The sequence below is a fragment of the Croceitalea sp. MTPC5 genome (assembly GCF_036985505.1).
In the GTDB taxonomy this organism is placed as follows: domain Bacteria; phylum Bacteroidota; class Bacteroidia; order Flavobacteriales; family Flavobacteriaceae; genus Croceitalea.
The window spans coordinates 287,000-402,342 of sequence record NZ_BTGQ01000003.1 but is presented as its reverse complement, the minus strand read 5'-3'; the positions used below and the strand labels follow the sequence as shown (position 1 = coordinate 402,342).

Below are 115,343 nucleotides of genomic sequence, written 5' to 3'. Positions count from 1 at the left end.
ATTGGCAACCGGAATCGGTAAGGAGTATGGATGAGATGTTTGACGAGGCCCGATCCTTTAATCAAGATATCTCAAGCTGGGATGTGTCTGCGGTAGAACAAATGAACGCGATGTTCAGAAGTGCCGAGAACTTTAACCAACCGCTCAATTCATGGAACGTATCCAATGTGGTTTTGATGCAAAACATGTTTGCCGGGGCCAGTAGTTTCAACCAGCCGCTTGACAATTGGAATGTTGTGAGTACTATCGATATGCAAGGTATGTTCCTCAGCGCAATCGCCTTTGACCAAAACATCAATCCTTGGAATGTCACCAATGTCATCGATATGTCTTCCATGTTTGAAGGAGCTTTAGTATTTAATTCACCAATGGATAATTGGGTGGTCGACTCGGCGGTCAACATGTCCCGAATGTTCAGGGGAGCCGAAGCCTTCAACCGACCATTGGACAATTGGAATGTCAGTGCGGTCGCAAATATGAGCAGTATGTTCGAAAACGCAATCGTTTTTGACCAACCCCTCAATTCATGGAACGTAAGCTCCGTCACCCTAATGGAATCCATGTTTGAAGGTGCTGAGAGTTTTGACCAAAATCTCGATTCATGGGATGTATCCGTAGTCACCAACTTTAATTCCATGTTCAAAAATGCTGCCCTCTTTAACGGTACTTTAAATTCATGGGACACAGGTGAAGTACTCAATATGGGCGAAATGTTCAGTGGTGCCAGTGCCTTTGATCAACCTATGGATAGTTGGAATGTTTCCTTCGTCACCACCATGTTTGAAATGTTCAAAGATGCCACGAGCTACAACCAAGACATGGATTCATGGAATGTCGCATCGGTCAGTACCATGCAAGGGATGTTTCAAGGAGCAACTGCCTTTGATGGAGCAATAGGAAACTGGAATGTTAGGGGCGTCGCTACGATGCAAAACATGTTTTTTGGCGCATCAAGTTTCAATCAAAATATAAATGATTGGAGGGTAAATGGTGTTGGAAATATGGATTCCATGTTTAGGGATGCCATCACATACAACCAAAATATGGAGCAATGGAACCTCGGTTCGGTCAACATGAATTCCATGTTCAGGGATGCTACCGGCTTTAATCAATTTCTAGGGGACTGGAATATTGAGAATGTCAATACTATGGAAAACATGCTCGACAATACGGCATTGACCCGTGAAAATTATGACAATACCTTGATTGAATGGTCAGAACAGACCCTGACACCTGGCATCACCTTTGGGGCCTTGACCTTGCCCTATTGCGATGCAGAGACCGAACGGCAATCCATCATAGACACGTATGGATGGAATATTGTTGGCGATGTGCGCGATTGTCCTATTCCAGGGTGTACGCAATTGATCGCACCTGAAGAGAACGATACCGATGTACCCGTAAATACCAATTTAACTTGGGAAGCCGCTCTTTATGCTACTGGCTATAGATTGGCCATTGACGTGGACGGAACCGTAACCAATATTACCTTGGGGGAAGTGACCACTTATGAATTCCCGACCGATTTTGTGGGTGGCGAAGTCGTCAGTGTCACCATTACACCGTTCAACAGCGAAGGCGATGCTTCATGCGGTCCAGAGAGTTTTACGATTTCCAATGCCCCAGCTACTTTTCCAGACTGTACCGTGTTGACCGTTCCTGTGAATACCACGGATGTTTCCGTCGATACGGACTTGATGTGGGAACCCATCGCCAATGCCGATGGCTATCGCTTGACCGTTGGAACGACCAGTGGTGGTAACGATGTATTGGATAATGAAGATGTGGGCAACGTTACCGAATATGATTTTGCAATGGATTTAGATGAGGATCAAGATATTTTTGTTACCATCATTCCTTACAATAATGAGGGAAGTCCTACGACCTGCCCAGAGCAATCTTTTAAAACAGAAATTATTCCTGTGCCACCGACCTGCACCAATTTAACGGCTCCGGAAGATGGCGATACCGGTGTTCTTGTCGATACTGATATTAGTTGGCAACCAGTGGATAACGCAACCGGTTATCTGATTACCATCGGTACTACTTCAGGTGGTATTGAAGTCGCCAACAGTATTGATGTAGGAAATATGACCACTTATGATATTCCCATGGACCTGCAAGAAAATAGGATATATTTTGTAACCATAGTTCCATATAACGATGTCGGGGATGCCATAGGCTGTTCAGGTGCAGAAGAAAGTTTTAGAACGATTGATAGTTCAAGTAATCTACCAGATTGCACATCTTTAATTGCTCCTGAAAATGATGATACCGATGTTGCAATAAACCTTGCAGAAATTTCTTGGAACGCCGTGACCAATGCCGATGGGTACCGAATTACGGTTGATGGTAGTACCAGCGATGCTAACGATGTGACCGATTTGGTCGTCAATGGCACCTCGCATCCATTTGCCAATAACTTTGAGAACGGCGAGACCGTGACCGTGACCATCATTCCTTTTAACGCGGATGGGGATGCCAGTGGATGTGCCCCTCCTGAATCGTTTACCATCGTTTCGGCTACCGCTATGCTACCATTATGTACCACTTTGGTCGCTCCTGAAAATGGCGATACCGATGTCGCAGTTGACCTTACCGAGATTTCTTGGAACGCCGTGACCAATGCCGATGGGTACCGAATTACGGTTGATGGTAGTACCAGCGATGCTAACGATGTGACCGATTTGGTCGTAAACGGCACCTCGCATCCGTTTGCCAATAACTTTGAGAACGGCGAGACCGTGACCGTGACCATCATTCCTTTTAACGCGGATGGTGATGCCAGTGGATGTGCGCCTCCTGAATCGTTTACCATCGTTTCCGAAATGGGTAGCGTTCCCGAATGTACCTCTTTAAGTGCGGCACTGATCAATGCCACAACTGTTTCGGTCACCTCCAATCTAACATGGGATGCCATCAATGGAGCTGAAGGTTACCGATTGACAGTAGGCACAACATCTGGGGGAACCGACATACTTGACGATATTGACGTGGGTAACGTACTTACATACGACCTAATCGATGACCTTCCCTATGAACAACAAATCTTTGTAACTATAATACCTTATAATAGTGTCGGGGATGCCAATGGTTGTGCAGAACAAAGTTTTACGACAGTCACAGAACCGACACCACCCGCGTGCACCAATTTACTTACACCACTCAATTTAGATATTGACGTACCAATAGGTGTGACCCTAAGTTGGAATGCAGCCCCGGGCGCCAATGGGTACCGTTTAACCGTAGGCACGGAAACCAGTATCGGTGATATCATAAACAATCAAGATTTAGGAAATGTAACTTCTTTCAACTTGCCCAACGATTTGCCCGAAAACACCGAGATATTTGTGGCCTTAGTACCATATAATGGGGTGGGTGACGCCGAATTCTGTGAAGAAGAAAGTTTTATCACAGAAACCCTAGCCCCGTTAGTGCCCCCTTGCACGACCATTACAATACCAGAGAACGGTAGTACGGATGTAAGTATAGCAACTGCTATTACTTGGAACGCCATTGGCGACGTTGATGGGTATATCATAAATATTGGAACAACAGCTGGGGGAAGCGATATTCTTGACAACTTTGATGCAGGATTAACCACTTCTTATGACCTTTTAGAAGATTTACCTTTTGAACAAGAAATCTTTGTTTCAGTGCTTCCGTATAACGAGGTGGGCACTGCCATAGATTGCGAAATCCATTCATTTACCACAGCCGCTGAACCCGAAATAGAATCACTTTTCGGATTTTCGCCTGACAACGATGGTATCAATGATTTCTGGGTCATTGAGGGTATCGAAAGCTATCCTGAAAATACCGTGGTCATTTTCAACCGCTGGGGCGATATGGTCTTTCAAATTGATGGCTATGACAATAATTCCAATGTTTTTAGGGGAGAGGCGAACCAGTTGACCGGCTTGGGGGCCGGGCAACTACCTGAAGGCACCTATTTCTTTCAACTCATTTTGCCCGAAGACCATAACTTAAAACAGACCAAAGGCTATTTGGTGCTAAAAAGATAATTATGAAAAAGTATACCTACCTTTTGGCATTGACCCTAATTTGGGGATTGCCTTTTTTGACCAAAGCGCAACAAACGCCCGTATTCTCTGAATACAACTACAACCCATTTCTAATAAACGCTGCGTATGCCGGTGTTTCAAATGGTGCAGAGGCCACACTAAGCAACTCAGGGTTCAACAATGAGTTCGAAGGTACACCGCGAAATCTAGCTTTCACCTTTAATACTAGAATAAATGAAGGCAAAGTTGGTTTAGGTGCCGGAATTATAAATGATGAAATTGGGGTAACATCGGCAACCCAGGTTTTCGCCTCATATGCCTATAAAATTTATCTTAACGACAATGTCCATCCGTATTGGAAGGTTTACGATCGTTCATTTTTATCTTTTGGTCTTACAGCGGGTGCGCTTTTATACAATGAAGAACTATTACAGCTGGGTATTCAGAATGACCCCAATTTCGCGGAAAATATAAACGCTACTTTGCCCGCAGCGGGTGTAGGTATTCTTTTTGGCCACGCCAACTTTTTTGCTGGGGTATCCATGCCGAATGTTTTAGGCGATACGTTTGCCAATCAAGACAATCTTAATCTGACAAGACCACTTTATGCCTATACCGGCTATCATTTTGCCACAAGCAAGTATGACCCTAATTTAATATTAAAACCAAGCTTTTTATTGAAGTACGAGAACGGGGCACCGCTTCAAGTAGACATGAACCTATCACTAAACTATAGAAATGCATTTGAGGTGGGTGCGGGTTATCGAACCAGTAGTTCGTTTAATGTGGTTGCCGGCTTTTACCTCTTTAAAAACTTCAGGGCACTTTACAACTATACCCAAAATGGAGGTAATGCCCCTATTGGAAACACACACGGTATTGTTTTGAGTTATCGTGCAGGGAATGGGTACGCATTGAATTGATAATTGGAATACCCTTAGATTTCACGGTAAGTAAGATACCATCAAACCCTATGATATCTATATTATTCCTACTTCTTACAACGACCTGCACTGGTTTTATGTTTTCTCAAAGACCATAATCAGATTTGTTATATGGTACCAAATGCCCTACTGATTATCAACATCTAGGTTAAACTTCCCTTTTTGCGATATGCATTTCGGCCAGGCGACCTGACAGGAAGAAGTGGGGTGAAAATCCGCCAAGCGCTGTTCTTTGGCGGTATTTTATGGTATTCACTTAAAGCCCATTACCACGATGTGTGGTAGTATGGTTATCGAAACTTACGTTTTAAAACAAAATCCATGCTTTAATTTAATAGGTATTCCTTCAGGCACCTCATTGTATCATCTTCAAATTGATTACCTCTTGTTGTGTCAAATTACGCCAATGACCCCGGGGTAAATCCTTTTTGGTCAATCCTGCAAAAACAACACGATCTAGCTTGACCACCTTGTATTCTAAATGCTCAAAAATGCGACGTACGATTCGGTTACGGCCAGAATGAATTTCAATACCAACCTCTTTTTTGCTTGTGCCATTGATATAAGAAACCTCATCTACCTGTACCGGACCATCTTCTAGCTCAAGACCTGCCTGAATTCTTTTCAAATCTGCAAGGGAAACATTTTTATCCAATACTACATGGTAAATTTTGCGAACCCCGAACTTAGGATGTGTCAATTTTTTGGTGATATCACCATCATTGGTGAACATTAGAAGTCCTGTGGTATTCCTATCTAATCGACCCACTGGAAACAACCTATTATTAGAAGAACTGGAAATTAATTCCATTACCGTTCTTCTTCCCTTTTCATCATTGGTCGTAGTGATAAACCCTTTTGGTTTGTTCAGCAAAATATACTCTTTTTTCTCAGGATTCAATCGCTGGCCATCATAACGGACATCATCTGTCAATTTCACTTTATAGCCCATTTCAGAAACCACCTTACCATTGACCGTTACATTACCTGCGGCGATATACGTATCTGCTTCCCTACGGGAACATATGCCGGCATTTGCGATATACTTATTCAGTCGCACCTCATCAGGATTGGTATTGGTCTTTGGGGGTGCTTTTCTTTTATTAGGGGGTGTACTTCTAGAAAAGTCCTTCTTTTTTTTGAACCCACCGGTGGGCCGTTTCTTATTACTATCAAATTTCGGCTTGCGATTGCCCTTATAGTCTGATTTCGCCATCAGTCATTTATTTTTTTGCAAAGGTAGGCTTTTAGGGTTGTCATACCCAATGTTTTGATTACCATCAAAATAAGCCACTACCTGAAATTACAACACCATAATTATCATCCAATTAACCCTATATTTATAGTGACTAATTTGATTAAAATGATTCAAAAGATTTCCCTATTGCTACTCGTTCTTTTACAAACTACGGTATGGGCACAAAAAAAGGTTTTAGACCATGAAGATTACAAAATATGGGGCACCGTTCAAGATGAAGTGATTGCGCCCGATGGTTCTCATGTACTTTACAGTATTGAACGTGGTGAAAAAGATAACTTCTTAAAAATACAAGATGGTAAAGGCCGCTTTGTGTTGGAATATGATAGGGCAGAAAAAGGTCATTTCACTTATGATTCGAAATACGCGGTATTTAGCATAAATGCTTGGCAAGACAGCATTATCGCCATGAAAAAAAGAAAGGTGAAAAAGAAGGATCTTCCCAAAGACTCCTTAGGGGTTTTCAATTTAGAAAACGAATCCTTAGTAAAAATAGGAAATATAAAATCGTATCAAATACCAGAAAAATGGTCAGGTTATCTAGCCTATCAGTTGGAAGAAATCAAAAAAGGGAAGGATAAGAAAGCAGAAAAAGATACTACCAAGACTACCGAAAATAAAAAAAATAAAACTAAGAAAGTCAGCAAGGATAACGGTTATCATTTGGTGCTGAGAAATCTTGGGAATAGCAACCAGGATACTTTAAAATTTGTGAAAGATTACATTTTTGCCAAAAACGGAAAATATCTTGCCTATACTTCAACTGGGGAAACAAAGGAAGCTAAAGCGGGAGCTTTCGTGCTGAATTTAGAGACTAGTGTTACCACTACCTTACATCAAGGTAAAAAGGCTGAATATTTTAACCTCAACTTTAGTGAATCTGGCAAAAATCTTGGTTTTATTGTAGATACTGACACGACCAAAGTTCAACTTCGCCCAAACGAATTGTACCTATGGCAAGAAGGTAGATCATCTGCTGAAAAATTGATGGACAATACGACGACACCCAATGATTATGTGGTTTCAAAGTATGGTGAGGTCCATTTCTCAAAAGACGAGTCCAAATTATTTTTTGGCCTGGCCAAACCACCAATAGAAAAAGACACCTCATTATTGGATGAAGAGATCGTAAATGTGGAAGTATGGACTTATAATGAACCAAAATTGTACACGGTACAAGAACTTCAACTCAAAAATGACACGGTACAATCGTTCGTTACGGCAATCCATTTAAATACCAAACAAGTAGTTCCTTTAGCAAATGCTACTTACATGAATGCAGAACTTGGTGATGAGGGCAATGCCAAATATGCCCTAGTGAACACCAGTATTCCGTATGAATTGCCAAGTCAATGGACCGCAAGACGTAATTACGATTATAAGGTCATTAATACGACCACTGGTGAAGCACAGTTAGAGCTTAAAAAAGTACCACAAATGCAATTGAGCCCAAAAGCAAAGTATGGGTATGGGTATAACCGTGTTGACAGCACTTGGTTCGCTTATAATTTGACCTCAGGAAGGTATAAGGCACTGACCAAAAACAAAGGTTTTTACAACGAAGAAAACGATTACCCCAATTTTCCGTGGGCCTATGGTATGGCAGGTTGGACCAAAAATGACAAGGCAATCGTGATTTATGACCGCTATGACCTTTGGGCATTTGATCCTGATTCCGGAACAACTGAAAAACTGACCGACGGAAGGCCTACCAAGACCGTGTATCGGTATCAAAATTTGGATGATGAAAAAAAACACCTCGACAGCAACGAAAAATGGATTTTAAGCACTTTTAATGAAGTTACAAAAGATGCGGGCTACGCTGAGTTCAACCCAAAAAACAATACCATAAAACAACTTTTGAAGGGTCCGTACCGCTATGCAAACCTTCAGAAAGCAAAAAGAAGTGATGCCTTGTTATATTCGAAAGAGTCTTTTGGTACCTTTCCTGATATACGACTGACCAACCTTGGTTTTAACAAAGACATCAAACTGAGTGACGCAAATCCGCAACAGTCAGAATACAATTGGGGCAGCATTGAATTGGTCAAATGGACTTCTTTAGATGGTAAGGAATTATCCGGAATGTTGGTCAAACCAGGGAATTTTGATCCAAATAAAAAGTATCCGTTATTGGTTAACTTTTACGAAAGGAGCTCCAACGGTATTCACCGACATCGCTATCCGAAACCCGAACGTTCTACGATCAATTATAGTTTTTATACCAGTCGGGGATATGTAATTTTCAATCCTGATGTGGAGTATCGTATCGGTTACCCTGGTGAGAGTGCCTATAACTGTGTAATCCCTGGGGTAACTTCCTTGATTGAAAAAGGGTTTATCGACAAAGCCAATATTGGCGTGCAGGGCCATAGCTGGGGCGGTTATCAAATTGCCTATTTGGTTACTAAAACCGATATTTTCAAAGCAGCGGAATCAGGTGCCCCCGTACCGAATATGATCAGTGCCTATGGGGGCATTCGTTGGTGGACGGGCCTAAGCAGACAATTTCAATATGAGCATACACAAAGTAGGATTGGGGGAACCCCTTGGGAATATCCGGCTCGTTATATTGAGAACTCCCCTATTTTCAATATTGACAAGATCAATACACCGCTGTTGATCATGCATAATGATGCCGATGGCCATGTACCTTGGTACCAAGGCATTGAGTTTTTTGTCAGTCTACGTCGATTGGGCAAACCCTCTTGGTTCTTGAATTATAATGGAGAACCCCATTGGCCATTGAAACATCGAAATCGGACTGATTTTAGTATTCGTATGGCACAATTCTTTGACCACTATTTAAAAGGGGAACCCAAACCCCTATGGATGGAGCGTGGCGTACCACCAATGGAAAAAGGAATAAAACAGGGCTATGAACTGTTGGATGGTACCGGAACGAACTAATCCTTGAACGCAACAGTCGATTGTCGTTCCCGATTAACAATGAGTTTCGTTACATCGGGCCTGGAATAGTGGCCAACGGGATCAAAGTTTTGACGCTCTTGGTAAACCCGATTAAAATCCAAGGTATGGTAAAGCACCCCTTCTTTATCGACAACAGGTTCTAACAACCACTCCCCATCTGGTCCCGCAATGCACGAACCGCCGTTGCCCAACACCTCGGGTGCTTTCTTTAAAATAGCTTCTAAGTGAGGGGTATCGGAAGGAAAATCAGCTTTGGTCATCATTGACGAAACAGAAATTACGTAACTACGGGATTCACGGGCGATAAAACGGGTGATATCTTTCGTGTTATTCAAATTACCAGGCCAAACGGCAACATGTAGATTTTCACCTTGTCCATACAATGCCGCCCGTGGTAATGGCATCCAATTTTCCCAACAATTGAGGCCTCCAACGGTAAATTGCTTTAAAGGATGTACTTGCAGGCCATTTCCATCACCGGGGGCCCATGTCAGACGTTCATCATAGGTAGGTTGTAATTTTCGATGCACCGATCTTATCTTACCTTCTGTATCAATATAAACGAGCGAGCAATAAATACTATGTCCGCCCCGGTCTTTTGCCCGTTCCATGATGCCGAGATAAACTGCAATGGCATATTCCTTTGCCAATTGACAAATCGAATCCAACTCACCCGCCTCTATTTGAACGGCATTTTTTACGTAATGACCGTGCAATTCTTTATTAATGTCTAAATCCCAAGCCGCGCCTTCGGTATATGCCAACCAAAATGGATACCCAGGCAATAGGGCTTCCCCGAAAATGATGAGTTCACTCTTGTGCTGTGCCGCCTCAATGATAGTAGCTTCTATTTTTTCAATGGTCGCACTTTTAGCTAGCCAAACCGGGGCAATTTGCGCCAAAGCAACATTCAATAAATTTTCCATTATAAAATTCGATTTAGAACTAGATCTACATCAATCAACAAGATACTGAAAACGCCTGCAATGATGATAAACTTTAAAATATTATGCAACCAAACGTAATGTGTTCTTCCTTTGGAGGCCCATAATAAAATTACAAACAGTAAGAGCAGTAAAAGCCCTCCTGCGAAATATACGTACATGTAACCCACGTCAAATACGGTGATAAGAAGATATCCCGGTATCACGGTCAGTGCAATCAAGAGCGTAATCAGCGATTTTGAGACTATTGCTCCGTACAACAATGGTACGGTCTTGTAGTTTTGAGCTAGGTCGCCCGCCATATTTTCCAAATCTTTCACCATTTCACGAGCCAAAATCAACAAAAACAAAAACAGGGCATGTACGAATATGACAGTCTCAAAGTTTTTATAATAGACAAAGACCACAAAAAAAGGAGCTATGGCCAAGGTTGCCGAGACCAAGTTACCGAGCAATGGAATACGTTTGAGCTTATGGGAATACAACCAGATGCCAAAAATATAAGCCGAGAAGAACAACACGGCACGAAAAGAAATATAACTGGCCGCAAAAACCGACAGAAAGTTTAAGATAAAGTACGTAGTCAATTTAAACCGTTGACTGACCAAACGATCCAACATGCTTTTTGTAGGCTTATTGATTAGGTCTTTTTCGGCATCGTAAAAGTTATTGATGATATAACCTGCGGCGATAACCAAAGCAGAAGCGGTCACGATCAAAAAAAGGTTCACATCGAAAACTACCTGTCTTAATGGTAGATTGGGTGATAATATGTAAATGGATGCAAGATACTGTGCCAAGATTATCATCAGGATATTATATCCCCGTACCACAGAAAACAGACTCAACAACTTATAAAGTAAGAGTTTATTTTTTCGAGTAAGCATGTAGATTTTTTAGAAGTTGTAAACCACTTCTAAATTATGGCCCTTCAAAGAGGTTCTTGCCTTTTCAATATCTTCGGTAAAGCCCAAAATATAACCCCCACCACCTGAACCACATAGTTTCAGGTAATAGTCGTTGGTCTCTATGCCCTTTTTCCAAAGCTCATGAAACTGCGCTGGTATCATCGGTTTAAAATGGTCTAAAACTACATGTGATAACTGTTTCACATGCCCGAACAACCCTTTTACGTCACCATTTAAAAAATGATCTACACATGCATCGGTATGTTTTACAAATTTTTCTTTGAGCATACTACGAAATCCTTCATGTTTCATTTGCTCCATGAAAATCTGTACCATTGGTGCGGTTTCACCGGTCATACCACTGTCCAACAAGAATACCGCGCCCTTACCCTCTTTATTTTGTGTAGGAAGGCTAGTAGATTCGATATTATCTTTTGAATTGATAAGAATAGGCAAGCTCAAATAGCTGTTCAAAGGATCCAAACCCGAAGATTTGCCATGGAAAAAAGATTCCATTTGACCGAAAACAACCTTCAATTTCAACAGCTTCTCACGGGTCAAATTTTCTAAAACGGTAATCTTGTCTAAAGCATATTTATCGTAAATAGCGGCAACCAATGCACCACTACTGCCAACACCATAACCCTGGGGAATGGAACTATCAAAATACATTCCATTAGCTACGTCCGTTCTTAACGTTTGCATATCAAATTGAACCAATTCCTCAGATGCGATACCAGCCAAATAATCAGCAAATTTAGACAGGCTTTCGTTAGAATGTTTGGCTTCTTCCGATAGGTTATTATCCGTTTTTAAAGCTCCTTTGAAAAAATTATAGGGTATGGAAAGTCCTTTCGAATCTTTAATAATTCCATATTCCCCGAACAATAAAATCTTAGAATAAAATAATGGTCCTTTCATATCTCCTGTTTGTGAAAAACTATTTTGTTTAATCACTTATACCATAAAGATAAACAAAGTGGCTTCCAAACCAAAAGTTTCTTTATTAATTTGACTTATCATTAACAGCTAACGTTCGATACCATTGAAAATTATCCTATTGTTGTTGAAAGCTGTTTTGCTCCTTTTCCAATTCGATCGCAAATATAGTGCCCGTTTTCACAGTACGCAACCAATTCATCTTGAATAAATTGAATCGCTTTTTCCTTAGCGCTCTCGGGGTATAGGACATGTACATTTGCCCCAGCATCCAATGTAAAACATATCGGTGTTTTCGTAGCATCACGAAATGCCCATATTCGATTGATTATTTCCAGGGTATTGGGTTTCATCAGTATAAAATACGGCAAACTTGTCATCATCATAGCATGTAAGGTCAGTGCCTCACTCTCCACAATTTCAATGAAACCGCTTAAATCACCAGAAGCAAAAATACTTTTCAGTTTATCCAGATTCTTGTGTGCTTGTGAAAATCTTTCTTTGGCGAAAGGATGTCCATACATCAAATCATGCCCTACCGTACTACTGACCGTTTTCTGACCTTTGTGCACCAATAAAATGGTATCGTGGAAATTTCTAAAATTCCGATGCACTTCAAAAGGATAATGAATACCAAATAAATCTGAACTATTCGGTATATGAAGCGAACTTCCCCACTGAATCAAATCACCTTCAATACTTCTACCGGCACTCCCTGATCCCAACCTTGCTAAAAAAGAGGCCTTTTTATAAAAGAAATCATCTTCGATATCAGGATTGATTTCTTTCTCAATGGACATCAGGCAAAGTGCCAAGGCTGCCATACCACTAGCAGAAGAAGCAATACCGCTACTATGCGGGAAAGAATTCGAGGTTTCAATTATGAATTCATAACTCTTTAAAAATGGGAGGAATTTTTCCGTTCGTTTAAAGAACGTATGGATCTTTGGTTTGAAATCTTCTTTTAGTTCCCCCTCAAAGTACAATTCGAATTGAAAATCAGCCGCACTATCTTCAAGTCTAGTATACGTAATTGAAGTTGTTGTTGCGCAGGCATCCAGCGTAAAACTTATCGAAGGATTTGCTGGAATTTGGTTTTCTTTTTTGCCCCAGTACTTTACTAGGGCAATATTACTAGGGGCTTTCCAACAAACTTTTCCAAGCATGGGGAGCGCCAACGTGCCTATTGATACAAAATCATTCTCGGTCATTCAAAAAACCATTTAAAACAAATATAAATGAACTCTGAGGAAGGTAGTGCCCAATTCAAATTAATTAGTATTTTAGTAGGATTCGCACTACTATGAAAAGTAAAATTATAAAGATAGCCATAGCAGTCGTTATTTGTTTGCTGATAGGTTTTCTATCGAGTTTTGCAACACAGAGCTCTGTTAACGATTGGTATGTAACCCTTAACAAACCAAGCTTTAACCCACCCAATTGGTTATTTGCCCCCGTGTGGACCGTGCTCTATATTTTAATGGGTATCGCTGCCGGCATCGTTTGGGTAAAGGGATATTACCATATTTGGGTTAAAACGGCATTATATCATTTCGGATTTCAACTTTTGCTCAACGCCTTGTGGAGCATTGTATTTTTTGGACTAAAAAATCCGTTGGCGGCCCTTTTTATCATTTTAGTATTGCTCACTATGATAGCACTCACCATTAAGTGGTTCAATGTGGTTAGTAAGAAAGCTGCACTTTTAATGGTCCCTTACTTTATATGGGTTCTTTTTGCGACGATTCTGAATTTTTCAATCTGGCAATTGAATTAAGTTCAAATACCAACCTATGAACGCGCCCAATATCATTGAAGCAATCTTAAGACGCCATTTCAAGCATTTTTCGCATGGTATTTAGATTTCGTGTCGTTGCGATTATGTGAAGCTTTTTTTCAATAAGATTGTTATTCAATTTCGCCTTACCGGCCCCTTTCTTACAATTTAGATAGACACAATTTGATGTTACCACGAAATCTTCATTTTGAAATTCCAGTTTGTTGAATGCATCTACTAAATCTTGGCCCGGACTTTCAAATAATAAGGTAAAATAGAGGTTTTTTTCATCAAACTGTTGAAAAGGAATATTGTTTAAAATATGTTTTATCTCAGCAACGGTCAACGACAGCACAGGTACTTCAAAATCAAAGTTCTTTTTAATAATTTGCCCTACGCTATGCCCCACAGCTTCATTTTCCGATGTCAAAATAATATTACCACTTTGAATATAAGTTTGAACATCTTTAAAACCCCCTTTGATTAGCGCATGCCTTAAATCAGCCATTTTTATTTTCTTTTGGCCACTGACATTGATGCCACGTAAAAAAAGTATCACTATTCCCATTGATAACGCTTATTATTAAAAAACGACTAAAACTACTCTAATTAATTTTAGTAATTTACGGTTTCAATAATCACTAAAATATGAACCAATATATTCTTGCCCTTGATCAAGGAACCACCAGTTCAAGGGCAGTTGTTTTTGATAAAAAAGGTGCAATCGTTTCTGTTGCCCAGAAAGAATTCACGCAGATTTTTCCTAAACCAGGTTGGGTCGAACACGATGCCACCGAAATTTGGTCTACGCAAGCCGGTATGGCAGCCGAGGCGATTAGCAAAAAAGGATTGGAAGGCGCTCAAATTGCAGCAATCGGTATTACCAATCAGCGCGAGACCGCTGTAGTTTGGGATCGTAAAACAGGAGAACCTATATACAATGCCATTGTTTGGCAAGATAAACGGACTTCTGATTACTGCGAAACACTGAAAGCAGCCGGAAAATCAGAGATGATACGTGAAAAAACAGGTTTGGTAATCGACTCTTATTTTTCTGCAACAAAAGTAAAATGGATTTTAGACAACGTTGAAGGGGCCAGGGAAAAAGCAGAAGCGGGCGAATTGGCCTGGGGCACTATTGACTCATGGTTAATTTGGAAAATGACCCAAGGAAAATTACATGTAACCGACGTCACCAATGCCTCCCGTTCTTTGGTCTTCAATATAAACACCATGCAATGGGATGAAGAACTTTTGCAATTGTTCACCATTCCTAAGAGTATGTTTCCTGAGGTAAAACAATCTAGTGAGGTATACGGGCATACTAGTCCGAACTTCTTCGCGAATAAGATTCCCATAGCGGGTATTGCCGGTGACCAACAAGCTGCATTATTTGGTCAAATGTGCACCAATAAAGGCATGGTCAAAAACACCTATGGTACAGGCTGTTTTATGTTAATGAATATTGGGGATAAACCAATAGTTTCAAAAAACAACCTTTTAACCACCGTAGCTTGGAAAATCAATGGAAAAACCACCTACGCGCTTGAGGGAAGTATTTTTATTGCCGGTGCCGTTGTGCAATGGCTTCGCGATAGTCTAAAGATCATTGCGAAATCATCTGATGTTGAAGCCTTGGCCAGTTCTGTCGAAAATTCTGAAGGGGTATACTTGGTGCCTGCTTTTGCCGGTCTTGGTGCCCCACATTGGAACCAACAGGCCCAAGGAACCATCTTCGGTTTGACCAGGGGTAGTACTGATGCCCATATTGCCCGTGCTGCTTTAGAATCCATTGCTTATCAGACCATGGATATCTTAAAGGCAATGGAAGCTGATTCGGGTGTTTCCATAAAAGAACTTCGCGTAGACGGAGGTGCTACAGTCAACAATATGTTAATGCAATTTCAAGCCGATGTATTAAATACAACCACCATACGACCCAAAATAGTAGAGACTACGGTAATGGGAGCTGCTTATCTAGCCGGACTCGCAGTTGGATTTTGGAAGAGTCCAGAAGAAATTCAAGATATCTGGCAGACAGATGTTCATTTTAAGCCAACCAGCGAAAGGGAGATGGTTGAGGAGGGAGTTAAAGGTTGGTATCGGGCAATTGATGCTTTAGAACACTGGAGTAGGCAGTAGGCAGTAGGCAGTAGGCAGTAGGCAGTAGGCAGTAGGCAGTAGGCAGTAGGCAGTAGGCAAAAGAACTCTTTCAACTTTCAACTTTCAACTTTCAACTTTCAACTTTCAACTTTTAACTTTTAACTTTTAACTTTTAACTTTTAACAAAAATACATGACACCTTTTATAGCTGAAATCGTCGGTACTTTTCTGTTAATCTTGTTAGGATGTGGGGTTAACGCAAATGTATCGTTAAATAAAACCTATGGTAGTGGTTCAGGTTGGATCGTTATCACCACAGGGTGGGCCTTAGCCGTTTATACAGGTGTGGTAGTTGCCGGACCTTACAGCGGAGCACATATGAATCCCGCAGTGACCATTGGTTTGGCCTGGGCAGGTGAATTTTCAATCTACGACGTACCCACTTATATTATAGCACAGTTCATTGGGGCCATGTTGGGAGCCTTCTTTGTTTGGTTGATGAACAAAGACCATTTCAATATTACTAAAGATGGAGACACTAAAAGAGGGGTCTTTTGTAACGCCCCCGCCATACCCAATCTATTTACGAATATGTTGACTGAAGTACTTGGGACTTTCGTCTTGGTCTTTGCGGTTCTTTACTTTACCGATGCTACCATTTCGGAAAACAATACTATTATAGGCCTAGGCTCTCTGGGCGCCTTACCTGTAGCCTTTATCGTCTGGGGAATTGGACTTTCACTTGGCGGTACCACAGGATATGCCATCAACCCAGCACGCGATTTGGGCCCAAGGATAATTCATGCCCTGGTACCGATAAAAAATAAAGGCTCAAATGGCTGGGGATACTCATGGGTGCCGGTCGTGGGACCCATAGCTGGCAGCATTCTAGCCGCGATTGTAGCAGGTTTCTTGCAATAAGAATCAACAATCCGTTGCGATTGCTTGGGCGGCAAGATATGCCCCGGTCCAAGCATTTTGAAAATTGAAGCCCCCGGTTATGGCATCAACATTGATAACCTCTCCAGCAAAATAAACATTTGGTAGTTTCTTACTTTCAAATGTCTTAAAATCAATTTCTTTAAGATCAATACCACCTGCGGTAACGAATTCTTCCTTGAACGTACTTTTGCCTTGCACCCTAAACGAACATTTGGTCAGTTGTTCCGCCAAACTTTGAATTTTTTCTTTAGATACATCGGCCCATCTAAGATCTGGCGCAATAGCTGCGGCTTTTACCAAATTATTCCATAAACGGCGAGGTATGTCAAACGCTTTTGTTTTGAAAACCGTCTTTTTTGCCTCTACCTGTTTAATTTCAAGTAATAGCCGCTCAGCAGAACCGGTGGTGTATTCAGGAAGCCAATTAATATGAACTCGAAAATTATACTTGAAATCATTCAGCAAATTGGCCCCCCAGGCCGATAATTTCAAAATTGCAGGTCCGCTCAAGCCCCAATGCGTTACCAAAACCGGCCCATCGGAAGTAAGTAAAGGCATTCGTTCTACTTTGCTCTTAAGTTTAATCGCTATTTTAGAATCGTAGTGTTTTTTCTGATATACCGCTGTCGTCACCTCGGTGCTGATCCCGGCAAGATTGTTGAGTCTGTCGTCATTGATATTAAAAGTAAACAATGAAGGTACTGGAGGTACGATCTGATGCCCAAGCTCTTCCAACTGTTTCCAAATTTTGGTACTACTACCCGTTGCTATCACTATTTTTTTGGAGTGATAGTATTTGTTCTTCGTAGTGACCATCCAACCATCAGCAACCTCATCAGATCTTGAAAACGATTTGACTTGATAGTTTTTCAACACTTTGATCCGCAATCTTTCCGTTTCTTTTAAAAAACAATCAATTATACTTTGAGAGCTATTCGATATTGGAAAAACCCGCCCATCTTCTTCTACCTTTAGCGGCACACCCCTCTCTTCAAAAAAAGTGATGACATCGGCTACACCATAATTATGAAAAGGACCTAACAGCTCTTTTTTACCCCTAGGATAGTTATTGATTAATTCCTTAGGGTTGAATTCGGCATGGGTAACATTGCATCGCCCGCCACCAGAGACCTTCACCTTGCCCAAAACGGTTTTGCCACGTTCAAAAATCGCCACGGTCAATTTCGGATTTGCTTCGGCAATTTGAATGGCAGTATAAAAACCCGCAGCGCCCCCACCAACTATAATAACATCAAAAATCACCTAATTCGATCGGGATAGTTAGTAAAAATGCCATCTACACCAAACGCAGTCACCTGTTGGATGTCTGTAGATTCGTTAACGGTATAGGTATATACCTTAAAACCTGCATCATGGATTTTTTTGACTTGATCTTGGGTCAACGTTTTAAACCAAGGGTTTATCGCCACAGCATTCAATTCTTTGGCCATGGCTATGGTATCTTCCAAGGCTTCGTCTTCCATAAGCACCGCAATGGCAATATCCGCATTAATCTTACGCATTTCTTTTAGTTCATCCCACTTAAAACTCGAAATAACAAAGTTTTCAGGCGACCATCCTCTTTTCTTGATGTAAAAATCAGTTATAAAATTGACCCGACTTGCAGTTCCGGAACCTTTTAGTTCAATATTCAGGGGCACTTTATTGTCAATAAGCTTCAAAACATCTTGAAGTGTGGGTATGCTATGACCTCCATCTAAAACAACCTTCTTTAAATCAAAGAAATTGTACTCTTCAATCGAGCCGACCGCATTCGACAATCGGTCCAATCGGTCATCATGAAAAACAACGGTTTCGCCACTATCGATATTAAATACGTCGATTTCAATCATATCAACACCTAGATCAATTGCCTTTTCAATAGAAGCCAAGGTATTTTCAGTTTCATAACCCATTGCGCCCCTATGCCCAATCACAAGCGGTTTCTTTTCTCCCATTTTACAAGAATTTAAGGCCAAGCAACAAACCAGGCCCAACAAAAAAAACTGTCTCATTTTTCAATTGACTTATTTCAGGTTAAAGATATAAGATTGTAGGGGTTGCAGTGAAACTTTAAAACTTCCAACCCCTTCTTTATTTATGGTAAGCTCCGACTTAAAGGTTCCATAAAGCTCATCCTTTAAATCATACACTCCTTTTTCAAGGTTCCACTTTTTAATAATTTCAGGAGGTAATTTTAAGTCAAGATGATAAGCCTTCTCGGTATCAAAGTTTGACAATACTATCAATTTTTCCCCTTCATCCCACCTTACGAATGAAAATACCCTATGGTCATAAGTTTCCGTATTTTCTTTATTGTAATAATGAATTTCTTGATAGTCACCCATAAGGGCCGAACTTCCAATGGTAAAATTCAATAAGCGTTTGTAAAAGTCACGTAGGTCTTTTTCTTCGGAAGAAAGTTGGCCTCCATCAAACTTTTTATTATTGACCCATCTTTGAAAAGCCGGCACTCCTATGTAATCGAAAATCGATGTTCTGGTAGGGCTACCAAAACCAGCATTTTCAGAGCCATCTTCGCCAACTTCTTGCCCAAAATAAATCATGGTGGGGGCGGTGCTCAATGTTGCCGATACCACCATCGCGGGTTTTGCAATCTCAGCTTTACCCACAAAATCAGGGCTTGCTATACGCTGCTCGTCATGATTCTCTAAAAAGTGAAGCATATGATGTTCGATATCCTTCAATCCGTTTTGTACCGTTTGAATATGGTCTGTCCAACCATATCCTTTCATAATATGTTTGATACTGTCGTAAAGTTCAACCTTATCATAGAGATAATCCATCTTTCCTTTATGGATATAATCGCGATATAATTGCGGATTGTAGACCTCAGCCAAAATAAAGGCATCTGGGTTTTTCATTTTAATGGAAGAATTCATAAAGCTCCAAAACTCCACTGGAACCATTTCTGCCATATCAAAGCGGAAGCCATCAACACCAAAATCAAGCCAGTACAGTGCAATATCACGAAACTTATACCACGAATCAGGCAAATCTTTAGATTGCCAAAATTCATAATGGGCCTTGTAGTCCATTTTTGTATAGGCATCTGGTAATTCTTCGAAATCTTTAGTACCATCTGGGCGAACCCCGTAGTTGATTTTCACTGTTTCGTACCAATCATTGAAATGGGGTTGGGCCAATCGTGAGCCATTACCTGTCCATTTCGCTGGGTTTTCTTCAAATTCACTATCTGACAACAAATTCCCTTCCCCCCCTAAAGGACGATAACCTTCTTGCCATTCAGGCACTTTAAATTCGGTATCGGGGATGTAATAAAAATTATTATTGCGATGATACTCCAAAGATGTATCGTCTTTCGCACCAAAATCCAAAACCCCATCTGGGTTTGTTTTCCCTTCATATTTTCTGGCTACATGGTTTGGCACAATATCAATGATTACCTTCATGTCGAGTGCATGGGTGCGCTCTATAAGGGCCCTAAATTCTTCAAGCCGGTTTTTTGGATCTACGGCCAAGTCGGGGTTGACATTATAGTAATCTTTTACCGCATAAGGGGATCCCGCCCTACCTTTGACGATATCAGGATCGTCATTGGAAATACCGATACGGGTATAATCATTGATCACCGCGTGATGTGGCACCCCGGTATACCAAATATGGGTAATGCCCAAATTCTTAATTTCGGTAAGTGCTTTTTTATCAAAATCAGCAAACTTACCCACCCCATTCTCTTGAATAGTACCCCAAGGTTTATTGGTAGTGTTCGTATTTCCAAAAAGTCTTGTAAACACCTGGTACACTACCTTTTTTCTTTCTTTCATAGCTTTAGGTTCAATTTCTGCCGAACTTTGGTTGCAACCCAGAATGTAAAAGGAAAGGAGAAGGCTGAAAATCCAGACTATTTTCTTCATATGTCAACCCTTTTCCCTGGCTGTAACACAACACGTTCCCCATTTACGCGAATAGACATTTCTTCGCTACCACCTAGTTCAAACGATGTTCCCTTGGTCGAAACGGTAACCTTTATAATACGATTTCTGAAGTTTATTTTAAAAGAATATGATTTCCACTGCTTCGGAATTTGTGGCGTAAAGCATAATTTATCATCTGCAACCCGCATCCCACCGAAACCTTCTACAATGCTCATCCAAGTACCTGCCATAGAGGTAATGTGCAAACCTTCTTCCACCTCCTTATTATAATCATCCAAATCAAGCCTGGACGTACGGAGATAGAAGGTATATGCCTGATCCATACGACCTAGTTTGGCGGCCTGTATGCTATGTACACAAGGTGATAACGAAGATTCATGAACCGTAAAAGGTTCGTAAAAATCAAAATGTTTTTCCAACTCATCAACAGTGAAATGGTCTTCAAATAAATAAAAGCCCTGTAGTACATCTGCCTGTTTGATATAAGGGGAGCGCAATATCCTGTCCCAACTCCATTTTTGATTGATGGGACGCTCTGTTTTTGAAAGGTCGTTTACCTTTATCAATTCCTTATCTAAAAACCCGTCTTGTTGCAGAAACACCTCCAGCTTCTTGGAATAGGGAAAAAACATATTTGATGCCACTTCTCCCCATAGTTCCGTCTCTGCATCGGTTAGTTTGGTATGGGCAATGATGCGGTCATAATCTACTGGGTAACCCTCTTTGACCTTCACCAACTGCTCTAAGGCATATTCAATACACCATTTTGCGAGGTAATTGGTATACCAATTGTTATTCACGTTATTCTCATACTCATTTGGCCCGGTGACTCCCAGAATGACGTATTTTTTCTTTTTAGAGGACAGGTTCGCCCTTTGATGCCAAAATCGCGCGATACCGATCAATACTTCAAGGCCCATTTCAGGAATGTAGCTATAATCGCCAGTAAAGCGATAATAGTTATAAATCGCAAATGCTATGGCTCCATTTCTGTGGATTTCTTCAAAAGTAATCTCCCACTCGTTATGGCATTCCTCACCGTTCATGGTGACCATTGGGTATAAGGCGGCACCATTCGTAAAGCCCAATTTCTGGGCATTTTCGATAGCTTTTTCCAAATGATTGAAACGATATTCCAGCAAACTCCAAGCAACGGTCTGATCTTTAGTGGCCATGTAAAAAGGCAGGCAATAGGCTTCGGTATCCCAATAGGTACTACCTCCGTATTTCTCCCCTGTGAATCCTTTCGGACCTATGTTGAGCCGTGAATCCTTACCTAAATAAGTTTGGTTCAATTGAAAAATATTGAAACGGATTCCTTGCTGCGCCTTCACATCACCTTCAATGGTAATATCGCTCATTTCCCAAATTGCGGCCCAAGCTTTCTTTTGATCTTCCAACAGTCTTTCAAAACCAAGTTTGGAAGCCTTATCCAAAACGGTGTTGGCTTCAGCAACCAATCGCTCTGCAGGATGGTTTCTAGAAACAGTGTAACCCCCCAGTTTGACCAGCGAAATGGTTTCACCACCCTTTACCGTACTTTGAAATTTCACACCAACAAAGGTTTCGGTCTGTTCAAGAGGTTCTGGTTCTAAAGCACGCTCACCAACGGTGACATTCGCTTGCATAAAAGTACATGTGGCAAAATTTGTTTTCATGGTATGTGCCTCAATGAAAGCCCTGCTCTTTTTAGAAGCGATACCTGTGGTATTCCAAAACTTATCATCCCAATTGCTGTCTTCATTGGTAATGCCAGAATCCAAATACGGAATACATTCAATATCAGCATCTTTGTTCAAGGGCTTGATGTCATATTTGATTGCGCCCAGTTCGTCCAAATCCAAACTGAGAAAACGGGTCACCATAACATCAACCTCGACATCATTGGCCAATAAGGCCTTAAAGCTTCTTTTATACCAACCTTCTTGCATATTTAGTTCCCTTTTAAAAGCAGAGACCTTTTTACAAGAGTTCAAATCAAGTGTTTCACCATCAATGCGAATTCTTATACCAATCCAGTTCGGGGCATTTAAGACTTTTGCGAAATATTCTGGATACCCATTCTTCCACCAGCCTACCCTTGTTTTATCGGGATAATAAACTCCAGCAATATAACTGCCCTGAAAAGTCCCACCGGTATAGTCTTCTTCAAAATTCGCTCGTTGGCCCATTGCACCGTTACCAATGCTAAAAAGACTTTCAGAAGACTTTATTCTTTCGCTATCAAAACCCTCTTCAATAAGTGACCAAGGATTTGGTTGGATATAATCTTGATTCATTTAAAACTTTAAAATTTTGGACAAAATTAATTAATTGTGGAGTCACGTTCAATTAGGGTTGGCTCTAAAATCTCCGTTTTGTAGCTTTCCTCCTCATTTTCACTTTCAATTTTCTCAATAAGCATCTGAGCCGAAATTTCACCCATTCTCTCACCATGTTGGGCAATTGCCGTCAAACTGGGGTTCGCGTATTTCGATAAAAGCCCATCTGTGAAGCCGATAAAACAAACATCTTCGGGTATCGTTACCCCCAATTGCTTGGCTATACGCATTGCTGAAATGGCAAATATTTCATTGACACATAGTACGGCATCAACTTTTGATTCTTGAAAAAAGCTTTTGAGCAAATCTTCGTCGGCGATGTTCATCGACGGCATTTTAAGGATGATATCCTCATTCACCGGCAGACCATTATCGGCAAGTGCCTTAAAATAACCTTCTGCCCTGGCCTTACTGACACTTAAATAATTTTTAGTGGTAATCAGGGCAATATGCCTTCTACCTTGATCGATTAGTTTTTTTGTGGCCAAATACGCCCCCATTTTATCATCAATCACAACTTTGTCACACTCCACTTGATTGGTTATGCGATCAAACAATACCAATGGTATACCTTGCTCGGTAACTTCTTTAAGGTGATTGTAATCATTCTTTTCTTGGGTACCGGAAGATAATGACATGATAAAACCATCTATACTACCGTTGGCCAACATCTCCATATTGATGACCTCTTTATCGAACGATTCATCAGATAGGCATACAATAACATTGTAACCTTTGCTATTCGCAAATTTTTCGACACCGCGTATAACCGTCGTAAAAAAATGGTGGACAATATCAGGTATGATTACCCCTATATTCTTGGTACGCTTGTTTTTTAAACTAATCGCGATGTTATTCGGTTTGTAATTATAGAGTTTGGCAAAAGCCTGTATCTTCTCCTTAGTATCCCTGCTAATTTCCTCACTGTTCTTTAAGGCCTTGGATACGGTAGAGATGGATACATCCAACTCTTTTGCGATATGTTTTAAGGTTATTTTTTGTTTCAAGACAATACGCTAAATGTTAATTTTTTGAAATTAACCATTAAAAATGAATGTGAAAATTTAGACCTATATTTTAACAAAACCGATAAATCCTATTTCGAAACGTTCGAATTGCCAAAAATAAAAACCCGTATATTTGGCGGAAGTTCGGCATATTTCATATATTTCGCACGATTTTCTTGTGAATATGGAAATTAAAAGTGGCTGGAATTATTATGATGGCACTAACTCAAAGTTATTAACACGAAACCGTTTTCGTGAATGGCAAACTCCTGTTATCATAGCGTTTTAACACTTTTTTTGTATATGTTTAACTCTTGAATTTAAATTAACTAAACTTAAAATTAATTATTTATGAAGATTAGGCTGCTTAAAGGCTTACTATTGCTTGGGGCATTTATTTGCTTCGGAGCGATTCAAGCCCAGACGGTATCAGGTACTGTTTCTGATGCCAATGGACCATTACCAGGGGCTAGTGTCTTGGTAAAAGGTACCACTAATGGTACCCAAACAGACTTTGATGGTAATTACACTTTAAATGATGTCGGTAGTGATGCTACCCTTGTATTCAGTTACATTGGTTTCAAGACATTTGAAACTGCGGTAAATGGTAGAACGTCAATTAGCGTGACCCTTGAAGAAGATGCCACGGCGTTGGATGAGGTTGTTATCATCGGATATGGTCAAACTACGGTAAAAGATGCAACTGGTTCTGTTGCCGCCGTAACCTCTGAGGACTTCAATGGTGGTGTAATCACTTCACCGGAACAATTGATTCAAGGTAAGACTGCTGGTGTTAACATCCAACAAAACAGTGGGGAGCCTGGAGCCGGAATTTCAGTGAACATAAGGGGTTCAAATTCCGTTCGGGCAAATAACAATCCACTATTCGTAGTTGATGGGATTCCGCTTTTAGGTGCCAATATCGATGCACAAGGTTCTACCTCTGCAGATGGAGGCGGTAATGATGCCGAGGTCGGTAACCCTTTAAGTTTTTTAAATCCTAATGACATCGAAAGCATCAGTATCCTTAAAGATGCATCCGCTACCGCTATTTATGGTACAAGGGGTGCCAACGGTGTTGTGATCATTACTACCAAGAGTGGTAGAGGAGGAGGAACCGGAGGAACATGGGAATTCTCTTCAAACCTTAGCGTTTCTACCCCGGTAAGACAATTTGACCTCTTGAACAGGGAAGAATATTTAGAAGCAATCCCTCAATTTGGAGGCAGTGCTGCAGCAAATGACTTTGGTGCCAATACCAACTGGCAAGATGTTGTCACTAGAACTGCTGCATCCACGAATCAAAACCTCTCTTATTCACAAAATTACGGTTCAGGAAACATTAGAACGACCTTTGGATACCAAAAGCAATTCGGTGTTGTTGAAAAATCTGAATTTGAACGTATTACAGGTCGCGTTAATTGGTCGCAACGCTTTTTAGATGATAAATTAAGATTCTCTTTTCAAGGTTCTGTTGCCCGAGTTAACAGAGATCAGCCACCAACAGGTCCACAAGCCGGATTTAGAGGGGATATTTTGGGTGCTGCCTATTCCGCAAACCCAACATGGCCAAATAGCCCAACCTTCCAAGGAGCCGGTACGCAAATCAATCCAGCAAACTATTTGGCGGAGTCACAGATTCAAACCAACACCAACAGATTCTTATTGAATGGGGCGGTTGAATATGATTTCACTCCTGAACTGACCGGTAAGATAAATGTTGGTTATGACCGTTCAAAATCTGACAACATTTCTGTACTGTCTGCTGATTTGTTAAGTTTCAATGGAGTATCTGGTCTTGGTTTTGGAACCTTCAATACTTTGGAAAACGACAACCAAACCTTGGAAGCTACATTGACCTATCAAAAAGATTTCGGAAACGTTAGTTTGAACGTTGTTGGTGGTTATGCCTATCAAGATTTTAGGACTTTCGGTAGAAGTGCCCAAGGTAGAGGATTTGGTACTTCCGATTTAGATGAAATGGGTCGAGATTTGCTAGCGACTACCAAAGATGCTCAAGCCACTATTGAAAACACTGATAATTTAGACCAATTCTTATATGACATAAATTCTACTAATCTAGATTTGTTTTTCAATGATCCCGACAATACATCAGGCACAACTCCTTTTGGATTTTCTAGGGAGGTAAACGCCTTATATGTAGATTTGTTTGATTTCACCACAGAACTGCAATCATTCTTTGGTAGGGCAAATGTCACTATTAATGACAAGTACATCTTTACGGGTACTTTTAGAGCGGATGGTTCTTCAAGATTTGGTGAAAACAACCAATATGGTTATTTCCCTTCTGGTGCTTTTGCTTGGCAAATTGCCGAGGAAGATTTTGTAGGTGAGAATGTTTCCACATTAAAACTTAGATTAAGTGCGGGTGTGACCGGTAACCAAGATGGTTTAGGACCGAACGATTCTAGATTTGTTCAGCAATTCCCAGTAAACGGAATTCAATTCAACCAAGAAATCATCCGTCCTGGCCTCATTATCACAGCTGCTCCAAACCCTGATTTACAGTGGGAGCCAACTACGGAATTTAATGTTGGGGTTGATTTTGGATTTAACAACGATCGTTTTAATGGTAGTGTTGACGTCTATAACCGAACGACAACCGATCTTTTATTACTGACTCCTGCCGCTTTTCCATCAAACTCGGCAACACGATTTGACAACACTGATGCAGAGGTTGTGAACAAAGGTGTGGAAGTTGCTTTGAATTATGACTTTATCCAAACGGAAGATGTGACCTTCTCAGCTGCCTTCAATGTAGCCTACAATGAGAACGAAGTTCAAAACTTCTCCATTCCTATTGATGCAGGCCCAATCAACGGTCCTGGTCTTTCTGGGGCATTTGCACAACGTTTTCAAGAAGGTAGGTCATTATTCTCATATTTTATGGCCGTCTTTGAAGGCTTCGATAGCACTGGAAACCCAATATATACGGACTTCGACGGTAATGGTGTTGGTGACCCTGATGCCGATAGGACTTTTGTTGGTGAAGATGCATTACCTGATTGGACTTCTGGTCTTTCTCTAAACCTAAGTATTAAAAACTGGGACTTCAGCACATATTTCCAAGGACAATTTGGCTTTTCAGTATATAACAATACGGCCAATTCCTTCTTCAATGCTGGACAGTTAGGTACTTCCCGTAACGTAACACAAGATGTACTTACCAGTGGCGAGGATCCTGGTGCTTCAACTGCGGTTTCCACTAGATTTTTAGAAAGTGGTGATTATGTTCGTTTACAAAACGCAACCATTGGTTACAATTGGCCTCTAAAGGATGATAGTGCTTTGAAAAGTTTGCGATTAACGTTAAATGGACAGAACCTATTCTTAATTACTGATTACAGTGGTATAGACCCAGAGGTATCTGTTGCAACGGGATCTTTGAACTCATCTAACTTACCAACCCGTGGTATAGATTGGTCAGCTTTCCCGAATCCTTTGACCGTTACATTTGGAATCAATGCCAGATTTTAATTAAAAAATTGTTAAATCATGAAAAGAAATCAAATCAAAATTTATTTATTATCCTTTGCCGCTCTTGTAGGGGCAAGCTCCTGTACCGATTTAGAGGTAGAATTGGATGATGCTGTAGGCGGCACAGGTGAATTTGAAGGCTTGGCAGATCCTGCTAGTGCCGTAACCCAGTTATACGGTAGTATTTCTGGCCAGTTGGGTGACCAAGCAAATGTCTATGCCATGCGCGAGGTAACCACGGATGCATTACTAATTCCGACCCGTGGTGCGGATTGGGGAGATAATGGTCGCTGGAGAAAATTGCACCAACATGAATGGGGATTACAGGAAACCGACATTCTTACCCCTTTCGAGCAGTTCAATCAGAACCAATTAGTAGCAACCCAGATTTTAGATCCTTTAAGTAGCCCGACTCCATTGGATGTTGCTGAAGCATCTTTTTTAAGGGCGTATTCAATGTGGACGATTTTAGATCTTTATGGTCAAGTACCCTTTAGGGAAGCTACGGCACCCCTAAATGATTTTCCTACGGTATTGACCGGTGCGGAAGCTGTAAATTTCATTTTAGCTGATTTAGACACTGCAATTCAAGGTCTACCTACGGTAGCAGCTGGAGCAGGAGATGATTTGGAAAGAGCCAGCAAGGCGGCAGCACGTTTTTTAAGGGCCAAAGTTCTGTTGAATCGTCATATTTATGATAACCAGTTAACCGGTGGCGGCGGAACACCAAACCCTGCTGACATGGCCGAAGTTATTTCTTTGGTAGATGCAATAACAGGTGATGGATTTGCCTTACAACAAGGCTATTTTGAAATATTTCAAAATTCTACAGATAGCGAGACCATATGGTTTACACCTGCTGCTGTAGGTAACCGAATTTTCAACACATTACATTATAATTCTACCAGCATTGGTGGAGGTGGTTGGAATGGTTTCAGTACATTGGCCGAATATTATGATTTATTTGAAGGAGACCCCAACAGTAACGCCGTGGAAACTGATTTGACACCATTAGATGGTCAAGAAGAGCGTAGAGGTGGTGTGCCAAGTGAAGGTCTACCTTTTACTGACAGGGAAGGTACCGAAGACGAAGATGGTTTTGAAGTTGGTTCAAACGTTGGTTTTGGTTTCCTTATTGGTCAACAATACAACTTAGACGGTTCTGCTGTTAACGATAGACAAGGTGCCCCGCTACAATTTTCTAGGGAATTTGTGGATGGAACCGGAGCTCCTAACCTAATTAGTAACAACGAGCAAACGGGTATTCGTGTTATCAAGTATAACCCACGTTTTGGAGGTTTCACAGGACACAGTATTCAATTCCGTTATGCAGACGCCCACTTAATGAGAGCTGAAGCAATGCTAAGAAGTGGCGGTAATGCTACTGCTATGGTCAACGAATTACGTACCATCAGGGGTGCTGCTCCTCTTGGTGACGTGAATGAGGCAGAATTGGCCGATGAAAGAGCAAGGGAATTGTTCGTTGAAGGTTGGAGAAGAAACGATATGATTCGTTTTGGACAGTACCTCAGAGGATGGGAATTTAAAAGTTCCGCGGAAACTGGAAATGCAACCAGATTGTTGTTCCCGATTCCACTGCCACAATTATTGGCAAACCCTAACTTGACCCAGAACCCTGGATACTAATCAAGTTTGAGGATAAAATAAAAACCCTGACTTTAAAAAGTCAGGGTTTTTTTATGTTTCAAAATAGCATTGTAAATATCCTACGCAACCATTGGCCTTTAACACATCTTAATGTAACATATTTGGACTATTGTAATTCTTTATACTTTTATTTAGATTACTTATATTGGCGCCCTATTTTGACGATGAGAACCATGCGACGGATTATCATACTATTTGGCTTTTTAAGCCTTTTATTTTCTTGTAGTTCCAAGTCCGAAAGAAAGTTTGTCAAAGTACCATCCACACAAACCACCATTACCTTTTCGAACACCCTTCTAGATTCGCCAGAACTCAACATCCTCAATTACCTCTATTACTATAATGGTGCCGGTGTAGTTACCGCAGACTTTAACAATGATTCTTTAGTGGATATCTATTTCGTAGGTAATCAAATACCAAATCAACTCTATTTAAACAAAGGCAAGTTTCAGTTCGTCAACGTTACGGCAGAGTCCAACTTGATGTCCTCCGATGGTTGGAATACCGGTGCTACCCAAGTAGATATCAATAATGACGGTTTGTTGGATATTTACGTCTGTCAGGCTGCGGGATATCGTAATCTAAAAGGCCAAAACAAATTATACATCAATCAAGGTATCAACGCAAACGGCATACCTACCTTTAAAGAAAGTGCAAAAGATTATGGATTGGACTTTGAAGGACTTTCAACGCAATCTGCCTTTTTTGATTTTGACCTTGATGGAGATCTCGATATGTACCTGCTCAACCACTCGGTACACCCAAATAGAAATTACGGCCGCGGAGTGTTACGCAAAAAAGTGGATTCCCTATCAGGTGACCGCATATACGAAAATGTAAACGGTTATTTCAATGATGTGAGTTCCCAAGCCGGAATCTATCAAGGTAAATCCGGTTATGGATTGGATTTATCCATCAGCGATCTAAATAACGACGGTTATCCGGATATTTATGTGGGAAACGATTTTTTTGAAAATGATTACCTCTACATCAACCAAAAAAATGGCACGTTTCGTGAAATTATCTCTGAAAATGATGAAAAACTAGGAAACACCTCCCACTTTTCAATGGGAAATGACATTGCAGACATCAATAATGATGGACAAATGGACATTGTTTCACTTGACATGTTGCCAGAAAACCTAGAAACCTATAAAACCTCAGGGTTGGAATACCCTTACCCTATATATCGCCAATACCTTAATCAAGGTTTTGCACCACAGTACATGCAAAATACATTACACCTCAACTTAGGGGATGCCAATTTTGCCCAAATTGGCAATCTTAGCGGCATCGCTGCTACAGAATGGTCGTGGGGTGCACTCATAGCGGATTTTGATAATGACGGTTACAACGACGCCTACATTTCAAATGGAATCAAGGGAGCCACCAATGATATGGATTATATGAATTTCATAGCCAATGAAAATATCCAAAGGCGTATCGACTCTGGTATGACCTCAAGTGATATGCCCTTGGTAAATGAGCTTCCAATCAAAAAAGCACCTAATTATTTTTTCAGAAACAATGGAGACCTCACTTTTTCGGATACAAGTGAAGCATGGCTTGATGGTAATCCATCCTTTAGCAATGGTTGCACCTATTCAGACCTGGACAATGATGGCGATCTAGATATCATTGTAAACAACATAAACGAACCTGCTTATATTCTTGAGAATACCTCAAATGAAAATTATTCACTTACCGTTATGCTTGAAGGCAAACAAAATAATCCCTTCGGTGTAGGTAGTAAACTGATAGCTTATCAAGACTCAAAACTACAGGTAAGGGAGCACTTTACAACGAAAGGATATCTCTCCGCCAAGGATAATAGGATTTACTTCGGTTTAGGAAAAGATAGTATTTTGGATAGCCTTAAAGTCATATGGCCGAATAGAACCTACCAAACCCTGACATCGGTTAAGGCAAATACCATATTAAAACTATCACAAAAAAATGCCATTGACGTGGAACAAGATGACAATTCAACACACTATACCCAATTTCAAAGAATTGATTCCGTATTGAACTTCGTCCATAAAGAGGCCGTCTCTTTAGATTTTGATAGACAACCTTTAATCCCCTTCGCCGCTTCCAACGAGGGTCCGGGAATAGCGATTGCCGATATCAACGATGACGGTCTCGATGATATTTTTATAAATGGGGCAAAAAGACAAGCTTCATCGCTATATATTCAAAGAGAAGGTGGGAACTTTTCTTTAAGTCAACAAGACCTTTTTAATGAAGATGCCATCAACGAAGATGTTGAAAGTCTTTTTTTTGATTCAGACAACGATGGTGATCTAGATTTGCTGGTGGTTAGTGGAGGAAATGAATTTCTAAACGGGAAACCGCTACAACCCCGATTTTATAAAAACGAGAGTGGAGTGCTATTTAGAAAAGACGGTATGTTTTCAGGAATTTCCTTAAATGCCTCTAAAGTTGTAGCCCTTGATTATGATAATGATAATGACAATGACATCATTATAACGGCAGACCAACAACCATCCAAATATGGCGTTACGCCAAAACAATTCATCTTTCAAAACAATGGAAAAGATGGGTTTTTGGATGTTACTAATCGCGTTGCCCCTGATTTTGAATATATTGGCAATGTCAAAGATATTGTGGTTGCAGATGTGGACCAAGATGGTTTGACGGATTTTATGGTCGTCGGGCATTGGATGCCAATCTCCATTTTCTTGAACAAAGGTTCCACCTTTGAGCTGCAAAACGGCCAAAGTCTTTCGAAGACCCACGGCTGGTGGAATAGCATTGCCGTAAATGATTATGACAATGATGGGGATTTGGATATTTTTTGCGGTAATTGGGGGCTGAATACAAAATTTAAAGCCAATAATGAATATCCTATTACCTTATATCTCGCAGATTTTGATCAAAATGGATCTGTAGAACCCCTGGTAACGTATTTTCATGACCAAACGGAAACACCATTTGCCTCAAAAGATGAATTGGTAAAACAAATGCCCTACCTCAACAAAAAGTTTCTGTCTTACAAAAGCTTCGCAAAGGCATCCGTACCAGAATTATTTGGTCAAAAAGAGCTTGATAACGCGCAACAAAAGAAAGTCTATCTTTTAGAGAGCAGTTACTTCGAAAATACCGGAGATGGAAAATTCGCTAAACACAACTTCCCAAGAATTGCCCAATCGTCAACTGTACGCGATATGCTATTTGATGACGTAAATTCAGATGGCTATAAAGACTTGTTAATTATTGGCAATGATTATGAAATAAGTACCCAGTTGGGTAGATTAGATGCGCTACGTGGAGTAATTTTGCAAAATGATAAAAATGGCGGGTTTTTCTGGCAGAAAAATCCATCGTTGCATATTGAAGGGGCGTCAAGAAACATACAGAAAATCAAAGTAAACAATCAAGAACGGTATGTGATTGGAAGAAACAACAAAGCTCCTTTGTTTATAGCTAAAAAGAATCAAGACAAATGAAAATGAGATTATTGATTTTAGGATTGTTCCTTATTTTTCTAAATGCCTGTAAAAAAGAGGTGATAGATAAAAAACCTGAAGTGGAAGCTACCCTATTCACCTTGCTTAAACCTACCGAGACCGGGGTGGATTTTGTCAATAAAGTGGAGAATCAGAAAAACTTCAATATTTTCAAATACCGAAATTTCTATAATGGTGGTGGAGTGGCCATAGGCGATATCAATAATGATGGCCTTTCCGACATTTACCTGACCGGTAATATGGAACCTAATAAACTCTACCTCAACAAAGGGGATTTCAAGTTTGAGGACATATCGGAAAAAGCCGGCGTATCTGGTAACAAGCCATGGTCGACAGGTGTGGTTATGGTTGATGTCAACGCCGATGGTCTATTGGATATTTATGTCAGTAACGCTGGTAATCTTGAAGGAAACAATCACGACAATGATCTATACATCAACAATGGGAATCTTACGTTTACTGAAAAGGCCAGTGAGTACAACCTTGCGAAAACAGGTTTTTCAACCCATGCTTCGTTCTTTGACTATGATAAAGATGGCGACCTTGATGCCTATATTCTAAATAACAGTAATATCCCCGTCAGTAGCCTTGGTTATGCGGAACAACGTGAGGTACGGGCCCAAGATTGGGAGGGGGTACCCCACATTTTTAGGGGCGTTGGTGATATGCTTTTACGTAATGATGATGGAAAATTTGTCGATGTAAGTGAAGATGCCGGTATCTATGGAAGCCTTATCGGTTTTGGCCTCGGGGTTTTAGTGACCGACATTAACAATGACCGATACCCAGACATTTATGTCTCCAACGACTTCTACGAGCGTGATTATTTATACATCAACCAAAAAGATGGTACTTTCACCGAAGAAATCAAAAACTACACTTCGCATCTAAGCCTCTCTGCCATGGGTATCGATATTGCCGACATCAATAACGATGGCCATAATGATATCTTTATAACCGATATGCTTCCTGAACCAGATGAAAGGGTGAAATCGGTTATGGAATTTGAGGGTTACAATGTTTTTGACCTAAAAAGGGAAAAAGATTTTTACCAACAATACATTCAAAATACCTTACAACTCAACAACGGCAACGGTACTTTTTCTGAAATCGCTTATTATAGCGGGGTTCACGCCACCGATTGGAGCTGGGCCGGACTCATGTTCGACATGGATAATGACGGACTGAAAGATATTTTCGTAACCAATGGCATCAACCATGACTTGACCGATTTAGACTTCGTCGATTTTTTCGCCAATGAGATTATCCAAAAAATGGCATTGACCGGTAGAAAAGAATCCATTGATTCGATAATCAATAAAATGCCCATAAAGCCCCAACATAATTACGCCTATAAAAACAATGGTGATATTACATTTAAAAATGCCAATGTAGAATGGGGGTTTGACCTACCCACACGTTCAAATGGCGCAGCCTATGGGGATTTAGACAATGATGGGGATCTCGACTTGATCATAAACAATGTAAATACCGAAACTTTTGTGTACCGAAACAATACCAATGAGTTTGAAGAAAACAACTACATCAAAGTACAATTTAAGGGTAAGGATAAGAATCCTTTTGGTATCGGTGCATTGGTCAAATTCTATTTTGACGACAACATCATTAACCAAGAACTCATACCTTCACGGGGGTTTCAATCTTCAATGGAATATGATATGACGGTGGGTTTAGGACAAATCAAACAACTGGATTCCATTCGAGTCATTTGGCCTGACGACGCAACCCAAAAACTGGAAAATCTAAATGCAAATCAAACCCTGACCTTAAATTGGGAGGATGCAAATGACATGTACATTGTGTCAAAACCGGGCGGCAACGAAGCGTATTTGAAAGAAGTAAACGCATCATCATTAATAGCCCATGATGAAAATAATTACAATGATTTCGATTACGAGGGCTTAATCTATAAAAAACTCTCACAAGAGGGGCCCTCATTGGCAATTGCAGATGTGAATGGTGATGGTCATGAGGATTTCTTCATTGGAGGTGCCGAGAACCAATCGGCAACATTATATACCCATAGCGGTAATGGTAGAGTGGCCCCGAAAAAGATCAAGGCCTTTGAAAAAGACAAGTCTTTTGAAGATGTTGCCGCTGCTTTCTTTGACGCAGATCAAGATGGTGATCAAGACTTAATGGTTGCTTCGGGGGGGAACAACTATAATTTACAACGTACTTACAGCCCAAGACTTTATTTGAATGATGGAAAAGGAAATTTCACGAAATCACCGAACGAACTTCCTTCTACCTTTAAAAATATGGCTACCATAGCTACCAATGATTTTGATGGTGATGGTGATGTGGATGTGTTTATTGGCTCAAGAAGTGTGGTTAGTGTTTATGGCATATCACCGGATCATTTACTATTGGAGAATCAAGGTGATGGTACCTTTACAGATGCTACGGAAAGATTGGGCTACGAACTCAAAGATGCCGGTATGGTCACACATTCCACTTGGGCCGATATTGACGGTGATGGCAAAGAAGATCTTATCATAACCGCCGAATGGGACACCCCGAAAATTTACAAAAACACAGGTCGTAGGCTGACAAAATTGAAAACAAATTTAGACAGTTTACATGGGTGGTGGAACACCGTTGAGGCAGTTGATTTAGACAATGACGGTGATAAAGACCTTATTTTAGGAAATATGGGTTTGAATTTACACTACCAACCAAGAGAGGGCCATCCTATGAAAATGTACATCAATGATTTTGATGGCAATGGCACATTAGAACAAATTGTGACACAGAATTTTGAAGGAGGAGATTATCCCATACACCAAAAAAAGGAGCTAACGGAGCAAATTGTTTCGTTAAAGAAGGAAAATCTAAAAGCCTCTGATTATGCCCGCAGAACGATACATGAGCTTTTTTCAAAAGAGGCTATGGATAACGCCATAGTAAAAGAATCACGTATTTCAAAATCAGTAATAGCAATCAATGAAGGTGGTGGCAAATTCACAATTAAAGAATTGCCTTCTAGAGTGCAGCTCTCGTGTGTATGCGATATTACTTGTTCAGACATCAATAACGATGGTAATCTAGACTTGATCATGGCAGGCAACAATTTTGAGTTCAAACCCCAGTTCTCAAGGGTTGATGCCAGTTATGGCAATGTACTTTTAGGAGACGGAAAACTAGGTTTTGAGTGGCAAGATTATAATAAGAGTGGTTTTTCCATTAAAGAAGAAGTCAAGTATCTTAAACAGTTTAAAGACAAAAAAGGAAAAACCTTTATCATAGCTGCAATAAATGATGAGAAACCCAAGATTTTTACAGTAAATGAATAGACTTCTTTTCATTCTTTTCTTCGCATTTACCATAATGGGCTGCACGGATCAAAGTCGATTGTTCCATTCCATTGATAGTTCAAAAACCGGTATTGAATTCAATAACCTTGTCACTGAATCGGATGAACTCAATATACTGGATTACCTCTATTTTTATAATGGTGGTGGGGTGGCCATAGGCGATATCAACAACGATTCACTACCCGATATTTTCTTTACCGGAAATCAAGTAAAAAACAAACTATACCTGAATAAGGGCAATCTTCAGTTTGAGGACATATCGAGCACAGCAGGAATTGAAGGGCAAAGTACTTGGAACACAGGTACCACCATGGCCGATGTAAATGGGGATGGACTTCTAGATATTTATGTTTGTGCCGTTGTGGGCATCAACGGATTTAACGGATTCAATGAACTGTACATTAACAACGGTGATAATACCTTTACCGAAAGTGCGGCGAAATATGGATTGGATTTTGACTCTTACAGTTCAAATGCAGCCTTTTTTGATTATGATTTGGATGGTGACCTAGATCTGTACCTTCTCAATCATGCCGTACATACCCAAAACTCTTACGGTAAGGCTAGCTTAAGAAATGAGAGAACCTATGAGACCGGTGACAAACTACTTCGAAATGATGATGGAAAATTCATAGATGTGAGCGAATCTGCCGGTATTTATGGCGGTATCAATAGTTATGGACTAGGACTGGCAATTTCAGACTTCAATTTAGATGGGTATCCAGATTTATATATCGGTAATGACTTTCACGAAGACGATTACTACTATTTGAACAACGGCGATGGTTCTTTCACTGAAAGTTCGAGAACCTACTTCGGGCATACCAGTCGTTTCTCGATGGGGAGTGACGTTGCTGACATCAACCATGACGGGCGTCCAGATTTAATATCCTTGGATATGCTACCTCAAGATGAGACCGTGTTAAAAGCCTCTGAAGGTGACGACAATGTTCAAATTCAAAAGCTACGTATTGAAGAGTTTGGGTACCATTATCAGTTCACGAGAAACATGCTGTACGTCAACCAGCCTGACGGTAAATATATGGAAACCGCCCTCTTAAGTGGCATTGCCGCAACTGATTGGAGTTGGAGTGCCTTATTTGCCGATTACGATCAAGATGGGGAACAAGACCTGTTTGTCGCCAACGGAATCAAAAAGAGGCCCAATGACCTTGACTTTGTGAAGTTCGTTTCCAATGAGCAAATCCAAAAAAAGATAGACAATACGAAATTAGTCGATCAAAAAGCCTTACAGTTAATGCCTTCGGGCAATACACACAATTATATTTTTAAGGGTGGACAAGATCTCATTTTTGAGGATATGTCTGGCACATGGATACAAAAAGATACCATTCTCTCAGGGGCCAGTGCTTATGGAGATTTAGATGGGGATGGGGATCTTGACCTTGTGACCAACAACATGAACCAATTTGCCTCGATCCTTGAAAATAAAACTGATGACGCCACTAATTATTTAAAGATCGTTCTTGCCTTTGAAGGCAAGAACAGCTTTGGTATCGGCACCAAAGTATATTCATATGACAAGGGCAGATTGCAATTCAAAGAACTATTCCCCACGCGGGGTTTTCAAGCCTCATCAGAACCCATAATACATTTTGGCTATGCCCAAACGACCCAAATCGATTCTTTGAAGATTGTATGGCCCGATAAGACCTATCAGATCTTGACCAACATCGATGTCAATCAAACATTGCGTATTTCACCAGATAACACACGACCCTATAGGTATTCGGGCAATAGCACGAACAAACCGCTATTTGTCTTAACAGAAGACAATCTTGGAATCGATTTTGTGCATAGGGAAGATAACTATACCGATTTTATCCGTGAAAAGTTAATGCCTTATAAAGCATCCGATAGAGGTCCTGCGGTTGCGATTGGTGACTTGAATAATGATGGAAAAGAGGATATCTTTTTCGGGGGTTCTAAATATATTCCGTCTGCGGTCTATTTACAAAAGGATTCCATTTTTGTCAAGCATAAACTTGCCACCTTGGCAAAAGATTCTATAAAAGAGGACATTTCCGCAGTAGTAGCGGATTTTAATGGTGATGCTAAAAATGATCTGTTTATCGCTTCTGGGGGAGCGGATTTTTTTGGCGATTCAAAACCATTATCAGACAGTTACTATATACAAAAAGACACCACACTAGTTGTAGCGAGTTTACCGGATTACTTTCAAAATGCGGCAATAATCAAACCTTTCGATTTCGATGAAGATGGTGATTTAGACATTTTTGTAGGCAATCATATCATAACCGGAAAATTTGGGGCAGCACCCAAAGCCTTTTTGCTGAAAAATGAAAATGGTGTTTTCACCATAGTGAAAGATTTTGGGGCCTCAGAAACAGGTATGGTGACCGATGCGATTTGGGAAGATTTTGACAGCGATGGTAATACTGACCTTATTATCATCGGGGAATGGATGTCACCTAAATTCTTTAAAAATGACAAGGGGGCTTTCAAAGAAGCCCAAAAATTGGATTTAAACGGCCTATGGCAGACTATTCAACCCTTTGACATTGATGGTGATGGCGATACCGATTATCTTTTGGGCAATTGGGGTACAAACTCAAAATTCAAGGCCTCAAAAGAAAGACCGATGAAATTGTTATTTGGGGATTTTGATGCCAACGGACAAACGGAAACCATTACTACCATTGAAAAAAATGGAAAATACTACCCCATATCCGGATTGGATGATTTAAGTTCCCAAATGATTTTTTTACGAAAAAAATTCAATTCGTATCGCGCTTTTGCGGGTAAGTCCATTGATGAAATACTCGATCCTGAAAAAGTGTCAAACGCCGAAACCTTGACCGTTACTACCTTATCATCTGGGTATCTTAAAAATGACGCTGGAAAATTAAGTTTTATCCCTTTTTCCAATGAGCTACAGGTCGCTCCTATTATAGAATTTTTAGAACATGATTTTGATGGTGACGATTCCGCCGAAATCCTAGTTGGCGGAAATTATTTTGGTGTTAAGCCGTACCAAGGTCGTTTTGACTCTTTTCCCGGTGCGATAATAAAAACTGAAAATGACGTAATTTTGGGCAATATTTTAGGTTTGGATTTCACCGGTAAATCCATTCGCCATTTAAATATAATATCCCTCAAGGGCCAAGAATATCTTTTGGTCACGTTCAACAATGATAAGGCCCAAGTATATAAAATAAATGATTAAGATGAACCGAATAAAAGTAATAACCGTTCTATTTTTTATAGGTATACTTTTTAATGCCTGCAAAAAAGAAGTGAAGCCAATTATCGTGACCCCAAATGATTTTCATGCAGCTGTGGATAAGGTGACCGAGGTGATGATCCACGATATTTTTTCACCACCAGTGGCAAGTAGAATTTACGCATACCCCAACATTGCCGCATATGAGATCATGGCGAAAAACAATAATGACTACAGCTCATTATCAGGGCAGCTGCATGGCCTTTCCGAAATTCCAGAACCAAAGAACGACCAGCAAATAAACTATGACCTGGCTGCATTGATAGCCCATATGGATCTGAGTAAAAGACTTATATTTTCTGAGGATCGCATCGAGCGTTATAGGGATAGTCTATACGGCACGTGGAGAGACAGAAATGAAAGCGAATTCAATAGCGCAAAGGAATATGGCCTCTTAGTGGCCCAGCACATCTCAGAATGGATGGACAAAGACAACTACAAACAAACAAGGACAATGCCTAAGTTCTCCGTAGATTCTGAAGATCCCTCTAGATGGCAACCTACCCCACCCGCTTATATGAGTGGTATAGAACCCCATTGGAATAAAATCAGGCCCTTCGTAATCGATTCCGCCAGCCAATTCAAACCCACACCCCCACCCGCGTTCTCTGTTGAAAAAGATTCAGACTTTTACAAAGAACTTAAAGAAGTCTACGACATTAGTAACGAAATAACCGCAAAAGGTGATACTTCAGAAGAAGTCGCCATTGCCCAATTTTGGGACTGTAACCCCTATGTATCGGTCACTAGGGGGCATTTGATGTTCGCCACCAAAAAAATAACGCCTGGGGCCCATTGGATCGGGATAACCAAAATAGCATCAAGAAAAAACAATGCTGATGTGATGGAGACCGTTCATGCCTACACTAAAACTTCCATCGCGATTGCCGATGCATTTATCAGTTGCTGGGATGAAAAATACCGTAGTAACCTCATACGACCAGAAACCTTGATCAACCAACATATCGACGACAGTTGGGAACCGGTTCTACAGACCCCCCCATTTCCAGAATATACCAGTGGCCATAGTGTAGTCTCAGGTGCCGCCGCTACCGCCCTGACCAGTATTTTTGGTGATGATTTTCATTTTAACGATGATACCGAAGTAGCCTATGGACTACCTGTCAGGTCTTTCGAATCATTTAACAAGGCAGCCGATGAGGCCGCTATCAGCCGAATGTACGGCGGTATACACTACAGGGCTGCCGTAGAGATTGGCGTCAAACAAGGCCGTGACCTGGGTAGGTTCATTGTCGATAATCTAGAAACAAAAAAAGAGTAGTCGTAAACACGAACTCCTATGAAAAAAATACTTTATAGTATCCTTTTTATTGTTCTAATAGGGTTAGTCTGGTATCTCTTCATAAAATCATACGACTACACCGTTCGTTTCGAAACAAAAACATTTCCCGGTGCCATTAATCAAACCCTGAAATTATGGGATCAAACCTTGGATACAGTAGCTAAAATTCGCCAAGATGGTTCACTATATAGGCTGACACAAAAAGTTAAGTTCAACGACTCCATTCATACCTATCATTGGAAAATAAAGCCGATTACCGATTCTACATCTAAAGTTCAAGTGAACATCCATGATGAGAACCATAGTTTGATGAATAAGGTTCTGGTGCCTTTTACCGATACCGATTTTGAAAAACGTTCCCGTAAGACCGTTCTCGATTTTATGGAAAACTTACAAGACCATATCGGTAAGTTTAAAGTAACCATAATTGGCGAGGCCGAATTACCCTCAAAGTATGTGGCCTATATACCGCTTAAGACCACACAATTTCAAAAAGCCGGTGGCATGATGAAAAACTATTCATACATCGGTCAAACACTGCTGAAAAATCAGGTGGAATTCGATGGCCCCCCCATGGTTGAAATCACCAAATGGAACCGAAATAAGGATAGTTTGGCGTATAACTTCTGCTATCCCATAATTCGTTCAGATCGATTACCTATGGATACCGATATCGAATACAAACGCATTTTTGGCAAAAAGGCCCTTAAGGCAATCTACAATGGAAACTATATAACTTCTGACAGGGCATGGTATGCCCTCTTAGACTATGCGAAAAACAACGATATACCCGTAGAAGCAAAACCTCTTGAGATCTTCTACGACAATCCAAATACCGGTGGGGATGAAATCAATTGGAAAGCTGAAATTTACCTGCCCATCAAAGAAACACCGAATGACTAGACTTTGCTGTATTTTGCTCTTTGTGATGCTCCAGGCCTGTGCCCAACAGACATGGCATGGTAATTTGAGTTATTCGGGTCGATTGCCATCAAACCTCAGCGAAGTTTCAGGAATCGTAAGTTATGACGGAAGCACGGCTTGGGTCATCGAGGACAATGGTAACAAAGACTACATTTACAGAATCAACTTAGAAGGCAAATTGATCAAGAAGTTCAAGGTGAAGAACGCCAAAAACAAAGACTGGGAAGACCTAACCAGGGATCAGAAAGGGAATCTATATATCGGTGATTTTGGCAATAATTATAATGATAGAAAAAACCTGACCATCTATAAGTTACCTAACCCCGAAGTTGAAAAAGGAGATAAAATCGAAGCAGAGGAAATAGGGTTCCGTTATCCGGAACAAAAAAAGTTTCCTCCCAAAAAGAAAGGCTTACTTTACGATTCGGAAGCCTTTTTTCATTGGAAGGACCATTTATATATTTTCACAAAAGATCGTTCACGACCCTACTTGGGTAAAACGTTGATTTACAAAATTCCGGATGAGAAAGGAGAATACGACGCCAAGCTAGTGGGAAGCCTTAACCTTTGTTCGAACCAAGATCACTGTTCGATAACTGGGGCCGCCATATCAGATGATGGAAAGACCATCGCTTTGATAGGATATGGTTACCTGTATACGGCAACCAATGTTGATTTGAATCACCTTTCTGATACCCAATTCAAAACAACTGATTTGAACTATAATACCCAGATAGAATCCGTCTGCTTCATAAATGACTCTACCCTACTGATTGCGGACGAACAATCAAAGTCAAAAGGAAGAAACTTATATAGGTTCATTTTAAACTAACAATAATTTAGATTTGAGATAACTGCCGGTTTAAAAGGGAACAGATGTCAAAGAAAACAGACCTTTGTCACCCCAAGCAAAGTCAGGGGCTTGAAAAAATATGCATTAAAAAGGTTTCGACTGCGCCTGTATACCAACAAGGCAGGCCCTATCCCACATAACCCCCAGGAATGGCTGGAAACCAAAAATGATAGGTTTCTTCTAAAAACCAAAGCCTACACCAAAAGCAAAGCGTAAGCCATCATCACTATTGAAAAGTCCAAAGTTTGCTGAAATGAGGTCAGAACCATTCATAAAAAAACCACCACCATATGAGGTATGCCAAATATTGGAATCCTCATCGGGTATCCAAACACGTCCATAGTCAAAACCACCATAAATACCAGGGGTTACCGGTAAGAGACCTGTACGCATCTTTCTAAAACTCAACCGTAAATCAGTATTTTGAAAATAGGCCGATCTACCTGTGAAACGTTGAAAACGAAATCCCCTAAGACCATTATTTCCACCGATACTGGCACCTTGATAAAATTCAAAATCGTCACTAAAGTTAAAATGCCCTTTGAGTTTTGTGGCCAAAACCAAACTTCCACTCGATACCAATTTATAATCAAAAGAAAGACTTGGAATAAAAAAGGTGAATGACCTACTAGAATCACCTAGATTGGTTCGATACCCCCCGTCTAGGGAAATCGCCATCCCGACTGTCGGAAAGGCTTCATTGTCGGCATTGGCATAACTGTACCCCACATCGATTCCGAAAAAGTCTTGTTGGGTGTCGCGCCCAGCATCGGTAAAAAAGCCTTCGATAAACCGGTCTTCGGTCTCTTCAACATCATAATTTTCATACGTTACACCGAGCTTTACCTTTGAGCCTAAATGACCGCGCCAAACTAAAGAAGGGGCGAGCTTAATGGTTTCTATCTTCACTCTATTGAAATCAAACTCCAGCGGATTTTCATCATCGGTATTAATGGTCTCGTTTCCTAATCCGAAGAAATTGATTGCAAAATTGGGACTCGTAAATTTTCCGGTCAGCTCTAGATTTACACCCTCGAAAATATTGGCGAATTCACCTGAATATCCTAAATCGAAACCACTGGTGGCAAAATAAAACGCAGCACTTACCGTATGTTGTTGTGTAAACGGGTTCTGTCGAAAACCATTGAACGTATACGTGTTCATCAAGCCCAAACGAACCCCGTCGTCAGGGTTAAAGCCCACAGCTGGCAACAATTGATTGTTACTCGCCTTGATTTTCAAGAATTGATAGGTATTGGTATCATAGTCATTGATTTTATGTAGTCTACCACCAAAAGCTTCTTCATAGGTATTCTTTTTGGTCTTAAAATCATACGTATGCACCCCCTTGGCTTTTTCATGGATTTTGTAACTGTCGTTATTTTGGCCGCCCACTAAACGGACCTTGATTGCCCCATTGGTATTATTGACTTCGAAAACGTCATCATCATCCAAACCATAAATCCATACTTCCTTGGTAGTCTTGGGGTCATAAATCTTATCAAAAAACAAATCGGCCTTCTTTCCCCCTTTAATTCGAAACGCCTTAACATCGATTTTCCCATTGGGCAATGGATTTACTACAAAATAATCATCTTTGTCGGTGCCGGCAATAACACTATACTTGTTAATTACTTTAAAATAGGCCTGTGCAGTCGCTACTAGCTTTTGTTTTCTAAGCAACAGGGTCTTTTTGATTTTAGTAATGGTTTCATCACGAACTTCTTCGGGGAACTCTTCAAAAGCAACATCAATGGTGCTTTCCGTAAGGTTCTCCTGTATAAATTTGGCCTGCCCTACCCAATCGTCGATGGTCGTTTCAGATAGTAAGGCCATATCTAAGGCAAAGGTCATAGGAGAAGAATTTAAACCTTTCACGCTACGAATTTCTTCGTTAAAGCCTTCGAATAATTTGAGCCCAGGTACTGTTTTAGAGGCAATACCCAATAAGGCACCATCTGACATGATTGAAAATACCTGGTCACGGTCTCTCGGTATGGGTTTAAAAACCTTATCGCCCGAGGCGTCTTCAAATTGTGCCCATCGCCACTGATCTATATGGCGGTCCCAATCACCAATGAGCATGTCAAACAACCTAGCTCGGGCATAAGCTTTTGCATCTACCTTATATTCTTCGTCTTTCCGTAGCTTTTTGATGAGGTCATCGGTACTTTCAATTTTCTTTGTCTTACCAAAACTTGCAATATCATGACCTTCTGAAACATGCTCTTCGATCATGTAGAGCTCATCTCCAAAATCACTATTAAAATCACCCAACACACTTTGCTTGGGAATGTAATATAGCTTAGGATTGGTATGGTATAAATCAATGGCATCTGACAGTGCCCCGACGGTAAAAGGCGCATAAGGATGCGCCCCGGTATAAAAATCCTTTAAAATTATTTCGGGCAAGGTACCCTCAAGTTCGCCGGTAATATACTGTTCTTTGAACACCAATGATTGAAGGTATAATTCAGCACTCTTTCGAAGGGCACGCATCACGAATTGCCGACCGTCTTTATGTTCTAATCGTAACGACCTTGATTGATGCCCCCCACCTTTTCGAACCACCTTCAAGCCACCCATGAGTGTATCTAAATTTACCGTTGGCGCCTTGATTTTAGTAGCGTAATATTTTCGATAACGTTCGCCCCAAACTGCTTTGAAAAATCCCGTTTTATCAACTTCCTCCTCCGAGTAGACCGAAGCCTCTACAAAGGGAGGAAAATCATCCTTCATACCACCGGTGGAAAACGTCTTGTTTTTTGGCAATACTTCGGTACTGTAAAGTATCTTTTCCGTACCATCATCTTCGACACCGTAAAAATCGACCTGTGATGACCCATCCGTAAAGACGTTCAAGATTGCGTATCCCCTTTGACCGGTAGAAAACCTACTTCCATTCAATAGTCGCGAAGCTCCCTTTTTAGCCCCTGAACCACTCACTATTTGCGGAGTGTTGTCTTCCACTATATATTGTAACGTATGCTCATGGCCAGATGTGAAAATCACTTTTTCAGAATACTGTGCAAGTGTTCTTATGCGATTTTTCAATTGGTTGTACTTTTTATTGGATTGGTCTTCTATACTTGCTCCCGACGTTTTTCGCAGCAAGTTTATGAAACTTCCTATGATAGGTAGGGGAACCGAAGTACCTTTAGGGAAAATATTCTTCTTAAATGAAAACTCACCTCCATGCGGACCATAGGTCATCAGGGGATGATGCATTGCCAAAATCGTCGTTTTATCGGCATTCTTTTTTATGATACCTTCTATTTCCTCAAAAAAACGATTCCTGTCCTTTATCTCACACTCATCGTTTATGGTTGGATGTTTATCCCAATTCACCAAATACCATTCCGTATCAATGGCAACCACAATAAGGTCATCATTGACCTCGATAGTTTCTATTGGACATCCATTTTCTGGAAAAAACACTTCCTTACTATCCAAAACCTCTTCAATATACCGCTCTTGTCGTTTAAGGCCTTGCAACCCCTCATTGTACCAATCATGGTTACCGGGTATGAATACCCTTCTACCCTTGAAATCAGCCAGTGTGGCCAGCTGAGCATCTATATGGCTTTTTGCCTCTATATACGCCTTTGTGGAATCTTTTTTATCTGGTAGGCCCGCGGGATAGATGTTATCCCCCAAAAAAATCGTTGTACTGTTCTTACTGGCTTTATCCAGTCTTGCTTTAAATGCCTTTAGAACAGGGTTCATACCCCCAATGGGTGATTTTCCCGCATCACCGATCAGGTAAAGGGTATGTGAGACCTCTTTATCATGGGCTACGATTTTTCCATTAAAATCCTCACTATACTTTACTTTGTAGGTGGCGCAGCTCGAAACTAAAAACAGAACCAAGGCAGTTAGGTAAAATCTTTTCATAATAAAAGGGCTTCCATCCAAAATTTTGTATTTTGGGTTTTTCAATATACAAACTATGTCAGAGATTGTTCATAAAGCTGAAGAATTTGTTACCGAACTGCTCGAAAACAAACTTGACCCCAATTTTTTATACCACAATCTAAAACATACACAACGGGTCGTTAAAAGTACCAAAGAACTCTTAGCTAACCATGAACTTTCTGAAGGGGAAAATGAACAATTGTTGCTGGCGGCATGGTTTCATGATACGGGATATACCAAAGGGGTTCAAGACCACGAAAAAAGTAGCTTTCAAATTGCCGCTGATTTTTTAAGATCTACGGGATATAAAGAGGAGGGTATCAAAACGGTCGGCAATATCATTATGGCAACCAAGCGGTACCATGAACCTGCCAATCTTCATGAAGAAATAATACGCGATGCGGATGCCTCGCATTTTGCACAAAAAAGCTATTGGGAAACCACTGATTTTCTAAAGGAGGAATTAGAAAAACTGGGGATCGCTAAATATTCGGATAAAGAATGGCGCAATGAGAACATCAAGATGTTCAGGAATGAACATCGTTTTTATACCGAATATGCCAAAGAAAACTGGAATGATAACAAAGAAAAAAACCTCAACACCCTTGTAAAGGATAAGAAAACCGAAAAAGAAATAGCCAAAAAAGAAGCCCTTAAGGCAAAGTACAAAAGTGAAAGCCCTGATCGCGGTATTCAGACCTTATTTAGGGTTACGCTTAAAAATCACTTGACCTTAAGTGACATAGCCGATACCAAGGCCAATATTTTGTTATCGGTAAATGCGATAGTGATTTCGGTGGCGCTATCCAACCTAATACCAAAACTGGATAATCCATCAAACGGATATTTGATTTACCCTACCTTGATCTTTATCACATTCAGTGTAATATCGATGATCTTAGCGGTGTTGGCTACAAGACCCAATGTTACCGAAGGTAAGTTTACGAAAGATGATGTCAGACAGCAAAAGGTAAACCTGCTGTTCTTTGGCAACTTTCATAAAATGAGCCTTGGTGAGTATGAATGGGCCATTCAAGAATTAGTGAAGGATAAAGAATATATATATTCTTCACTGACCAAGGATCTCTACTTTTTAGGATTGGTGTTGAATAGAAAATACAAAATACTTCGATTGACGTATACCATCTTTATCATAGGTATCGTGATTTCAGTTATTGCCTTCGGTATCGCGTTTCGATTCTTCGGCCCTGATAGAATGACCTTTTAGCAAACAAGCAGAATCAACTCTTTAATTCTTGCATTAAATCGTCGTAGGTATAGGTCTTTTCAGACTTTTCATCAGCCTTGTACAATATCTCGGCACGTATGGCTTTTAGTCCAGTAACACCCTGTAAACCTTCCAACTCCACAATTTCGATTTTGTTTGTGAAGTACCCTTTTGATTTTAAGAACTTCACGTAACGTAAATATTCTTTTTCATCCTTTTTCTGTGAATATACGATGGCCAATTTTCCTTTTTGGGTCAAACGTTCATTGGTACCTTTGATAAATGACTTATCTATTCGTTTTTTGATGACCTCATAGCGTGCGTTATAAGTGCCGTCAACGTCAAATTTCTTTTCATCCATCCTGAAACGTATGGCCAGGGGGGTACTATAAACAAGTAGAAGTGAGGCTACGTCTAAAGCAACTGGTAATTTTGGTTTGAGCGCATAATGCGTATTCTCCATTTCTACCATTACCTGTAGTTGCCATAACCTCAGGTTATTCAAGTACAGTTCGTTAAAATCCCTATCATTGGCAATGGCACTACCGATATACATGTTGTGTTCAATACCATCGGTCTTGTAGCGCTCAAAATAATGTGGAAACATTTCTTGGGCCGCTTGTTGCTTTTTGTCTAAATGTGCGGCCAACTTCATATTGATTTCCATCACACTCTCATCATAATTACGTCTATGGTCGTAATACGATTCGGTGGTTTTATCTATTTGTTTCTCATACTGGGCTATAAATGCCTTGATAACCTCATCTTCCCTTTTCAAATGATGGAATACAGGGTTGATCTCTTCTTGTACAAAATCAAAAATACTCTGCTCGCTATTGGTATATAGGGTGTCTTTGATTTCATCCAATAAGTTATTTACCCGAAACATCAATTCTTCATAGATAGGAAGTTTAAACTTACTCCAGGCCATTTGAAGAACCCCATTGATCTCAGAAAGCTGGATCATAAGGTCACGCTGTATCGCAATGTTTCGTTGTTTAGACGAATCTTTGATATCAATTTGCCCATAAAGCGGAAATACGTCTTTAAACACGATTTCATTGAAAGCTGGTTCTTCACCAATCAATTCTTGGGTCATAAAACGTTTCGCTTCCTCTTGAAACTTCCAATAAACCGAAGAATGAACTGTGGTACATTCATGTTGAATGATGGCATCGATCAGGTTCTGTTCCTCTTCTATCGAACGCAGTACGGAAGATACGATGAACGGCATCACATCAATCAATTTATTGGCATTGATACTATTCAATTCATTGACATTGCTTGACACCAACTCGAGCACCCCTAAAAGCTTGCCATTATCGGCAATAGGTGCTAATATGGCACTTTTGATGCCTTGTTCGTGAAGGTTTTTATACGGCTGCCCACCACCACTTTTCTCGTAATATCTAGGAACATTGGAAATGGCATAATACGTAGTCTCGCGTAAAAGCTTACCATAAGAATAATCACAAAGCATGGCATCACAATACTCTACCTCTTTACCCTTTAAGATAAAACTTTCGATGCCCTTACCATGAATTTTCAAAAATCGATTCGTATTGGAATCATAACCTGCAAAACCAACGGAAATATTCTTGAGGTTGAACAGCGACCTAAACGTATCTTGAAAATCATCCATGAAATTCTCACTCCCCCTCTTGTTGTTGCCGATCAGGGTCGTTTTTATTTCCGATATGGAATGCTCGGCCGTCACATCGAACATGTTCGATATCACAAAACCTTTTGATATAAAACTATTCGGAGGTATCTTCTCTTTCCACAGTTGTAGGTCGTCAAAATTCTGTAGTAACTCGTCTAGGTCTTCCTCATCCAAATCCTTTGCCTTGTCAGTCGGACTAATTTCCATAAAATCAGCGTTATATAAAATGCGATAATGTCGCATTACGCCATTGGCATCGGGAATATCGTAAAATAAAGGCCTTTTGAAATCTATTTTAAAACCGTAATAGAACCCAAGAATTACAGTACATTGCATGATATACTGAAGGTTTTCAGGCAGGTTTCTAATCTCAAGCTCAAAACCCTCACCTGCCTCGGCCAAGATTTTTTGAAACCTTTTGGAAGAATTAAATACCAAGTTTTCAAACGGAATGGAGGCCGTCTTGATTTCGTTTTCGGTCAATACCGACGAAAAAGTATCGGCCAATATGGTTTGAATAACATCTTTTCTCTTTTCAAGAATGCCCAAATCGTCAAAGCCATCACGCAATTCAGGATACGGTGCTTGGGCATCAAGAACATGTTTTGCCCTTGAGGCCAGAGACGCATCTTTACTGTGAAGTTGCCCATCATAATGCTCTAAAAGCTTATTGAAGCTTACGAGCTGAATTAAAGGAGCCTCACTTGTGTAATTGTTTTCCATACCCACCTTGGTCGTAAAATAATAGGTAAAGTTACAAAAAGAAGAAATAGGTCATTGTTAAGGTAATCATTATGGTTTTGACCGCTTTTTTTGGATATTTAAAAAAAAATTAGAATCATGTCATCTTTTAAAAGACTGGATAGGGCTTATAAAAATGCAAAGACCATTTCTTTTGATGACACTTCAAAATTTATTTTTTTTAGCGATTGCCATCGGGGAGACAACAGTTTTGCCGACGACTTCGCCAACAATCGCAATATTTATTTTCATGCATTGAACCATTATTATCGTGAAGGCTATCACTATTGTGAGTTGGGTGATGGTGATGAACTTTGGGAGAATATTAATTTTGAGTCCATTTTTGAGGCACATAAAAACGTGTTTCAACTATTGCGAAAATTCCACTTGGGGAATCGTTTGCACATGGTCTGGGGAAATCATGATATGGTATATCGTGATAAAACTTACGTTGACAGGCACCTTTCGAGTTATTTCGAACCCATAGATGGGGAAAGTAAGGCACTTTTTGAGGGCTTGGCCTATCACGAGGCCTTAGTTTTAAAACATAGCAATACGGCACAAGAGGTTTTCTGCACCCATGGCCATCAAGCCGATTGGTGGAACTATAATTTTTGGCGTGTGGGCCGATTTTTAGTCCGCGTTCTGTGGAAACCCCTTCAGGTGGTTGGTATTGCAGATCCAACTAGCCCGGCCAAAAACTATAAAGAATTGATTCGTATCGAACGACGCATCAAACGTTGGATCGTCAAAAATAAGTTAAGGATCACCATTGCCGGTCACACCCATAGACCTCGATTTCCAGAACCAGGTCAAATTCCTTTTTTCAATGACGGTAGTTGCGTGCATCCAAGAAGTATTACGGGCATTGAACTGGAAAACGACCATATTTCCCTTATCAAATGGCACATTGACACTAAAATAGATGGTACCCTACAGATTGTACGTGTTTTGTTAGAAGGCCCTGAAAAGTTGTCTGACTACGTTGCTGATTGATCATGGATCCCATTCAACATATATTAAACCAAATACCCATACGGCACGACCTTGCATCACAATTGATGTTCTTAGGGGTTTTTCAAGGCTTTTTTCTAGGGACCTTAATATTAATAAGGGCCAAGAAAACCACTGCGATTGCCTTTTTGGGGTGGACTCTCTTATTTCAATCCCTTGTTTTTTTAGACACCTATCTTTGTTATACCGGATTGATCAAATACCTCATCCAATTCAATGATTCCACTGAGGCATTCGTATTGACCATAGCCCCTGCATTCTATTTTTTTCTGTACGCAGCCATCAAACGGAAATCACCCGCCTTAAAACAGCTTTGGCCACATTTGATACTACCTTGCGTTTATCTTTTAAGTCAAATTCCCTTCTATACGGCACCGATACAAGTCAAACTAAATGCGTATTTGGGTGCATACTACGAAAATATTCAAACGGCCCAGGTGCCTGAATCTTTCGACTATGGCTATCATTGGTTGAAAGATAGATTTGATTGGTTGATCCTGATAAGCTTTCTGTCATACATCATACTTGGGTTTCAACTGGTATGGCATGAGCGACGGCGTATTCGTAAAATACCGCATCAAGCCAACTTGAATAAATACATTTTCACCAGAAACGCCTTGGTGCTCTTAGGTACACTATTCATCATCATCTTTATGGTTTTATACCGGTATGATGATGATAGCGGTGACCACTATATAGGCATACTACAAACCTTTATTGCTTTTAGCACTTCCTATGTCGTTTTAATGGAATCGAGATTCTTTGAAAAATCATGGTTTGCCGATAAGTATGAGACCTTTGCCTCGAGCACGGTCAGTTTTGAAAAAATAGAAACATTCTTACATGATACCGATTACTTTCTCTCTCAAGGGACATCCTTAAAAAATCTAGCCCAAAAACTAGAAACCAATGCCAATTCCATCTCTCAAGCCATCAACAAAAATACCGGCCTTAATTTTAATGATTATCTCAACAAAAAAAGGATTGGGGTCGTCAAAGAAAGACTCATCAGTATGGATTTTTCGCATCTGACCGTTGAGGCAATCGGTAATTCGGTGGGCTTCAAGTCCAAATCTGCCTTTTATACATCATTCAAGAAACATGTTGGTATGTCTCCTTCCCAGTTTATAAAACAAAAAAAGCAGTGATTCCCTGTTTGTTCTCCAGAATTGTAATTCAGTACTTTTTCAGGTCATCAAATCTGTAGAATAAGATGAGTAGCGCCCATCTTTGGGGGAAACAATTTCATCATGGAGAAAACAATACGTCGTTATGATTTAGATTGGCTTAGGGTTATAGTGTTTACATTGCTCATATTTTATCATGTAGGCATGTTCTTTGTTCCATGGGGTTGGCATATCAAAAATAATGTGATCTATGATTGGCTTCGCTGGCCCATGCTATTTTTGAATCAGTGGCGCTTACCTATACTGTTCGTTATTTCTGGTATGGGCACATATTATGCCCTATCAAAGCGCACGATTTGGCAATTTCTTTGGGAACGAAATTCAAGACTGGGAATTCCGTTGCTCTTTGGAATGTTGGTTATTGTACCTCCACAAGTCTACTTTGAAAGATTGGCGACCAATGCGTTCAGTGGTTCTTACTGGAAGTACTTTATCACTGTAGCACATTCAGGAATATACCCCGAAGGAAATTTCAGCTGGCACCATCTTTGGTTCTTACCCTACCTTTTGATTTTTTCGATTTTATTAAGTCCTGTTTTCATTTACCTAAAAAGAAATACCACACTACTGGTCGATTGGATTAAAAAACTATTGCAAAAACCGTTGCGATTGTATCTTTTTTGTATTCCCCTTTATTTATTGGAAGCCCTTATGGAACCCTTTTTTGATGTTACCCACGCACTCGTTGACGACTGGTTCAACTTATGTTTTAGCATTGTACTGTTCTTTTATGGCTTTTTATTGATTTCAATAGGAGATGTTTTTTGGAAGAGTCTTGAGCTCCTTAAAAAGAAAGCACTTATTGCTGGTTGTATCTGCTTTTCGGGTCAGGTAGTGATTTGGCTATTCTTTGAAGATGGATACGTTGTGCATTTCACAGAGGCACTTTTGAAAGTAGTTAATATTTGGTCTTGGATTCTAGTGCTTTTTGCATTTTCGGCACAATATCTAAACAGGTCAAGTAAAAGTTTAGCCTATGCCAATAGGGCCGTTTATCCTTTTTATATTCTTCACCAGACCATTACCATTTGTATTGCCTATTATTTGATGGATTTGGATTGGGGTTTTATTCCAAAAGCAACTGTTTTGGTCGTTGGAACTTTCGGAGTTAGCTGGTTGCTTTATGGTTTTATACTTCGTGTACCGATTCTGCATCCCTTGTTCGGTCTTAAAAAAAGCAGTTTGTCGAAAGAAAAATACATTTAACACCCCTTTACCAATGCTGTGGCAAGGTATTTGTTAATTTTAGTGTTCGTTTACGACATAAACCATAATGAAAAGACTATCGCCCTTTCTATTCTTTTTCCTGCTGGTCCAATTTGGATTCGCCCAAGGCGATATTCCTACGACCAAACCTTTGAAAGTTGGAGCGAAAAATAACCTCGACGTAAAATCGAGTAATCAAGGTACTTCGTTGCGCGTACCATCGGTACTTGATGAAAATCTGATATCCAAAGGAAGGCAGATTAAAATGTTGCCGGACCGAGAGTTGGTCCAAGCTGGAACCGGAATGGTCATAGACCCTAAAGTGGGTGAGAAAGAAAAAAAAGGAGCGAAACAGCATTTCGGGAATCAATACCTAGGGGACTTTAAAACCTCATCAAGGTTTATAGGCATCGTCGCCAGGGATCATGAATACGTTGATGGTGATCGAGTCAAGGTATATGTCAACGGTCATGTCGTAGAACCTAATCTCTTGTTATCCGGAGCGTTTAAAGGTGTCAATGTTGATTTAAACGAAGGGTTTAACAAAATTGAATTTGAAGCCCTAAATCAAGGTTCGTCTGGTCCGAATACTGCACAAGTGATGGTTACCGATGCTAATGGCAAGATTATACATAACAACCGTTGGAACCTTTCTACAGGTTCTGTGGCCAGTATGGTCGTAGTCAAGCAGCCCGATATGACCAAAGGTGAAGACGGGCAAGAGGAGTAATCATATTTAAGACCTAACTCCTAACTCCTAACTCCTAACTCCTAACTCCTAACTCCTAACTCCTAACTCCTAACTCCTAACTCCTAACTCCTAACTCCTAACAAAACTAATTTCTTTCACCGGGATGGTATGTTTCTTCCGCCCTTTTCAAAACATCCTCCCTATAATAAGCAGCATCTTTCCATTGCACATCGGCATACATCCCGATTTGATCATCAAAATGTGGGGAATCTGGATCACCGCTCTGCCCACCTGCCAAAATCGTTTTGGCTTTGACCTTTTCACCAAATTCAACAGCAGCTACGAAACTATTTCCGCGGGTACCGTACATCTTTTTGGTATTGTTATGATATCGGGCACCGTAGGCTGCCAATGCACCCCAACGTCCGGAAGCAAAACCTATCGGAATACTAGGCTTCGCATCATCAAACGGTTGTCGTATGGCTCCGTTCAAACGCTGATAGCGGTTGACCTCACCCCACGGCATCTGCCAAGTACCAAAATCACTCGCAAGTTTGTTTATAGCTTCTTCGAACAGGGCTAGTTTTTCAGTATCGTCAGAGGTACCGCCCCAATAATTCACTAACTCCATAGCGTACATATCGCTGGGTCTTTTAGCCTGTCTATAACATTCGGTGCCATAGTAATGTGCCAAGGTCATTGCCACGGATTCTTTTGAAGTGGTAAAATCCCAGTTTCTTAATTGCTCGATCGGTTCCTTTAATTTTGAAATAGGTGCTTTATCATATGCCGAAATCAACCCGGGAATCAGGGCCTCAAAAGCGGGCAAATAGGGGTCATGGGCCAGCTCAATTAAACTATCAAGGGTATATCCTGTCCTATTATTTAATAACCCGATGGCATGTACCCCCCTAAAATTTTCTTGGTCACGTGACATATAATAAGGATAGTCTTCTTTTTTCGGACTGAACTCCAACGCAGCAGTATATGGCGTCGAATTACAGTTTTGAATCCAACCATTTTTTGGGTTCAAGACTAAAATATTTTCATCTACTGGGTGCAGCCCCTGCCAATCCGTTTTAGGGTTACTACCCTCAACAGGTTCTGAATAATCAAAGGTTACATCGCGTTTCGGAACGAAATTACCATGAAAGTATGCGATATTACCCTCTGCATCAGCATAGACCGTGTTGTTGCTCGAGTTGGTGCGGATATCCATCATTTTTCGAAATCCGTCATATCCCTCTTGTTTGGTTCTGACATAAGATTGCTCTAAAGCCTTTATGGGTTCCCACATCATGGCTGAAGCGGTCCATTGCCCATCTACGGCATGGGTAATCGGCCCATGGTGGGTACGATACATTGAAAAAGTCTTTTCCGACGTAATTTCACCATCCCTATATTTCAGTACGACCGAAGTGGAGTCTACAGGGCGTAGTTCTTCTCCATATTGATAAAAAAGTTTACCATTATTCTTTATAATTGTTTCCTTAAATTCATCCATGACATCGGTATACGTTGAAGTATGCATCCAACCTGTTTTTTCGTTAAATCCTTGATATACGAAAAATTGCCCCCAAGTAACCGCACCGTAAGCATTTAGGCCTTCTTCGGAAACCACATGGACTTCACCCCTAAAATAAAAGGACGTATGCGGATTGATCAACAACATGGCATTGCCTGATTGTGTGAGGTCACCTGAAATCGCAATACCATTAGATCCCTGAGGTTCTGCCATTTCAGCTTTTTTTTCCAACTCTATCAATTCCAGTTCAGGAAGTTCCATTCCCGATTCATAAAAAGCCTTGATCTTTCGGGTGGATATCCGTTCAATGTCACCCCCAATACTCCCCTCACTAAAATACATGGGCATCCAAGGTTCAAATCGAGTAAGTAATCTTGGTGTAACTTCAGGATGTGTATGTAGGTAATAATTGATGCCGTCTGCAAAGGCATCACATAACTTTTTCAACCATTCAGGACTTTTTTCATAGTTCGCTTTAGCCTCGGCTTCCGTCATAAATAACTTTGCCCTTAAATCACTGTATAGGGCATCTTCGCCCTCAACCTCGGCCAAACGGCCGGTTGCCCAAATATAATTTTGTTCCACACGATTGAAATCATCTTCACATTGGGCATACAAAAGCCCAAATACGGCATCGGCATCAGTTTTTCCATAGATATGGGGAACGCCAAAATCATCACGGATTATTTCAATATTTTGTGCTTGGGCCTCCCATTCCTCAACTTCGGTCAAGGGTTTTTTATCGGCACATGAACTTAAGGTCGTCAAAAAAAGAATTAAGAAAAAACGATTCATCGGTACTATTTTTCAAAGGAAAGGTACGGCATATTACCCATTGTATAAAATCACCAACTACCACTGGCCCCACCACCACCAGAACTGCCCCCACCACCTGAAAAACCACTAGAGCTGCTTGAGCTACCATATGAGGAGCCTGAACTTGACGAAAAGGAACCTGAGGAAGCGAAAGTCTTCTTCATAAAACTTGGACTACTTTTCCAATATGAGATTTTGAGGGGTTCTTTCTTGATGTACTTAAGGTAGCTTAGAACACCCAAAAAACTAAACACGGTAAATGCTACCAATACCCAAACAAACCATGAAAAATCGCCCAATATGTAATCGGCGATGGGCCAATTCAAGTCAAATAGCTGATGACATATTACCAAGCCCGGACCTAAGGCAAAAATAAGCCCCATAGTGCTTCCAACTAGTGGGGGAAATAGGCCAAAAACACCTAAAATAACACTCATCTCACCTTTCAAAACATGTTCAAAGACCATAAGCAGGCTTTTGTAAGACTTATAAAAGAAAAAAGCTCCAGAGGTGAAAAATGCTAGAATAAATACCAATAAAAAAAGTATTCCAACGCCTTGATTTTTGTTCTCATCCTTTTCAATAGCGGTCTTAAATTCAGCCAAGGCCTCTGGTTGGTTCAAAAATGTGATGATCTGATCTGTTGCGTCGTCAATACCCTCAAAATAATTACCCTCTTTAAAATTTGGCACCATGGTATTTCTAATGATACGCGAGGCCACGGCATCTGTGATATAAGCCTCCAAACCGTAACCCACTTCTATTCGAACCTGACGATCTAAGCGTGAAAAAACGATCAATATTCCATTATCCTCAGCTCTTTGTCCCAGCTCGTTCCTATTAAAAACACCATTGGCATAAGTTTCAATAGTCTCACCACCCAAGTTCTTGACCGTCAACACCACCAATTGGTGGGTCGTTTCAGTTTCAAAGTCGGTTAACTTTTCGGTGAGTGAGTCAAATTCAGCTGACTTAAATATTTCGGCATCATCGGTCACAATAGCGGTTAACTTGACCTGTTCATATTGGGCGGATAACATAAAGCATCCCCATAACATGCAAACTAAGGTGACATACCTGTTCATAGACAAATTCAACATTGATAAACTTGGCGATGGTTAACAATAATACTGGAAAAGATAACATAATTTGTAGAGATAACTCAAGTAGCATTTTATGCTTTATGATCATGACCTAACACCTCGCATGCATCGATAAAGCTTACTGTTCGAACATTTTTATGCATTTCATCGAAAAAAAGGTAGGGTTTATCGAGGCTTAGTTGTTTTCACGTTGTTAACCTAAATGCTATACCCGTGAAACCACTTAAAACCACCTACGACTTGCTATTGCATTTTTTTCGTAATGCTTTATTATTGGTACTTTTTACTTCACTCCCCTTATCGGCACAAAACAATTGGTCAGATTCCTCATCATGGCCGAGCGGTAGTATCCCAAAAGCCAATGAAAATGTGATTATCCCAGAAGGTCAAACCGTGATCTTAGATACGAACACTCCAAATTTGGGTAGTTTGACCATTAACGGAAATTTATTGTTCAAAGACGCCAATATCTCTTTAACGGCCCGTTGGATCATGGTTCATGGGTTATTACAAATAGGGACCAAAGAGCAACCCTTTCAAAATAGAGCTACTATTACGTTGACCGGTCCGAAAGAGGACGTAAACACTATGGGAGGGCGATTTTTAGCCACTATGGGAGGTGGTTCGTTGCAATTACACGGTAGCAGTGCCAACAAGCTCAGTTGGGGACAACTTGACGGTTCTCTAACTATCGGGGATACCAAACTCGTTCTGGACAAAGATCCGTTCAACTGGAAAATAGGGGACAAAATTGCCATTGCGCCAAGTGGCTATGATCCCTATGAAGCAGAAGAAGTCACGATTACGGGTATTGCCGGGCGAACTATTTACTTTACCCCCGCCCTAAAATTTGAACATTTTGGGGAGCTTCAAGAATACGATGGCAAAATATTGGATGAACGTGCGGAAGTGGGTATGCTTACCCGAAACATCAAAATTCAAGGAGCGGAAGATTCCGTTGAACAACGTTTTGGGGCACATTTAATGGTCATGGTCGAATCAGGACCAATTCAAGTTGAGGGTGTGGAATTTACGAAAACCGGACAACCAGGCATAGAGGCCCGTTATAACTTTCATTGGCATTTAGCTGGTGATAGGGAGGGGGATTATATTCGAAACTCCAGCGTTCATCATGGGTTACAACGTGCCGTAGTGGTACACCAAACAGACAATGTACTCGTTGAGAACATGGTTGTATTCAATATTCAAAACCATGCGTTTGTGCCTGCTGAAGATGGCAATGAGGTTGACAATACCTTTAAGAACAACCTTGCCATACTCGTTCGTAAACCTGACAAGGGATTTTTTGCCTTTCCCAGAGACGGGGGCGGTGGAAGTTCTCAGGGCGAACAACGTGTCGGTGGCTTTTGGATGCGAAATCCGCACAATAACCTTATCGGCAACCATGTCGCAGGTTCAGAAAGGGGAACCGGATTTTTCTTTGATACAAGGGGAAGAAGTAGGGATTTTAAAGATTTTGACCTATTGCCAAGAGAAATTGTTTTTGATGGTAACGTAGCCCATTCTTGTTCGGTTCCTGGAAGTTTAGGTCATGAAGGTATTTCTAACACTGCACTATATGGGCAGGTTGGCCATGGTCACGGCTTTTTTATGACAAAATTCAGCAACGGGGATCTCATGTGGAAGTTCAGCAACTTTACAGGCTACAAAAACATGATGAGCGGGGTTTGGACTGAAATCACCAATGTCACCCTTGAAAATTTTATGCTTGCAGACAATTCCATAGGGCTACTCTCGTCAGAATCACATGTAAAGAATACTATTGTTATCGGTAAATCAAAGAATACGATCGGTGGTAAAAACCGACACCTCAGACATGGTGATCGTAGGGCCGGATATTATTCCATAGCACAAGGGGGAAGCAAAGAACCAAAACTTGATAACGTCACCTTTATCGATATCAATAAAGATGTTGAAGAAGGCAAAGTAGCAGCGGCAATTATTGGCCACGGCGGACATAAGGAAGAAAACTATTTTAAGAACATCAAATTGGTTGGGGAGACCGTGCCAATTTGGATGAGTACAAGGGGCAGTAAGGGTAAAAATGAGAATTCTTCCTTTTTGCTCGATGAAGATGGTAGTTTAAGTGGGTACGATCGCCCGGTAATCATCGCACATCCTTACTCCTCCTTTGAAAAAGATGCCATCGCCTATCACGAAGAATGGCAGGCATATATTCTCGAAGCGGAACACACGATGCAATTGAAAATGAACCGGGTGGGATTTGATTTACCCCAAGAAGTATCCCTAATCAGGGATTTTGACAACCATCGCATCCCTAAAATGCAACATGCGCACCAGCGTTTTTTCAATTTTTTCGGACAACAAAACTATACGATTCTCGGACAATGGGATATTGACGATAAGGGCCAAAACTTGCAATTGCGCAGTGTTTTGGGCAAAGAAGGGGAATGGACCATATTTAAACATCCGATGCCGTTTACCGGAGTTGAAGTATTGGATCGCGAAGAGTTCCCCATTATTGAAGCGCAAAGTTTAAAAGAACTGTACACGCAGCAAAAAACTTCGTATTACTTTGATTCAGTAGCTGGCGCGGTACATGTGAAAATGGTAACCGATGAAGAAGGTTATTCATGGGTAAATTTGATACCTAAAGGAGAAAAAACAGGTAACAATTTTGGGGTTGAGAGTGGAAGCCCAGAACAATATTTTAGGGATATGGTCGTATATCCAAATCCACTGACCCCAGATTCTAAACTAGAATACACCTTGTATCAGAAAGAGTTGGTCTCCATAGAGGTATACGATGTCTTGGGAAGAAAAGTAAACCAAATTTTTCTTGGGGAACAAGATTCTGGAAATCAAAGCATTCCGCTGGGTAATATGGTCAACCAATCGGGTATATATGTACTAAATATACGTGTTGAGGATACTTCGGTACCCATAAAAGTAATCAAGAACTAACCCCACGACCAAAAAGAATCAAATGACACGTAAACTCTGTTTAGTGCTAGGGGTACTTTCCGTTTGTTTCAGTACCAATTCGATACATTCACAAAAGAACAAGGTATTGGTGATTGAAAAAGGGGAGGAATTCGTTTTAGGCAAAAAAAACCTCATTGCTGGGAAATTGATAGTGAAAGGGGATTTCAGGGTCTCAGAAAAAAACGACTGTCATGTACAACTCTCCGAATTAGTAATTGATGGGGGTACGTTTCGTGTAGGTACTACAAAAGAAGCATATCATAAAAACCTTACGATTACCATAGCCAAGGGAATCAATGTCAAAAACGGCGGAAGCATACGAATTCACGGCAGTACTAAAAACAATTCCAATTTAAGGGATTATGATACTATGGATAGCTTAGGTTCGAATACGGCCGATACGAATATCAAATTTATGGCGGGCAACGAAAATCCTGCCAGTTTTTATGCTGAAAATGCAGGCGAATTGACCATTTCAGGGGCTGCTTTCATAGGTTTGGGTTCTTCTAATAACCCAGCTGTACATATAGTTGGTACAACCCTGAAAAGCAATTTTTTAAGAAATTGTGTGTTTCAAAAATCAGGAGGTATCGATTTACAGCTTGACAATACCGCAATGGTCATTGAAAACAATCTGTTCTTATCCTACAATGGCACCTCCGTTCATTGTTCAGGTTCTGGGTACGGTGCCAACAACATTTTTAGGGACAACACCATACACAACCATTCCGATAAAGACATTTTCGCCGTAGTATTCAACAACCCCTACCAAACTTTCATAAACAACAAGGTGTTCGTCAATGGCAAGGCCAGTGGTATCGGTTTTTTGAGCCGTAGTTATGTCGGCCCAGGGAAGAAGATGACCAAAAATGCGGATTTTGTTTTTGACGGAAATTCAGTCATCAATTATTCCCATACAGACAAAACAGCGACCAAGATCGGGGTACTCATCGAGGATTTTAGCGATATGAAAATTTGGAAAACCTCGCGTAACAGTATTAACGGTTTTGACATCGGGGCCAAGTTGAAAAAGAATAATTTGTTGATTTCCGATTATAGGTTCATTAATAATGTGATAGGATGTATCCCTGGTGCTGTCTATATTCAAGACTCCTCATTCGAATTTATAAAAAAAGAGCCCAAGGTGAATTCGCAAGCCCTACTCATATCAAGCGCCTATGGCAAAGCCGCGCCAAAAATAAATGGTGTCAAAATCAAAAATTATAGTACGGGCATTCATTTTAAAGGCAAGATATCACCCGATAACTACTTTGAGACTATTGATTTTGAAAATACCAATACCCTCTCTTTTGAAAAACTCCATAAAGAAAGTATCATCAATGATAAAGATGGTTCGCTGATTCATAAAAAAGATGGACAGAAGGCGGCACACCATCACCAAATGGGGCATGCCATGCCACATGGCCACCATGGGCCAGCGAAAACCACTAAAGGCTATTTGCTATATACCAAAGAATCGTTCTTGTTTACTGCCAATAGTACTCCAATACATACAGGGCATGATTCCATTTACGGCACGACCCAGGCCAATATAGGAAGTTTAACCATTTCAACAGGTTTTGGCCTTTCAGATCCAGTACATGAGCATGATGGCCAATTGAATACAATTAGTCTGTACCATCCCTTTAAAGCTAACCGATTGACCAAAAGGAAACCTGCGAACAGGCATCGATTTTTGCTTGCTGCAAATGAAACTTATGAGCTTGAACTCGGTAAAGAAGAAATGCAATTTTATGATATTGGTCTAGAATGGGAAGCCGCTTCGAACAAACCCATTTTAATCAAAGTACCCTATCAGCACAATAGTGTCGCAGCAATCAGATCTTTTGGAAGTTTGATTCCCTCGTCAGATAATCTTCACGCACTTCATCAAAAGAACATTTCGAGCTATTTCTGGAACCAAGAAGAACAAATGGTATACCTAAAACTCGTTCCACAAAAGAATTTGGAAGAACTCGTCGTTTATAGCCCATCGGTGTTGACCGAAATTAAGGTCGGCAATGGAAAAGTACCCGTCTCCATAAGAACTGATGTAAACAAGAATACCATTGTCTTTAACTATCAGGTGCCCAATGGCCTTCCGTCGAAATTAGAGTTGTTGGATTATTATGGGAATACGGTGGAAACCCTATTTGAAGGATACTCCCAACCCAAGAATGAGGTCTATATCGACTTAAAAAAATATGATGTCAAAAATAGCGTGTTTCGATATGCCCTAACCGTAGATGAAAAAGTTCACCGCGGGCCCATCCATGCCTATTGAAGTCGAACTTGTCTTGAGATTATGGTTGTATTAAGGCATAAAGGCCTTTATACTCTTTGAAAAAAATTTTGGTTGCACAGCGGTGACAACGAGAGGGAATCACGCAAAATCAAAAGGTAAAATTCGAAGATACTTTAGCAACGCAAAACGAGTTCATTACATTTAATCGGGTTATGCTAAAACTATAAGCTAACTTTATGGCCATAAAACCAAGACTACTTATGGCAGCTAAAAAAGTAAGCATTTTAAAAGCCTTTAAGACCATTATATGGCCACGAAGAAATTTGGTCTTTTTGGGTCTTTTGTTAATAGTAATCAGCAAAGCGGCTAGTTTTGTCGCACCCATTTCATTGCGTTATTTTTTAGATGATATTGTTCCAAACAAAAACTATGACTTTCTTAAAATAGTAGTGGGTGTGGTCATTTTATCTTTTTTGGTTCAAGCCATCATGTCATTTCTTTTGACCAAGGTCTTGAGTATTCAAGCGCAATACATGATCTCTGAACTTAGGGCGCAGGTTCAAAAACAAGTACTTTCATTACCTATACGATTTTTTGACAACACCAAATCAGGTGCCTTGGTATCCCGTATTATGAGTGATGTGGAAGGGGTTCGTAATTTGATAGGAACCGGATTAGTACAGTTGGTTGGGGGTACGATTACCGCAGTGGTATCACTAGTTCTTTTACTAAGAATCAGCCCCGCAATGACACTTTTAACTTTCATACCCCTAATTCTATTCGCACTTATCGCTTTAAAGGCCTTTAAGATAATTCGGCCCGTTTTTAGGGAACGTGGAAAGATCAATGCAGAGGTCAAAGGCAGATTGACCGAAACACTAGGGGGCATTCGTGTCATTAAGGGATTTAATGCAGAAGTACAAGAGGCAAAGGTGTTTGAAACCGGGGTTGAGCGGTTATATCAAAATGTCAAAAAAAGTCTAACGGCGACCGCTGTCATGACGAGTTCATCTACATTTTTACTGGGGTTGGCCACTACAGGGATCATGATGGGTTATGGTGGGTACAAAATGATGCAAGGGGAACTCACCACTGGGGAATACTTTGAATTTACCTTTTTATTGGCCTTAATGGTAGCGCCTATTGTACAAATGAGCAATATCGGCAGTCAATTGACCGAAGCGCTTGCAGGGTTGGATCGCACCGAAGAATTGATGAACCAAACGGCTGAGGCAAACGAAAAAAATCGAACGATACAATTGGCCAACTTAAAAGGGGATATGATTTTTAAAAATGTCTCTTTTGCCTATGAGGAAGATAAAGAAGTACTGCATGATATCAGTTTTGAGGCAAAATCGGGTGATGTCATAGCCCTTGTCGGAAGTTCTGGGTCTGGTAAATCGACTATTGCAGGTTTAGCGGCTACTTTCTTGAATCCTGATTCTGGGCAGATTATCATTGATGGCAACGATCTGGCCAAAGTGAACTTGACCAGTTTTAGGCAGCACTTGGGGGTTGTTTTACAAGATGACTTTCTTTTTGAGGGAACGATTCGAGAAAACATCCTTTTCCCTAGACCGGATGCCTCAGAGGAAGAATTAAAAGCAGCGGTAACGGCAGCCTACGTAGATGAGTTTACAGATCGTTTTGAAGATGGGTTGGATACCTTGATCGGTGAACGTGGGGTAAAGCTCTCTGGTGGGCAACGGCAACGCATCGCTATAGCACGAGCCGTTTTGGCCAATCCGCGAATACTGATTTTAGATGAGGCCACGTCAAATTTAGATACCGAGAGTGAAGCCTTGATACAAAAGAGTTTGGCAGCACTCACCAAAGGCAGGACTACGTTTGTCATTGCCCACCGTTTGAGTACCATCCGCAAGGCAGACCAAATATTGGTCATTGAAAATGGGCATATCGCCGAACAGGGAACCCATGATGAATTAATTGCTACCGAAGGAAGGTATTATAATCTGTTTACCTATCAGGCGAGGATTTGAAATCACACCCAAATAGTTAATACATACGGTGCATTGCTTAAGCTCAAATACTTTATAGAAACAATAAAAAGTTCAAAACACGGTTATACAAAAGAACAGACCGAAACTATTTTTATCCCCCAATTTATGCGCTCATTCCTCATCCGTTTCTTTCAATTTGCACTACTATTGGTTTTATTCACGAACTGCAGTTCATCTGAATCTTCTGATGACCCCATATCAATGCCAGATGAGGAGGTTGAGGAAACTGTTGCCATAATTAACCTGGCTACAGAAGCAGGTACGACCCTAGACTTTGGGTCTATCGTACAAAACAACTCCAGTACCCAAAATTTGAAAGTGACCAATACGGGAAATTCCAATTTAGTGGTCTCCAGTATTCAGGTTCCCGACGGTTTGGAATTAGACTGGACCTCAGGTACCATACCGGCCAATTCTTCACAAGATATCACAGTAACCTTCAAACCAATAGCCGTTCAAGATTATCAGGGTGATATCGTTTTTACCAGCAATGCCTCAAGTGGCGCATCGGTAATCGAATTCACAGGGGTGGGAATAAGCACTATTTATGATGGTGATGTAACCTTGGAAAATCAGCAGGAAGTCGACGATTTTTCAAAATTGGGATACACCGAGATTACCGGAAGGCTTTTCATCGGTATTCAGGTAGTATCGTCAACATCTGATATTTCTGACCTTTCCGGTTTGGTCGGCTTGGTAAAAGTAGGCGCATTTCGGTTAATGAGCACCACTGATCTTACAGACCTTTCAGGATTGCAGAATATGCAGGTCAGTCAAAGCATTTCGATAAACTATACCGATGGCTTAGAAAATATTGATGCATTGGCCCTAAACACGGAGCTCACTGACCACCTCAATATAAGTTACAACACGTCCCTTAAAAATATCGATGGCCTTACCAACATGATACATGTAGGCAATAGATTGACCATAGGTGAAAATGAGGTGTTGGAAAACTTAAACGGCCTTGTCAGTGTTACGACTATAGGAGAAGATTTTGTAATTGCTGCAAATCCGCTGATAACAACGCTCAATGCATTATCCGTTACTACCGTTGGGGGCAATATTACCATAGCGAATAATGATGCCCTTTTCGACTTTTGTGGAATTAAAGCGGTATTATTAAATGGTTTTCAAGGAGATTTTAGGGATCCCACCTTTAATCGTTACAATCCTACGGCCGATGAAATAGTAAATGGAATCTGTGGGCGTGAGGTTTCGGCAGACACCTATCATGGAACCCTGAGAATAGGTAATCAGTTCCGAGTGGATAGGTTGGCCTCTAAAGGATACCGAATCATTGAAGGCAGCCTACTTATTCAGGGCAACCCAGAGGGTAATGATGTAATCACTTCTTTTGAAGGAATGAGCACGGTTGAAGAAATAACGGGAAGACTACAAATCATTCGTACTAGTATCGAAAACCTGGAAGGTTGGAACAATTTAACTCGAGTTGGAGACCGTTTTCAAGTCATAGACAATGCCCAACTGACCGATTTTTGTGGTGTTGTACCTTTGTTTCAAGCACCTAACGGCCTTTCCGACACTGTTTTTCCCACGGGTAATGGTTACAATCCCACACAACAAGATTTAGAAGCAGGTATCTGCACGGAGTAGTTTATTGCAAGTGAAGAATCGAATAGGGGTTTAAACGTAAGTACCAGATTGGAAATAAAATGATTCCGTAGGCCTAATATCCTTATTTTCGTGCAACTCAATCCAATTCAATGATCAAGAAAACCTTTTTTATCCTATTACTATTTTTGACCAATTTCAGTTATTCCCAAATTACTTTTGAAGCAGGTTACTTCATTGATAGCACAGGTGAAAAAAAAGACGTTTTAATAAAAAATATCGATTGGGATAGCAATCCTGAGGAATTTAGCTACAAGACCTCACAAAACGCAACGGAACAACTACATGATGTGACCAGCGTGAAGGAATTTGGTGTCTATAATGAATCACGGTATGTGAGTGCACTGGTCAATATAGACAGATCCAGTAATCAAAATAGCAAGCTAACGTCATATAGAAGGGCGGTATTTACCGAAGAAAGATTGTTCTTAAAAGAAGTACTGATAGGCGAGGCCAGTCTCTATCGCTACAAATCAGGTAACTTATTTCGTTATTTCTTTACCCTAGAAAATAACGAAGGTAACTATGAGCAATTGGTTTTTAAACGTTTCATACCTGAAGGAACTACGATAAAGGTAAATGAAAGGTATAAGCAACAACTAACGAACATACTGAAGTGTGAATCCGTATCGGCAACTGACATAAAGGCGGTCAAATATGAAAAAAATTCATTGGTTGCGCTATTTAAAAAATACAATACCTGCGTTGACCCCGAAAAGGTTTATGTCGAGGATAATAAAAGTAAGGTAGCGTTTCATATTTCACTTAGACCTGGTTTAAAATCCAGTTCCCTAGAGTTTATAGATAGTGGTATTTTCCGCGACATTAGCTTTGACTTTGGCAATATGCTAGGCGTTCGTTTTGGAGTCGAAGCAGAACTGGTACTACCCTTCAACAAGAACAAGTGGGCATTTATTTTTGAACCCACCTATCAAAGTTTTCAGTCTGACGATGATACCTCAGAAAATACCGTAGACTACAAATCAATTGAGGTACCAATTGGGTTAAGGCATTACCTATTCCTTAAAAATTCAAAATTTTATATCAATGGCGGTATGGTGCTGGACAACCCTATAAACTCATCCCTAAATGGGCGGGAGTCTACCTTTTCAAGTAATATTATGTACGGGGTCGGATTTGTATTCAACGAAAAATATGGTATTGAACTTAGAAGACAATCCCGAAGGGATATCATTAGTAGGTTTGTAGGTAGCAATGGTGATTACTTCGGCAATTTTGAAGTCATCTTAAGCATTCAGGTTTTCTGATTTCTTTAAAGCTCTTCTGGAGCCAACTCCACTTCCAGCCCATCCAACTCCGGAGTGATATGGATTTGACACCCCAATCTACTAGTATTTTCAACATTAAAGGCTTCGGCCAACATGGCTTCCTCATCATCGGATTTTTCGGGGAGTTCATGATTGGATTTTACGTAACATTGGCATGAGGCGCACATGGCCATACCACCACAAATGCCTATGGTGCCCTCTGGGGCCAGTTCATAAGAACGTACGACCTCCATCAGGTTCATATTCATGTCGGTTGGGGCATCCACTTCATGGAGGGTGCCTTCACGGTCAATAATCTTGATTTTTATATCAGACATACTTTAGAGTGGAATAGTGGATTAGTGTTACAGTGAAATTTAAGATTTTAGAATTTATTTGATATCAAATTAGCAACTAGATTACTCTTTATAAATTTATTTCATCGATTTAATGAATGCATATAACATTTTTGAAATTTCATTAGTCTCATTAATTGAATCTTTTGATTCACTTTTATCGATGTAGTTTAGCCTTTCTGACAGATAAAGCATAGATCTTAATTCGCTGTTGGAAGCAAGGGAGAAATAAAGAAAGCGTTTGAAATCTGCATTTGAACTTCGCTCAAAACCTTCGGCTATGTTATTTGAAATAGAGATGGAAGCTCTGGTAATCTGATCTCTAAAACCAAAATCTCTACTACCTGAAAAAGAAGCATAGATTCGTACAGCTAAATCTTGTGATTTTTGCCAAATTTTTAAGTCTTCAAAACGTTGTACGGTCATAACCGATATCCATTATTAAACTAACTCACTTTCTTACTATTTCACTAAGTACTAATCTATACTTTTTACAACAGCCTTCGGTGCTTCCTTTTTACTACCATCAAAACCGGTCACACCACCTACCGTGGTATATTTCATTACATATTTTTTATCAGGATGGATACGTTGATACGCACTTTGGCACATTAAGGTCGCTTCGTGAAACCCACAAAGAATCAGTTTTAGCTTACCAGGATAGGTATTCACATCACCAATGGCATATATACCGGGAATATTGGTTTGATAATCCAGCGTATTATCCACTTTGATGGCATTCTTTTCAATTTCCAACCCCCAATCCGCTATCGGGCCCAATTTGGGCGATAGCCCAAAAAGCGGGATAAAATCATCTATAGCTATCTCTATGGTTTCTTTTGTATCTGTTTTTTGAACGGTTACGGCGGTCAAATTCGCTTCCCCTTTTAGCTCAACCACCTCAGCGGGGGTAATTAAGTTGATTTTTCCGAGGTTCTTCAATTCTTGAACTTTCTCTACGGAATCTAAAGCTCCCCTAAACTCGTTTCTACGGTGCACTAAGGTTACCTCTGATGCTACATCGGTCAAAAAAATGGCCCAATCCAACGCAGAATCACCACCGCCGGCCATAAGAACCTTTTTGTCCCTAAAAACCTCAGGGTCACGTATAATATAAGCCACGCCCCTATCTTCAAAACGGGCGAGGTTATCCAATTGCGGCTTACGCGGTTCAAAGCTCCCCAATCCGCCTGCAATGGCCACAATAGGGGCCTTGTGCTCAGTGCCCTTGTTTGTGGTTACGATAAAAGAACCGTCATCTAATCTTTCTATACTATCTGCCCGTTCCCCTAAAGTAAAACCGGGCTGAAAGGGTTTGATCTGTTCCATGAGATTATGGACCAAATCACCCGCTAAAACTTCTGGAAAACCTGGAATGTCGTAAATGGGCTTCTTGGGGTAAATCTCAGAACATTGGCCACCCGCCTGCGGAAGGGCATCGATCAAATGGCATTTCAATTTTAAAAGACCAGCCTCAAAAACGGTAAAAAGCCCAGTTGGTCCAGCTCCAATTATCAGAATATCGGTAGTTACCATAAAAAGTTATCAAAGGGGTAAAACTAAGTTTTGTGATAAGGAAAAGAAATCCAATTGTAGTCAGGTTAGCTTAAGTTGATGACTTCCTCTATTTGCGGAGCGTACTTTTTGATGGTCATTTCGACCCCGCTTTTAAGCGTCATTTGATTCACGCTACAACCAATACAATTACCTTCTAAGCGAACTTTTACCGAAATATCATTATCGATTGAAATCAGTGAAATATCACCTCCATCACTTTGTAAAAAAGGACGGATCTCATCCAATGCTTTTTCTACGTTCTGCTTCACTTCTTCTGATGTCATGACGATTTACTTTTTAACTGCAGCACAACCTGCCATTGTTGTAATCTTAATTGCTTCTGTTGGGGGCAAATCCGTATTTCTATTGACCAATTCCTGTACCACGTTCTTGGTCAGTGCTTCAAATGCCGCTTCGATTGGTGATGCCGCTTGCAATGCTGCCGGTCTACCAATATCCCCTGCCTCACGAATACTTTGCACCAAAGGTACTTCACCTAAAAAAGGCACCTCTAAATCAACGGCCAGGTGCTTCGCACCATCTTTACCAAAGATATGATATTTGTTGTCAGGCAGTTCAGCGGGGGTAAAATAGGCCATATTCTCAATAATACCCAAAACGGGAACATTTATTGCCTCTTGCTGAAACATGGCGACCCCTTTACGGGCATCTGCCAATGCAATCTCTTGGGGCGTACTAACAACGACCGCTCCTGTTACGGGTAATGACTGCATAATACTTAAATGGATATCTCCCGTACCAGGGGGCAAATCCAACAAAAGAAAATCCAAATCACCCCAATGTGCGTCAAAAATCATCTGGTTCAATGCTTTTGAAGCCATTGGTCCGCGCCAAATCACCGCTTGGTTCGGTTGCGTAAAGAAGCCTATCGATAATAGTTTAACCCCATAATTTTCAACGGGCTTCATTTTATTCTTTCCATCAACATTGATAGAGAGGGGGCGTTCCATGGCCACATCGAACATTATGGGCATTGAAGGACCATAGATATCGGTATCCAACAGGCCAACATTAAATCCCATTTTTGCCAAGGTAACGGCCAAGTTGGCGGTTACCGTAGATTTACCGACACCTCCTTTACCAGAGGCCACGGCGATAATATTTTGAATACCCGCAATCGGTTTTCCTTTGATTTCATTGACCTTTGGTTTTGCAGCTGCCTCGACTTTAAGATTCACTTTGATTTTAGCCTTTGCATATACCTTTTCATGGATGATTTTCAGTATCTCAACTTCGGTCTTCTTTCGTGCCTGCAAACTCGGATTCGCTATAGTGACGTCAACTTCGACTTCATCCCCAAAAATCTGTATGTTCTTTACCGCACCACTTTCAACCATGTTTTGGCCCTCACCTGGTACGGTGATAAATTCCAACGCCTTTAAAACTTCTTTTTTATCTAGCTTCATTCAGCCCTATTTATAGTGCAATCGTTTATATGAATTCCACACCTGCCCGCTTATGGTCGTTCAAATGGATTACAAAGATACGGTGTAGGGTTTAGATTTTGAAGTAGTTATATCGGAATTGGGAATGCCGCCATAAGGTTCTGTTATCTAAAGGATATTGTTGCTTCGACTGCGCTCAGCATGACATTTTTGGTGCTGGGGCGTTCTACGAAATGAAGTGATTTATCCTAATTTTTTAAAAATTTACAAATAATTGCATAAATTTGAAATATAATAATTTTTCCTAATTTTTAAAAAATTAGGAAATACTAATGCTTATGGTTGAAAAAGCCCCTAAATATCCACTTCACAAACTAAGAGAAAATATTTCCAGCAGCGAAAAAAAAATATGGGAAAACAAGGAACTCATTCACAAAATCAACAATGATTATCTGTATTGGGACAAAGTAAAATATCTCAAATTCAATAACTGGGATAATGAAGAAGCTTGGTTTGAAATAAAATTTAGAAGAAGCTTAAGAGGCATAAGATATTATTTTTGTGGATTAAAGATAGTTTTTGATTACAACTTAAATGACCAACTTTTACAAAAACTCCATTATCTAGATTTCAACTTTGGTGCGGGACTTCAAAAAGAAGAACTGCTATCTGATTTGGATAAGCAACAATATCTGAAGAATGCCTTGATGGAAGAATCCATTTTCTCTTCCATGATAGAGGGTGCAACGACGACCCGTATTAAGGCAAAAGAGATGTTACGCAAAAAGGCCAAACCCCGTAACAAATCAGAGCAAATGATATTGAATAATTATCAAGCTATTCAATATATTAGTGAAAATCAAGATTCAGACATCTCGTTAGAAAAGCTTTTTGAAATCCATCAAATAGTCACCAAAAACACGATAGAGAACAGACATGTTGGGGTTTTAAGATCCACGGATGATGTTCATATAATGAATGAAATTACTGGGGAAATTGTGCATACGCCTCCGCCCTATGAAGAGTTGGATGAATTGATGCAATCTTTTTGTGAATTCTTTAATTCAAATCCGAAAGAGAACTTTATTCACCCAATCGTAAAAGCCTCCATTCTTCATTTTTTGGTAGGATATATCCATCCTTTTTACGATGGTAATGGAAGAACCGCTAGAGCCCTGTTTTATTGGTATTTGTTAAAAAACGGTTATTGGTTAACTGAATATCTTTCCATTTCAAGGGTAATTATGGAAACCAAGACCCAGTATGAAAAAGCCTATATCTATACGGAGATTGACGATATGGATGTCACTTATTTTATCCACTATCAAGTAAAGGTATTGACCAAGGCTTTTGAGGATCTAAAAGATTATATCGCCAAGAAAAAAGAACAACGGAAAGATTTATCAAAGTTCTTTAAAATCAACGGTATCAATGAGCGACAAGCACAAGTACTATTTTGGCTGGAAAAGGATTCCAATCGATTCTTTACGGTAAAGGAAATAGAAACTATTTTTTCAATAACGAACCAAACCGCGAGAACCGATTTGGAAGAATTGGTCGAGAAAGGTTTTATGAAAAAAATCGCCCTCAATAAAAAGGCATCGAACTATTGGAAAGGAGATGATTTTGACCGCTTACTCCCCTAACTCTTTCACCGGATCCCAAAAGTATTTTTGAAAATCTACGATTTGATTGTCCTCAATTTTAAGTCCCTCGTTCTCTAATAGTTGTTGCATCAGATTGGTACCATCAAAATGGTGCTTACCCGTTAACACCCCGACCCGATTTACCACACGATGGGCCGGCACATCTTTTGCCAACGAATTGTTCATCGCCCAACCGACCATCCTTGCACTTCGGGCAGCACCCAGGTATTTTGCTATGGCGCCATAAGAGGTCACCCGACCATAGGGTATCAACTTGGCGACCTCATAGACTTTATCAAAAAAATTAGGCTCTTGCATCTTTTTATGTACAGGCTATTCGAATCAATGTAATGGTCAATAAAACTAGCATTAAGGCGCTCAAGATATAATTTGAGTTCTTTGCGAACCGTCCTCTTTTTGAACTCTTTCTGTTAAAATAGAAAACATAGAGGTACATTACCAAAAAAGTACCGGTGCCCGCAGATAAAATAAAGACCATCTCATCGATGACCTCATAATTCATAAAGCCCTGGGCATGAAATAAAGAGTTAAGGCCGCTGTAGTACGGTATGGTCAATATATTGATGGCCGCTAAAAAAAGACCTTTGGTAAAACTATTTCTTTTAGCACCCTTTTCAGCAATCACCCCCTTCACTTTGGTATTTCGAGCCTTTACAAAGAAAAACACCATCAAAAAGGCGAACACTATTATGGCAAATTGCATTAACCCATCGACCACTTCAGGATGTCGTGAGAGGTATTTGGCAATTCTCACCGATATATACGTCTGAAGCATGACCATAACCGCCACGCCAATACCAAAAATCACCCCATTTGACTTTCCCTTTTCAACACTTGTTTTCGCTGCATTTACATTTAGCAGTCCTGGTGGGGCCGATGCCAAAAACGCAGCGCCAAAAGTCGCTAGAAATAAAATCAAAAGGTGTGTCATCTAGTCAGCTATCCGAAATTGGATATAGGTAATTGGTTTTCCTTTTTCAAGATACTGATTTTCATAGAAAGTCTGGATCATAAGAACCTCATCAGGGCTTCCTTCGTTCTTATACACATCATGGTTGGCATAAATGACCTCATGCCCATGTCCATGAAGCAACCCTAAAGTATATCCATGCATGAATTCACTATCCGTCTTTAAATGAACAAACCCATTTGATTGTAAGATCGTTCTGTATTTTTCCAAGAAAACCGTATTGGTCATTCGATGTTTGGTACGCTTATATTTTATTTGGGGATCTGGAAAAGTAATCCAGATTTCAGAAACCTCGTTTTCTTCGAAAAGCTGGTCAACCAGCTCAATCTGGGTTCTTAAAAAAGCAACATTTTCAAGGCCTTCTTCTAAAGCCGTCTTGGCCCCGCGCCAAAATCGCGCTCCCTTGATATCAATACCAATATAATTCTTATTAGGGTTCATTCGCGCCAAACCGACCGTATACTCGCCTTTACCACAGCCAAGCTCTAATACAATCGGATTGTCGTTCTTGAAAAAAGTACTCCATTTGCCTTTTAGTTCAAATCCATTGGTAACGGCATCGCGTGTTGGTTGAATAACGTTGTCAAAAGTCTCGTTCTCTTTAAAACGTTTTAGCTTGTTCTTACTACCCAAAACAAAAATTTAATGTTTTGACAAAACTAAGGAAATCCAAAACTTAAAGCAGTTCGGTTTCTTTACAATTATGGCCAACTCAAAACGAATTTTAGTAGCACCCTTGAACTGGGGGCTTGGGCATGCCACAAGATGTATCCCCATTATTAATGCGCTCCTGTCCCACGGGCACCAACCTTTTATTGCCTCTGATGGTGCCGCATTGACACTTTTACAAAAAGAATTCCCCGAACTACCTTCTTTTGAACTATCATCGTATCAAATTAAGTATGCGGAAAAAGGAAAGAACTTCAAATTGAAAATGGTCTGGGATTCCCCTAAAGTAATCAAGGCCATGGCCAAAGAGAAAAAACAAATCAAACGATTGGTAAAACTATACCGTCTTGATGGAATCATCTCTGATAACCGTTTAGGGGTTTATTCAAAAAAAGTGCCCTGTGTTTTTATCACCCATCAACTTAACGTCCTATCAGGAAATACTACTTGGTTCAGTTCGAAAATCCATCAGAAGATCATTAAGAAATTTGTCGGTTGTTGGGTGCCGGATACTTCAAAAAAACCAAATTTGACCGGCAGGCTAGGCCATCTGAAAAACTCAAAACTCAACATTACCTATTTGGGGCCATTGAGTAGGTTTGAAAAAATCGAGACTACAATTTCATACGATTTAATGGTCTTACTTTCGGGGCCGGAACCACAACGTACGCTATTACAAGAAAAACTGCTCCATGAACTGAGGGAATTTAAAGGAAGGCTTCTTTTTGTGGAAGGGAAGATTCAAGAAGAACAAAAAATTCAACGGATTTCTTTACCGAACGGTCATATCGAACTGTATAATTTTATGACCTCAGAAGGACTTGAAAATGCAATAAATTCAAGCAAAGAAATCCTTTGCCGTTCAGGATACACCACGATAATGGATTTGGCCAAGTTAGAAAAAAAGGTGTTCTTCATTCCCACTCCGGGCCAGTACGAACAAGAATATCTTGCCGAACGGCTCGATAAAAAAGGCATTGCACCAAGTACCTCACAATCAAATTTTACCTTAGCCGACTTGACAGCGATTAAAGACTATTCAGGACTGACCAACTTTGGGACCAATATTGATTATGAAACACTATTTGGGGTTTTTTCAAGGGTAAAAGAAAATTCTGAACCTACCTCTACTTCACTTTCGACATAAATTTTTTCGCCATGTGCCTCAATGATATGTTTTACTATAGAAAGGCCTAACCCAGAGCCACCTTCTTTTCTACTGCCACTTTGATCCACACGATAAAAACGTTCAAAAAGTCTGGGAATGTGCTGTTCAGGAATACCCTCGCCATTATCGGTAACCCGAACGATGACCTTATTCTTGATCAAGTTTTCTACACTCACCTCAGTCGTTCCGTTGGTATGGCCATACTTTATGGAGTTTACCAAGAGGTTGGTAAGTACTTGTTGTATTTTTTCAGCGTCGGCCAATACATGGATAGGTGCCGCATATTTCATGTCAAAGGTCAGGCTGATCTCTTTTTTTGCGGCTTTCATTTCAAGAAGATCAAATACGTTTTGAATCATCTCAATAACGTCGAATTCCTCTTTCTGAAGACGCAGATCCCCAGCTTCCAACTTGGTGATCAAATCGAGGTCCTTCACAATATAGATGAGACGTTCTACCCCCTTGCTGGCCCGCTTTAAATATTTCTCATTTACCTTAGGGTCTTTCATGGCCCCATCAAGCAATGTTAGAATATAACCTTGAACGGTAAACAGGGGTGTTTTCAATTCGTGCGAAACGTTACCCAAAAAATCCTTACGGTACTCTTCCCTAATTTTTAGGGTATCGATCTCGACCTTTTTATCTTGGGCAAACTTGCCAATTTCCTCCGTCAAGGTCTTCATATCGGTAGTGACGGGTTTTGAGGAGAATGATGAGGATTCCAATAACGAAACATCATCATATATTTTTTTGACCCTACGGTAAATAAAGCGTTCGACCCGTGATTGAATAATAAGAAAGGAGGCTACAAAACAAAACGGTAAGAATATACTCGGGAGCCGCCAATGTAATTGGTCGATTAAAAATAAAATGACGCAGAGCACCGAGGTTGCAACCAAACAAATGTAAAATGACGAACGAAGTGCAAAACGGTATGACTTTTTTAGGGCAATAGCCATTATAACACAAACTTATAACCCACCCCTTTAACGGTTTTAAAATGATGGTCACCAATTTTTTCACGCAATTTTCTGATATGCACGTCAATAGTCCTTCCACCAACGACAACTTCATTGCCCCATACCTTATCGAGTATGACTTCTCGCTTAAAAACCTTACTTGGTTTTGAAGTCAATAAGGCCAATAGCTCAAACTCTTTTCTTGGCAATATGATTTCTTTGCCATTATTGACTATTTTATATTCTTCGCGATTGATGACGATATTGCCAACTTTAACAATATCCTCTACTTCTGACTTATCTTCTTTTAACCTTCTTAGAAGGGCCTTCACCTTACTGATCAAAACCTTGGGCTTGATCGGCTTGGTGATATAATCATCGGCCCCGGCATCAAAACCGGCTACTTGCGAATAATCTTCACCTCTCGCCGTCAAAAAGGTAATGATGGTATTTTCAAGGCCGGGGGTGCGGCGCATGATCTCGCATGCCTCAATGCCATCCATTTCGGGCATCATAACATCCAAGATAACAAGGTGCGGTTGCTTTTTCTTCGCTTTTGCTACCCCTTCCACGCCATTTTTAGCGGTTATAACCTCATAACCCTCAGAAGATAGGTTATAACTTACGATTTCAAGAATATCTGGTTCATCATCCACTAAAAGTATCTTAATATTCTTTGTTTTCATCGTATTGGTATTTCTGTTTTTGGTTAGCTACGGTTAGTAAGTTAATTTTTTTAAACCATTAATTATGAGACTTTTAAACCATCTCGGAATAGCTACTATTTTACTTCCTTTTCACCCAAATGTAAAGATAATACAATTACCCCTTTACCACTTAACATTGATTTAATCTCATAACCTTATCGTAACCCTTTTGAAATAAACCTTTAACATATGGGTAACATGGCCTTTACAACCACTGACTTTCTTTGCGCCGAGTTAAAACCAACAAATCGAGTAATGAAATATACACTGTTTTTGACAACTCTTTTATTCACCTTGCTAAGCTTCTCTCAGCAAACGGGTTCCATAGTCGGAAAGTTGACCGACAAAGAACTGAACGATGAGCCTTTGGCTTTTGCAAATGTGCTTATTAAAGGAACCACTATAGGTACAACATCAGATTTTGACGGGCTCTATGAGCTTTCTAGTCTTGAACCCGGAGTATATACCATTCAATTCAGTTACTTAGGCTATGAAACTGTTGAAATACCTAATGTAGAAGTTGTTGTAGACAAAGTGACTACCATCAATGTACCTATGAGTGCCTCACAAGGTTTTGCCCTAGATGAGGTCGTGATTACGACCAGTGCCCGAAAAGACTCGGAAATTGCTTTGTTGTTGGAACAAAAGAATGCCTTGGTTCTTCAAGAAGCCATTAGCGCAGAGGCCCTAACCTTAAAAGGTATTGATGATGCAGCTTCTGCAGTTGCCCAAATTTCTGGCATTTCAAAACAACAAGGGTCAAGTAATGTTTATGTACGTGGGTTAGGTGACCGCTACCAAAATACGACTATGAATGGGTTGTCATTACCCTCTAATGATGTGAACAAAAAGAACATAGACCTCAATTTATTCTCATCAAGCATCATCGAAAATGTTTCAGTAAGAAAAGCCTATTCTTCAGGGTTTTATGGCGATTTTGCTGCCGGAAACGTCAATATTGACTCTAAAGAATATACGGGTGATGGTTTTATCGACATTTCTATAGGAAGCGGGCTAAACTCCAATGCTAGTGGTGAAGATTTTGTACGAAGTGAAGGCCCGAGTGACTTTGGTTTTTATAATAGATATGATAATGATCCTTTTGCGGTGGTATTATCACATGGGGTCGACCCTCAAAGTGCCTGGAGCCCAATCAATCTTTCCGCCTCAGTGGATGGTGGTTATTCATGGAACTTCGAGAACGAATCCCGTTTGAGCTTTTTTGGTTCTGCAAGTTTCAATAGCAGTTATGAATTTAGGGAAGGCCCTGCTCGAGATTTCACCAATGTTTTAAAAATTGATTTTCCAAATGTTCAAGAGTACTCTTATGGTACTACTACTACTTTACTTGCTAATCTGACTTATAAGATCAACAATGAGCACAAGGTTAAATACAGTTCCCTTTTCATCAATAGCTCTAATGATGCAGTTAGCTATTTTGGTGTAAACGGACTAGGTACCAACAGAGATGCTATTCTAAACACTGATGAAGGGTTTCATGTAACCAATGTTCAATTCAATCAAGATATGATTTTTGTAAACCAATTGACCAGTCAACATATCTTTAATGAAAAGTTGTCTTTGGATTGGGGCACGGGCTTTAACAAAGTTTTCTCTGATGAGCCGGATAGAAAGCGTATTACCCTTGAGAATTTTCAATTTTCTTTGGATGACGACCCGAATACCAACCCCGTATTCTATACCAATATTCCCTTTGACAATCAACGTTTTTTTCAAAGTATTGAAGATGATGAACTAAACAGTTTCTTGAATCTTGATTACCAAGTTTCTGAAAAGGTAAAATTGAATTTTGGTTATAACGGCAGAAGAAAAGAGCGTAATTTCAATAGTATTAGATATGGTTACGAAATTCAGGATCGAGATGGGACCCCAGTAACGGATGTCAATGATTTTAATAGCATTTTTGATGTCGCCAATATCAACATTCCTGATGGCAGCGGTCTTTATGATTTGATTGTATTGAACCCTATCAACAATGAAATTGGAAATACGAATAGACCTGGCTTACCTGAGAACACCTATACCGGAAATTTAAACGTCCATGCTGCATATGTATCCGCTGAATGGGCACTAAATGAAAAATGGACCATTATTCCGGGGTTCCGTATTGAATCTTTTGATCAAAAGGTAGCATATGATGTAATCAACATTCGCCCCGATGACCCCGGCTTCAGGGACGTTTACGAGAACATCTATCTACCCAGCGTAAACGTAAAATACGCCATCAATGAAAACTCAAACCTTCGTTTGGCAGCAAGTAAGACGGCTTCATTTCCTGAATTCAAAGAAGTAGCACCCTTTGTTTATGAAGGTGTTACCCAACGGGTAGGTGGTAACCCTGACTTATTGGGTGGTTTAGATGGTACTGGGGCAACCTACTCTGATGTATATAATTATGATTTAAAATACGAGTTGTTCTTAGAACGCGGTGAAATCATATCAATTGCCGCTTTCGCCAAAACTATCAAAGACCCAGTTAACAGGGTAGTAGCTGCCGATGCTACTGGTACACAACGTTATTTTAGAACTGGTGAACAAGCTGATGTTTTTGGAGTGGAAGTTGAGGCTCGCAAGAACTTGCTTACCGATGCTGATGAAAATGCATTAGTTTCTATCGGGTTAAATGCTGCCTATACGGATACCAGTCAAGATTTAAAGGATATACCAGGGGGTGCTGACAATACCTTTGGGACGTCTTTTGAGCGCGATTCTGATAAACTTGAGGGCGCTTCTCCTTTTATTGTAAACGCCGACTTGAACTACAGTCCAGTATTTGGTGACTATAAACCAAAAGCTACATTGGCATTTTCATATTTCTCCGATCGTATCTTTTCCCTGGGTGCAGGTAGCTTAGGGAACATTGTAGAAAGATCGGTACCCTCTCTAAACTTCATCTGGAAAAACTCATTTGGAGAACATTTCGAAGCTAATTTGAGTGCCAAGAACCTATTGAATCCAGACATTTCTTTTGTTCGAGAAAATACTGGAATCGGTGATATCGTAATTCGTGAATTCAATCTTGGGGTTAACGTAGGGCTAACCCTTAAATATAAATTTTAATTATTTTTTTAAACTCAAAACAATGAAAAACAAGTTTTTATTTTTAGGTATAGCCGCTGCATTGTTCATTGCATGCGAAAGCGACGATACCGCTGATATTATAATTAACGATAACAGTGTTATCAATAATAACAATGGCGAAGAACCGGATCCAAATGTAACCGCAGTAAATCTTAGTGGGGTATTCACTGAAGATCTCACATTGGATCCAAATATCGAATATACTATTACCGGTCCGGTTTTGATGGCAGATGGTACTACATTGACCATTCCTGCAGGTATGACGGTTCGGGCTCAACCTGTTGGTGTAAATGCGTATATCGCTATTCAACAAGGTGCCCAAATCAATGCCATGGGTACGGCAAGTGAGCCCATTGTGCTTACTTCAAACGCAAGCAATCCTTCTTCGGGTGATTGGGGTGGTTTGGTAATTTGTGGTCGAGCGCCTATCAACTCAACTGCAGATGGATCTACCGATACGGCAACTTCAGAAGTTGGTGGACTCTCTTATGGTGGCAATACCCCTACTGACAATTCAGGTATCCTACAATATGTGCGCATCGAATTTGCTGGGGGTGCCATTGATGGAAACGCAGAATTAAATGGTTTATCTGCTTATGCCGTGGGTAGTGGTACCACTATCGATTTTGTTCAAGTCTACGAAGGCTCTGACGACGGTTTTGAATTCTTTGGCGGAACCGTGAATGCAAGTCACTTGGTCGTTGTAAATTCTGAGGATGATTCCATTGATTGGACCGAAGGTTTTACGGGTAATTTGACGGATGTCTACGTTCAACATGGCACAAGTCACGACAAAGCTTTTGAATGTGATGGGTACAATACGGATTTCAGTAATGCATCTGGAGCCTTCTCCGCACCAAATGTGACCAATGTTACCGTAATAGGAGCAAATGATGCAAGCGAAGCAATTCGTTTACGAGCAGGTACGCAAGGATTATTTAATAATGTTGTTATAACCGATTTTGATGAAGCATTTGATTTGGATGGTGATGCCGGTGACAACCCAACCGGACAAGGGGTTATCGATGGCTTATTGAACGTTACGGATGTTACTTTTAATAATGTGACTACAAGATTAAGAAACGACACGGGCTTTACCTTTACAGAAGCAGACTTTATTTTTGGTGAAGGCAACGGAACAGGCACTGATATTGCTACATGGGGTGCCGGATGGACCGTGGGCATTAATTAGTTAATTTAGTTTCATAGTTAAAAAGGCCCCGCTAATTGCGGGGCCTTTTTTTACACTTCATCGAAAAGTGTAGCTTTTTTCCTTAACAAAGTCTTCACACCCTTTCAATTTTTTTATATTTGTGGCATATCGTTTGTTATCAATACTTTATGAAGCAACTTTACCTCGTGTTCTTTTTTATGGTCTGCACTTTAGGATTTTCACAAGAATCCAAGGTTAATAGTGATATAGAGGGCTTCAAATTATACCCCAATCCCACGATCAACGGAAAGATTTTCATCAACACTGCCCAAAACGCGCCTAAGACCGTACATATTTTTGATGTATTGGGTACCCAAGTATTCGAGGCTACCATTCTCGGCAAAGAACTCAATGTCTCTAGACTTGATAAAGGGGTTTATATTTTAAGGGTTTTCGAAAAAGATAAAGTAGCTACCAGAAAGCTCATTATCAAGTAATACCGATTCTTCAATACCATTTTTAGGTATAATTCATGTAGTTCATCGTACTGACCTACAAAGTTTTGCGTTTCACAACATTTAATGGTTTTCTTCGTTGCTGTCAGCTACATTTGTATTGCAATTATCCCAAATCGCACTTACATGAAGAAAATCTACTTAATCGTTCTTATGGCGTTACCCCTATTTACATTCGGTCAAGAATTGGTCAGTGTCAACCATATCGAACCTATCGAGGTTAAAGGTTTTAAAATGTACCCGAATCCCGCTTATGGTGATGAAGTCTATATTACCACGGCCTCTAATGGCAGTAAAGAAATTCAAATCTTTGACGTCTTTGGTGAAATTGTGCTTCACAAACGGATTGCCACCAATACTTTGAATATTTCAAAACTTGTACCCGGTGTATATGTTTTACAGGTATCGGAAAACAAAAAAACAATGACCAGAAAGCTGGTGATAAAATAACTACCCAAACTAACAACATGAAAGCCCCAATACTCGTATTGGGGCTTTTATTTTAGGTATTTTTGTTAGCATGGGCCTTACTTCAGATTCCATTTTCTCGATTACCAACGATTCGGGGTTTGAGACCGCTGCATTACTGGTTTTCAACCATCAGTACCGGCACAACCAAATTTACCGATCGTTTTGTGATCATTTACGGGTAAGCCCGCAACAGGTGAGAACACTAAAAGCGATCCCATATTTACCGATATCGTTTTTTAAAACGAAGAAAGTCGTTTCGACAACCGAAGCACCAAAAGCCATCTTTACCAGTAGCGGAACTACAGGTGCTTCGACCAGCAAACACTATGTGAGCGACCTCTCACTCTATGAAAAAAGTTACTTAAGGGCATTTGAACTCTTTTATGGCAATATCGAAGATTATTGCATTTTGGCCTTGTTACCCTCTTATTTAGAGCGTGAAGGGTCATCATTGATTTATATGGCCAATGATCTCATTCAGAAATCCAAAAATAAAAAAAGTGGCTTCTATTTGAACGACCTCGATAAGCTGATCCTTACCCTAAAAGGATTAGAAGCAGCCAATACCCCAACAATTTTATTAGGTGTATCGTTCGCACTATTGGATTTGGCCGACAACCATACTTTGAACCTGGGCAACACCATTGTAATGGAGACAGGTGGTATGAAGGGCAGGCGAAAGGAAATTATTCGAACGGAACTTCATAAACTATTAAAAAAAGGCTTGGGCGTTTCTGAAGTACATTCAGAATACGGTATGACCGAATTATTATCGCAGGCCTATTCTTTAGGTGATGGAAGATTCCATTGTCCACCGTGGATGCGTGTTTCAACACGCGATACTGAAGACCCGTTGACCCCACAACAATTCGAAAAAACCGGGGGAATCAATATTATCGACCTGGCCAATTACAATTCGTGTTCGTTCATCGCCACCCAAGATCTCGGCAAAAGCTATGCCGATGGTTCTTTTGAAATTTTGGGCCGTTTTGACAATGCCGAAGTCAGGGGCTGTAATTTGATGGTTTTATAACCTCACTTTACAATCAACAAATAATTGTTCCTTTTTCCCTTTTGCAGCAATATGTATTTACCGTTGATAAGGTCGCTTTCAGTAATAGTGTAGTCTTCTTTGACCTTCTCTTTATTTACCGAGATCGAATTTTGTTTTAGTTCGCGTCGCGCCTCCCCATTAGAGCCCAAAAAGTTGGTTTTTGCAGCGAGGGCCCCAATCATATCCAATCCTTCGGTTATCTCAGATCTGGGAAGTTCTGCTTGCGGCACGCCTTCAAAAACATCTAAAAAAGTCTTTTCATCCAATTGCTTCAAATCGTCAGAAGTTGATTTTCCAAATAAAATAGTGCTTGCTTTCATGGCATTATCCAAATCTTCTTGAGAATGCACCATTGTGGTTATCTCTTCGGCCAATTTTCGTTGTAAGGCCCTTTGATGGGGTGCCTCTTTATGGGTTGTTACCAAATTCTCAATCGCCTCCTTGGTCAAAAACGTGAATATCTTGATATATTTTTCCGCGTCCTCATCTGAGGTGTTTAACCAATATTGATAAAAGCGATAAGGTGAGGTTCTATTGGCATCCAACCAAACGTTGCCACTTTCGGTCTTTCCAAATTTGGTGCCATCCGCTTTGGTAATCAACGGGCAGGTCAATGCATAGCCCTTACCCCCGCCTATTCTTCTGATAAGTTCGGTACCTGTGGTAATATTGCCCCATTGATCACTGCCCCCCATTTGAAGGGTACAGTTATGGGCCCTGAACAGATGCAAAAAATCATAACCCTGAACCAATTGATACGTAAATTCGGTAAAGGACATCCCTTCTTTTGCCTCAGCTGACAAACGTTTCTTTACAGAATCTTTAGCCATCATATAATTTACGGTGATGTGTTTGCCTACATCACGAATGAATTCCAGAAAACTGAAATCTTTCATCCAATCGTAATTATTGACCAAAACCGCCGCATTTTTACTGTTGCCCTCAAAATCCAAAAACCGGGAAAGTTGTTCCTTCAAAGCTTCTTGGTTATGTCGCAAGGTCTTTTCATCCAATAAATTTCGCTCAGCCGATTTTCCTGAGGGATCACCGATCATACCCGTTGCACCACCGATCAATGCGAACGGCTTATGGCCGGCAAGTTGAAAATGGCGTAACATCATAACACCTACCAAATGACCAATATGTAACGAATCCGCCGTTGGGTCTATACCCACGTAAGCCGATTGCATACCAGAAAGTAAATGATCTTCGGTACCCGGCATGGCATCATGTAGCATACCCCGCCAAGCTAATTCGGCAACAAAATTTTTAGACATAACCAGCAAATAACAAATTAGCTGCAAATATAGGATCTTGCGCGATTCTAAACATGGAAATTACCATCAATTAGGTACATTTGAAAATGATTTTGGTTACAGGGGGAACAGGACTGGTAGGGTCACATCTACTTTTGGAATTGGTGAGGCTGGGGCGAAAGCCAAGGGCCATTTATCGTCATAAAGACCGTATTGAAGTCACGAAAAAGGTGTTTTCTTATTATGTTGACGACCATGAACTACTTTTCTCATCCATCAAATGGGTTCAGTGCGATATTCTTGATGTTCCGAAACTGGAAATCGCATTTGACGAAATCTCTGAAGTATACCATGCCGCGGCCTTGATCTCTTTTGACCCGACAGATGATAAAACGCTTTTGAAAGTCAATGTTGGTGGCACGGCCAACGTAGCGAACCTATGTATTGCCCATGGGGTTAAAAAACTATGTTATGTTAGCTCGATAGCTGCCATTGGACCCAGCGTTGCAAATGAACCTATCAAAGAATCAAACGACTGGACCGAGACCACCGGTAACGGATACGCCTTATCAAAACATCTTGCGGAAATGGAGGTTTGGCGGGCCTCTCAAGAAGGGGTGCCAGTAGCAATTGTAAACCCAGGGATCATTTTAGGGGCGGGTCATTGGTACAGCGGTAGCGGAAAGTTTTTTTATGCCGCAAGTAAGGCCCCAAAATACTATTTACCGAGCGGAACAGGTTTTGTTTCCGTCGAAGACGTGGTTGCGGCAATGCTGCTGGTCATGGATTCTGAAATCAAAAATGAACGTTTTATTTTGGTTAGTGAAAATTGGACTTATAAATTGCTTTCTGAAATTATCGCAGAAGGATTGGGCAAGAATCCTCCTAAAAAGGAAATAAAGCTTTGGATGCTTGATTTATTTTGGAGACTCGATTGGGTACGTTCAAAATTATTCGGTAAAAAACGAAGACTATCGAAAGCGACGGCAAAGGTTTTCGAAAAGAGGGAATACTATGACACCACAAAGCTTAAAAAGAGCCTGCCTGCTTTCGAATACCAAAATCTAAAGAAAAAAATAGGGGAATATGCTACTGCTTTTTTAAAAGAACGGGCTTCTTGATTTCCCCAGACACATTCTTCATACTGTCTTTTCGCTTTTTAGACTTTTCGCGAACACTTTCATTCTTCTGTTTTCTAGCTTCATCAATCTCTTTTACCTTATCCTCAAGCCTGGCCTTGATCTTCATGTACATATCTTCATACTCTAAAGGTACGGAAGCATAATAAAAATCACTTTCTACAAACTGCAAGCTATCGATACCATGCTTTTCAAATAAATAGGGCATTACCTCAATTTCCCTGTCATTTAAGGCTTGAGGGTTTGTTGAACTCGCTGAATTCAACAACGCCAAATCATATAGGACATCAATCATTTTGTTCTTCGGAATCAGATCCGCGGGAGGCTCAACAACCTTTTCAGCACAGGATATCAAGCTGGTCATTGCTATAAAAAAAAGGATTTTTCGCATCGGTCTACCTATCAAAAGTGAGTCTTTTCGCATTTCTTTCCTTGGAAAGAACACCGTTATCAAAAGCCAAATGCCCATTGACAAAGGTTCGTTTGACTTCAGAATCAAAAGTAACACCTTCAAATGGTGACCACCCACATTTATAGAAAATATTATCTTTTTTAACCTGCCATTTAGAGTCTTGCGAAACCTGTACCAAATCAGCAAAATAACCTTCTTTGACAAACCCCCTTTTTTCAATATCAAACAGTATAGCCGGACTATGACACATTTTTTGGACTATCTTTTCTAGTGGGATAAGGCCCTGGGCATGTTTTTGTAACATCGCGGGAAGTGCATGTTGTACCAACGGTCCGCCGGAAGGTGCATTTACATAGTCGTTCATTTTCTCATCGATGGTATGGGGTGCGTGGTCCGTGGCGATTACATCGATACGGTCATCAAGCAACGCCTGCCACAATTGGTCTTTATCGCTGGCCGTTTTCACAGCAGGATTCCATTTGATCAATGTTCCCTTTTCTTCATAATCGATATCTGAAAACCAAAGATGGTGAATACAGACTTCAGCGGTTATTTTTTTCTCTCTTAGGGGAATGTCATTTCGAAACAAATCGGTTTCCTTACCCGTTGAAAGGTGAAAAACATGCAATCGGGCACCCGTTTTTTTGGCTAGGGCAATTGCTTTTGAAGACGAAAGGTAACATGCCTCTTCACTACGTATAATCGGATGGTATTTTATAGGAATGGCATCACCGAATTCTTGTTGATATTTTGCCAAGTTCGCCCTTATGGTACCTTCATCCTCACAATGGGTCGATATGACCATGTCGGTATTCAAAAAAATCTGTTCCAACACTTTTTCGTCATCTACCAGCATATTACCGGTAGAGGAACCCAAAAATAACTTGACCCCCGAGCAACTTTTTTTATCGAGCTTCTTCAGTTCTTCCAAATTGTCATTGGTACCCCCGAATAAAAAAGAATAATTGGCAAACGAAGATGACTTCGCCCGTTCAAATTTATCCTCCAATTTTTTGATGGTGGTCGTCTGCGGATTCGTATTTGGTTGCTCCATAAACGAAGTAATGCCACCGGCAATCGCAGCCCTGCTTTCCGTTGCTATATTTCCCTTATGGGTAAGGCCAGGCTCCCTAAAATGTACTTGGTCATCAATTACACCGGGCAATAACAGATTCCCTTTAAAGTCAATTATTTGGGCATTACTTGACGAAATATTCTTATCAATCCGTTCTATATATTCCCCACGAATCAAAACATCGGTTTCGAACGTATCACCTTCGTTGACGGTTAACGTATTTTTGAGTAAAATCGGTTTCATTTAGCGTTTTTTATAGATAATGGGCGATGGTTATCACAAATGATAAAAACAGTAAAATTCGTTGCCATAGCATTTCTTTTAAAAGGTTTTTCGCTTAAAAACACTTCTTAATTTCATACTAATAACCCCTAGTATGGCCTCTCTGATAATAGCGGAATTCATCTTTGACTGCCCGTTAATCCTATCTGTAAAGACTATTGATACTTCTTGAATGCTAAACTTCTTTAAATAGGCCCGGTATTTCATTTCTATCTGAAAGGCATATCCGATAAAGCGAACCGCATCAAGATCTATGGCCTCTAGCACTTTCCGTTTGTAACAAACGAATCCCGCCGTGGGATCGTGCACCCTCATACCGGTAATCAATTTCACATAGAAAGAAGCCCCGTATGAAAGTAGTATTCGACTCAACGGCCAATTTACCACATTGACCCCTTTTTTATAGCGTGAGCCAACAGCAACATCGGCCCCATTCAAACACGCTCTATGCAACCGTAAAAGGTCACTCGGTTTATGCGAAAAATCAGCATCCATTTCAAAAATATACTCATACCCTTGTTTTAAGGCCCATTTGAACCCATAGATATAAGCAGTTCCCAAACCTGACTTTTCTTCCCTGACCTCAAGAAACAGGTTATCGGAAAATTCTTGCTGAAGTTTTCGAACATTTGCAGCCGTGCCATCAGGCGAATTATCATCCACTACCAGAACATGAAAGCTTTTTTTCAAGTCAAAGACCGTTCGTATGATAGCCTCTATGTTCTCGATTTCATTAAATGTTGGTATAATGACCAATCGTTCTGCCACAAACTCTAATTTTGTTGGCAAAAATAAGGTTTTTATGTGCTTTACGAACTTTAAAACAGGCCTTCGGCAAAACCAAAACCTTGTTCGCATTATTTGTAACTTTGCCCGCTGTAAGTAAAACGTAAATGTCGAAACAGTTTACCAAACCCTTTCTTCTTTTTTTAACGGCTTTTTTACTCCTTAACCTGATACAGGGCGCCTCTACACAGCTTCTCTACGACGAAGCTTATTATTGGTACTACGCACAGAACCTAAGCTGGGGTTATTTTGACCACCCGCCCATGGTGGCCTTACTGATTTGGGTAAGTGGACTTTTCTTTGACGGGGAGCTCGGTGTTCGTTTTATGAGTTGCCTAATGAGTGCAGGAACCGTCGTTATACTTTGGCTGCTAATAGACGACAACACTAAAAGAAAGTTTGTTTCACATTTTTTCTTGTTACTCTTTTCGATGGCATTGTTCAACGCTTACGGGTTTTTCACTTTACCGGATACTCCTTTATTGTTTTTTACGGCCCTGTTCTTATTGGTGTATAAACACTTTCTAGCTAAACCCACCATCATAAATTCGATATTCATGGGCCTTGTAATGGCTTGCCTTATGTACAGCAAGTATCACGCGGTATTGGTCATCATTTTTGTACTGCTATCCAATTTGCGATTATTGAAAAATAAGTGGGCTTGGTTAGCGGTCATAATTTCTTTGCTATGCTACCTACCGCATTTTCTCTGGCTTTTCGAAAACGACTTTGTATCCATTGATTACCATATTTCAGAAAGACCGAACCAGCCTTATAGTTTTGCCGGTTTTACCCTTGGCTACATCCTTAATTTGATCGTAAATTTTGGTTTGCTCTTTCCTTGGTTTTATTATGCCTTATTCAAGGCAAAACCAAAAGACACTTTTAAAAGGGCCCTTTTATTCTTGACCTATGGGGTCATTATTTTTTTCTTTCTTTCAAGTTTTCATCGAAGGACACAAGCGCAATGGGTCATTGTGATCTGCATACCAATGGCAATTATTTGTTATGGGTTTTTACTTCAAAACGTAAAGGCTCGAAAATGGATGTACCGATTTTCAATAGTCAGTATTTTCATCTTACTTTATGCCCGAATTTGGCTTGTATACCAACCTTTGCTTCCTAAAGTATTCGAAACGCACGGAAACAAGGAGTGGGTTTCACAACTACATGATTTTACTGGGGACACACCTGTGGTTTTTGAGAATAGTTATCGAGAATCATCGATGTACCACTTTTATTCGCGTGAGCCATCATTCTCAATGAACAATGCGTTTTACCGTCGAAACCAATATTCAATCGATAGCTCTGAATCACGAATTCAGGGTAAAAGGATAGCCTATCTTTCGAAGTATACGAATTCTGGGGATTTCAGTTATGAAAATCCGGGGGGGGACACGGTTTTTTTAAACTACATCGATAGTTTGCGATCGTTTCGAAAAATTAGATGTTATGTTCCAGGAGATACTGTATCAACACAACAGAAGAATCAGCTATTAAAAATTTATAATCCCTATAATCAAGAAATTGAGCTCGATAAAATTGATATTAGGGTTGGATTTTTAAATGCCTATAAGCAGCTTAAAGAGCTTAAAGCCTTGAACTGTGAACCCGTATCTGTGGGTATAAAATCACTTCAAGCTAAAGATACAACGCTGTTTCGCTTTAACTTGCCCGAAACGAAGTTGGTTGAACCGAAATATGTCAGGTTTTCCGTCTCTGAAAATGAGCTACCCCCAGGCATTAATAGCACAAGCATAAAACTAAGGGAATGAATCCAACCTACAGAACCATACTTACTTTAGATTGGGTCGCCATTGTCTTGTTCATTGCCTTGGTATTGCTCAGTGTAAGCAAGTATTTTTTCTCGGTAAATTTTCGAATGTTCTTAATACTACCCTTCAATGATAAGTATTTAAAAACCTCAAGAAAAAAAGGCAAATTGTTTAATTGGTTTCATGTAGTGCTGACGGTTTTTCAAATCATGGTACTATCCCTATTCGTCTTTCTATCAAACAACATTTTGAAGGGGCAACGTATTGATTTCTATCCCATATTGTACTGGATACTCCTTTTCTCCCTAGTGGCCTTTGTTTGTTTAAAGGTAATCTTACAATTCGGCAATGGTTACTTCTTTCAAAATGTACAGACCATGGCCAATCTTGTTTTTGAAAAGCTGACCTATTTCAATTATAGCGCACTGTTGGCCTTTGTTGGGTGCATTTTATTGGCATATGTGCTACCAGACTCCAAAACCTTGGTATACGTAATAACAACTGGTGTAATCCTAATTAATCTTATCGGATTTATCAAAGTATTGAGAAACCATCAAAAGTTGATTGTTACAAACTTTATATATTTTATTTTGTACCTTTGCACACTCGAAATTTCACCCTTGGTGATTATCGTAAGCTATCTAAAAGATTGATTCTTATGAAAGTAAAAACGATTTTGGTGTCGCAACCGGAGCCAAAAATGGAAAACTCCCCGTACTCTCGCCTAATTGAAAAAGCAAAGGTCAAGGTAGATTTTAGGCCTTTTATACATGTTGAGGGTGTTGAGGCGAAAAGTGTAAGACAACAAAAAATCGACTTGAACGATTACACCGCAATTGTATTAACCAGTAGAAATGCAGTCGATCATTTTTTCAGAATCGCTGAAGAGATGCGCTTTAAGGTGCCTGATTCCATGAAATATTTCTGTCAATCAGAGGCCGTAGCCTATTATTTGCAAAAGTATGTGGTTTACAGAAAAAGAAAGATTTATGTTGGGAAGCGTCTTTTCAGTGACCTGACCCCGATGTTTAAAAAATATAAGGACGAGAAGTTCTTACTACCGTCATCCGATACTTTAAAGCCTCAGGTACCGAAGGTTCTTGATGGTCTAAAACTCGATTGGAAACGTGGTATTTTCTACAAGACCGTGGTCAGTGACCTTTCTGATTTGAAAGAGGTCTATTATGATGTTTTGGTATTTTTTAGCCCTTCAGGAATTGAGTCCCTTTTAAAGAATTTTCCTGATTTTGAGCAAAATGATACAAGAATCGCCGTTTTCGGAAACAGTACCGTAACCGCAGCTACCGATGCTGGGTTACGCATTGATATCAAAGCGCCGACACCAGAGACACCATCAATGACCATGGCACTTCAAAAATACATTACCGACGTTAATAAAGCGTAAGTAATCTATTTAAAAAAAATAAAAAACCCTCGGTCGACCGAGGGTTTTTTATTTTTAGAAAGCATAGCGTTGTGGGCCACCACGCCTTATCTCTTCATTGGCATGTGCCTCAAATTTTTTGAAGTTCTCACGAAATGCATTGGATAGCTTAAATGCCGTTTGGTAATAGGCCTCATCATCATTCCATGTCGCCCTCGGACTCAATACCTTAGTGGGTACACCTGGGCATTCCCTCGGCTGTGCCACACCGAACACCGAATGTATATGGTAGTTGTCATACGTATATAACCCCAGTTTTCCGCTTATCGCCGCACTGATCATTGCCCTGGTATATTTTAGTTTCATACGGGTACCAATACCATAGGGCCCGCCGGTCCAACCGGTATTCACCAACCAGACATCAACACCTGAATCTACCATTTTCTTGCTCAACATCTCACCGTATTTTGCCGGGTGCAGAGGCATGAAAGGTGCCCCGAAGCAGGCAGAGAACGAGGGCTGCGGTTCTACCACACCAGCTTCGGTTCCCGCCACTTTGGCCGTGTAGCCCGACATGAAATGATAGGCCGCCTGGGCTGGGGTAAGCTTTGATATCGGGGGCAGTACCCCAAAGGCGTCAGCAGTCAAAAAGAAAACATTTTTGACATTCTTGCCTATTGAAGGTTGTTGAATATTATCAATGTGGTAAATGGGGTAACTTACCCTTGTATTTTGGGTAATGGTAGTATCTTCAAAATCAACGGCCCCGTTGGTATCCATGACGACATTCTCTAGTATGGCCCCTTTTTTTATGGCCCCATAGATTTCAGGCTCATTCTCTTGCGAAAGGTTAATGACCTTTGCATAACACCCTCCCTCAAAATTGAACACCTTGTTATCGGCCGTCCAACCATGTTCGTCATCACCGATCAGCCTTCGATTTGGGTCGGTGGAAAGGGTTGTTTTTCCCGTGCCCGACAATCCAAAAAATATAGCGGTATCGCCACCTTCACCTACATTTGCAGAGCAATGCATCGGCAAGGTGTTTTTATAAACGGGCAGGATAAAATTCAAAGCAGAAAAGATTCCCTTCTTGATTTCCCCTGTGTATCCGGTTCCACCGATCAGGGCAATCTTTTTCGTAAAATCAAGTATGGCGAAGTTGTGTTGTCTCGTTCCATCAACTGACGCATCGGCCATAAAACCCGGCGCATTGATTACCGTCCACTCTGGAACAAAATCATGCAACTCATCCGCTTCAGGGCGCAAGAACATATTGTATGCGAACATATTCGACCATGGGTATTCATTGATGACCCTAATATTCGTTCGATAATCGTTTTCTGCACAGGCATAGGCATCACGAACGAATAATTCTTTTTCGCCTAAATAAGTAATTACCTTCTTGTAAAGCTTTTCGAACTTATCTGGGTCAAAGGGAATATTGATATCACCCCACCAAACCTTATCTTTCGTTATCGCATCTTTTACAATGAAACGGTCTTTTGGCGACCTTCCTGTGAATTCCCCGGTATTGACCGCTAAAGCACCTAGGGAAGATTCAACACCCATACCCTTTTCAATGGTTATTTGATGCAATTCATTGGATGATAATTGATAATGCACGTTTGAATGCGTTATTCCGTAAGAGGCCAACGAAATCGATTTCGTAGATTGGGCATTTGTTGCCATAAAGTTGTTTTAAAATTGGTGCAAAGCTAAAAAAATATAATCCTTACACTCATAAAATAAAGTCCTATTCCATTATTTTTTGGTTAAAATCGCATATAACAACACTCCCCATGCCGCGATTAGCATTGTTCCCCCTATCGGGGTTACAAAACCGATCTTTCTAAAGTCGAATGATGTTAAGGTATTGGTAGCCAACCCGTAAATTGAACCAGAGAATAATACTACACCAAATAGGGTCAAATAGAATACCGTCGTTTTCGTGCCATTTGATACCGATGGCAATAAGCTTAAAACCATTAAAAAGAAGGCATGGTACATTTGATATTTGATTCCGGTCTCAAACGTGTTGATATCTTCTGGGCCAATACTCTTTTTCAAACCGTGGGCACCAAAAGCCCCTAGAATGACAGCTAAAATTCCTAAAACCAGTCCTGTCGCTAAAATTGTTTTGTTCATAACTCAAATAGACAAATTACTTAAAAATATAACATTTTGATACCTTAGTAGGCGTTATACGCAAAAGTAAGTCAATCCTTATGTCTCGAAAAATTTTAGTTCTAGGTGCCGGTAAATCCACATCCTTTCTAATTGATTACTTTTTAGATAAATCCACTAGTGAAAACCTATCACTGATCATAGCCGACCTTAATCCCGAAGCTATCGCCACCAAAATCAGAAATCACCCAAACTGTGAGGTCGTTACGCTTGATATTTTTGATGAAGAGGCCCTCAAAAAACAGGTTTCAGCAGCAACCATCGTAGTTTCAATGCTACCCGCACGTTTTCATATAAAGGTTGCCCAAAACTGTTTGGCTTACGGAAAACATTTGGTTACGGCATCTTACGTTAGCGACGACATCAAAAAACTCCATGACGCCGTGACTTCAAAAGGATTGGTTTTTATGAATGAAGTCGGCCTTGATCCCGGTATTGACCATATGAGTGCCATGGAGGTTATTGACAGGATAAGGGACAATGGCGGTAAAATGTTACTTTTTGAATCGTTCACCGGTGGTTTGGTGGCACCTGAAAGCGACGACAACCTTTGGAACTATAAATTCACCTGGAACCCAAGAAATGTGGTGTTGGCAGGTCAAGGCGGTGCGGCCAAATTTATACAAGAGGGCACTTATAAATACATTCCATACCACAAATTGTTCAGACGTACCGAATTTTTGGATATTGAAGGGTATGGAAAGTTCGAGGCCTATGCCAATCGCGATTCTTTATGGTATCGCGAAGCTTACGGACTCGAAAATGTGCTGACCCTTTATCGCGGTACGATGCGACGTATTGGTTTTTCAAAGGCCTGGAATATGTTTGTTCAGTTAGGCATGACCGATGATAGTTACACCATTGAAAATTCAGAGGGTATGTCGTATCGCGATTTTGTAAACCTTTTTTTACCGTACTCCCCAACAGACTCCGTAGAACTGAAACTTCGCCACTACCTCAAAATAGATCAAGACGATATCATGTGGGGGAAACTGTTGGAACTCAACCTTTTTGATGCCCATAAAAAAATCACCAAGAAAAACGCAACACCGGCACAAGGCTTACAGCAGATTTTGGAGGAGAGCTGGACCTTAAAGGACAACGAAAAAGACATTATCGTCATGTACCATAAGTTCGGTTATGAATTGGAGGGCCAAAAGAAACAATTGGACGCCAATATGGTCGTGATTGGTGAAAATAGAACCCACACCGCGATGGCAAAAACAGTGGGTCTCCCTGTTGCCATAGCCACCTTACAAATTCTAAACCAGAAGATTACCAAGCCCGGGGTACAAATACCCATTTCAAAAGAGGTATATACCCCGATTCTTGACGAATTAAAAACATTCGGAATCACTTTCAATGAATTTCAAGTGCCTTATCTGGGCTACAACCCCGATTCCGTGGCCAGTTAAAAATTAAAACACTTTCTATATCTTTGGGTTTCTAATTTTCAGCGAATTATGAAAAAAGCTAACACTTCCGTTAAAATAGATGGTATTGACAAAAAAATTCTTAGATACTTGATGGAAGATGCGAGACGACCGGTACTTGAAATCGCTCGAAACATCGGAATTTCCGGCGCCGCCATACACCAACGCCTTCGAAAGCTAGAAGCTTCAGGACTACTAGCAGGATCCAAATTTGTAATCAACCCTAAAGTCTTGGGATATACTACCATGGCATATATTGGTATTTTTTTAGACAAAGCCATGTCAAACCCGAGGGCAGTGGCCGCCCTAAAAAAAATTCCTGAAGTACTGGAATGCCACTACACTACGGGTAACTGGTCCATTTTGATAAAAGTATTATGCCAAGACAATGAGCATTTAATGCAATTGCTCAATAAAGAAATCCAACAAATTGAAGGGGTATCACGTACTGAAACGTTTATATCACTCAACCAACAAATCGATAGGCAGATTTCTATTTAACCGATGCCAGATTTAAACTTCCGATACTTATTTTGATTTTCAACAATTTATGTTTCGGTGTCAGGTCAAGCCTATCTTGTCGGTAGAAGGGCGCAGTCGACATTTTAAATCTTAAGACCTCTCTATAGTAATTTATACTGGGCGAAGCGAAGTATTAGAGGTGATAGCTACCTATCTTTATTTGCCTCTATCCCATTTATGGGATTAAAAACCTTACTTCGAACCCACTTCATTTAAAAACGGTACTCGCTGCAATTTCAGCATTTTGTTGTAGATCTGCCGCAACACTATCCAGCTTCATTTTAATGGTCATTAAAGGTACTTTGCCCAATGGTAAACGTAATGTGGGTTTCTCTGCGTTTACCAAATCAATGATGGCCAACGCCGCTTTTACGGGATCCCCTTCTTGTTTGCCGTCTACTCCTTTAAGTTTAGAGCGAAAAGCCCCAGCCGTATCGGCATAATCGTAAATTACTTTTTTTGCTTCAGGCAATCCCTTAGAAGCGAATTTAGTTCGAAACGGACCTGGCTCTACCAAGGTCAACTTTATCCCCAATGGCTCAACTTCTTGTGCCAAGGCCTCTGAGAAACCCTCTAGGGCAAACTTGCTTGCGTTATATATTCCGAAACCCGCAAAAGCCTTTACGCCGCCGTGCGAAGAAATCTGAACGATATGGCCATTACCTTGTAACCGCATTTTAGGGAGTACCTCTTGCGTTACTTTCAAAGCACTAAAAAAGTTAGCCTCAAACACCCTTCTGGTCTCTTCGATACTTGTTTCTTCTATGGCCCCCACGAATCCGATACCTGCATTATTGACCAAAACGTCAATCGTATCAAGATTGGCAATTACCTGTTCAATTTGTTCGTGACTTGTGACATCCAAAAGCACGGCATGCCCCTTGCCTGCATGGGCCTCATTAAATTGTAGCACTTGCCCTTCATTTCTAAATGTGCCGATAACATAATCTCCAGAGTCCATTACCGTTCTTGCCAAAGCCTTACCCAAGCCACTTGATATTCCTGTAATCAACCATATTCTATTCTTCATCACTATATGTTTTTTTGATATTTGATAAAAGTATTTTTTGAAAATTGCCAATGGTAGTCACCATTGTTTCCCTGTTTTCTTCTTGAACTTTAAAAACGGCATCAAAGCGAATTTTATAGTCATTTGAATTAGTGGGGATTATTTTAATTGTTGCCTTGTACCCTGAAATTGGCATTGGGGTTTCAATCATTTCATAAACAAGGGTATGCTTATCATTGTCTAATTCAATTACATGCTCAATTACTTTCAAACCATTCGATTTTAAGGTCAACGTAACTAGTGCCCCCTTGCCACTTCCTACTGTTTCGGTTTTGGAAATAATTTCTGGCACCAATACGTCTAAGTTTGTAAGATCGGATAGTACTGTCCATACTTCGTTTCTTCTTGTGTTCATTTCGATACTGTTCGAGACCGCAACCTTTTTAAAGGTTTGTGCCTTGCCAATAGCTGAAATCAGAACGAAAAGCAATGTCATGACTATTGCCCTATACATGCCCAAAATTTATGGCCGTTTTGATCGTCTTAAATTGAAAATAGGTAGCTATGGCAAACAAGATAGTTGGCAACAACCATATTCCATTGCCGATAAAGTCATGTGCCACATGGAAAGCCACGATGTTGAAAACAATCGGAAGAAGCAAAAGCCAACCTAAAAATCTCGTTTTTGGTATAGCTATTAAAATTCCCCCAAGAATTTCTGCGATTGCCACCACTATGAATAAATAAGACGTAAACATTGCCCCCATAAAACTTTGTGCCGTTGGATCAGCCGGCGGCTCTACCGGAATAAAACCAAGAAACTTATTAAGTCCAAAAATGACCATTAAGATTGCCAAGAGCCAATTTGTGCTATTTTGAATTTTATTTCTCATCGGATTCTTACTTTAAAGCATTAATAATTTCTGAAACCTCCACACGATTCCTATAATCACCACCTTCTGCCTTTGCAAAAGAAACCGTGCCGTTTTTTTCGATTACGAATACGGCGGGTATTGGTAGTTCCCTAGAATCGCCTGAATAATGTGCATCAAAATCAAACCCAAGTGCCGTCATCGTATTGACCGGGGCATCCGCATTTTTAAATACGGTCGTATACATTCTAGCGACGGTATTTCCTTTATCGCTCAATACCTCGAAATTGAGTTTATTCTTTTCTGCTATGGTCAAAGATTCATCAGGGGTTTGTGGCGAGATTGCAACCAATGTTGCATCCAAAGCATGGATTTCATCCAGTGACTTTTGATAAAGCGCCAGTTGAAGGTTGCAATACGGACACCAAGAACCTCTGTAAAAAGTTAATACTACGCTGCTCATTTTCAATAGGTCGTAGAGCCTAACGGTTTTGCCGGTTGCATTTGAAAGCGAAAAATCCGGTGCCTTGTCGCCAACTTGCAATGGTAGAATCGATTCATGCCTTAGTTGCAGATCTTCGGCGTCTTTGTCGAAAACGTCAAGCGCTTCTTTAGGAAGCATTGTACCCAAATTGGTACGCAGTTCTTTCAGGTTATCTCGGTACGAGTTTGTTTCTGTGTTCATTTTACTTTGTTTTGGATAAAGTCACTATTGACCCTACAAAGGTGTGGCGATATGCTAGCACTAAAAATGAACTGGTTTAGGAAATACCCTTGAACTAGATTAAGTATTTGAAGTAAGGTTCTTTCTGATTTTGGACAAAAACTCAGGTGTAAAACCTAGATAGGATGCGATTACCTTTTGCGGTACGCGTTTGACAATATCAGGGTACCGCTGCAACAGTTCTAAATACCGTTCTTCTGCACTCATACTTAGATTGGAAAGTGCCCTTTTTCTTGAAAAGGCAAATGCCCTTTCCGTAGTTATCCTGAAATATTCACTCAACCCGTGAATTTCCCGGCAAAGTCCTTCAATATCGCTATAGGTCATCTGCAATATGACGGAATCTTCCAAAGCCTCAACGAAAAGTGTAGCAGGGGTTTGTGTGATATAGCTGTAAAAATCGCTAACGAACCAATCTTCAATTGCGATCTGTACCGTATGTTCTTTTCCGTCCCCATCGATGAAGTAAGAACGAAATGAACCTTTCACCACATAGTTTCGATATTGGCAGACGTAATTCGGTTGGTCTATAAATTGGCGCTTTTTGATTTTGGTCGTCCTGATAATGGCAAGCAACTTTTTCGTCTCGTCTTGGTTAAGGGTTACGTATTTTCCAATATTCCCTAATATGCTTTTGTATTGTTCCAACAGCGCCGTATTTTATTTTAAAAATAAAAAACCCATTTGAATAAATTCAAATGGGTCATATGATATCTTTTGTTTATTAAGGATGACGGAAGTTAATCCCTTCCCCCGAAAACCTGAAGCCCCCAATAGACCAAAGTTGCCAAAGAGCCAATCGCAGCTACCAGATAGGTTCTTGCTGCCCACTTTAAAGCATCTTCAGAACCTTTATATTCTTGCTGGGTAACCACATTTTTTTGTTTTAGCCAAGCCAAGGCACGATTACTGGCGTCATACTCTACAGGAAGTGTAATAAAACTGAACAGCGTGGCAAAAGCCATCATGACCAAACCAGCAACGGCCACCCAATAGCCAAAACCGACTCCCGCCGCGGCACCTAGGGCCAAACCACCAAATACTACCCATGTAGACATGCCCGAAGTGACACTAACGATAGGCACCAATCTTGAGCGCATCGTCAACCATTCGTAGGCTTGTGCATGTTGCACGGCATGCCCTACCTCGTGTGCGGCAACAGCTGCGGCAGCGGCATTTCGTTGGTTATAGACCCCTTCACTTAAATTAACCGTCTTATTTTTAGGATTGTAATGATCTGTCAACATTCCGGGGGTTGAAATGACCTTCACATCCCTAATACCGTGATCGTCCAACATTTTCTGTGCGATTTCAGCACCGCTCATTCCATTTTGCAAATGTACTTTCGAATAGTGCTTGAACTTGCTCTTCAAACGACTGCTCACCAACCAACTGACCAATGCTATCGCCCCGATCAATATATAATATCCCATCATAGTTTTATACTTTTAGTTTATTAAAGATAAAAAAGAAAGTGCTTGCAAACCTTAAGGCCTACGCAATAGCGCTCAAACTTTCTTTTTAAAAAGCAAAAACCCCGCCAAATACCTGAATTAGGCGTTTCAGGACTGACAAGGTTTTATGAACTGACAAAATGTACGTTACACCATGACCGATGGGGTTAAGTCAAAACTCTCTGCAATTTCTTTATAAACGATGTTACCTTCAATGATGTTCAGGCCTTTTTCTAATGATTTGTCCATTCTGCAAGCACTTTGCCAACCGTTATTGGCCAATTTCAATACATAGGGCAAGGTGACATTGGTCAAGGCGACCGTTGACGTATAGGGTACTGCACCAGGCATATTCGCTACACAATAATGCACTACATCATCGATAATATAGATAGGATCTTCGTGGGTAGTGGCCTTGGTGGTCTCAACACAACCTCCTTGATCTACGGCGACATCTACAATAACCACCCCGGGATGCATCTCTTTCAACATATCGCGCGTAATAAGGTTCGGGGCCTTTGCGCCTTTCAATAATACGCCACCGATAATCAAATCGTGCGTTTTAATATGTTTTCTAATATTGAATTCGTTCGAAAATTCGGTTACTACATGAGGGGGCATTATATCGTTCACATGGCGCAAACGTTTCATATTAATATCTAAAATAGTAACATGGGCCCCTAAACCTGCTGCCATTTTTGCGGCTTGAATACCAACGGTACCAGCCCCTAAAACCAATACCTTACCTGGCGCGACACCCGGTACACCGCCTAGCAGTACCCCTTTTCCTTTTTTGGGTTTTTCGAGATATTTGGCACCTTGTTGTATGGCCATACGCCCCGCAACCTCAGACATCGGGGTCAATAAAGGCAATGTGCCGTCTTCGTCTTCTACCGTTTCATAAGCGATACAAATTCCTTTTTGTTTCATCATGGCCCTCGTCAAAGCTTCACTCGAGGCAAAATGAAAATAGGTAAACACAATTTGACCCTCTTGTATTAATTCATACTCTTCCGCTATAGGTTCTTTGACCTTAACGATCATTTCGCTTAACGCATAGACCTGACCAATGGTATCTAAAATAGTGGCCCCAACTTGTTGGTAATCGCTATTGAAAAAGCCGCTACCTTCACCAGCACCTGATTGTACGTATACGGTATGGTCGTTTTTCACCAATTCGAAAACTCCGGCAGGTGTCATACCGACCCGACTTTCGTTGTTCTTAATTTCTTTAGGTACCCCTACAATCATCTTTGTGGTATTGAATTATAATTTACATATGTGACAAAAATAGGAATCTTATGGGATAGTGCATATAATTTTAGGGGTAAAATTAAAAATAATATCATTTTATATTAATATACCCCCTAAAAAATAGGGGTGTTGAATTAAATTTTATAAAAAAATTATTTATACCCCTCAATGAGAGATGCTATTTAAATTTAATTTTTGCAATGACTATCGCCAAGGCAAGCACAATCGTCACCCCATTGGCAACCGCAACGCTCAAACTGTTGATGGCGATGCCATATATTAACCACAACACGATACCGATTAGAAAAACAAGGTACATTGTTAAGGAAATATCTTTGGTGGATTTATGCCGCCAAGCTTTATAGACTTGAGGAACAAAAGCAGAAGTGGTCAATGCCGCGGCAATCAAACCCAAAATCTCGATTTTCTCCATAGTTATAAGGTTAAGGTTTGCCGAAGATAGTTCAGCAAATTCGGTTAAATAAGATAAGTTCTACCTAAGAAACCCATCATTAATTTGGCTTAAAGCGATTTATAAACCAATATCGGTTGAGCCCGCCTTATAGGTAGGCGTGCGTTCAGGGTGACAACTGTCTATTTTTGCTGACATTTGTTTCCTTTTAGACTTACCATTACATCGAACCCAAATTAAAATAGTAGATAGGGCGGTTTATCACTACCCTACGATATTTACGATTTTCCCAGGTACGACAATTATCTTTTTGGGCGTACGGCCAGCTAATTGCGCCTGTGTTTTTTCATGGGCCATTACGGCAGCCTCTAGTTCATCTTTATTTAAGTCTAACGATAGTTCTAGGGTAAATCGCATTTTACCATTAAAGGAAATAGGGTATTCTTTACTGCTTTCCACGAGGTACTTTGCTTCAAATTTAGGAAAAGGGGCTTCGGCAATAGAGGTTTGATGCCCCATCTTTTCCCAAAGTTCTTCGGCAATATGCGGTGCGTACGGTGAAACCAAAATGGCCAAAGGTTCTAGAATGGCCTTGCTGGTACATTTTTGGGCCTTCAGTTCATTGACACAAATCATAAAAGTAGATACCGAAGTATTAAAACTGAAGTTCTCAATATCTTCCTCTACTTTTTTGATGGTCTTATGTAAGGTCTTGAAAGCCTCCCCCGGCCCCTCCAAAGGAGGGGAGTCCGTTACATGAAATGTTCCGTTCGAACCGGAATGGTACAAACGCCATAGTTTTTTCAAAAACGAATGTACTCCCGTGATACCTGCGGTGTTCCAAGGTTTAGACTGCTCTAACGGGCCCAAGAACATTTCATAAAGTCGCAGACTATCAGCCCCATATTCATCACAAATCGCATCTGGATTCACCACATTGTATTTGGATTTGGACATTTTTTCAACTTCGCGACCAACGATATATTTCCCATCCTCCAAAATAAACTCAGCATCTTGATACTCTGGTTGCCATTTTTTAAAAGCTTCGATATCCAATTCATCTGAGGCATTTACTAAGGATACGTGAGCATGTATTGGCAAAAATTCAATTCTATAATCGCATCTTTCTACTTCATTTTGATTTTCTCGTCTATTTAACTCATCAAGTATATACGATTTTAGCCTTTCTCCTAATAAATTCAAATCTTCATCAGATTCATACTTGGCTTTAATCTTTTTGGAAAGAAAACAATTGACAAAACCATCATTATCTGTACTTGTTCCTATAAAATTATCTTCGGGACTATTAATCGCTTCTAGGAACATTAAATTTATTCTATAGACAAAAGCACTAGTCCCCGTAATCATCCCCTGATTAATCAATTTTTTGGCAAACTCCCCTTTTGGGGCAATACCTCTATCAAACAAGAATTTTTGCCAAAAACGGCTGTATAATAAGTGTCCCGTGGCATGCTCACTGCCGCCAATGTACAGGTCTACATCTTCCCAATAAGTAATGGCTTCTTCAGAATAAATAGCCTTATCATTATGGGGGTCCATATAGCGGTTAAAGTACTGTGAGCTTCCCGCCCAACCCGGCATGGTGTTCAATTCCAGCGGGTAGATTCCGTTGTCTGACCCTTCGGCGGCGCTCAGGGTGACCAAATCGTTGGAGACCACTTTGTTCGTATTGGTATCCCAAGCCCAATTCGTGGCATTACCCAAAGGGGGTTCCCCCGTTTCAGTCGGAAGGTATTTTTCGACCTCGGGAAGCTCAATGGGTAAATTTTCATCCGCTATCATCTGGGGCATTCCGTTCGCATCGTAATAGACGGGAAAAGGTTCCCCCCAATACCGTTGGCGGCTAAATACCGCATCGCGAAGGCGATAGTTCACCTTGCCCTTACCTTGCCCCAATTGTTCCAACTCGAAAATAGCGCGCTTCACTGCCTTTTTATACGATAGCCCATTCAAGAAATCTGAATTGGCGATAATCGTTTTTTCCTTGTCTGCAAAAGCTTCCTCTGAAATATCGACCCCTTCAAAAATATTGGGAATATCAATGCCGAAATGTTTTGCAAAATCATAGTCGCGCTGATCCCCACAAGGTACCGACATCACCGCTCCGGTGCCATAACCGGCCAACACATAATCCCCAATCCAGATTGGAATGGGCGCTTTGGTGAAAGGATGTTCGGCATAGGCTCCGGTAAAGGCTCCTGAGATGGTCTTGACATCGGCCATACGATCACGTTCTGATCGTTTTGCCGTGGCCTCGATATACGCTTCAACAGCAGCTTTTTGTTCTGCGGTAGTAATTTTAGCCACCAACTCATGCTCGGGAGCCAAGGTCATGAACGACACTCCGAAGATGGTATCGGGGCGGGTGGTAAATACTTCGATTTCACTTTGTGAAGGGTCCTCCCCCCAACCCCCTCCTAAGGAGGGGGAGTCTAGATGCCCTTTAATTTTTGAGATGACACCCTCAATGTTTTCCAATACTTCGCTATTGGTAAAACGAATCACCTTAAAACCTTTTTTCTGCTCCAATAATAATTGGCGTTCGGCATCTTCGTTTAGCTGATACTGGTGAATTTCACCATCTACCTCAATAATCAGATTCTTTTCTAAAGAAACAAAGTCAACGATGTATTTATGTATTGGATGTTGTCTTCTGAACTTAACATCCAAGTTTTTGTTTCGCAAAGCCTGCCATAGGCTATCTTCAGCCGGCGTTGGATTCTTGCGCATTTCTTTGGCGCGCTCCAACAAAACCCCAATCATAGAGGAATCCCCAGTTAGTCGAGAATAAACTCCCCCTCCCTCGGAGGGGGTTGGGGGGAGGACTTTAAAGATAACGGAAGCCCCCTCAGAGCGCCCAATCCAATTGGTTTGTGAGTCTTTCAGAGGTTGTGGCCAATCAATGGTATCCAACCCATCCAATAGTCGTTGTGCGTAAGCTGTAATCCGCATCATCCATTGGGTCATTTTTTTACGGATAACCGGATGCCCCCCACGTTCAGAGACCCCATTCACGATTTCGTCATTGGCCAAGACCGTGCCCATAGCTGGGCACCAGTTTACCTCAGCATCGGCCAAATAGGTCAATCGGTATTTTAAAAGGATTTTTTCTTGTTCGGTTTTAGAGAATTGCTTCCAATCATCCGCAGAAAACCCAGGCGTATCATCATCACATACCGCATTCACCGTCAAGTTACCCTCATTTTCAAAAATGGCCGTCAAAGTATTGATTCCTTCTGCCTTATCGGTATCGGTATTATACCAAGAATTAAAGAGCTGGATAAAAATCCACTGGGTCCATTTGTAGTATTTAGGGTCAGAAGTACGTACCTCCCTACTCCAATCAAATGAAAAACCCAACCTATCCAATTGCTCTCGATAACGATTGATATTGGTTTCAGTGGTAATGGCAGGATGCTGCCCGGTCTGGATTGCGTACTGCTCAGCCGGTAATCCGAACGAATCATAGCCCATCGGGTGCAATACATTAAAACCCTTGTGCCTTTTATATCGGGCGTAGATATCCCCGGCAATATACCCCAACGGATGCCCGACGTGCAAACCGGCCCCAGAAGGGTAAGGAAACATGGAAAGTGTGTAGTATTTTGGCTTATCGGAATCATTATGGGCTTTAAAGGTTTCATGCTTTGCCCAGTACCCTTGCCATTTTTTTTCGATTTCCTTAAAATCGTAGTTCATAGAAGCTTGCTTTTTTTATCTAATCTTAAACAAGATAGCAGTTGTTCCCTCATTCCCAGACCCAACTTGCATCGACCACAACGTGGTTTTTCTAATGCGCAAAAATAGGGGTAATCCCTTTAAAACCGATTTACTTTTCTATTTTTACACATCGATTTTGCATTATGGCGCAATATATTGAACGATATCAAAGAAGAAGATTGATCTCATCGTATTTCTCGGTGGTCTTGAGCATTGCGCTAGTTCTTTTTTTGTTGGGTATTTTGGGCATGTTGGTGCTCAATACCAAGAAATTGGGCGACCATTTTAAAGAAAAAATCACGATATCGGTGTTCTTGAAAGATAATGCCAAACCTGTTGAGATAGATCAACTACAAAAGAGCTTGACCTTGGCAGATTACACCAAATCCGCGATCTTTGTTTCCAAAGAAGATGCCGCGGAACAGTACAGTGAGGATATTGGGGAGAATTTTCAAGAGTTTTTAGGGTATAATCCACTCAAAAATTCGGTAGATGTCAACTTAAAGGCTGATTTCGTATCTCCAGAACAAATAGAGGAAATAGCCTCTTCGCTTTCTACCAAAACCTATGTTGATGAGGTCAGTTACGACAAACCCCTGATTTCATTATTAACGGATAACGTGAGGCGATTGGGGTTATGGATCTTGGTCGCCAGTGCCGTTTTTACGGTTATCGCGGTATTGTTGATCAATAGTTCGATAAGGCTTTCCATTTATTCCAAACGGTTTATCATCAAAACGATGCAAATGGTCGGGGCAACAAAAAAGTTTATCAGAAAACCATTTATCGCGACCAACCTAAAATTGGGTTTGTTGGGTTCCGTAGTGGCCCTCTTGGCCTTGGCTATGGTTTTATATTATGTAAATACCAATTTCCCTGAATTGAACTTATTTCAAGATACTACAGTGCTGCTTATTCTCTTTGTCGGGGTATTTACTTTGGGTATGTTGATTTCTTATGTCAGCACGTATTTTGCCACCCAACGATTCCTTAACTTGAGAACGGACGATCTCTATTATTAAAACAAGTTTGTAAATTTTACGTTATGAGTAAGAAAAATAAGACAGAACAAAAACCTAAGATGGAGTTTATATTTCAGAAGAAAAACTATACTTTTCTATTTATCGGACTGGCATTGATTGCTTTAGGGTTCATTTTAATGGCAGGTGGCGGCAGTGACGATCCCAATGTCTTTAATCCTGAAATCTACAGTTTTAGAAGAATTCGATTGGCACCTACCCTGATTTTAATTGGTCTGGGCATTCAGATTTATGCCATCTTATTGAATCCTAACCAGAAAAAGAACTAACATTTGGATACATTTCAAGCTATTATTCTTGCCATTGTTGAGGGCCTTACCGAATATTTACCGGTTTCTTCTACAGGGCATATGATCATCGTCTCTTCTATTTTCGGAATCGCACAAGAAGATTTCACCAAGCTTTTTACCATAGTCATTCAATTGGGTACTATTCTATCGGTTGTGGTGCTCTACTTTAAACGCTTTTTTCAAAGTATTGATTTTTACTATAAACTGTTCGTTGCCTTTATTCCGGCTGTAATTCTAGGGCTTCTTTTTAGCGATGTTATCGATAGCCTACTAGAAAACCCCATTACCGTTGCGATTTCATTGTTACTTGGTGGGTTCGTGCTCTTAAAAGTAGACGATTGGTTCGGTAATGCCGAAGAAACCGATATTTCTTATGCTACGGCATTCAAAATCGGCCTTTTTCAATGTTTGGCCATGATACCCGGGGTCTCACGAAGTGGGGCGAGTATCGTTGGGGGCATGTCACAAAAATTATCGCGGACCGCGGCTGCCGAATTTTCATTCTTTTTGGCGGTGCCGACCATGCTTGGTGCTACCTTGAAAAAAAGCTATGACTACTACAATGCCGGTTTGGTACTTTCTGATGAACAAGTAAAGCTTTTGATTATTGGAAATGTGGTCGGTTTCCTGGTTGCCCTGTTGGCCATCAAGACCTTTATTACCTTTTTAAGTAAGAACGGTTTTAAGATTTTTGGATATTACCGCATTATTGTTGGGGTGGCCATATTACTGATTCATTATTTTGTTCGACCGTTAACGGTGGTGTAATGACCCAAGAAGACTTTTTAAATGGCCAGATCCTACTGATTGATAAACCCTTGGGCTGGAGTTCTTTTCAAGCCGTTAATGCCTTAAAATGGGCCATTCGAAAAAAATTCAATCTTAAAAAAATCAAAATCGGGCATGCCGGAACCCTCGACCCCCTGGCAACAGGACTTTTAATTATCTGTACCGGCAGGTATACCAAGAAAATTCCTGAGCTACAGGGGCAGGTCAAAGAATACACAGGTACCATAACCCTCGGGGCAACGACACCCTCATACGATCTAGAAACGGAAATTGACCACCACTATTCCATTGAACATGTTGACAACCAACTCATACATAGTACCACCAAACATTTTTTAGGCACAATCGATCAAAGGCCCCCTATTTTTTCGGCATTAAAAAAAGATGGAAAACGCTTGTATGAATTTGCCCGTGAAGGAAAAGCGGTAGCGATCAATAAACGACAGGTAACCATTCAAGAATTTGAGATCACCAAAATCAATGTACCCCATGTTGATTTTAGGATTGTCTGTAGTAAAGGCACCTATATTCGTTCTGTAGCCCATGATTTCGGTAAGGCCTTAGGCTCTGGGGCGCATTTATCGACCTTAAAAAGAACCAAAATCGGTGATTTTAACGTAAATAAAGCCCTGACACCTGATGCGTTCAAAGAAAAGCTGGGGATGGAAATCTAAGTTTGGGCGCTAAGCTACCATCAATCAAGAACCAAAAGGATAAAATATTTTTGTAAAATCGCGGTTATAGTATCACTATGAATCTCAATAGAAAGCAACTGTCATTATTGATCACCGTCTTTTCGATGGCCATCATGCTATTGCTATTGTACAATGTGCATTTGGGCGGGCAACAAGAGGAAGAATACGCGATTGAACTGGCCCTTGCAGATGAAGAAATAGAAGAGTTGCTCAAAGAAGAAGACAAGCGTTTAGAAGAACTTGCAGCTAATGCCGATCCCATTAAAAGCCATATGGCGCTCAATGAAACTGCGAAACCCAGTGTCGGTAATCCTGAACCCCTTAAGACCTTAGAAGAAATCATGCAAGAGCGTGAGATGAATAGCAGTAGTAAGGATTTTTTAAGTAGCGATGCCGGTTATACGGCCAACCTAAAAGAACTTGCAAAAAAAAGAAAAGAGCGAAAAGAGCAATTGGGTGAGAAAGAGGCGGATAAAAAAGAATTTACCAATACCCTTAAAGATAAAAGGACCTCCATATCATATTCTTTGGTAGATAGGACGCATTACGACCTGCCACCACCCATATATACCTGTTTACGGGGCGGAAAAGTCGTTGTTAATATCAGGGTAGATTCCAATGGTAGTGTCATTGATGCCAATTTAAATGAGAAAAGTTCCAATACCACGGATTATTGTTTGATTCAAAACGCCATTACCTATGCTTTAAAGGCCCAGTTCAATTCAGCAACCAAGGCACAACAAAAAGGCACTATCACTTATTTATTCCAGAGTAAGTAGCTTGACCAAATCTGCCAAAATATCCTGTCCTTTGTCTTTATTGTACCAAACTTGAAGCTCTTGTTTGAACTCAGGTGAAAGTTTACCGTGTTCGGCTTTATAACTTTCTACCATCTTTGTGGCCAAAGTAGAGCGTGGGCCCCATTCGCCCAATACCTTGTTGGTCCCTGATTCGAGGGCAATCAATTTCGGTATGGACCGGGCCCCATTGGTCAAAAACAAATCCATCAATTCGGGATTTTCGTCCCTTAAGACTATTTTCAGATCAAGGTTTGGTAGTAATTCGGCAAGCTTGTTCATCACCGGCAGACTTGGCGATGCGTCACCACACCAACTTTCGGTCAGAACCAGCCAAGTGGTTTTTTTGGTGGATGACTTCAATGTAGTTTCCAGCGCCTCGGAAATCTTCAGGGTCTTATCCCAACGCCTCATTCGTCTATCATTCAATTGGGTATAGTTTGCCAAAGCCTCCGTCTGCTCATTACCGGTACTTGAATTTATAGCTGCAAGTTCAGCGACAAGTGTACGGTACTCCGCATAGGTCATTGCCTTGCTAATCGCATTCTGTATCATCTTTGAAATCGATTTTATGGGATTTTCCGTCAAGGTATGCATAACTATCAATTTTACTGTTGGCAAAGGTAAAGTCGTTATAGTATCACAAACCTGACATTGATTATTTTGTCGAATCCTATTAAGATGGGTTTGAGGTAGGTTTTTTATGATTTGTTTTGATTTTCAATTGTTTCTGTTTTACCCCGAGGTCGAGCCTTCACAGTAGACAGGTAGGCCATGTATTGAATGTATTGGCTTTATTCCTATGAAAGATACCTTTTAAGTCGCGCCCATTCAATTAAACCTATGTTTTCCCATCATCCGTCGGAACGAATTTCAAAAGAGACCTAAAATATAGCAAATGCCCACCTAACTTGAAGCTGGGTGGGCATTCGATTTAAAAGGGTAAGTTAATAATATTGCTATTGAACGCTGTTGGTTTATTGCCCCAAATATGGATTAAAATTTTTGGGCAGGTACGATTTGGTCTCAAAATCAATACCCTCGGGTTTCCCGATTTCCTCAAAATTTATTTCAGAGGGATCTATGACCATCCCTTTATAGGGATCAAAGTCCTCTGGCAAGTATTGAAGTAGTTCGACTCCTAGTTCGATTTCCTCGTCTAAATCAACAAATTCAATAGATGACATCATTTTCTTTTCATGGGCATCACTTTTTAACGAATCATTGTCATGGTATTGGTTCGCATTGAGTATGAATCCTGTTAAACCTACTAAGGATAAGCAAAGTGTATTTATTTTTCTCATGGGTATTAATTTAATTGTTATGATTATTTATTCAATTATTGCAATTTCACCTAAGGACAAGGCTTTCTTTCCATCAACATAAAGCCTGTTAAAATCATTTATAAAAGGTTGTCCATCCTTTTTACTGATAATAGCAAGTTCATCTCCATTCACCATTTGGATCACACCCGTAACCCTAGCACTCAGTCCTTCTAATTCGGATAGTAAGGCCAAATCATCCATTTTGATATTCAAAAAATCCAATGAACTGAAGATATATTGAAAGTATCTGTTCGACGGTTTTCCGATTTTGACCAAAGCACCGAGAAACAATTCCTTGGGACTTTCTTTATTCACTTGATTATCTTGAGGAAATAAAACGGGACGTTCTTTTCTGTTTTTTGACGATTTTCTACCCATCCTTTTTATTTTGGACAAATTTAAGGATGAAAAATAGATTTCAAAAGTATTACATAGTTAATCAATAGTTAAACATTGTTAAATCAATAGTTTTACTATCATTTATAATTTCTTTTTTTGATCATCCCGCCTCGGGTATCATTGATGCTGCTCATGACCACAAACGCTTTGGGGTCTATTTTTTCCAATTCAATCGTCAGTTTTCGAATCTCAAGCCTTGTTACAACGGTATAAACCACATCATACTCGTTGTGCTCGCCTTGTTTTCCATAGCCCCCTGTAGCTTTGTATAAGGTCAGTCCCCGTCCGAGCTTTTCGGTGACCATCAGCCGAACTTCCTCACTTTTTGACGATATGATCGTGACCCCTGTATATTCTTCGATACCGTCCACCACAAAATCCAGGGTTTTGGATGCGGCCAAATAGGTGAGCATTGAGTACAATGCCGCCTCAATCGATAAAAGATAGGCTGCCGCCAAAAAAATGACGATATTGATGATAATGATTACATCGCCTATTTTTACCCCAAGCTTTCGACTTAAGAATATGGCCAGTACCTCAGTGCCATCCAATACGCCACCACCCCGTATTGACAGACCGATACCGGCCCCTAGAAAAAATCCACCAAAAACCGCTACCAATAATTTATCTTGAGTGACCTCAGGAAAGTGTATCGCGACCAAAACTAGGGCCAAGCCCAAAATGGCCAGTGTAGCCTTCATCGCAAATTGCTTGCCTATTACCCGATACCCCATAACCAAAAAAGGGATGTTCACGACCACAATCAGCAACGACAATGGAATTTCAGTCACTTCAGTTACCAACAATGAAATACCGGTCGCACCACCATCAATAAACCGATTGGGAAGTAAGAAACTTTCGAGTCCGAAAGCTGCCGAAAAGATACCGCAAACAATAAATAAGGTATCTTTTATGGTAGTACTTGCCTTAAAACTTGATGTACCAAACTTTAATAGCCTTCGCATTTGCAACATACCATGTTGGTTTGGCATAGTTAGGGAATCAGAGGTTTTCAGGATTGATGGCCAGACTTTTGAACAATTTGGCCTTGGCCTTAAAAAACTTGTTCTGGACCTCATTTTGCTTTAACTCGGCATCAATCAACTTACTCTCACGAGAATTGATCAAGAATAGCGAACTTTCGCCGAAGCTAAGTTTTCGCTCCTCGGCACTCAATAGGGTATTGTAGTCGGTGACTATACGGTCTATCAGTCTATTCTGTTCGATAAAGGAGTCTAGTTCATTGTAAATTGCAAAAACCTTATTCTTTATTTCCACTGCAGCGTTATCACGCTCGAACTGGGCATCTTGAATCTTGAATTTGGCCAGTTTCAAATCACCCCGTTCCTTTCTTAAGAAAAGAGGGAAGAAAAACTTTACCCCCCCTTTATAATCTTGGGTACTAAAAGAGTTCAGCAAATCGGGTGTCCCTGTGATGAAATTGTACTCCACATCGATTTTAGGCAAGAGCTTGTTGGCCTTTAACCTTCTATCGACATTGAGCCCATCGATCTTAAAATCGAGGGACCTCAGCTTTGGATGGTTCTCTAAGGTAAAACTATCTAAAGGCTTCCCCATAATTTCCAAGGTGGTATCTATATCACCTTCGGGAGTTTCATCGGGTACTACATTGGGTTGTAATTCTACAGGCACGTCGTTGATCCATAAAAAGTTGGAAAGCTCCAACGACTTGTTCCTGAAGGCCACGTTGGTCTGCTCTAGACCCAATGCCCGGTTCTGAACGGCTATTTTGGCTTCAACCGTATCTATAATCGCCCGATCACCTGCCAAGGCACTTTGTTTTATGCCCTCAAAACGTCTTTGGGCATTCTCTAAAAAGTTCTTGAATATCTCAGCGTCTTTGTACGCCTGCAACCAATCAAAATAGGCCAATGCCGCATCAAACAATATTTGGTTGACCAGAAGATCTTGATCTGCTTTCGATTGTTCCCTGAAAAATTTGGCCTTTTTCAAAGTGGCCATTCTTTTGTTGATCCAAAACCCCCTGGCCAATGAGGCAGAAACCCCTGCGCTATACAAGCCATTATCTGGAAAGGTCTCATCTTGGTTGATAAAGGTTCCTTCAGCTTGTTCAAAGCCCGCCTTAAATTCAAGTCCGTAATAGGTAGGTATTTTAAAACTGGCATTCAGACGATCCCAGTAGTCGGTTCCCTTGAACTCCTTTTTTTCGTAGTCTGCCTCGATTTTTGGGTCAAAACCACCACGGGCCTTCATTAAATTCGCCTGGCCTATTGAAATCGTCAATTGGGCCTGCTTGGCAATAGGGTGGTACTTTTTAACATACCCCATATATTCATTGAAGCCAAGCAATAATGTGTCTTGTTGTGCATTGGCCATAACAACCGTTAACAGCCCAAATACTAAAAGAAACTTTCTCATCATCATTTCTTTTTGGCTTTTGCCATACCGTCTTGGGGTTGATAATAGTTTGGGGGGAAACCGTTCAACTGGCGCCAGAGTTCAAACCAAATAGGCACGTCTTCCAACAATGCGATGGTATTCGCCCCAGACCCCACCCTAAGGTCTTTAGGCCAAGGATGGTCATCTGGGTCTGGTGCCAAAAGAATTCGATACTTGCCATTTTCACTGATGAAAGTCTCGATGGCCACTACCGTGCCCCCGTAAGTACCATACGATACGTTAGGCCACCCGCTGAATATGATGGCAGGCCATCCATCGAATTCGATACGCACCTTTTCACCTAGATGCATTAATGGCAGGTCAATAGGCTCGACGAAGGTTTCTACGGCCATATCGTATTTAGAGGGCATGATTCCAACCAATCGATCTCCTTCCTTAAAGGTCTCTCCAAGGCCGCCTTGTATCGCACGATTGATGTATCCACTTTGTGGGGCACGAATATAATACAGGTCATTACGTATGGAGTAGTTGGTAAACTCATTTTCCAATTTTGTAACCTGCGCTTCAGAGTCGAATTGATTTGACTGCGCAGTGAACATATCACTTTGGGCCTTTGAAATTTTATCGGTATACTCAGCTTGCACGCGATTGATCTCAACACGGGCATTGATGACCTCATTCTTGCTAGCCAACAGTTTGTTCTCTTGTGAAATCAATTTTGCCTGTGTCTCTTGCAATTTCAACCGCTTTTCTTCAAGGTCGGTTACGGCCTTTAATCCTTCTGATTCTAATTGTACTACTCGATCGTATTGCCGTTGTGCAATCAAGATATTGGTCTTTGCAGCCTCGAGATCGATACTATCGCTCTGTACCTTCAACTTAGACTGCAATAATTTATTTTTCGCTTGTTGTAGTTTCAGGCCCCGCTCATTGGTCAAGGCACCTATTTGGGTATTCAGGGCTTTTACCTTTTCTTGATAAGAGGTCACTGACATCTCTTTGGCCCTTATCTGCTGCCCGGTACGTTCTACGAGATTGGGATCAAAATATTCATTCTTGATTTCAGAGATAAACAAAATAGTGTCTCCTTTTTCGACAAAATCACCCTCCCTAACAAACCATTTTTCGATACGCCCCGGAATCGGCGATTGAATGGTCTGAGGTCGCTGGTCTGGGGTTAATGTGGTCAAAAAGCCGTTTCCTGATACATTTTGCGTCCATGGTAAGAACAAGATGATGACAAAAACGATGGCGAACACAATCAAAAAGCGATTGAAGTGTTTGTAATGCCTGCGATGTGACACACGTTTTATAGCCTTATATTCCGAAAGATCGACGGTTCTATTAAGTACGTTTTTAGATATATTCAACATGATCTTACCCTTTTTTTAATTTTCCGTTTTCGAGGGTTACCACTGTCCCACACTTATTGATCCAATTCTTATCGTCACTGACCACGACCAAACTCCATGGTCGTTCAGGATTTGTCAAAAAGCTCATGATACGCTTGGCCTCTTCGGCATCAAATTGATCTAAAGGATCTCGTAACACCAATAATTTAGGCCTTTTTACCAGACTTCTAGCCAAGACTATTTTCTTTGCCACAGTGTACGAAATCTGTTTCCCCTCAGGATAAATAATCGTATCCAAACCATCTTCCATCTTTTTAACGACATGATTTAGGCCGGTTACCTCAAGTACCCATAAAACATCTTCTTTGGTAATGCTCTCGCTATTAAAGGTGATATTTTCAAGCAAGGTTCCCTCAAACGGTGTTTCCAGCTTCAGTGATTGTCCTATTTTAGACCTGAAATGGCTTAAGTTCTCCGATTTTAACCGAACCCCGTTAACATAAATATTACCTTTCGTAGGTTCGATAAGACCAGATATCAAGTGCAACAATGTTGATTTGCCCGAACCATTACCTCCTTGTATTAAAATTCTATCTTTTTTACCTATGTTCAGCGATAGTCCATTGATGATGTTGATATCGGTGTTTGGCACATCATACACCAGATTGTCCAATTCCATTGTAAAATCATCTTGGTCGAACAAGTCTAAGTCTTTTTGATTCATCTCCACTTCCTTATCAACTACCTGACCTAGTTTTTCAAGTGCCGTGAGCACGTCATAAAATGATTCAAGACCTACGATTAGTTTTTCTACCGAACTGATAACCAACAAAATGATAATCTCAGCAGCAACAAACTGACCTATGTTCATTTCTTGATTCAATACCAACAGGCCACCTATTAGCAATAGGCCACCTGTAACTAAAATCTTGAAGCCGACCATTTGAACAAATTGAAGCACCAAAATTTTAAAATGGTTTTCACGGGCTTTTAAATAACCATTTACCAAGTAGTCATTCTTTTGAAGCGCATGGCTGGTCTTCCCTGAAAGCTTAAAGCTCACGATGCTTCTGGCCACCTCTTGAATCCAATGGGCTACTTTATACTTTTGTTTCGATTCTTTAAGGCTGGTCTCTAGTCCCCTCGTGATGGTATATTTGAAAACGACATATATCAGTATCAAGAGAAGAATACCATATGCGATAAAAAAGGGATGGTA

At 40.5% G+C, this 115,343-nt stretch carries 89 protein-coding genes (2 of these 89 running past the window's edge); 42 read left to right on the top strand and 47 right to left on the bottom strand.

What is annotated here, in order from left to right; translation table 11 throughout:
* Both AACM45_RS11745 and AACM45_RS11740 read left to right on the top strand, forming a co-directional pair.
* Positions 1-4,025, top strand: partial view of a BspA family leucine-rich repeat surface protein gene (locus AACM45_RS11745; protein WP_339142876.1) — the 3' portion only. It extends 2,869 nt beyond the left edge of the window; 4,025 of the gene's 6,894 nt are visible here — the last part of the coding sequence; its start codon lies beyond the left edge, outside the window; its stop codon occupies positions 4,023-4,025.
* Positions 4,026-4,027: 2 nt separating this feature from the next.
* On the top strand, positions 4,028-4,948 hold the full coding sequence (locus AACM45_RS11740; RefSeq protein WP_339142875.1) for a PorP/SprF family type IX secretion system membrane protein: 921 nt from the start codon (positions 4,028-4,030) through the stop codon (positions 4,946-4,948).
* Positions 4,949-5,324: 376 nt separating this feature from the next.
* On the opposite strand, the gene AACM45_RS11735 is transcribed toward AACM45_RS11740, so the two are convergent.
* On the bottom strand, positions 5,325-6,185 hold the full coding sequence (locus tag AACM45_RS11735; protein WP_339142874.1) for a pseudouridine synthase: 861 nt from the start codon (positions 6,183-6,185) through the stop codon (positions 5,325-5,327).
* Positions 6,186-6,332: 147 nt separating this feature from the next.
* On the opposite strand from AACM45_RS11735, the gene AACM45_RS11730 reads away from it, so the two are divergent.
* Entirely contained in the window at positions 6,333-9,137 is a 2,805-nt protein-coding gene (locus AACM45_RS11730; protein WP_339142872.1) for an alpha/beta hydrolase family protein, read from the top strand.
* Here the strand turns inward: AACM45_RS11730 and AACM45_RS11725 are convergent.
* The 4 genes from AACM45_RS11725 to AACM45_RS11710 form a co-directional block, all read right to left on the bottom strand.
* Entirely contained in the window at positions 9,134-10,084 is a 951-nt protein-coding gene (locus AACM45_RS11725; RefSeq protein ID WP_339142870.1) for a carbon-nitrogen hydrolase family protein, read from the bottom strand. The two genes, AACM45_RS11730 and AACM45_RS11725, sit on opposite strands and share 4 nt — an antisense overlap.
* The gene (locus AACM45_RS11720) at positions 10,084-10,989 is read right to left on the bottom strand and encodes a geranylgeranylglycerol-phosphate geranylgeranyltransferase (protein WP_339142868.1); all 906 of its coding nucleotides are present in this window, start codon (positions 10,987-10,989) and stop codon (positions 10,084-10,086) included. Before AACM45_RS11720 ends, AACM45_RS11725 begins: the two co-directional genes overlap by 1 nt.
* A gap of 9 nt (positions 10,990-10,998) precedes the next feature.
* A complete protein-coding gene (locus AACM45_RS11715; RefSeq protein ID WP_339142867.1) occupies positions 10,999-11,931 on the bottom strand; it encodes a mevalonate kinase family protein in 933 nt (310 codons plus the stop codon).
* Between the two features lie 131 nt (positions 11,932-12,062).
* Entirely contained in the window at positions 12,063-13,160 is a 1,098-nt protein-coding gene (locus AACM45_RS11710; protein WP_339142866.1) for a diphosphomevalonate/mevalonate 3,5-bisphosphate decarboxylase family protein, read from the bottom strand.
* A gap of 92 nt (positions 13,161-13,252) precedes the next feature.
* Between AACM45_RS11710 and AACM45_RS11705 the strand changes: the two genes are divergently transcribed.
* Positions 13,253-13,726 carry a TspO/MBR family protein gene (locus AACM45_RS11705; protein WP_339142864.1) on the top strand — a complete coding sequence of 158 codons (474 nt, stop codon included), beginning with the start codon at positions 13,253-13,255 and terminating at the stop codon, positions 13,724-13,726.
* A 46-nt stretch (positions 13,727-13,772) separates the two neighbouring features.
* Here the strand turns inward: AACM45_RS11705 and AACM45_RS11700 are convergent, their stop codons facing one another.
* Entirely contained in the window at positions 13,773-14,294 is a 522-nt protein-coding gene (locus AACM45_RS11700; protein WP_339142862.1) for a DUF1697 domain-containing protein, read from the bottom strand.
* A gap of 80 nt (positions 14,295-14,374) precedes the next feature.
* On the opposite strand from AACM45_RS11700, the gene glpK reads away from it, so the two are divergent.
* Both glpK and AACM45_RS11690 read left to right on the top strand, forming a co-directional pair.
* Complete coding sequence (gene glpK, locus AACM45_RS11695) at positions 14,375-15,868, top strand: glycerol kinase GlpK (protein WP_339142860.1); 1,494 nt, start codon at positions 14,375-14,377, stop codon at positions 15,866-15,868.
* A gap of 153 nt (positions 15,869-16,021) precedes the next feature.
* Positions 16,022-16,750, top strand: a complete 729-nt coding sequence (locus tag AACM45_RS11690; RefSeq protein ID WP_339142859.1) for an MIP/aquaporin family protein — start codon at positions 16,022-16,024, stop codon at positions 16,748-16,750.
* A 3-nt stretch (positions 16,751-16,753) separates the two neighbouring features.
* Here AACM45_RS11690 and AACM45_RS11685 read toward each other — a convergent pair whose 3' ends face one another.
* From AACM45_RS11685 to AACM45_RS11665, 5 genes are all read right to left on the bottom strand, one after another.
* Positions 16,754-18,031, bottom strand: coding sequence for an NAD(P)/FAD-dependent oxidoreductase (locus AACM45_RS11685; RefSeq protein ID WP_339143123.1), 1,278 nt, complete (start codon positions 18,029-18,031; stop codon positions 16,754-16,756).
* Positions 18,031-18,729: a glycerophosphodiester phosphodiesterase gene (locus tag AACM45_RS11680; protein WP_339142857.1), complete on the bottom strand. Its 699-nt coding sequence runs from the start codon at positions 18,727-18,729 to the stop codon at positions 18,031-18,033. Before AACM45_RS11680 ends, AACM45_RS11685 begins: the two co-directional genes overlap by 1 nt.
* A gap of 69 nt (positions 18,730-18,798) precedes the next feature.
* Complete coding sequence (locus AACM45_RS11675) at positions 18,799-20,670, bottom strand: alpha-amylase family protein (RefSeq protein WP_339142855.1); 1,872 nt, start codon at positions 20,668-20,670, stop codon at positions 18,799-18,801.
* A complete protein-coding gene (locus AACM45_RS11670; protein ID WP_339142853.1) occupies positions 20,667-22,970 on the bottom strand; it encodes a glycoside hydrolase family 65 protein in 2,304 nt (767 codons plus the stop codon). Before AACM45_RS11670 ends, AACM45_RS11675 begins: the two co-directional genes overlap by 4 nt.
* 26 nt (positions 22,971-22,996) lie before the next feature.
* Positions 22,997-24,019, bottom strand: a complete 1,023-nt coding sequence (locus tag AACM45_RS11665; protein ID WP_339142851.1) for a LacI family DNA-binding transcriptional regulator — start codon at positions 24,017-24,019, stop codon at positions 22,997-22,999.
* A 351-nt stretch (positions 24,020-24,370) separates the two neighbouring features.
* Here AACM45_RS11665 and AACM45_RS11660 point away from each other — a divergent pair, with 351 nt between their 5' ends.
* The 8 genes from AACM45_RS11660 to AACM45_RS11625 all read left to right on the top strand — a co-directional run bounded on the left by AACM45_RS11660 (position 24,371) and on the right by AACM45_RS11625 (position 42,338).
* The gene (locus AACM45_RS11660) at positions 24,371-27,517 is read left to right on the top strand and encodes a SusC/RagA family TonB-linked outer membrane protein (RefSeq protein ID WP_339142850.1); all 3,147 of its coding nucleotides are present in this window, start codon (positions 24,371-24,373) and stop codon (positions 27,515-27,517) included.
* An 18-nt stretch (positions 27,518-27,535) separates the two neighbouring features.
* Positions 27,536-29,164 (top strand): RagB/SusD family nutrient uptake outer membrane protein, encoded by a 1,629-nt coding sequence (locus AACM45_RS11655; protein WP_339142848.1) that lies wholly within the window; start codon positions 27,536-27,538, stop codon positions 29,162-29,164.
* A gap of 194 nt (positions 29,165-29,358) precedes the next feature.
* Positions 29,359-32,655, top strand: a complete 3,297-nt coding sequence (locus tag AACM45_RS11650) for a VCBS repeat-containing protein (RefSeq protein WP_339142847.1) — start codon at positions 29,359-29,361, stop codon at positions 32,653-32,655.
* Entirely contained in the window at positions 32,652-35,993 is a 3,342-nt protein-coding gene (locus tag AACM45_RS11645; RefSeq protein WP_339142846.1) for a VCBS repeat-containing protein, read from the top strand. The genes AACM45_RS11650 and AACM45_RS11645 overlap by 4 nt, the downstream gene beginning before the upstream one ends.
* Positions 35,986-39,222, top strand: a complete 3,237-nt coding sequence (locus tag AACM45_RS11640) for a VCBS repeat-containing protein (protein ID WP_339142845.1) — start codon at positions 35,986-35,988, stop codon at positions 39,220-39,222. The genes AACM45_RS11645 and AACM45_RS11640 overlap by 8 nt, the downstream gene beginning before the upstream one ends.
* 1 nt (position 39,223) lies before the next feature.
* Positions 39,224-40,561, top strand: a complete 1,338-nt coding sequence (locus tag AACM45_RS11635; protein ID WP_339142844.1) for a vanadium-dependent haloperoxidase — start codon at positions 39,224-39,226, stop codon at positions 40,559-40,561.
* A gap of 18 nt (positions 40,562-40,579) precedes the next feature.
* The gene (locus tag AACM45_RS11630) at positions 40,580-41,485 is read left to right on the top strand and encodes a GyrI-like domain-containing protein (RefSeq protein WP_339142843.1); all 906 of its coding nucleotides are present in this window, start codon (positions 40,580-40,582) and stop codon (positions 41,483-41,485) included.
* Complete coding sequence (locus AACM45_RS11625; protein WP_339142842.1) at positions 41,478-42,338, top strand: hypothetical protein; 861 nt, start codon at positions 41,478-41,480, stop codon at positions 42,336-42,338. Before AACM45_RS11630 ends, AACM45_RS11625 begins: the two co-directional genes overlap by 8 nt.
* Positions 42,339-42,539: 201 nt before the next feature.
* Here the strand turns inward: AACM45_RS11625 and AACM45_RS11620 are convergent, their stop codons facing one another.
* The gene (locus AACM45_RS11620) at positions 42,540-46,253 is read right to left on the bottom strand and encodes a metallophosphoesterase (protein WP_339142840.1); all 3,714 of its coding nucleotides are present in this window, start codon (positions 46,251-46,253) and stop codon (positions 42,540-42,542) included.
* A 55-nt stretch (positions 46,254-46,308) separates the two neighbouring features.
* Between AACM45_RS11620 and AACM45_RS11615 the strand changes: the two genes are divergently transcribed.
* Positions 46,309-47,502 (top strand): Pycsar system effector family protein, encoded by a 1,194-nt coding sequence (locus AACM45_RS11615; RefSeq protein ID WP_339142839.1) that lies wholly within the window; start codon positions 46,309-46,311, stop codon positions 47,500-47,502.
* 13 nt (positions 47,503-47,515) lie between these two features.
* On the opposite strand, the gene AACM45_RS11610 is transcribed toward AACM45_RS11615, so the two are convergent.
* Positions 47,516-49,888 (bottom strand): GAF domain-containing protein, encoded by a 2,373-nt coding sequence (locus AACM45_RS11610; RefSeq protein ID WP_339142838.1) that lies wholly within the window; start codon positions 49,886-49,888, stop codon positions 47,516-47,518.
* A gap of 117 nt (positions 49,889-50,005) precedes the next feature.
* On the opposite strand from AACM45_RS11610, the gene AACM45_RS11605 reads away from it, so the two are divergent.
* From AACM45_RS11605 to AACM45_RS11590, 4 genes are all read left to right on the top strand, one after another.
* Positions 50,006-50,902 (top strand): metallophosphoesterase, encoded by an 897-nt coding sequence (locus tag AACM45_RS11605; RefSeq protein WP_339142836.1) that lies wholly within the window; start codon positions 50,006-50,008, stop codon positions 50,900-50,902.
* A gap of 2 nt (positions 50,903-50,904) precedes the next feature.
* Positions 50,905-52,068: a helix-turn-helix domain-containing protein gene (locus AACM45_RS11600; protein ID WP_339142834.1), complete on the top strand. Its 1,164-nt coding sequence runs from the start codon at positions 50,905-50,907 to the stop codon at positions 52,066-52,068.
* A 102-nt stretch (positions 52,069-52,170) separates the two neighbouring features.
* Positions 52,171-53,313, top strand: coding sequence for an acyltransferase family protein (locus AACM45_RS11595; RefSeq protein ID WP_339142832.1), 1,143 nt, complete (start codon positions 52,171-52,173; stop codon positions 53,311-53,313).
* Positions 53,314-53,380: 67 nt separating this feature from the next.
* Entirely contained in the window at positions 53,381-54,043 is a 663-nt protein-coding gene (locus tag AACM45_RS11590) for a hypothetical protein (RefSeq protein WP_339142830.1), read from the top strand.
* Positions 54,044-54,149: 106 nt separating this feature from the next.
* On the opposite strand, the gene AACM45_RS11585 is transcribed toward AACM45_RS11590, so the two are convergent.
* Together AACM45_RS11585 and AACM45_RS11580 are read right to left on the bottom strand one after the other, a co-directional pair.
* Positions 54,150-56,324 (bottom strand): acylase, encoded by a 2,175-nt coding sequence (locus AACM45_RS11585; RefSeq protein ID WP_339142829.1) that lies wholly within the window; start codon positions 56,322-56,324, stop codon positions 54,150-54,152.
* A gap of 50 nt (positions 56,325-56,374) precedes the next feature.
* Complete coding sequence (locus AACM45_RS11580) at positions 56,375-57,430, bottom strand: TPM domain-containing protein (RefSeq protein ID WP_339142828.1); 1,056 nt, start codon at positions 57,428-57,430, stop codon at positions 56,375-56,377.
* Between the two features lie 231 nt (positions 57,431-57,661).
* Between AACM45_RS11580 and AACM45_RS11575 the strand changes: the two genes are divergently transcribed.
* The 5 genes from AACM45_RS11575 (at position 57,662) to AACM45_RS11555 (ending at position 67,584) form a co-directional block, all read left to right on the top strand.
* On the top strand, positions 57,662-60,394 hold the full coding sequence (locus AACM45_RS11575; RefSeq protein WP_339142827.1) for a G8 domain-containing protein: 2,733 nt from the start codon (positions 57,662-57,664) through the stop codon (positions 60,392-60,394).
* A 22-nt stretch (positions 60,395-60,416) separates the two neighbouring features.
* Positions 60,417-62,699, top strand: a complete 2,283-nt coding sequence (locus tag AACM45_RS11570; RefSeq protein WP_339142825.1) for a G8 domain-containing protein — start codon at positions 60,417-60,419, stop codon at positions 62,697-62,699.
* 221 nt (positions 62,700-62,920) lie between these two features.
* Entirely contained in the window at positions 62,921-64,660 is a 1,740-nt protein-coding gene (locus tag AACM45_RS11565) for an ABC transporter ATP-binding protein (RefSeq protein ID WP_339142823.1), read from the top strand.
* 126 nt (positions 64,661-64,786) lie between these two features.
* Positions 64,787-66,298, top strand: a complete 1,512-nt coding sequence (locus tag AACM45_RS11560) for an Ig-like domain-containing protein (RefSeq protein ID WP_339142822.1) — start codon at positions 64,787-64,789, stop codon at positions 66,296-66,298.
* Positions 66,299-66,408: 110 nt separating this feature from the next.
* Positions 66,409-67,584 (top strand): tRNA modification GTPase, encoded by a 1,176-nt coding sequence (locus AACM45_RS11555; protein ID WP_339142821.1) that lies wholly within the window; start codon positions 66,409-66,411, stop codon positions 67,582-67,584.
* Positions 67,585-67,589: 5 nt separating this feature from the next.
* Here the strand turns inward: AACM45_RS11555 and AACM45_RS11550 are convergent, their stop codons facing one another.
* From AACM45_RS11550 to AACM45_RS11530, 5 genes are all read right to left on the bottom strand, one after another.
* Positions 67,590-67,922, bottom strand: coding sequence for a ferredoxin (locus AACM45_RS11550; RefSeq protein ID WP_339142819.1), 333 nt, complete (start codon positions 67,920-67,922; stop codon positions 67,590-67,592).
* Positions 67,923-68,018: 96 nt separating this feature from the next.
* On the bottom strand, positions 68,019-68,366 hold the full coding sequence (locus AACM45_RS11545) for a four helix bundle protein (RefSeq protein ID WP_339142818.1): 348 nt from the start codon (positions 68,364-68,366) through the stop codon (positions 68,019-68,021).
* Positions 68,367-68,417: 51 nt separating this feature from the next.
* Positions 68,418-69,476, bottom strand: a complete 1,059-nt coding sequence (locus tag AACM45_RS11540; protein WP_339142816.1) for an NAD(P)/FAD-dependent oxidoreductase — start codon at positions 69,474-69,476, stop codon at positions 68,418-68,420.
* Positions 69,477-69,541: 65 nt separating this feature from the next.
* Entirely contained in the window at positions 69,542-69,781 is a 240-nt protein-coding gene (locus tag AACM45_RS11535; RefSeq protein WP_339142815.1) for a NifU family protein, read from the bottom strand.
* A gap of 6 nt (positions 69,782-69,787) precedes the next feature.
* On the bottom strand, positions 69,788-70,924 hold the full coding sequence (locus tag AACM45_RS11530) for an Mrp/NBP35 family ATP-binding protein (RefSeq protein ID WP_339142813.1): 1,137 nt from the start codon (positions 70,922-70,924) through the stop codon (positions 69,788-69,790).
* A 317-nt stretch (positions 70,925-71,241) separates the two neighbouring features.
* Between AACM45_RS11530 and AACM45_RS11525 the strand changes: the two genes are divergently transcribed.
* Positions 71,242-72,549 carry a Fic family protein gene (locus AACM45_RS11525; RefSeq protein ID WP_339142812.1) on the top strand — a complete coding sequence of 436 codons (1,308 nt, stop codon included), beginning with the start codon at positions 71,242-71,244 and terminating at the stop codon, positions 72,547-72,549.
* Here the strand turns inward: AACM45_RS11525 and AACM45_RS11520 are convergent.
* From AACM45_RS11520 to trmB, 3 genes are read right to left on the bottom strand one after another with little or no spacing between them, the layout of a single operon-like run.
* Positions 72,538-72,867 carry an MGMT family protein gene (locus AACM45_RS11520; protein ID WP_339142811.1) on the bottom strand — a complete coding sequence of 110 codons (330 nt, stop codon included), beginning with the start codon at positions 72,865-72,867 and terminating at the stop codon, positions 72,538-72,540. The two genes, AACM45_RS11525 and AACM45_RS11520, sit on opposite strands and share 12 nt — an antisense overlap.
* Before the next feature lie 4 nt (positions 72,868-72,871).
* Positions 72,872-73,501 carry a LysE family transporter gene (locus AACM45_RS11515; RefSeq protein WP_339142809.1) on the bottom strand — a complete coding sequence of 210 codons (630 nt, stop codon included), beginning with the start codon at positions 73,499-73,501 and terminating at the stop codon, positions 72,872-72,874.
* Positions 73,502-74,173: a tRNA (guanosine(46)-N7)-methyltransferase TrmB gene (trmB, locus tag AACM45_RS11510; RefSeq protein ID WP_339142808.1), complete on the bottom strand. Its 672-nt coding sequence runs from the start codon at positions 74,171-74,173 to the stop codon at positions 73,502-73,504.
* A gap of 70 nt (positions 74,174-74,243) precedes the next feature.
* Here trmB and AACM45_RS11505 point away from each other — a divergent pair, with 70 nt between their 5' ends.
* Positions 74,244-75,356 carry a glycosyltransferase gene (locus AACM45_RS11505; RefSeq protein ID WP_339142807.1) on the top strand — a complete coding sequence of 371 codons (1,113 nt, stop codon included), beginning with the start codon at positions 74,244-74,246 and terminating at the stop codon, positions 75,354-75,356.
* Here the strand turns inward: AACM45_RS11505 and AACM45_RS11500 are convergent.
* A complete protein-coding gene (locus AACM45_RS11500; RefSeq protein WP_339142806.1) occupies positions 75,281-76,336 on the bottom strand; it encodes a sensor histidine kinase in 1,056 nt (351 codons plus the stop codon). The genes AACM45_RS11505 and AACM45_RS11500 overlap by 76 nt on opposite strands.
* Positions 76,336-77,022 carry a response regulator transcription factor gene (locus AACM45_RS11495; protein ID WP_339142805.1) on the bottom strand — a complete coding sequence of 229 codons (687 nt, stop codon included), beginning with the start codon at positions 77,020-77,022 and terminating at the stop codon, positions 76,336-76,338. Before AACM45_RS11495 ends, AACM45_RS11500 begins: the two co-directional genes overlap by 1 nt.
* Positions 77,023-77,298: 276 nt before the next feature.
* Between AACM45_RS11495 and AACM45_RS11490 the strand changes: the two genes are divergently transcribed.
* The 5 genes from AACM45_RS11490 to AACM45_RS11470 all read left to right on the top strand — a co-directional run bounded on the left by AACM45_RS11490 (position 77,299) and on the right by AACM45_RS11470 (position 83,317).
* Positions 77,299-80,124, top strand: a complete 2,826-nt coding sequence (locus AACM45_RS11490; RefSeq protein WP_339142804.1) for a TonB-dependent receptor — start codon at positions 77,299-77,301, stop codon at positions 80,122-80,124.
* 22 nt (positions 80,125-80,146) lie between these two features.
* Positions 80,147-81,337 (top strand): multidrug transporter, encoded by a 1,191-nt coding sequence (locus AACM45_RS11485; RefSeq protein ID WP_339142802.1) that lies wholly within the window; start codon positions 80,147-80,149, stop codon positions 81,335-81,337.
* 149 nt (positions 81,338-81,486) lie between these two features.
* On the top strand, positions 81,487-81,795 hold the full coding sequence (locus AACM45_RS11480; protein WP_339142801.1) for a T9SS type A sorting domain-containing protein: 309 nt from the start codon (positions 81,487-81,489) through the stop codon (positions 81,793-81,795).
* A gap of 144 nt (positions 81,796-81,939) precedes the next feature.
* The gene (locus AACM45_RS11475; RefSeq protein WP_339142799.1) at positions 81,940-82,263 is read left to right on the top strand and encodes a T9SS type A sorting domain-containing protein; all 324 of its coding nucleotides are present in this window, start codon (positions 81,940-81,942) and stop codon (positions 82,261-82,263) included.
* Between the two features lie 70 nt (positions 82,264-82,333).
* Positions 82,334-83,317, top strand: a complete 984-nt coding sequence (locus tag AACM45_RS11470; protein WP_339142798.1) for a LuxE/PaaK family acyltransferase — start codon at positions 82,334-82,336, stop codon at positions 83,315-83,317.
* A 2-nt stretch (positions 83,318-83,319) separates the two neighbouring features.
* Here the strand turns inward: AACM45_RS11470 and tyrS are convergent, their stop codons facing one another.
* Positions 83,320-84,615, bottom strand: coding sequence for a tyrosine--tRNA ligase (gene tyrS, locus AACM45_RS11465; RefSeq protein ID WP_339142797.1), 1,296 nt, complete (start codon positions 84,613-84,615; stop codon positions 83,320-83,322).
* An 86-nt stretch (positions 84,616-84,701) separates the two neighbouring features.
* On the opposite strand from tyrS, the gene AACM45_RS11460 reads away from it, so the two are divergent.
* Positions 84,702-85,715: an NAD-dependent epimerase/dehydratase family protein gene (locus AACM45_RS11460; protein ID WP_339143122.1), complete on the top strand. Its 1,014-nt coding sequence runs from the start codon at positions 84,702-84,704 to the stop codon at positions 85,713-85,715.
* On the opposite strand, the gene AACM45_RS11455 is transcribed toward AACM45_RS11460, so the two are convergent.
* The 3 genes from AACM45_RS11455 to AACM45_RS11445 form a co-directional block, all read right to left on the bottom strand.
* Positions 85,684-86,124, bottom strand: a complete 441-nt coding sequence (locus AACM45_RS11455) for a DUF4296 domain-containing protein (RefSeq protein WP_339142796.1) — start codon at positions 86,122-86,124, stop codon at positions 85,684-85,686. The two genes, AACM45_RS11460 and AACM45_RS11455, sit on opposite strands and share 32 nt — an antisense overlap.
* A gap of 4 nt (positions 86,125-86,128) precedes the next feature.
* Complete coding sequence (locus AACM45_RS11450) at positions 86,129-87,463, bottom strand: dihydroorotase (protein ID WP_339142795.1); 1,335 nt, start codon at positions 87,461-87,463, stop codon at positions 86,129-86,131.
* Between the two features lie 78 nt (positions 87,464-87,541).
* A complete protein-coding gene (locus AACM45_RS11445) occupies positions 87,542-88,270 on the bottom strand; it encodes a polyprenol monophosphomannose synthase (protein ID WP_339143121.1) in 729 nt (242 codons plus the stop codon).
* A gap of 125 nt (positions 88,271-88,395) precedes the next feature.
* Here AACM45_RS11445 and AACM45_RS11440 point away from each other — a divergent pair, with 125 nt between their 5' ends.
* Genes AACM45_RS11440 through AACM45_RS11430 form a run of 3 tightly spaced genes read left to right on the top strand, consistent with a single transcriptional unit; the run spans position 88,396 to position 91,468 of the window.
* The gene (locus AACM45_RS11440) at positions 88,396-90,063 is read left to right on the top strand and encodes an ArnT family glycosyltransferase (protein WP_339142793.1); all 1,668 of its coding nucleotides are present in this window, start codon (positions 88,396-88,398) and stop codon (positions 90,061-90,063) included.
* Positions 90,060-90,716, top strand: coding sequence for a DUF4271 domain-containing protein (locus AACM45_RS11435; RefSeq protein ID WP_339142791.1), 657 nt, complete (start codon positions 90,060-90,062; stop codon positions 90,714-90,716). Before AACM45_RS11440 ends, AACM45_RS11435 begins: the two co-directional genes overlap by 4 nt.
* A gap of 5 nt (positions 90,717-90,721) precedes the next feature.
* On the top strand, positions 90,722-91,468 hold the full coding sequence (locus AACM45_RS11430) for a uroporphyrinogen-III synthase (RefSeq protein WP_339142789.1): 747 nt from the start codon (positions 90,722-90,724) through the stop codon (positions 91,466-91,468).
* Positions 91,469-91,522: 54 nt separating this feature from the next.
* On the opposite strand, the gene pckA is transcribed toward AACM45_RS11430, so the two are convergent.
* Both pckA and AACM45_RS11420 read right to left on the bottom strand, forming a co-directional pair.
* Complete coding sequence (gene pckA, locus AACM45_RS11425) at positions 91,523-93,139, bottom strand: phosphoenolpyruvate carboxykinase (ATP) (RefSeq protein WP_339142786.1); 1,617 nt, start codon at positions 93,137-93,139, stop codon at positions 91,523-91,525.
* A 72-nt stretch (positions 93,140-93,211) separates the two neighbouring features.
* Complete coding sequence (locus tag AACM45_RS11420; RefSeq protein ID WP_339142784.1) at positions 93,212-93,595, bottom strand: DUF423 domain-containing protein; 384 nt, start codon at positions 93,593-93,595, stop codon at positions 93,212-93,214.
* 80 nt (positions 93,596-93,675) lie between these two features.
* Between AACM45_RS11420 and AACM45_RS11415 the strand changes: the two genes are divergently transcribed.
* Both AACM45_RS11415 and AACM45_RS11410 read left to right on the top strand, forming a co-directional pair.
* Positions 93,676-95,049, top strand: a complete 1,374-nt coding sequence (locus AACM45_RS11415) for a saccharopine dehydrogenase family protein (protein WP_339142782.1) — start codon at positions 93,676-93,678, stop codon at positions 95,047-95,049.
* A 48-nt stretch (positions 95,050-95,097) separates the two neighbouring features.
* A complete protein-coding gene (locus AACM45_RS11410; RefSeq protein ID WP_339142780.1) occupies positions 95,098-95,568 on the top strand; it encodes an Lrp/AsnC family transcriptional regulator in 471 nt (156 codons plus the stop codon).
* Positions 95,569-95,797: 229 nt separating this feature from the next.
* Here the strand turns inward: AACM45_RS11410 and AACM45_RS11405 are convergent, their stop codons facing one another.
* The 9 genes from AACM45_RS11405 to AACM45_RS11365 all read right to left on the bottom strand — a co-directional run bounded on the left by AACM45_RS11405 (position 95,798) and on the right by AACM45_RS11365 (position 105,034).
* The gene (locus AACM45_RS11405; RefSeq protein WP_339142779.1) at positions 95,798-96,619 is read right to left on the bottom strand and encodes an oxidoreductase; all 822 of its coding nucleotides are present in this window, start codon (positions 96,617-96,619) and stop codon (positions 95,798-95,800) included.
* Positions 96,609-97,112, bottom strand: coding sequence for an SRPBCC family protein (locus AACM45_RS11400; protein ID WP_339142778.1), 504 nt, complete (start codon positions 97,110-97,112; stop codon positions 96,609-96,611). The genes AACM45_RS11405 and AACM45_RS11400 overlap by 11 nt, the downstream gene beginning before the upstream one ends.
* Positions 97,105-97,491, bottom strand: a complete 387-nt coding sequence (locus AACM45_RS11395; RefSeq protein WP_339142777.1) for a hypothetical protein — start codon at positions 97,489-97,491, stop codon at positions 97,105-97,107. The genes AACM45_RS11400 and AACM45_RS11395 overlap by 8 nt, the downstream gene beginning before the upstream one ends.
* Positions 97,492-97,498: 7 nt before the next feature.
* Positions 97,499-98,155 (bottom strand): peroxiredoxin-like family protein, encoded by a 657-nt coding sequence (locus AACM45_RS11390; RefSeq protein WP_339142776.1) that lies wholly within the window; start codon positions 98,153-98,155, stop codon positions 97,499-97,501.
* Between the two features lie 99 nt (positions 98,156-98,254).
* Positions 98,255-98,842 (bottom strand): Crp/Fnr family transcriptional regulator, encoded by a 588-nt coding sequence (locus AACM45_RS11385; RefSeq protein WP_339142775.1) that lies wholly within the window; start codon positions 98,840-98,842, stop codon positions 98,255-98,257.
* Positions 98,843-98,934: 92 nt separating this feature from the next.
* Positions 98,935-99,630 carry a zinc metallopeptidase gene (locus AACM45_RS11380; RefSeq protein ID WP_339142774.1) on the bottom strand — a complete coding sequence of 232 codons (696 nt, stop codon included), beginning with the start codon at positions 99,628-99,630 and terminating at the stop codon, positions 98,935-98,937.
* Positions 99,631-99,795: 165 nt separating this feature from the next.
* Positions 99,796-100,899 carry an alanine dehydrogenase gene (ald, locus tag AACM45_RS11375; RefSeq protein WP_339142773.1) on the bottom strand — a complete coding sequence of 368 codons (1,104 nt, stop codon included), beginning with the start codon at positions 100,897-100,899 and terminating at the stop codon, positions 99,796-99,798.
* Between the two features lie 181 nt (positions 100,900-101,080).
* Positions 101,081-101,335, bottom strand: a complete 255-nt coding sequence (locus tag AACM45_RS11370) for a SemiSWEET family sugar transporter (protein WP_339142771.1) — start codon at positions 101,333-101,335, stop codon at positions 101,081-101,083.
* Between the two features lie 243 nt (positions 101,336-101,578).
* Positions 101,579-105,034 (bottom strand): leucine--tRNA ligase, encoded by a 3,456-nt coding sequence (locus tag AACM45_RS11365; protein WP_339142769.1) that lies wholly within the window; start codon positions 105,032-105,034, stop codon positions 101,579-101,581.
* Positions 105,035-105,198: 164 nt separating this feature from the next.
* Here AACM45_RS11365 and AACM45_RS11360 point away from each other — a divergent pair, with 164 nt between their 5' ends.
* From AACM45_RS11360 to AACM45_RS11340, 5 genes are all read left to right on the top strand, one after another.
* The gene (locus tag AACM45_RS11360) at positions 105,199-106,077 is read left to right on the top strand and encodes a cell division protein FtsX (protein ID WP_339142767.1); all 879 of its coding nucleotides are present in this window, start codon (positions 105,199-105,201) and stop codon (positions 106,075-106,077) included.
* A gap of 23 nt (positions 106,078-106,100) precedes the next feature.
* Positions 106,101-106,364: a DUF3098 domain-containing protein gene (locus tag AACM45_RS11355; RefSeq protein ID WP_339142765.1), complete on the top strand. Its 264-nt coding sequence runs from the start codon at positions 106,101-106,103 to the stop codon at positions 106,362-106,364.
* 3 nt (positions 106,365-106,367) lie between these two features.
* Positions 106,368-107,153: an undecaprenyl-diphosphate phosphatase gene (locus tag AACM45_RS11350; RefSeq protein WP_339142763.1), complete on the top strand. Its 786-nt coding sequence runs from the start codon at positions 106,368-106,370 to the stop codon at positions 107,151-107,153.
* Positions 107,153-107,848 carry a tRNA pseudouridine(55) synthase TruB gene (gene truB, locus AACM45_RS11345; RefSeq protein ID WP_339142761.1) on the top strand — a complete coding sequence of 232 codons (696 nt, stop codon included), beginning with the start codon at positions 107,153-107,155 and terminating at the stop codon, positions 107,846-107,848. Before AACM45_RS11350 ends, truB begins: the two co-directional genes overlap by 1 nt.
* Before the next feature lie 77 nt (positions 107,849-107,925).
* Positions 107,926-108,648 carry an energy transducer TonB family protein gene (locus AACM45_RS11340; RefSeq protein ID WP_339142759.1) on the top strand — a complete coding sequence of 241 codons (723 nt, stop codon included), beginning with the start codon at positions 107,926-107,928 and terminating at the stop codon, positions 108,646-108,648.
* On the opposite strand, the gene AACM45_RS11335 is transcribed toward AACM45_RS11340, so the two are convergent.
* The 7 genes from AACM45_RS11335 to AACM45_RS11305 form a co-directional block, all read right to left on the bottom strand.
* Positions 108,631-109,263, bottom strand: coding sequence for a thioredoxin family protein (locus AACM45_RS11335; protein WP_339142757.1), 633 nt, complete (start codon positions 109,261-109,263; stop codon positions 108,631-108,633). The genes AACM45_RS11340 and AACM45_RS11335 overlap by 18 nt on opposite strands.
* A gap of 380 nt (positions 109,264-109,643) precedes the next feature.
* On the bottom strand, positions 109,644-109,970 hold the full coding sequence (locus tag AACM45_RS11330; protein ID WP_339142755.1) for a hypothetical protein: 327 nt from the start codon (positions 109,968-109,970) through the stop codon (positions 109,644-109,646).
* Between the two features lie 27 nt (positions 109,971-109,997).
* Positions 109,998-110,369 (bottom strand): hypothetical protein, encoded by a 372-nt coding sequence (locus AACM45_RS11325; protein WP_339142753.1) that lies wholly within the window; start codon positions 110,367-110,369, stop codon positions 109,998-110,000.
* Between the two features lie 98 nt (positions 110,370-110,467).
* A complete protein-coding gene (locus AACM45_RS11320; protein ID WP_339143119.1) occupies positions 110,468-111,355 on the bottom strand; it encodes a YitT family protein in 888 nt (295 codons plus the stop codon).
* A gap of 37 nt (positions 111,356-111,392) precedes the next feature.
* A complete protein-coding gene (locus AACM45_RS11315) occupies positions 111,393-112,790 on the bottom strand; it encodes a TolC family protein (RefSeq protein ID WP_339142751.1) in 1,398 nt (465 codons plus the stop codon).
* 2 nt (positions 112,791-112,792) lie between these two features.
* The gene (locus AACM45_RS11310) at positions 112,793-114,145 is read right to left on the bottom strand and encodes an HlyD family secretion protein (protein ID WP_339142749.1); all 1,353 of its coding nucleotides are present in this window, start codon (positions 114,143-114,145) and stop codon (positions 112,793-112,795) included.
* Positions 114,146-114,149: 4 nt separating this feature from the next.
* On the bottom strand, positions 114,150-115,343 hold the 3' portion of the coding sequence (locus AACM45_RS11305) for a peptidase domain-containing ABC transporter (protein ID WP_339142747.1). Its footprint extends 471 nt past the window's final position; the window shows 1,194 of its 1,665 coding nt (coding positions 472-1,665); its start codon lies beyond the right edge, outside the window; the stop codon is at positions 114,150-114,152.

Bases quoted from the DNA above. Each gene is read 5' to 3' on its own strand.
- AACM45_RS11740 (WP_339142875.1), top strand. From the start codon at position 4,028: ATGAAAAAGTATACCTACCTTTTGGCATTGACCCTAATTTGGGGATTG.
- AACM45_RS11735 (WP_339142874.1), bottom strand. From the start codon at position 6,185: ATGGCGAAATCAGACTATAAGGGCAATCGCAAGCCGAAATTTGATAGT.
- AACM45_RS11730 (WP_339142872.1), top strand. From the start codon at position 6,333: ATGATTCAAAAGATTTCCCTATTGCTACTCGTTCTTTTACAAACTACG.
- AACM45_RS11725 (WP_339142870.1), bottom strand. From the start codon at position 10,084: ATGGAAAATTTATTGAATGTTGCTTTGGCGCAAATTGCCCCGGTTTGG.
- AACM45_RS11720 (WP_339142868.1), bottom strand. From the start codon at position 10,989: ATGCTTACTCGAAAAAATAAACTCTTACTTTATAAGTTGTTGAGTCTG.
- AACM45_RS11715 (WP_339142867.1), bottom strand. From the start codon at position 11,931: ATGAAAGGACCATTATTTTATTCTAAGATTTTATTGTTCGGGGAATAT.
- AACM45_RS11710 (WP_339142866.1), bottom strand. From the start codon at position 13,160: ATGACCGAGAATGATTTTGTATCAATAGGCACGTTGGCGCTCCCCATG.
- AACM45_RS11705 (WP_339142864.1), top strand. From the start codon at position 13,253: ATGAAAAGTAAAATTATAAAGATAGCCATAGCAGTCGTTATTTGTTTG.
- AACM45_RS11700 (WP_339142862.1), bottom strand. From the start codon at position 14,294: ATGGGAATAGTGATACTTTTTTTACGTGGCATCAATGTCAGTGGCCAA.
- glpK (WP_339142860.1), top strand. From the start codon at position 14,375: ATGAACCAATATATTCTTGCCCTTGATCAAGGAACCACCAGTTCAAGG.
- AACM45_RS11690 (WP_339142859.1), top strand. From the start codon at position 16,022: ATGACACCTTTTATAGCTGAAATCGTCGGTACTTTTCTGTTAATCTTG.
- AACM45_RS11680 (WP_339142857.1), bottom strand. From the start codon at position 18,729: ATGGGAGAAAAGAAACCGCTTGTGATTGGGCATAGGGGCGCAATGGGT.
- AACM45_RS11675 (WP_339142855.1), bottom strand. From the start codon at position 20,670: ATGAAGAAAATAGTCTGGATTTTCAGCCTTCTCCTTTCCTTTTACATT.
- AACM45_RS11670 (WP_339142853.1), bottom strand. From the start codon at position 22,970: ATGAATCAAGATTATATCCAACCAAATCCTTGGTCACTTATTGAAGAG.
- AACM45_RS11660 (WP_339142850.1), top strand. From the start codon at position 24,371: ATGAAGATTAGGCTGCTTAAAGGCTTACTATTGCTTGGGGCATTTATT.
- AACM45_RS11655 (WP_339142848.1), top strand. From the start codon at position 27,536: ATGAAAAGAAATCAAATCAAAATTTATTTATTATCCTTTGCCGCTCTT.
- AACM45_RS11650 (WP_339142847.1), top strand. From the start codon at position 29,359: ATGCGACGGATTATCATACTATTTGGCTTTTTAAGCCTTTTATTTTCT.
- AACM45_RS11645 (WP_339142846.1), top strand. From the start codon at position 32,652: ATGAAAATGAGATTATTGATTTTAGGATTGTTCCTTATTTTTCTAAAT.
- AACM45_RS11640 (WP_339142845.1), top strand. From the start codon at position 35,986: ATGAATAGACTTCTTTTCATTCTTTTCTTCGCATTTACCATAATGGGC.
- AACM45_RS11635 (WP_339142844.1), top strand. From the start codon at position 39,224: ATGAACCGAATAAAAGTAATAACCGTTCTATTTTTTATAGGTATACTT.
- AACM45_RS11630 (WP_339142843.1), top strand. From the start codon at position 40,580: ATGAAAAAAATACTTTATAGTATCCTTTTTATTGTTCTAATAGGGTTA.
- AACM45_RS11625 (WP_339142842.1), top strand. From the start codon at position 41,478: ATGACTAGACTTTGCTGTATTTTGCTCTTTGTGATGCTCCAGGCCTGT.
- AACM45_RS11620 (WP_339142840.1), bottom strand. From the start codon at position 46,253: ATGAAAAGATTTTACCTAACTGCCTTGGTTCTGTTTTTAGTTTCGAGC.
- AACM45_RS11615 (WP_339142839.1), top strand. From the start codon at position 46,309: ATGTCAGAGATTGTTCATAAAGCTGAAGAATTTGTTACCGAACTGCTC.
- AACM45_RS11610 (WP_339142838.1), bottom strand. From the start codon at position 49,888: ATGGAAAACAATTACACAAGTGAGGCTCCTTTAATTCAGCTCGTAAGC.
- AACM45_RS11605 (WP_339142836.1), top strand. From the start codon at position 50,006: ATGTCATCTTTTAAAAGACTGGATAGGGCTTATAAAAATGCAAAGACC.
- AACM45_RS11600 (WP_339142834.1), top strand. From the start codon at position 50,905: ATGGATCCCATTCAACATATATTAAACCAAATACCCATACGGCACGAC.
- AACM45_RS11595 (WP_339142832.1), top strand. From the start codon at position 52,171: ATGGAGAAAACAATACGTCGTTATGATTTAGATTGGCTTAGGGTTATA.
- AACM45_RS11590 (WP_339142830.1), top strand. From the start codon at position 53,381: ATGAAAAGACTATCGCCCTTTCTATTCTTTTTCCTGCTGGTCCAATTT.
- AACM45_RS11585 (WP_339142829.1), bottom strand. From the start codon at position 56,324: ATGAATCGTTTTTTCTTAATTCTTTTTTTGACGACCTTAAGTTCATGT.
- AACM45_RS11580 (WP_339142828.1), bottom strand. From the start codon at position 57,430: ATGAACAGGTATGTCACCTTAGTTTGCATGTTATGGGGATGCTTTATG.
- AACM45_RS11570 (WP_339142825.1), top strand. From the start codon at position 60,417: ATGACACGTAAACTCTGTTTAGTGCTAGGGGTACTTTCCGTTTGTTTC.
- AACM45_RS11565 (WP_339142823.1), top strand. From the start codon at position 62,921: ATGGCAGCTAAAAAAGTAAGCATTTTAAAAGCCTTTAAGACCATTATA.
- AACM45_RS11560 (WP_339142822.1), top strand. From the start codon at position 64,787: ATGCGCTCATTCCTCATCCGTTTCTTTCAATTTGCACTACTATTGGTT.
- AACM45_RS11555 (WP_339142821.1), top strand. From the start codon at position 66,409: ATGATCAAGAAAACCTTTTTTATCCTATTACTATTTTTGACCAATTTC.
- AACM45_RS11550 (WP_339142819.1), bottom strand. From the start codon at position 67,922: ATGTCTGATATAAAAATCAAGATTATTGACCGTGAAGGCACCCTCCAT.
- AACM45_RS11545 (WP_339142818.1), bottom strand. From the start codon at position 68,366: ATGACCGTACAACGTTTTGAAGACTTAAAAATTTGGCAAAAATCACAA.
- AACM45_RS11540 (WP_339142816.1), bottom strand. From the start codon at position 69,476: ATGGTAACTACCGATATTCTGATAATTGGAGCTGGACCAACTGGGCTT.
- AACM45_RS11535 (WP_339142815.1), bottom strand. From the start codon at position 69,781: ATGACATCAGAAGAAGTGAAGCAGAACGTAGAAAAAGCATTGGATGAG.
- AACM45_RS11530 (WP_339142813.1), bottom strand. From the start codon at position 70,924: ATGAAGCTAGATAAAAAAGAAGTTTTAAAGGCGTTGGAATTTATCACC.
- AACM45_RS11525 (WP_339142812.1), top strand. From the start codon at position 71,242: ATGGTTGAAAAAGCCCCTAAATATCCACTTCACAAACTAAGAGAAAAT.
- AACM45_RS11520 (WP_339142811.1), bottom strand. From the start codon at position 72,867: ATGCAAGAGCCTAATTTTTTTGATAAAGTCTATGAGGTCGCCAAGTTG.
- AACM45_RS11515 (WP_339142809.1), bottom strand. From the start codon at position 73,501: ATGACACACCTTTTGATTTTATTTCTAGCGACTTTTGGCGCTGCGTTT.
- AACM45_RS11505 (WP_339142807.1), top strand. From the start codon at position 74,244: ATGGCCAACTCAAAACGAATTTTAGTAGCACCCTTGAACTGGGGGCTT.
- AACM45_RS11500 (WP_339142806.1), bottom strand. From the start codon at position 76,336: ATGGCTATTGCCCTAAAAAAGTCATACCGTTTTGCACTTCGTTCGTCA.
- AACM45_RS11495 (WP_339142805.1), bottom strand. From the start codon at position 77,022: ATGAAAACAAAGAATATTAAGATACTTTTAGTGGATGATGAACCAGAT.
- AACM45_RS11490 (WP_339142804.1), top strand. From the start codon at position 77,299: ATGAAATATACACTGTTTTTGACAACTCTTTTATTCACCTTGCTAAGC.
- AACM45_RS11485 (WP_339142802.1), top strand. From the start codon at position 80,147: ATGAAAAACAAGTTTTTATTTTTAGGTATAGCCGCTGCATTGTTCATT.
- AACM45_RS11480 (WP_339142801.1), top strand. From the start codon at position 81,487: ATGAAGCAACTTTACCTCGTGTTCTTTTTTATGGTCTGCACTTTAGGA.
- AACM45_RS11475 (WP_339142799.1), top strand. From the start codon at position 81,940: ATGAAGAAAATCTACTTAATCGTTCTTATGGCGTTACCCCTATTTACA.
- AACM45_RS11470 (WP_339142798.1), top strand. From the start codon at position 82,334: ATGGGCCTTACTTCAGATTCCATTTTCTCGATTACCAACGATTCGGGG.
- tyrS (WP_339142797.1), bottom strand. From the start codon at position 84,615: ATGTCTAAAAATTTTGTTGCCGAATTAGCTTGGCGGGGTATGCTACAT.
- AACM45_RS11460 (WP_339143122.1), top strand. From the start codon at position 84,702: ATGATTTTGGTTACAGGGGGAACAGGACTGGTAGGGTCACATCTACTT.
- AACM45_RS11455 (WP_339142796.1), bottom strand. From the start codon at position 86,124: ATGCGAAAAATCCTTTTTTTTATAGCAATGACCAGCTTGATATCCTGT.
- AACM45_RS11450 (WP_339142795.1), bottom strand. From the start codon at position 87,463: ATGAAACCGATTTTACTCAAAAATACGTTAACCGTCAACGAAGGTGAT.
- AACM45_RS11440 (WP_339142793.1), top strand. From the start codon at position 88,396: ATGTCGAAACAGTTTACCAAACCCTTTCTTCTTTTTTTAACGGCTTTT.
- AACM45_RS11435 (WP_339142791.1), top strand. From the start codon at position 90,060: ATGAATCCAACCTACAGAACCATACTTACTTTAGATTGGGTCGCCATT.
- AACM45_RS11430 (WP_339142789.1), top strand. From the start codon at position 90,722: ATGAAAGTAAAAACGATTTTGGTGTCGCAACCGGAGCCAAAAATGGAA.
- pckA (WP_339142786.1), bottom strand. From the start codon at position 93,139: ATGGCAACAAATGCCCAATCTACGAAATCGATTTCGTTGGCCTCTTAC.
- AACM45_RS11420 (WP_339142784.1), bottom strand. From the start codon at position 93,595: ATGAACAAAACAATTTTAGCGACAGGACTGGTTTTAGGAATTTTAGCT.
- AACM45_RS11415 (WP_339142782.1), top strand. From the start codon at position 93,676: ATGTCTCGAAAAATTTTAGTTCTAGGTGCCGGTAAATCCACATCCTTT.
- AACM45_RS11410 (WP_339142780.1), top strand. From the start codon at position 95,098: ATGAAAAAAGCTAACACTTCCGTTAAAATAGATGGTATTGACAAAAAA.
- AACM45_RS11405 (WP_339142779.1), bottom strand. From the start codon at position 96,619: ATGAAGAATAGAATATGGTTGATTACAGGAATATCAAGTGGCTTGGGT.
- AACM45_RS11400 (WP_339142778.1), bottom strand. From the start codon at position 97,112: ATGTATAGGGCAATAGTCATGACATTGCTTTTCGTTCTGATTTCAGCT.
- AACM45_RS11395 (WP_339142777.1), bottom strand. From the start codon at position 97,491: ATGAGAAATAAAATTCAAAATAGCACAAATTGGCTCTTGGCAATCTTA.
- AACM45_RS11390 (WP_339142776.1), bottom strand. From the start codon at position 98,155: ATGAACACAGAAACAAACTCGTACCGAGATAACCTGAAAGAACTGCGT.
- AACM45_RS11380 (WP_339142774.1), bottom strand. From the start codon at position 99,630: ATGATGGGATATTATATATTGATCGGGGCGATAGCATTGGTCAGTTGG.
- ald (WP_339142773.1), bottom strand. From the start codon at position 100,899: ATGATTGTAGGGGTACCTAAAGAAATTAAGAACAACGAAAGTCGGGTC.
- AACM45_RS11370 (WP_339142771.1), bottom strand. From the start codon at position 101,335: ATGGAGAAAATCGAGATTTTGGGTTTGATTGCCGCGGCATTGACCACT.
- AACM45_RS11365 (WP_339142769.1), bottom strand. From the start codon at position 105,034: ATGAACTACGATTTTAAGGAAATCGAAAAAAAATGGCAAGGGTACTGG.
- AACM45_RS11360 (WP_339142767.1), top strand. From the start codon at position 105,199: ATGGCGCAATATATTGAACGATATCAAAGAAGAAGATTGATCTCATCG.
- AACM45_RS11355 (WP_339142765.1), top strand. From the start codon at position 106,101: ATGAGTAAGAAAAATAAGACAGAACAAAAACCTAAGATGGAGTTTATA.
- truB (WP_339142761.1), top strand. From the start codon at position 107,153: ATGACCCAAGAAGACTTTTTAAATGGCCAGATCCTACTGATTGATAAA.
- AACM45_RS11340 (WP_339142759.1), top strand. From the start codon at position 107,926: ATGAATCTCAATAGAAAGCAACTGTCATTATTGATCACCGTCTTTTCG.
- AACM45_RS11335 (WP_339142757.1), bottom strand. From the start codon at position 109,263: ATGCATACCTTGACGGAAAATCCCATAAAATCGATTTCAAAGATGATA.
- AACM45_RS11330 (WP_339142755.1), bottom strand. From the start codon at position 109,970: ATGAGAAAAATAAATACACTTTGCTTATCCTTAGTAGGTTTAACAGGA.
- AACM45_RS11325 (WP_339142753.1), bottom strand. From the start codon at position 110,369: ATGGGTAGAAAATCGTCAAAAAACAGAAAAGAACGTCCCGTTTTATTT.
- AACM45_RS11320 (WP_339143119.1), bottom strand. From the start codon at position 111,355: ATGCGAAGGCTATTAAAGTTTGGTACATCAAGTTTTAAGGCAAGTACT.
- AACM45_RS11315 (WP_339142751.1), bottom strand. From the start codon at position 112,790: ATGAGAAAGTTTCTTTTAGTATTTGGGCTGTTAACGGTTGTTATGGCC.
- AACM45_RS11310 (WP_339142749.1), bottom strand. From the start codon at position 114,145: ATGTTGAATATATCTAAAAACGTACTTAATAGAACCGTCGATCTTTCG.